The 110858-nt window shown below is 67.0% G+C and carries 119 protein-coding genes, 4 tRNA genes and 1 riboswitch (2 of these 124 cut by a window edge); of the genes, 85 read left to right on the top strand and 38 right to left on the bottom strand.

Features of this window, described 5'->3' with window-relative positions:
• Together JKL49_RS12970 and JKL49_RS12965 are read left to right on the top strand one after the other, a co-directional pair.
• Positions 1-473 carry the 3' portion of an efflux RND transporter periplasmic adaptor subunit gene (locus JKL49_RS12970; protein ID WP_215341014.1) on the top strand. 724 nt of this gene lie to the left of the window's left edge, so the window shows 473 of its 1197 coding nt (coding positions 725-1197); its start codon lies beyond the left edge, outside the window; it ends in the stop codon at positions 471-473.
• Positions 473-3706: an efflux RND transporter permease subunit gene (locus tag JKL49_RS12965; RefSeq protein ID WP_215342813.1), complete on the top strand. Its 3234-nt coding sequence runs from the start codon at positions 473-475 to the stop codon at positions 3704-3706. Before JKL49_RS12970 ends, JKL49_RS12965 begins: the two co-directional genes overlap by 1 nt.
• 265 nt (positions 3707-3971) lie before the next feature.
• Here JKL49_RS12965 and JKL49_RS12960 read toward each other — a convergent pair whose 3' ends face one another.
• From JKL49_RS12960 to JKL49_RS12945, 4 genes are all read right to left on the bottom strand, one after another.
• On the bottom strand, positions 3972-4481 hold the full coding sequence (locus tag JKL49_RS12960; RefSeq protein WP_215341013.1) for a c-type cytochrome: 510 nt from the start codon (positions 4479-4481) through the stop codon (positions 3972-3974).
• Between the two features lie 62 nt (positions 4482-4543).
• Entirely contained in the window at positions 4544-5011 is a 468-nt protein-coding gene (locus tag JKL49_RS12955; protein WP_215341012.1) for a YaiI/YqxD family protein, read from the bottom strand.
• A gap of 176 nt (positions 5012-5187) precedes the next feature.
• Positions 5188-5370: a hypothetical protein gene (locus JKL49_RS12950; protein ID WP_215341011.1), complete on the bottom strand. Its 183-nt coding sequence runs from the start codon at positions 5368-5370 to the stop codon at positions 5188-5190.
• A gap of 136 nt (positions 5371-5506) precedes the next feature.
• Positions 5507-5845: a PilZ domain-containing protein gene (locus JKL49_RS12945; protein ID WP_215341010.1), complete on the bottom strand. Its 339-nt coding sequence runs from the start codon at positions 5843-5845 to the stop codon at positions 5507-5509.
• Positions 5846-5990: 145 nt separating this feature from the next.
• Between JKL49_RS12945 and JKL49_RS12940 the strand changes: the two genes are divergently transcribed.
• Positions 5991-6173, top strand: a complete 183-nt coding sequence (locus JKL49_RS12940) for a hypothetical protein (protein ID WP_215341009.1) — start codon at positions 5991-5993, stop codon at positions 6171-6173.
• 37 nt (positions 6174-6210) lie between these two features.
• On the opposite strand, the gene JKL49_RS12935 is transcribed toward JKL49_RS12940, so the two are convergent.
• Positions 6211-7665 carry a class I adenylate-forming enzyme family protein gene (locus JKL49_RS12935; protein ID WP_215341008.1) on the bottom strand — a complete coding sequence of 485 codons (1455 nt, stop codon included), beginning with the start codon at positions 7663-7665 and terminating at the stop codon, positions 6211-6213.
• A gap of 266 nt (positions 7666-7931) precedes the next feature.
• Positions 7932-8007: transfer RNA gene (locus JKL49_RS12930), tRNA-Thr, on the bottom strand.
• 391 nt (positions 8008-8398) lie between these two features.
• Here JKL49_RS12930 and JKL49_RS12925 point away from each other — a divergent pair.
• On the top strand, positions 8399-9808 hold the full coding sequence (locus JKL49_RS12925; protein ID WP_215341007.1) for an amidase: 1410 nt from the start codon (positions 8399-8401) through the stop codon (positions 9806-9808).
• On the opposite strand, the gene JKL49_RS12920 is transcribed toward JKL49_RS12925, so the two are convergent.
• Genes JKL49_RS12920 through JKL49_RS12905 form a run of 4 tightly spaced genes read right to left on the bottom strand, consistent with a single transcriptional unit; the run spans position 9805 to position 13746 of the window.
• Complete coding sequence (locus tag JKL49_RS12920; RefSeq protein ID WP_215341006.1) at positions 9805-10593, bottom strand: ABC transporter permease; 789 nt, start codon at positions 10591-10593, stop codon at positions 9805-9807. The genes JKL49_RS12925 and JKL49_RS12920 overlap by 4 nt on opposite strands.
• A complete protein-coding gene (locus JKL49_RS12915) occupies positions 10590-11486 on the bottom strand; it encodes an ABC transporter permease (protein WP_215341005.1) in 897 nt (298 codons plus the stop codon). The genes JKL49_RS12920 and JKL49_RS12915 overlap by 4 nt, the downstream gene beginning before the upstream one ends.
• Positions 11483-12646 (bottom strand): ABC transporter ATP-binding protein, encoded by a 1164-nt coding sequence (locus tag JKL49_RS12910; RefSeq protein WP_215341004.1) that lies wholly within the window; start codon positions 12644-12646, stop codon positions 11483-11485. The genes JKL49_RS12915 and JKL49_RS12910 overlap by 4 nt, the downstream gene beginning before the upstream one ends.
• Entirely contained in the window at positions 12643-13746 is a 1104-nt protein-coding gene (locus JKL49_RS12905) for a polyamine ABC transporter substrate-binding protein (RefSeq protein ID WP_215341003.1), read from the bottom strand. Before JKL49_RS12905 ends, JKL49_RS12910 begins: the two co-directional genes overlap by 4 nt.
• 113 nt (positions 13747-13859) lie before the next feature.
• On the opposite strand from JKL49_RS12905, the gene JKL49_RS12900 reads away from it, so the two are divergent.
• A complete protein-coding gene (locus tag JKL49_RS12900) occupies positions 13860-15023 on the top strand; it encodes an aminotransferase class I/II-fold pyridoxal phosphate-dependent enzyme (RefSeq protein WP_215341002.1) in 1164 nt (387 codons plus the stop codon).
• On the opposite strand, the gene JKL49_RS12895 is transcribed toward JKL49_RS12900, so the two are convergent.
• Positions 15020-15409 (bottom strand): GFA family protein, encoded by a 390-nt coding sequence (locus tag JKL49_RS12895; RefSeq protein WP_215341001.1) that lies wholly within the window; start codon positions 15407-15409, stop codon positions 15020-15022. The two genes, JKL49_RS12900 and JKL49_RS12895, sit on opposite strands and share 4 nt — an antisense overlap.
• A gap of 21 nt (positions 15410-15430) precedes the next feature.
• Positions 15431-15853 carry a DUF1761 domain-containing protein gene (locus JKL49_RS12890; protein ID WP_215341000.1) on the bottom strand — a complete coding sequence of 141 codons (423 nt, stop codon included), beginning with the start codon at positions 15851-15853 and terminating at the stop codon, positions 15431-15433.
• Between the two features lie 171 nt (positions 15854-16024).
• On the opposite strand from JKL49_RS12890, the gene metG reads away from it, so the two are divergent.
• Positions 16025-17839, top strand: a complete 1815-nt coding sequence (metG, locus tag JKL49_RS12885) for a methionine--tRNA ligase (RefSeq protein ID WP_215340999.1) — start codon at positions 16025-16027, stop codon at positions 17837-17839.
• Here the strand turns inward: metG and JKL49_RS12880 are convergent.
• Positions 17836-18573, bottom strand: coding sequence for an EcsC family protein (locus JKL49_RS12880; RefSeq protein WP_215340998.1), 738 nt, complete (start codon positions 18571-18573; stop codon positions 17836-17838). The genes metG and JKL49_RS12880 overlap by 4 nt on opposite strands.
• 170 nt (positions 18574-18743) lie before the next feature.
• On the opposite strand from JKL49_RS12880, the gene JKL49_RS12875 reads away from it, so the two are divergent.
• Entirely contained in the window at positions 18744-19511 is a 768-nt protein-coding gene (locus JKL49_RS12875) for an SDR family oxidoreductase (protein WP_215340997.1), read from the top strand.
• Between the two features lie 38 nt (positions 19512-19549).
• Positions 19550-19846 (top strand): hypothetical protein, encoded by a 297-nt coding sequence (locus tag JKL49_RS12870; RefSeq protein ID WP_215340996.1) that lies wholly within the window; start codon positions 19550-19552, stop codon positions 19844-19846.
• A gap of 284 nt (positions 19847-20130) precedes the next feature.
• Here JKL49_RS12870 and JKL49_RS12865 read toward each other — a convergent pair whose 3' ends face one another.
• A complete protein-coding gene (locus JKL49_RS12865; protein ID WP_215340995.1) occupies positions 20131-21315 on the bottom strand; it encodes a BaiN/RdsA family NAD(P)/FAD-dependent oxidoreductase in 1185 nt (394 codons plus the stop codon).
• Positions 21316-21413: 98 nt separating this feature from the next.
• Between JKL49_RS12865 and JKL49_RS12860 the strand changes: the two genes are divergently transcribed.
• The gene (locus JKL49_RS12860; protein ID WP_215340994.1) at positions 21414-21551 is read left to right on the top strand and encodes a hypothetical protein; all 138 of its coding nucleotides are present in this window, start codon (positions 21414-21416) and stop codon (positions 21549-21551) included.
• A gap of 514 nt (positions 21552-22065) precedes the next feature.
• On the opposite strand, the gene JKL49_RS12855 is transcribed toward JKL49_RS12860, so the two are convergent.
• The 6 genes from JKL49_RS12855 to rlmB form a co-directional block, all read right to left on the bottom strand.
• Positions 22066-22692: a terminase small subunit-like protein gene (locus JKL49_RS12855; RefSeq protein WP_215340993.1), complete on the bottom strand. Its 627-nt coding sequence runs from the start codon at positions 22690-22692 to the stop codon at positions 22066-22068.
• 95 nt (positions 22693-22787) lie between these two features.
• Positions 22788-23477 carry a TerC family protein gene (locus JKL49_RS12850; protein WP_215340992.1) on the bottom strand — a complete coding sequence of 230 codons (690 nt, stop codon included), beginning with the start codon at positions 23475-23477 and terminating at the stop codon, positions 22788-22790.
• Complete coding sequence (locus JKL49_RS12845; protein WP_215340991.1) at positions 23477-24229, bottom strand: TerC family protein; 753 nt, start codon at positions 24227-24229, stop codon at positions 23477-23479. Before JKL49_RS12845 ends, JKL49_RS12850 begins: the two co-directional genes overlap by 1 nt.
• A gap of 58 nt (positions 24230-24287) precedes the next feature.
• Positions 24288-25370 carry a dihydroorotase gene (gene pyrC, locus JKL49_RS12840; RefSeq protein ID WP_215340990.1) on the bottom strand — a complete coding sequence of 361 codons (1083 nt, stop codon included), beginning with the start codon at positions 25368-25370 and terminating at the stop codon, positions 24288-24290.
• 107 nt (positions 25371-25477) lie between these two features.
• Positions 25478-27271 (bottom strand): stalk-specific protein X, encoded by a 1794-nt coding sequence (locus tag JKL49_RS12835; protein ID WP_249778081.1) that lies wholly within the window; start codon positions 27269-27271, stop codon positions 25478-25480.
• Positions 27272-27397: 126 nt separating this feature from the next.
• Positions 27398-28195, bottom strand: coding sequence for a 23S rRNA (guanosine(2251)-2'-O)-methyltransferase RlmB (gene rlmB / locus JKL49_RS12830; protein WP_215340988.1), 798 nt, complete (start codon positions 28193-28195; stop codon positions 27398-27400).
• Between the two features lie 122 nt (positions 28196-28317).
• On the opposite strand from rlmB, the gene JKL49_RS12825 reads away from it, so the two are divergent.
• The 3 genes from JKL49_RS12825 (at position 28318) to tuf (JKL49_RS12815) (ending at position 29743) form a co-directional block, all read left to right on the top strand.
• Positions 28318-28403 (top strand) — tRNA-Tyr (locus tag JKL49_RS12825).
• A gap of 51 nt (positions 28404-28454) precedes the next feature.
• Positions 28455-28528 (top strand) — tRNA-Gly (locus tag JKL49_RS12820).
• Positions 28529-28552: 24 nt separating this feature from the next.
• A complete protein-coding gene (tuf, locus tag JKL49_RS12815; RefSeq protein WP_215340974.1) occupies positions 28553-29743 on the top strand; it encodes an elongation factor Tu in 1191 nt (396 codons plus the stop codon).
• Positions 29744-29856: 113 nt separating this feature from the next.
• On the opposite strand, the gene JKL49_RS12810 is transcribed toward tuf (JKL49_RS12815), so the two are convergent.
• On the bottom strand, positions 29857-30030 hold the full coding sequence (locus tag JKL49_RS12810) for a hypothetical protein (protein ID WP_215340987.1): 174 nt from the start codon (positions 30028-30030) through the stop codon (positions 29857-29859).
• Between the two features lie 188 nt (positions 30031-30218).
• On the opposite strand from JKL49_RS12810, the gene JKL49_RS12805 reads away from it, so the two are divergent.
• The 11 genes from JKL49_RS12805 to rpoC all read left to right on the top strand — a co-directional run bounded on the left by JKL49_RS12805 (position 30219) and on the right by rpoC (position 44700).
• A tRNA-Trp gene (locus JKL49_RS12805) sits at positions 30219-30294 on the top strand.
• A gap of 64 nt (positions 30295-30358) precedes the next feature.
• Entirely contained in the window at positions 30359-30664 is a 306-nt protein-coding gene (gene secE, locus JKL49_RS12800) for a preprotein translocase subunit SecE (protein ID WP_215340986.1), read from the top strand.
• Between the two features lie 5 nt (positions 30665-30669).
• A complete protein-coding gene (gene nusG / locus JKL49_RS12795) occupies positions 30670-31242 on the top strand; it encodes a transcription termination/antitermination protein NusG (protein WP_215340985.1) in 573 nt (190 codons plus the stop codon).
• 112 nt (positions 31243-31354) lie between these two features.
• The gene (gene rplK / locus JKL49_RS12790; RefSeq protein ID WP_215340984.1) at positions 31355-31786 is read left to right on the top strand and encodes a 50S ribosomal protein L11; all 432 of its coding nucleotides are present in this window, start codon (positions 31355-31357) and stop codon (positions 31784-31786) included.
• A 3-nt stretch (positions 31787-31789) separates the two neighbouring features.
• Positions 31790-32479: a 50S ribosomal protein L1 gene (gene rplA / locus JKL49_RS12785; RefSeq protein ID WP_215340983.1), complete on the top strand. Its 690-nt coding sequence runs from the start codon at positions 31790-31792 to the stop codon at positions 32477-32479.
• Between the two features lie 127 nt (positions 32480-32606).
• Complete coding sequence (locus JKL49_RS12780) at positions 32607-34175, top strand: alkaline phosphatase D family protein (protein ID WP_215906469.1); 1569 nt, start codon at positions 32607-32609, stop codon at positions 34173-34175.
• Positions 34176-34512: 337 nt separating this feature from the next.
• Positions 34513-35028: a 50S ribosomal protein L10 gene (gene rplJ, locus JKL49_RS12775; protein WP_215340982.1), complete on the top strand. Its 516-nt coding sequence runs from the start codon at positions 34513-34515 to the stop codon at positions 35026-35028.
• A gap of 45 nt (positions 35029-35073) precedes the next feature.
• On the top strand, positions 35074-35457 hold the full coding sequence (gene rplL, locus JKL49_RS12770) for a 50S ribosomal protein L7/L12 (RefSeq protein ID WP_215340981.1): 384 nt from the start codon (positions 35074-35076) through the stop codon (positions 35455-35457).
• Positions 35458-35592: 135 nt separating this feature from the next.
• Positions 35593-36033, top strand: coding sequence for a hypothetical protein (locus JKL49_RS12765; RefSeq protein WP_215340980.1), 441 nt, complete (start codon positions 35593-35595; stop codon positions 36031-36033).
• A 292-nt stretch (positions 36034-36325) separates the two neighbouring features.
• Positions 36326-40414 (top strand): DNA-directed RNA polymerase subunit beta, encoded by a 4089-nt coding sequence (gene rpoB, locus JKL49_RS12760; protein ID WP_215340979.1) that lies wholly within the window; start codon positions 36326-36328, stop codon positions 40412-40414.
• A gap of 92 nt (positions 40415-40506) precedes the next feature.
• Positions 40507-44700 carry a DNA-directed RNA polymerase subunit beta' gene (rpoC, locus tag JKL49_RS12755; RefSeq protein WP_215340978.1) on the top strand — a complete coding sequence of 1398 codons (4194 nt, stop codon included), beginning with the start codon at positions 40507-40509 and terminating at the stop codon, positions 44698-44700.
• A 73-nt stretch (positions 44701-44773) separates the two neighbouring features.
• Here rpoC and JKL49_RS12750 read toward each other — a convergent pair whose 3' ends face one another.
• Positions 44774-45346, bottom strand: coding sequence for a hypothetical protein (locus tag JKL49_RS12750; RefSeq protein WP_215340977.1), 573 nt, complete (start codon positions 45344-45346; stop codon positions 44774-44776).
• A 371-nt stretch (positions 45347-45717) separates the two neighbouring features.
• Between JKL49_RS12750 and rpsL the strand changes: the two genes are divergently transcribed.
• The 4 genes from rpsL (at position 45718) to tuf (JKL49_RS12730) (ending at position 49995) form a co-directional block, all read left to right on the top strand.
• Positions 45718-46089 carry a 30S ribosomal protein S12 gene (rpsL, locus tag JKL49_RS12745; protein ID WP_111278705.1) on the top strand — a complete coding sequence of 124 codons (372 nt, stop codon included), beginning with the start codon at positions 45718-45720 and terminating at the stop codon, positions 46087-46089.
• Positions 46090-46101: 12 nt separating this feature from the next.
• Positions 46102-46575: a 30S ribosomal protein S7 gene (gene rpsG / locus JKL49_RS12740; RefSeq protein ID WP_215340976.1), complete on the top strand. Its 474-nt coding sequence runs from the start codon at positions 46102-46104 to the stop codon at positions 46573-46575.
• A 102-nt stretch (positions 46576-46677) separates the two neighbouring features.
• Entirely contained in the window at positions 46678-48756 is a 2079-nt protein-coding gene (fusA, locus tag JKL49_RS12735) for an elongation factor G (RefSeq protein WP_215340975.1), read from the top strand.
• Between the two features lie 48 nt (positions 48757-48804).
• Positions 48805-49995 (top strand): elongation factor Tu, encoded by a 1191-nt coding sequence (gene tuf, locus JKL49_RS12730; protein ID WP_215340974.1) that lies wholly within the window; start codon positions 48805-48807, stop codon positions 49993-49995.
• Between the two features lie 121 nt (positions 49996-50116).
• On the opposite strand, the gene JKL49_RS12725 is transcribed toward tuf (JKL49_RS12730), so the two are convergent.
• On the bottom strand, positions 50117-50872 hold the full coding sequence (locus tag JKL49_RS12725) for a beta/gamma crystallin-related protein (RefSeq protein ID WP_215340973.1): 756 nt from the start codon (positions 50870-50872) through the stop codon (positions 50117-50119).
• Positions 50873-51014: 142 nt separating this feature from the next.
• Here JKL49_RS12725 and JKL49_RS12720 point away from each other — a divergent pair, with 142 nt between their 5' ends.
• The 43 genes from JKL49_RS12720 (at position 51015) to JKL49_RS12510 (ending at position 82430) form a co-directional block, all read left to right on the top strand.
• Entirely contained in the window at positions 51015-52502 is a 1488-nt protein-coding gene (locus tag JKL49_RS12720) for an adenosine deaminase family protein (RefSeq protein ID WP_215340972.1), read from the top strand.
• 91 nt (positions 52503-52593) lie between these two features.
• Complete coding sequence (locus JKL49_RS12715) at positions 52594-53424, top strand: GIN domain-containing protein (protein ID WP_215340971.1); 831 nt, start codon at positions 52594-52596, stop codon at positions 53422-53424.
• A gap of 73 nt (positions 53425-53497) precedes the next feature.
• Entirely contained in the window at positions 53498-54250 is a 753-nt protein-coding gene (locus JKL49_RS12710; protein WP_215340970.1) for a head GIN domain-containing protein, read from the top strand.
• A gap of 321 nt (positions 54251-54571) precedes the next feature.
• Positions 54572-54880, top strand: a complete 309-nt coding sequence (gene rpsJ, locus JKL49_RS12705) for a 30S ribosomal protein S10 (RefSeq protein WP_056730043.1) — start codon at positions 54572-54574, stop codon at positions 54878-54880.
• Positions 54881-54893: 13 nt separating this feature from the next.
• Complete coding sequence (gene rplC, locus JKL49_RS12700) at positions 54894-55649, top strand: 50S ribosomal protein L3 (RefSeq protein ID WP_215340969.1); 756 nt, start codon at positions 54894-54896, stop codon at positions 55647-55649.
• Complete coding sequence (gene rplD / locus JKL49_RS12695) at positions 55649-56287, top strand: 50S ribosomal protein L4 (RefSeq protein WP_215340968.1); 639 nt, start codon at positions 55649-55651, stop codon at positions 56285-56287. The genes rplC and rplD overlap by 1 nt, the downstream gene beginning before the upstream one ends.
• Entirely contained in the window at positions 56287-56586 is a 300-nt protein-coding gene (locus JKL49_RS12690; protein WP_215340967.1) for a 50S ribosomal protein L23, read from the top strand. Before rplD ends, JKL49_RS12690 begins: the two co-directional genes overlap by 1 nt.
• Positions 56587-56590: 4 nt before the next feature.
• Positions 56591-57427, top strand: a complete 837-nt coding sequence (gene rplB / locus JKL49_RS12685) for a 50S ribosomal protein L2 (protein WP_215340966.1) — start codon at positions 56591-56593, stop codon at positions 57425-57427.
• A 3-nt stretch (positions 57428-57430) separates the two neighbouring features.
• Complete coding sequence (rpsS, locus tag JKL49_RS12680; protein ID WP_215340965.1) at positions 57431-57709, top strand: 30S ribosomal protein S19; 279 nt, start codon at positions 57431-57433, stop codon at positions 57707-57709.
• 1 nt (position 57710) lies between these two features.
• Positions 57711-58091, top strand: a complete 381-nt coding sequence (gene rplV / locus JKL49_RS12675; RefSeq protein ID WP_215340964.1) for a 50S ribosomal protein L22 — start codon at positions 57711-57713, stop codon at positions 58089-58091.
• Entirely contained in the window at positions 58091-58852 is a 762-nt protein-coding gene (gene rpsC / locus JKL49_RS12670; RefSeq protein WP_215340963.1) for a 30S ribosomal protein S3, read from the top strand. Before rplV ends, rpsC begins: the two co-directional genes overlap by 1 nt.
• Before the next feature lie 11 nt (positions 58853-58863).
• Positions 58864-59295, top strand: coding sequence for a 50S ribosomal protein L16 (gene rplP, locus JKL49_RS12665; protein WP_215340962.1), 432 nt, complete (start codon positions 58864-58866; stop codon positions 59293-59295).
• Positions 59295-59489, top strand: coding sequence for a 50S ribosomal protein L29 (gene rpmC / locus JKL49_RS12660; protein ID WP_215340961.1), 195 nt, complete (start codon positions 59295-59297; stop codon positions 59487-59489). The genes rplP and rpmC overlap by 1 nt, the downstream gene beginning before the upstream one ends.
• 12 nt (positions 59490-59501) lie before the next feature.
• Positions 59502-59753 carry a 30S ribosomal protein S17 gene (rpsQ, locus tag JKL49_RS12655; RefSeq protein ID WP_215340960.1) on the top strand — a complete coding sequence of 84 codons (252 nt, stop codon included), beginning with the start codon at positions 59502-59504 and terminating at the stop codon, positions 59751-59753.
• A 15-nt stretch (positions 59754-59768) separates the two neighbouring features.
• A complete protein-coding gene (rplN, locus tag JKL49_RS12650) occupies positions 59769-60137 on the top strand; it encodes a 50S ribosomal protein L14 (protein WP_056018090.1) in 369 nt (122 codons plus the stop codon).
• Positions 60137-60451: a 50S ribosomal protein L24 gene (gene rplX, locus JKL49_RS12645; protein ID WP_215340959.1), complete on the top strand. Its 315-nt coding sequence runs from the start codon at positions 60137-60139 to the stop codon at positions 60449-60451. Before rplN ends, rplX begins: the two co-directional genes overlap by 1 nt.
• Entirely contained in the window at positions 60444-61004 is a 561-nt protein-coding gene (gene rplE, locus JKL49_RS12640; protein WP_215340958.1) for a 50S ribosomal protein L5, read from the top strand. Before rplX ends, rplE begins: the two co-directional genes overlap by 8 nt.
• A 21-nt stretch (positions 61005-61025) precedes the next feature.
• A complete protein-coding gene (rpsN, locus tag JKL49_RS12635; protein WP_215340957.1) occupies positions 61026-61331 on the top strand; it encodes a 30S ribosomal protein S14 in 306 nt (101 codons plus the stop codon).
• Between the two features lie 10 nt (positions 61332-61341).
• Entirely contained in the window at positions 61342-61737 is a 396-nt protein-coding gene (rpsH, locus tag JKL49_RS12630) for a 30S ribosomal protein S8 (protein ID WP_215340956.1), read from the top strand.
• Position 61738: 1 nt separating this feature from the next.
• On the top strand, positions 61739-62272 hold the full coding sequence (gene rplF / locus JKL49_RS12625; protein WP_215340955.1) for a 50S ribosomal protein L6: 534 nt from the start codon (positions 61739-61741) through the stop codon (positions 62270-62272).
• Between the two features lie 3 nt (positions 62273-62275).
• Positions 62276-62635 (top strand): 50S ribosomal protein L18, encoded by a 360-nt coding sequence (rplR, locus tag JKL49_RS12620; RefSeq protein WP_215340954.1) that lies wholly within the window; start codon positions 62276-62278, stop codon positions 62633-62635.
• Between the two features lie 10 nt (positions 62636-62645).
• The gene (rpsE, locus tag JKL49_RS12615) at positions 62646-63248 is read left to right on the top strand and encodes a 30S ribosomal protein S5 (protein WP_215340953.1); all 603 of its coding nucleotides are present in this window, start codon (positions 62646-62648) and stop codon (positions 63246-63248) included.
• 5 nt (positions 63249-63253) lie between these two features.
• Entirely contained in the window at positions 63254-63439 is a 186-nt protein-coding gene (gene rpmD, locus JKL49_RS12610; RefSeq protein WP_215340952.1) for a 50S ribosomal protein L30, read from the top strand.
• Positions 63440-63549: 110 nt separating this feature from the next.
• On the top strand, positions 63550-64038 hold the full coding sequence (rplO, locus tag JKL49_RS12605; RefSeq protein WP_215340951.1) for a 50S ribosomal protein L15: 489 nt from the start codon (positions 63550-63552) through the stop codon (positions 64036-64038).
• Positions 64039-64250: 212 nt separating this feature from the next.
• Positions 64251-65600: a preprotein translocase subunit SecY gene (gene secY, locus JKL49_RS12600; protein ID WP_215340950.1), complete on the top strand. Its 1350-nt coding sequence runs from the start codon at positions 64251-64253 to the stop codon at positions 65598-65600.
• Positions 65601-65664: 64 nt separating this feature from the next.
• On the top strand, positions 65665-66234 hold the full coding sequence (locus JKL49_RS12595) for an adenylate kinase (RefSeq protein WP_215340949.1): 570 nt from the start codon (positions 65665-65667) through the stop codon (positions 66232-66234).
• A 579-nt stretch (positions 66235-66813) separates the two neighbouring features.
• Positions 66814-67182 (top strand): 30S ribosomal protein S13, encoded by a 369-nt coding sequence (rpsM, locus tag JKL49_RS12590; RefSeq protein WP_215340948.1) that lies wholly within the window; start codon positions 66814-66816, stop codon positions 67180-67182.
• A gap of 12 nt (positions 67183-67194) precedes the next feature.
• A complete protein-coding gene (gene rpsK / locus JKL49_RS12585; RefSeq protein ID WP_215340947.1) occupies positions 67195-67584 on the top strand; it encodes a 30S ribosomal protein S11 in 390 nt (129 codons plus the stop codon).
• A gap of 79 nt (positions 67585-67663) precedes the next feature.
• Positions 67664-68680, top strand: a complete 1017-nt coding sequence (locus JKL49_RS12580; RefSeq protein ID WP_215340946.1) for a DNA-directed RNA polymerase subunit alpha — start codon at positions 67664-67666, stop codon at positions 68678-68680.
• Between the two features lie 209 nt (positions 68681-68889).
• Positions 68890-69306 (top strand): 50S ribosomal protein L17, encoded by a 417-nt coding sequence (gene rplQ / locus JKL49_RS12575; protein WP_215340945.1) that lies wholly within the window; start codon positions 68890-68892, stop codon positions 69304-69306.
• Between the two features lie 107 nt (positions 69307-69413).
• On the top strand, positions 69414-71117 hold the full coding sequence (locus tag JKL49_RS12570; RefSeq protein WP_215340944.1) for a M61 family metallopeptidase: 1704 nt from the start codon (positions 69414-69416) through the stop codon (positions 71115-71117).
• A 46-nt stretch (positions 71118-71163) separates the two neighbouring features.
• Positions 71164-72372, top strand: a complete 1209-nt coding sequence (locus tag JKL49_RS12565; RefSeq protein WP_215340943.1) for an alkaline phosphatase family protein — start codon at positions 71164-71166, stop codon at positions 72370-72372.
• Between the two features lie 53 nt (positions 72373-72425).
• On the top strand, positions 72426-72875 hold the full coding sequence (locus tag JKL49_RS12560; protein WP_215340942.1) for a VOC family protein: 450 nt from the start codon (positions 72426-72428) through the stop codon (positions 72873-72875).
• 11 nt (positions 72876-72886) lie between these two features.
• Entirely contained in the window at positions 72887-73330 is a 444-nt protein-coding gene (locus JKL49_RS12555) for a VOC family protein (protein WP_215340941.1), read from the top strand.
• A gap of 1 nt (position 73331) precedes the next feature.
• Positions 73332-73664, top strand: coding sequence for an ArsR/SmtB family transcription factor (locus tag JKL49_RS12550; RefSeq protein ID WP_215340940.1), 333 nt, complete (start codon positions 73332-73334; stop codon positions 73662-73664).
• A complete protein-coding gene (locus tag JKL49_RS12545) occupies positions 73661-74128 on the top strand; it encodes an SRPBCC domain-containing protein (RefSeq protein WP_215340939.1) in 468 nt (155 codons plus the stop codon). The genes JKL49_RS12550 and JKL49_RS12545 overlap by 4 nt, the downstream gene beginning before the upstream one ends.
• Before the next feature lie 57 nt (positions 74129-74185).
• Positions 74186-75442 carry a TCR/Tet family MFS transporter gene (locus JKL49_RS12540; protein ID WP_215340938.1) on the top strand — a complete coding sequence of 419 codons (1257 nt, stop codon included), beginning with the start codon at positions 74186-74188 and terminating at the stop codon, positions 75440-75442.
• Between the two features lie 155 nt (positions 75443-75597).
• Positions 75598-76893: an MFS transporter gene (locus JKL49_RS12535; protein WP_215340937.1), complete on the top strand. Its 1296-nt coding sequence runs from the start codon at positions 75598-75600 to the stop codon at positions 76891-76893.
• 147 nt (positions 76894-77040) lie between these two features.
• Positions 77041-78270 carry an MFS transporter gene (locus JKL49_RS12530; protein WP_215340936.1) on the top strand — a complete coding sequence of 410 codons (1230 nt, stop codon included), beginning with the start codon at positions 77041-77043 and terminating at the stop codon, positions 78268-78270.
• A gap of 66 nt (positions 78271-78336) precedes the next feature.
• Positions 78337-79752 carry a Do family serine endopeptidase gene (locus tag JKL49_RS12525; protein WP_215340935.1) on the top strand — a complete coding sequence of 472 codons (1416 nt, stop codon included), beginning with the start codon at positions 78337-78339 and terminating at the stop codon, positions 79750-79752.
• 45 nt (positions 79753-79797) lie between these two features.
• A complete protein-coding gene (locus JKL49_RS12520) occupies positions 79798-81105 on the top strand; it encodes a replication-associated recombination protein A (RefSeq protein WP_215340934.1) in 1308 nt (435 codons plus the stop codon).
• On the top strand, positions 81102-81860 hold the full coding sequence (locus JKL49_RS12515; RefSeq protein WP_215340933.1) for an RluA family pseudouridine synthase: 759 nt from the start codon (positions 81102-81104) through the stop codon (positions 81858-81860). The genes JKL49_RS12520 and JKL49_RS12515 overlap by 4 nt, the downstream gene beginning before the upstream one ends.
• Before the next feature lie 81 nt (positions 81861-81941).
• A complete protein-coding gene (locus tag JKL49_RS12510; RefSeq protein ID WP_215340932.1) occupies positions 81942-82430 on the top strand; it encodes a CC0125/CC1285 family lipoprotein in 489 nt (162 codons plus the stop codon).
• On the opposite strand, the gene JKL49_RS12505 is transcribed toward JKL49_RS12510, so the two are convergent.
• Complete coding sequence (locus tag JKL49_RS12505) at positions 82427-83665, bottom strand: hypothetical protein (RefSeq protein ID WP_215340931.1); 1239 nt, start codon at positions 83663-83665, stop codon at positions 82427-82429. The two genes, JKL49_RS12510 and JKL49_RS12505, sit on opposite strands and share 4 nt — an antisense overlap.
• Before the next feature lie 119 nt (positions 83666-83784).
• On the opposite strand from JKL49_RS12505, the gene crcB reads away from it, so the two are divergent.
• Both crcB and JKL49_RS12495 read left to right on the top strand, forming a co-directional pair.
• Positions 83785-84168 (top strand): fluoride efflux transporter CrcB, encoded by a 384-nt coding sequence (gene crcB / locus JKL49_RS21020; protein WP_215340930.1) that lies wholly within the window; start codon positions 83785-83787, stop codon positions 84166-84168.
• Positions 84165-85151: an RluA family pseudouridine synthase gene (locus JKL49_RS12495; protein ID WP_215340929.1), complete on the top strand. Its 987-nt coding sequence runs from the start codon at positions 84165-84167 to the stop codon at positions 85149-85151. The genes crcB and JKL49_RS12495 overlap by 4 nt, the downstream gene beginning before the upstream one ends.
• A 4-nt stretch (positions 85152-85155) precedes the next feature.
• Here the strand turns inward: JKL49_RS12495 and JKL49_RS12490 are convergent, their stop codons facing one another.
• From JKL49_RS12490 to JKL49_RS12480, 3 genes are all read right to left on the bottom strand, one after another.
• Positions 85156-85719: a hypothetical protein gene (locus JKL49_RS12490; RefSeq protein WP_215340928.1), complete on the bottom strand. Its 564-nt coding sequence runs from the start codon at positions 85717-85719 to the stop codon at positions 85156-85158.
• Complete coding sequence (locus JKL49_RS12485; RefSeq protein WP_215340927.1) at positions 85716-86420, bottom strand: hypothetical protein; 705 nt, start codon at positions 86418-86420, stop codon at positions 85716-85718. Before JKL49_RS12485 ends, JKL49_RS12490 begins: the two co-directional genes overlap by 4 nt.
• A gap of 137 nt (positions 86421-86557) precedes the next feature.
• Positions 86558-86639, top strand: a riboswitch (ZMP/ZTP riboswitch).
• 77 nt (positions 86640-86716) lie between these two features.
• Positions 86717-87700 carry an aldo/keto reductase gene (locus tag JKL49_RS12480; RefSeq protein ID WP_215340926.1) on the bottom strand — a complete coding sequence of 328 codons (984 nt, stop codon included), beginning with the start codon at positions 87698-87700 and terminating at the stop codon, positions 86717-86719.
• Between the two features lie 97 nt (positions 87701-87797).
• Here JKL49_RS12480 and JKL49_RS12475 point away from each other — a divergent pair, with 97 nt between their 5' ends.
• From JKL49_RS12475 to der, 5 genes are all read left to right on the top strand, one after another.
• The gene (locus JKL49_RS12475; RefSeq protein WP_215340925.1) at positions 87798-88400 is read left to right on the top strand and encodes a TetR/AcrR family transcriptional regulator; all 603 of its coding nucleotides are present in this window, start codon (positions 87798-87800) and stop codon (positions 88398-88400) included.
• 16 nt (positions 88401-88416) lie between these two features.
• Positions 88417-89274 (top strand): SDR family NAD(P)-dependent oxidoreductase, encoded by an 858-nt coding sequence (locus JKL49_RS12470; protein WP_215340924.1) that lies wholly within the window; start codon positions 88417-88419, stop codon positions 89272-89274.
• 98 nt (positions 89275-89372) lie between these two features.
• Positions 89373-90134 (top strand): tetratricopeptide repeat protein, encoded by a 762-nt coding sequence (locus JKL49_RS12465; RefSeq protein ID WP_215340923.1) that lies wholly within the window; start codon positions 89373-89375, stop codon positions 90132-90134.
• Positions 90131-91522: a PQQ-like beta-propeller repeat protein gene (locus tag JKL49_RS12460; protein ID WP_215340922.1), complete on the top strand. Its 1392-nt coding sequence runs from the start codon at positions 90131-90133 to the stop codon at positions 91520-91522. The genes JKL49_RS12465 and JKL49_RS12460 overlap by 4 nt, the downstream gene beginning before the upstream one ends.
• A 25-nt stretch (positions 91523-91547) precedes the next feature.
• On the top strand, positions 91548-93149 hold the full coding sequence (gene der, locus JKL49_RS12455; protein WP_215340921.1) for a ribosome biogenesis GTPase Der: 1602 nt from the start codon (positions 91548-91550) through the stop codon (positions 93147-93149).
• Here the strand turns inward: der and JKL49_RS12450 are convergent.
• Genes JKL49_RS12450 through radA form a run of 5 tightly spaced genes read right to left on the bottom strand, consistent with a single transcriptional unit; the run spans position 93094 to position 98335 of the window.
• On the bottom strand, positions 93094-93849 hold the full coding sequence (locus JKL49_RS12450) for an SDR family NAD(P)-dependent oxidoreductase (protein WP_215340920.1): 756 nt from the start codon (positions 93847-93849) through the stop codon (positions 93094-93096). The genes der and JKL49_RS12450 overlap by 56 nt on opposite strands.
• 10 nt (positions 93850-93859) lie before the next feature.
• Positions 93860-94858: a bile acid:sodium symporter family protein gene (locus JKL49_RS12445; protein WP_347340378.1), complete on the bottom strand. Its 999-nt coding sequence runs from the start codon at positions 94856-94858 to the stop codon at positions 93860-93862.
• Positions 94855-96345 (bottom strand): amidophosphoribosyltransferase, encoded by a 1491-nt coding sequence (gene purF, locus JKL49_RS12440; protein ID WP_215340919.1) that lies wholly within the window; start codon positions 96343-96345, stop codon positions 94855-94857. The genes JKL49_RS12445 and purF overlap by 4 nt, the downstream gene beginning before the upstream one ends.
• The gene (locus tag JKL49_RS12435; protein WP_215340918.1) at positions 96342-96962 is read right to left on the bottom strand and encodes a CvpA family protein; all 621 of its coding nucleotides are present in this window, start codon (positions 96960-96962) and stop codon (positions 96342-96344) included. The genes purF and JKL49_RS12435 overlap by 4 nt, the downstream gene beginning before the upstream one ends.
• Before the next feature lie 5 nt (positions 96963-96967).
• Positions 96968-98335 (bottom strand): DNA repair protein RadA, encoded by a 1368-nt coding sequence (radA, locus tag JKL49_RS12430; protein ID WP_215340917.1) that lies wholly within the window; start codon positions 98333-98335, stop codon positions 96968-96970.
• 296 nt (positions 98336-98631) lie between these two features.
• Here radA and JKL49_RS12425 point away from each other — a divergent pair, with 296 nt between their 5' ends.
• The 5 genes from JKL49_RS12425 (at position 98632) to JKL49_RS12405 (ending at position 104102) form a co-directional block, all read left to right on the top strand.
• Positions 98632-99636: an efflux RND transporter periplasmic adaptor subunit gene (locus JKL49_RS12425; RefSeq protein ID WP_215340916.1), complete on the top strand. Its 1005-nt coding sequence runs from the start codon at positions 98632-98634 to the stop codon at positions 99634-99636.
• Between the two features lie 23 nt (positions 99637-99659).
• Entirely contained in the window at positions 99660-100343 is a 684-nt protein-coding gene (locus JKL49_RS12420; protein WP_215340915.1) for an ABC transporter ATP-binding protein, read from the top strand.
• On the top strand, positions 100340-101509 hold the full coding sequence (locus JKL49_RS12415) for an ABC transporter permease (RefSeq protein WP_215340914.1): 1170 nt from the start codon (positions 100340-100342) through the stop codon (positions 101507-101509). Before JKL49_RS12420 ends, JKL49_RS12415 begins: the two co-directional genes overlap by 4 nt.
• An 11-nt stretch (positions 101510-101520) precedes the next feature.
• Positions 101521-102708: an ABC transporter permease gene (locus JKL49_RS12410; RefSeq protein WP_215340913.1), complete on the top strand. Its 1188-nt coding sequence runs from the start codon at positions 101521-101523 to the stop codon at positions 102706-102708.
• Between the two features lie 188 nt (positions 102709-102896).
• Positions 102897-104102: a Yip1 family protein gene (locus tag JKL49_RS12405; RefSeq protein ID WP_215340912.1), complete on the top strand. Its 1206-nt coding sequence runs from the start codon at positions 102897-102899 to the stop codon at positions 104100-104102.
• Here JKL49_RS12405 and alr read toward each other — a convergent pair.
• The 5 genes from alr to rpsF form a co-directional block, all read right to left on the bottom strand.
• Positions 104062-105156, bottom strand: coding sequence for an alanine racemase (gene alr, locus JKL49_RS12400; RefSeq protein WP_215340911.1), 1095 nt, complete (start codon positions 105154-105156; stop codon positions 104062-104064). The genes JKL49_RS12405 and alr overlap by 41 nt on opposite strands.
• A gap of 55 nt (positions 105157-105211) precedes the next feature.
• Positions 105212-106714, bottom strand: a complete 1503-nt coding sequence (locus JKL49_RS12395) for a replicative DNA helicase (protein WP_215340910.1) — start codon at positions 106712-106714, stop codon at positions 105212-105214.
• A 237-nt stretch (positions 106715-106951) separates the two neighbouring features.
• Positions 106952-107536: a 50S ribosomal protein L9 gene (gene rplI, locus JKL49_RS12390; RefSeq protein ID WP_215340909.1), complete on the bottom strand. Its 585-nt coding sequence runs from the start codon at positions 107534-107536 to the stop codon at positions 106952-106954.
• A 13-nt stretch (positions 107537-107549) separates the two neighbouring features.
• Entirely contained in the window at positions 107550-107828 is a 279-nt protein-coding gene (gene rpsR / locus JKL49_RS12385; RefSeq protein ID WP_215340908.1) for a 30S ribosomal protein S18, read from the bottom strand.
• 13 nt (positions 107829-107841) lie between these two features.
• On the bottom strand, positions 107842-108216 hold the full coding sequence (gene rpsF / locus JKL49_RS12380; protein ID WP_215340907.1) for a 30S ribosomal protein S6: 375 nt from the start codon (positions 108214-108216) through the stop codon (positions 107842-107844).
• Between the two features lie 284 nt (positions 108217-108500).
• Between rpsF and JKL49_RS12375 the strand changes: the two genes are divergently transcribed.
• On the top strand, positions 108501-109079 hold the full coding sequence (locus JKL49_RS12375; RefSeq protein WP_215340906.1) for a DUF2059 domain-containing protein: 579 nt from the start codon (positions 108501-108503) through the stop codon (positions 109077-109079).
• An 8-nt stretch (positions 109080-109087) separates the two neighbouring features.
• Here JKL49_RS12375 and JKL49_RS12370 read toward each other — a convergent pair whose 3' ends face one another.
• Positions 109088-109651, bottom strand: coding sequence for a peroxiredoxin (locus tag JKL49_RS12370; RefSeq protein WP_215340905.1), 564 nt, complete (start codon positions 109649-109651; stop codon positions 109088-109090).
• Positions 109652-109721: 70 nt separating this feature from the next.
• On the opposite strand from JKL49_RS12370, the gene JKL49_RS12365 reads away from it, so the two are divergent.
• Both JKL49_RS12365 and JKL49_RS12360 read left to right on the top strand, forming a co-directional pair.
• A complete protein-coding gene (locus JKL49_RS12365; RefSeq protein ID WP_215342807.1) occupies positions 109722-110696 on the top strand; it encodes a phosphoribosylaminoimidazolesuccinocarboxamide synthase in 975 nt (324 codons plus the stop codon).
• A gap of 57 nt (positions 110697-110753) precedes the next feature.
• On the top strand, positions 110754-110858 hold the 5' portion of the coding sequence (locus tag JKL49_RS12360) for a thioesterase family protein (protein WP_215340904.1). Its footprint extends 702 nt past the window's final position; the window shows 105 of its 807 coding nt (coding positions 1-105); it begins with the start codon at positions 110754-110756; its stop codon lies beyond the right edge, outside the window.

Here is a 110858-nt window from a genome sequence, read left to right as displayed (position 1 = left end):
AGGCGGTCACCGCCCGGGTGGACGCCTATCCGGGCGAGGTCATCCAGGGCCGCATCGCGCTGCTGGACACCCGCATCGATGAAAGGACCCGCGCGCTCACCGCCCGGGCCGAATTCCCCAATCCCGACCGCCGCCTCAAGCCCGGCATGATGATGCGGGTCGCGGTCGCCCAAGGCAGCCGCCAGGGCCTCTCGGCGCCGGAATCGGCGGTGTCGGTCCAGGGCGACAACGCCTTCGTTTACGTGCTGGCCAAGCAGGGCGGCAAGACCGTGGCCGAGCAGCGGCCGGTGGTCACCGGCGTGCGCCAGAACGGCTTCGTCGAGCTGAAGGACGGGGTCACCACCGGGGATCGCATCGTCGGTGATGGACTGAACAAGATCCAGCCAAACCAGCCCGTGAAGCCGTTGGGCGCGCGCGGTCCGGGCGGCAAGCCCCAGGGAGCGGGCGGAGCCGCCCGCCGTCCCGCGGCATGATGCTCTCCGACATTTCCGTCCGCCGCCCGGTGCTCGCTGCGGTGGCGGCGATCATTCTGTGCGTGGTGGGCCTGGCCTGCTTCACCTCGCTGTCGGTTCGCGAGCTTCCCAGCGTCGATCCGCCGGTGGTCTCGGTCTCCACCACCTATCGCGGCGCCTCGGCTGAAGTGGTCGAGGAGCGGATCACCGAGGTGATCGAGCGCCAGGTGGCGGGCATCCAGGGCATTGACCGGGTGAACTCCTCGTCGCGGGACGGCTCCTCGCGGATCAACGTGTCCTTCTCCCTCGACCGCGACCTCGACACCGCGGCCAATGACGTGCGTGACGCCGTCAGCCGGGTGACCTCACAGCTGCCCGACCAGGCCGATCCGCCGCAGATCGCCAAGGCGAACGCCGACGGCTCGCCGATCATGTTCCTGGCCTTCTCGTCGACGAGCCTGAACCGGCTGCAGCTCTCCGACTACGCCAACCGCTACCTGGTGGAGCGGATCTCCACGATCCCGGGCGTAGCCCAGGTGAATCTGGGCGGCAGTCAGCTCTATTCGATGCGTATCTGGCTCGATCCGCAGGCCATGGCCTCGCGCGGCATCACCGTCGACGACGTCGAGGCCGCGCTGAACGCCCAGAACCTGGAGCTTCCGGCCGGCGCCCTGGAGGCGCCCGCCAAGGACTTCACCATCCGGGTCGCCCGCGGCTATTCCACGCCGCAGCAGTTCAAGGAGCTGCCGGTCACCTCGGGGACCCGCGCCGCCGCGGCCGCCACCAGCGTCGCCGGATCGGCTGGCGCGCTCGGCTCCACCGCCGGCGCCGACGGCGCGGTCGGCGCCACCGACCAGGGCGAGAACGCCTATGTCACCCGCCTGGGCGACATCGCCCGGGTGGAGGAGGGGCCCGACGAGCGCCGCCGCACCTTCCGGTCCAACGGCCGCGACATGGTCGGCATCGCCATCACCCGTCAGTCCCAGGCCAACGACCTGGAGATCTCCAAGGGCATCAGCGATCAGCTGCCGGAGATCAACAAGTCCCTGCCCAAGGGCACCAAGCTGGAGATCGCGGTCGACTTCACGGTCTTCACCAAGCACGCGATCCAGGAGGTCTGGATCACCATGCTGATCTCGCTGGGGCTGGTGGCCCTGGTGAACTTCGTCTTCCTCGGCACCTGGCGGGCGGCGATCATCCCCTCGGTGGTGGCGCCGATCTGTATCCTGTCGACCTTCATCGTCCTCGCCCCGCTAGGCTTCTCCATCAACCTTCTGACCCTGCTGGCCCTGGTGTTGGCGATCGGTCTGGTGGTGGATGACGCCATCGTGGTGGTGGAGAACATCCAGCGCCGGGTGGACGAGGGCGAGCCCCCCGTGGTCGCCGCCCAGCGCGGCGCGCGCCAGGTGTTCTTCGCCGTGGTGGCCACCACCATCGTGCTGATCTCGGTGTTCGCGCCGCTGATGTTCCTGCCGGGCTATATCGGCAAGCTGTTCGTGGAGCTGGCCGTGGCCATCACCGCGGCGGTGGCCTTCTCGGCCCTGCTGGCGCTCAGCCTGTCGCCGATGCTGGCGTCCAAGCTGCTGCGTCCGGCCCATGGCGAGGGCTTCATCGCCCGGCGCGTGGACGCCGGCATGAACCGGCTGCGCAACTCCTACCACGCCTCCCTCGACGCCCTGCTGGGCCGCCGCGCCGCCTCCGTGGCCGCGGTCAGCCTGGTGGTGGTGCTGGCCGGCCTGGCCTTCGCCCTCTTCACCGTCCTGCCGCGCGAGCTGGTGCCCAACGAGGATCGGGGGCGGGTGGACATCAACATCCAGGGGCCGGAGGGCGCCGGCTACGACTATACCCTGCCGGCCGCCAAGCAGGTGGAGGCCCGCCTCCAGGGCCTGCTGAAGGATGGCACGATCACTCGTTACACCCTGGGTGTCCCGCGCTTCGGCCAGAACCAGTTCAACACCGGCAACGCCAACGCCGCCCTGCCGGACGACGCCGCGCACAAGATAAGCTCCCAGGAGCTGGCGGCCCAGCTCAACAAGGACTTCTCCAAGATCACCGCCATCCGCGCCATCGCCTCGGTCCGCCCGAGCCTGCAGCGCGGCGGCGGTGGCCCCGGCGGCGGCGGTGGTAACGTCGACCTGATCGTCGTGGGCAACGAGTATCCTGAGATCGAGCGTCTGATCCGGCCGCTGATGACCGCCGTCCAGGCCAATCCCGGGATGGCCCGCCCGCGCCTCGATTACGAGCCGACCTCGCCGCGCCTGCTGGTGGACCTCGACCGCGACAAGGCCGCCACCCTCGGCGTCTCGGCCAAGTCGGTAGGCCGGGCCCTGGAGACCATGTTCGGCTCGCGTAAGGTTACGACCTACATCCGCGACGGCCAGGAATACGACGTCATCCTGCAGACCGACCGCGCCAACCGCCAGAACGAGAACGACCTGGCCAACCTCTATGTGCGCACCGGCTCGGGGGCGACGGTTCCGCTGTCCTCTGTGGTCAGCACCCATGTGCGCGGCGACACCCCCGACCGCGCGCGGGTCGACCGGCTGCGCGCCATCACGCTGAGCGTCCAGCTCAACCCCGGCTACACGGTGGGCGAGGCCGTGACGTTCCTCCAGGCCGAGGTCGCCAAGCACCCCGGCACCACGGTGAAGTGGGGCGGTACGGCGCGGGATTATCTTGAGGCGGGCGGCGCCGTGGGCCTGGCCTTCGGCATGGCTCTGCTGTTGGTCTTCCTGGTCCTGGCCGCTCAGTTCGAGAGCTGGATCCACCCGGCGGTCATCATGCTGACCGTGCCGGTCGCCGTGCTGGGGGGTCTGTTCGGCCTGCTCGTCGCGGGCTCCACCATCAACACCTACAGTCAGATCGGGCTGATAATTCTCGTGGGCATCGCCGCCAAGAACGGCATCCTGATCGTCGAGTTCGCCAATCAGCTGCGGGACGACGGCCTGTCGATCCGCGAGGCGGTGATCGAGAGCGCCTCGCTGCGCCTGCGGCCCATCATCATGACCTCGATCTCGGCAGCAGCCGGGGCCGTGCCGCTGATCGTCTGGGGCGGGGCGGGCGGCGAGAGCCGCAAGACCATCGGGGTGGTGATCTTCTTCGGGGCCATCTTCACGACCCTGCTGACCCTGTTCATCGTGCCGGTGTTCTACAACATGCTGGCCCGCTTCACGAAGTCGCCGCTCGCCACCGCGCGCCGCATCGAGGCCTTCGAGGAAGCCGAACAGACCCGCGCCGCCAACGCTGCGGAGTAGCCACCATAAAAGCCTCCCCGCCGAAGCGGGGAGGAGGAGAGACTGTCATGGGACGGTAGCGCCGGCGGCGACGGGGGCGTCGCGCCGGCGCTGACGTGGCTCCTGCGGGAGAGCCACGCCACTCGCCCGCCATCCCAGGGGGAGATGGGCGGGGTCAGATGCTTGAACAGACCCGACCCCAATATGGTGAGGCGTGCCAGTATGCGCGTCAAGGTTGTCTGACGACTCGCGCTCGTTTTCCGAGCGAATGCGTGGACTTCGCGGGCTACTGTGGCTTGTAGCCAGTCTCGACCTTCAGATAGGCGATCAGGTCGACGCGGTCCTTGGCGTCCTTCACACCGACGAAGCTCATCTTGGTGCCGGGCATGAAGGTCTTGGGGCTGGTGAGCCACTGGTCCAGGTGCTCGGCGTCCCAGGTGAAGGTCGCGGCCTTCACGACCTCGGAATACTTGTAGCCCTCGGCCATGCCAGGCTTGCGGCCGAACATGCCGTAGAGGTTGGGGCCGGTCATGTTGGCGCCGCCGGGCACGATGGTGTGGCAGGACTTGCAGACCGCGAACACCTGCTTGCCGTGGGCTAGGTCGCCGGTGTTGTAGGGGGCGGGCAGGGCGGCCAACAGGGCCTGCTTCTCCGCGTCCGTGGGCTCGGGGGCTGCGGCGGGCGCCGCCTCCGGCGCTGCGGCGGTCTCGCTCCCGCTCGATCCGCCCGATTTCCCGCAGGCCGAAAGCCCGATGACGGCGACAGTGGCGGCGAGCGTCAGAGCGAGGCGGCGCATGGGAAATCCTCTCGAATTGGATGGCCGGCAAGCTACTCCAAGCGCCGCCTTTGGCAAGCGCCTCAGCCGCGCTTGCGGCGTTCCTTCTGGATGATCTCGTCCAGGGCCTGGAGGAACCGCGACCGGTCGTTGCGGTCGAAGGGTTTCGGCCCGCCCAGGATGTCGCCGGTGGAGCGCAGCTGCTCCATCAGGGCCCGCTGGGCGATGGCCGCGCCGATGGAGTTCTCGGTGAAGGGCTTGCCGTTGGGCGCGACCGCGTGGGCGCCCGCGGTCAGCACCCGCTCGGCTAAAGGTATGTCGTTGGTCACCGCCACGTCGCCCGGCGCCACATGCTCGGCGATCCAGTCGTCGGCCACGTCGGGGCCGGCGTCGACGATCATCCGCTCGATCATCGGCGTCTTGGGGATCATGATGAAGGCGTTGGAGACCACCCAGGTCTTCAGGCCGTAGCGCTGGGCGACCTTGTAGATCTCGTCCTTTACCGGGCAGGCGTCGGCGTCGATGAAGATCTCGATGGGCTTGGCGGTCATGCGCCGTCACTAGCGCTGTTGCCGCGAAAACGACAGGGGGCAGGATCACGCCCCATAACACCGTCGGATGTCTTCCCTTGGTCGTGCGAGGGCAGGACGATGGCTCATAGCTTCGACACCTAACCGATGCCAGGACATCGCAGGCCAGTCAGAGGCTGCGGTGCGTCTGTGGCCGATTACTCCGGCGCGTTGGGTTCGAAACGCTGGACCATGCGGGCCTGTTGCCAAAGTTCAATCGCGTGTTCGTGGCTATGCTGGCGGGCGATTTGCATCGCCGCCTCGTCGTCTTCACACTCGAACGCGACCGCGCGGCTTATGCGGCCGTTGGCGCCTAGGAAATATATCCGGTAGTCGAGCATAGAGGTTCCAGCGTGCTCCCACGCCTTCACCTAACATGTATTGCGAAATCACAGGCGTGAAAACGTTTGCGTCAGATCTATACCTGGAATGACATAGGTTTGACGGAGCGCTTCTGTCGTATTGTCGACTCTTTGCCTAGGCCTTCAGTGACCGCCAGCTGACCTTCAATGCGTCGAAGGCCGGATCGGTCTCGGTCTCCAGATTGTGCCGCTGGTGGATCTTGCAGCCGATCATGTCGTGGTTGCGCCACTTGGCCCGCACGATGAACACCTCGCCGTCCGGCACGTGCAGCACGGTCAGCGCCTTGGGCAGGGGCACGAGCGCTGGGATCTCCAACTTCAGGCCGCTGATGCTGACGTCGCGCATGGTCGCGTCCCACCAGGATCCCAGGGCCGGGCCGTAGTAGACGCGCACCCGATCGCTGGTGGGGGCGCGGGGTTCAACACGACGATCAAGCCACTGAGCTTCAGACATGGCCGCAAGTCATAGGCCAAGGATGCTAAATTTTTCTAAGCTTCGCCGGGTGCGACATCACGCCCACATGAACGGTAGCTGCACCCTACGCTCAGGCCCCCGCCAACCGGCACGGCCCATACCCTCCTGATCTCGGGAGGCTGCAATGACGCTCTACCATCTCTTCGTCACCGATCCACGCGGGGCGGTGCTGCAGCACCTGGCGGTCGATGGGGAGAGCGACGAAGACCTTCTGGCCCAGATCCCGCGTTACGACGACGGCCACGACATCGAGATTTGGGACGGTGAACGGCTAGTGGCGATTTATCGCGGCCGGAAGGGGCCGTAGCGCCTGGCGACGGTTCCTGTGTGTCCCAATCGCGACGTCAGGCCGCCTTTGAGTCCGAAAGCTGGCCCCGCAACACGTCGCGCTGGATCTTGCCCATGGCGTTGCGCGGGATTTCCAAGACCCGCAGCAGACGCGCCTCCCGACCAAGCGCCTGGGTGAAGATCATTCTCAGCGGAGTCAGATCAAGCTCGTCATTCGCCACATAGGCCACGTGGGGCGCGTCGAGCTGCTGTTCGTCCGGGGCGACGAAGGCCGCCGCGTCGAGCACGCCGTCCACCCGCAGGACCAGGGCCTCAAGGCGACCGGCGAGGAACTTGCTGCCGCCGATGTTCATCAGATCGTCGGTTCGGCCCATCACCTGCAGCACCCCGGCGGCGCTGACGGCGCCAAGGTCGCCAGGCCAGAACCATCCATCGCGAAACCGCGCCTCCGACCCCTCGGGGTTGTCGAGGTAGCCGTCCACCAGTTCGTCGCCGCGGATGCGGATTTCCCCGATCTGGCCCGGCGGCAGGACCCTGCCCTCTGGGCTGAGAACCTGCACATCGGCCCAGGGGAACACGAATCCTGCGGCGTCCTCGCCGCCGGCCATGAGTTCAAGGTGGCCAAGCGCCACGCTGCCGGTTTCGGTGGCGCCATAGCTCACCAGGATATTTCGACTGAGGCGCTGGCGAGCGTCGGCCGCCAGGGGCTTGGACAGCGATCCGCCACCGATGCAAAGCGTGAGGTCGGGGTGTGGCACGAAGTCGTCAGGCAGGGCCCGCAGCAACTGCTGCAAGTGATATGGCGCCAACAGGAAGACATCGATCTTCAGCCGGGTGAGGCTCTCGGCCCAGCTGATCGAGTCGTCATGATGGCAAAGCGTGCCGCCAAGCGCCCAGCAAGCGAGGGCCAGCATGAAGCCTCCGATCGAGCCGACGCCGATATTGGAGATCGCGCGCAGGTTGGGCTTCGCAAACACTTTGCTGAGCAGGCTATTGGTGGTCCGACGGTCGATCATGCCGCGGGTCAGCAGAATCTTCTTCGGGGCGCCGGTCGTCCCGGAGGTCACGACGATCCGGCAGGGGTCGTCCAGGGTCCGGCGGCGCTCGGCGGCGAAGCCGGCGTAGGTCAGGGGATAGGCTTCAAGGGTGCGTAGCCAGGCCGCGTCGATCACGTGATGCGGCACGTCGATCGGCGCGAGGGGGGGCTCTCCGCTGAAGAGCACTTCGGCCTTCAGCAGCGTCAAGTCGCCCGGAACGGCCTGTGCGGCGGCGGTGGAGGCGGTCACCACACCCACCGCCTCAAGGCCGAAGGTCAGCACCCAGTGAAGATAGGGATGCTGCACGTTCAGGAGAGCGCGGGCGCCAACCGGGAGGTCCAGCCCCGTCAACCAGTGGGCGCACCTGGCGATATCGACGGCGAGGTCCGAATAGGTGAACTGCTGAAGGGCGGTTTCAATCGCAATGGCGTGGGGGCGTTGGCTCGCCTGAAACGCGATGAGACGCTCGAACATGTACGCACCTGACTCTAGGACGGCGAAGGCCGTCGATACTCATCCTCCAGACGCAAGCGCGATGATATCAACCCATTGATATCATCGCGTTTTCTGCTCGAGAGATGGAGGCTTGATAGCATCGACTGGGCGCGTGACGCATGGCCTTTTCTGGAACGGTGCGAGCTTCCTATGATCCCTGCCAGCCAGCAGGTCTGTCAGCTGACTCGAGCGCGGTCAGCGGGCGACGGCTTGGAGTGCGGACAGGCGACCGAGCCGCAACGGGATGGTGCCGGATACAGGACTCGAACCCGTGACCTTCGGTTTACAAAACCGCTGCTCTACCAGCTGAGCTAATCCGGCGTCTGGTGGCCAGGGGATGCCACGGCCCGCCCCATCCGAGCAAGGAAAAGGCGCTCCCGGCTGACCCGGAAACGCCTTCACCTGTCCCCCGACAGGTCGACTGTCGCTTTGTTGGAGCGCCTGTCGCCAAAACCTGCACGGGTTATGTCGGAGAGTCTGCGACTGCGCAAATCGACCTTGTGTCGCAGCCGGAAAGAGAAAGCCCCGGCGCTCCTTTTCAGGAGCCCGGGGCCAGGGCGACGGCTTAAGTCGGGGGGGCGATTTGCCGTCGCCCCCTATCAATCCGCAGCCCGGGGATCTGTTCCCAAGAAAAATGCCTCACAGGCCGATTTCGTCATCGCGTCCACCGGCGGCCCTGTGATCCTCTGAGGGAAACCGAGGGAGAGCGGCCATGAAGTTCGAAGAGTATCGCCAGCACGACGCCGTGGCCCTGGCCGGATTGGTGGCCAAGGGCGAGGTGTCCGCCGGCGAATTGCTGGAGACCGCCGTCGAACGGATGGCGCAGGTCAATCCGGCCCTCAACGCCGTCACCCTCGACCTCACCGACTTCGGGCGGGCGGAAGCCGGCGCCAAGTCGTCGGGGCCTCTGGCCGGCGTGCCCTTCCTGCTGAAGGACCTGGGCGCCCTGCTGGGCGGAACCGTCACCTCCTCGGGCTCGGCGCTGTTGAAGGACAATGTGGCGGCCGCCGACAGCGCCATCACCAAGGCCTATCGTGACGCAGGCCTGGTAATCTTCGGCAAGACCAACACCCCGGAGTTCGGCCTGATGCCGATCACCGAGAGCACGTTCCTCGGCCCCTGCCGCAATCCCTGGGACGTCTCGCGCACCCCGGGCGGCTCCTCGGGCGGTGCGGCGTCTGCCGTGGCGGCCGGCATCGTGCCGGCGGCCCACGCCAGCGACGGCGGCGGGTCGATCCGCACCCCGGCCTCGGCCTGCGGCCTGTTCGGCATGAAGCCGTCGCGCGGCCGGGTCTCCTTCGCGCCCCTGGGGGAGGGGTGGGGCGGCGCGTCGATCCAGCATGCGGTGACCCGCTCCGTTCGCGACAGCGCCGTGTTGCTGGACATCGTCTGTCAGCCCCAGGTCGGCGATCCCTATTTCCTGGCCGCCCCCTCGCGGCCTTACGCCCAGGAGGTGGGCCGCGCGCCAGGCAGCCTGCGCATCGGCTTCACCACCGCCGCCCTGGCCTCCGACGCCCTCGACCCCGAATGCGCCGCCGCCGTGCTGGACGCCGCCAAGCTCTGCGCCAGCCTGGGCCACACGGTCGAGGAGGTGACCCTGCCCGGGGACCTGGCGGCCATGCAGCAGGGGGCCGGCGACGTCATCGCCGCCAGCATCGCCTCGATCTTCGACACGGAGGCCGAGCGCCGCGGCCGGCCGGTGACCGAGGACGACGTGGAGGTGCTGACCTGGGGCATGTACCGCAGGGGGACCGGTGTCAGCGGCTCGTCCTACGTCCGGGGCCTGGCCGCCATCCACGCCTATGGCCGCGCGGTGGCCGCGATGTTCGAGACCTATGACGTGGTGCTGCTCTCCACCCTGGGCAGCCCGGCCATCCCCATCGGCCATCTGACGGAGGACCTGCGCCAGTTCAGCGAGCGGCTGTTCGCCTTCATGCCCAACACTCAGGCCTTCAACAACACCGGCCAGCCGGCCATGACCGTGCCGCTGGCCTGGTCCAAGGGCGACCTGCCCATCGGCCTGCAGTTCGTCGGCCGCATGGGGGACGAGGCGACGCTGTTCCGCCTGGCGGGCCAGTTGGAGACGGCGCAGCCCTGGTTCGACCGGGTCGCGCCGCTCTAGACCTCGCGCGCGCCGCGCCGCTGCTGGAACAGGTAGGCGCCGATCACCCCCGTGGCCACCAGGCCGATCAGCAGGGTGGAGACCGCGTTGATCTCCGGGCTGACCCCCAGCCGCACCTGGCTGTAGATCCGCATGGGCAGAGTCGTCGCGCCGGGACCTGAGGTGAAGCTGGCGATCACCAGATCATCCAGCGACAGGGTAAAGGCCAGCATCCAGGCTGCTGCCACGGCGGGCGCGATATTGGGCAGGGTGACGGCGAAGAAGGCCTGGAGGGGCGTGCAGCCCAGATCGCGGGCGGCTTCCTCCAGGGCCTTGTCGAAGCTCACTAGGCGGGCCTGCACCACCACGGTGACGTAGCAGAGGGTGACGGTGGCGTGGCTGACGGTCACCGTCCAGAAGCCGCGCGGCAGGCCGAAGGCCACGAACAGCAGCAGCAGGGACAGCCCCAGGATCACCTCTGGCATCACCAGCGGCGCGTAGATCATGCCCGAGAACAGCAGCCGTCCCTTGAACCGTCCCGACCGCACCAGGGCCACGGCCGCCAGGGTTCCAAGGATGGTGGCGATGGTCGCCGAGAGCAGGCCGACCCTCAGGGTCACGCCGATGGCGTCCAGCAGCTGATCGTCCTTCAGCAGGGCTGCGTACCACTTGGTGGAGAACCCACCCCACACCGTCACCAGTCGGCTGGCGTTGAAGGAGTAGATCACCAGCAGGACGATGGGCAGGTACAGGAACGCCAGGCCCGCCGCCACCGACACCCGGTTGAAGGTCGAGGGGCCCTTCATTGGCCCGCCTCGATCATCTTCTGTTGCTGGCGCTGATACAGGAAGATCGGCAGCACCAGGGTCGCGAGCAGGACGATGGCGACCGCCGAGGCGGCCGGCCAGTCGCGATTGGCGAAGAACTCCGTCCAGATGGTCTTGCCCAGCATCAGGGTGCCCGAGCCCCCCAGCAGGTCGGGAATCACGAACTCTCCCACCATGGGGATGAAACAGAGCAGGGCGCCGGCGGCCACGCCGGGCAGGGAGAGCGGAAAGGTCACCCGCCAGAAGGCCTGGGCCGGCGTGCAACCGAGATCGGCGGCGGCCTCCAGCTGGCTCTGGTCCTGCTTTTCCAGCACTGCATAGAGCGGCAGCACCATGAAGGGCAGGTAGGCGTAGACCAGGCCGATATAGACCGCCGTGTCGGTGTTGAGGATGTGCAGCGGGGCGATACCCAGCGGCGCCAGGGCGGCATTCAACAGACCCTGGGGCTTCAGCACCGCGATCCAGGCGTAGACCCGGATCAGAAAGCTCGTCCAGAACGGCAGGATCACCGCCATCAGCAGGGCCTGGCGCTGGGCGGGCGGGAACCGCGACATGCCGTAGGCGATCGGATAGCCGATCAGCAGCAGCAGGCTGGTGGCCACGGCGGCGAACTTCAGGCTCGACAGATAGGAGGCGATATAGAGGCTGTCGCGGGTGAGCCGGGCATAGGTCTCGAAGTCCAGGGCGGCGAAGAAGGCCCGCGCGCCTGCGATCCCCGCAGTCCAGTCGACCCGCGGCGCATAGGGCGGCATGGCCAGGGCGGTGTCCGACAGCGACAGCTTGGCCACCAGGAAGAAGGGGAACAGGAAGAAGACGCCCAGCCACAGGAAGGGGGCGATGGCCGCCAGGCCGCGCCTCGGCTTGGCGCTCACCGGGTCAGCACCACGGCGGCGTCGGGGGCGAAGGTCAGCCAGACGGGGTCGTCGCAGGCGATCGGCCGGGCCACCAGGCGCGACGAATTGGCCCGCGCGGCGCGCACCGTCCGCCCGCTTTCCAGCTCCACGACATAGGTGGTCCAGTCGCCAAGGTAGCCGTAGTCGGCCACCTTGCCGGCCAGCCGGTTGGGACCCTCCTTGGGCGGGTCGAGGTGCAGCTGGATCTTCTCGGGCCGCACGCCGAGCCAGGCGGCGGACCCGACGGGCAGGGCGTCGTCCTCCAGGGCCTCGAAGCCTGCGGCGCAGTCGGCGGTGGTCATCTTCACCACCTTGCCGTCGGCGGCGGTGATCGCGCCCTCGAACAGGTTCACGTCGCCGATGAAGTCGGCCACATAGCGGGAGTTCGGCGTCTCATAGACCTCGGCGGGCCGGCCGATCTGCACGATCTGGCCCTCGCGCATCACCGCGATGCGGTCGGCGGTGACCATGGCCTCCTCCTGGTCGTGAGTGACGATCAGGAAGGTCATGCCCAGCCGCTGCTGCAAGGCGATCAGTTCGAACTGGGTCTCCTCGCGCAGCTTCTTGTCCAGCGCGGCCAGCGGCTCATCCAGCAACAGCATCTTCGGATTGGGGGCGATGGCGCGGGCCAGCGCCACCCGCTGCCGCTGACCGCCGGACAGCTGGTTGGGGCGGCGGCGGGCCAGGCCCTCCAGGCTCACCAGCTCCAGCATCTCCAGCACCCGGTCGGCGATCTGGCCCTTGGACATGCCCTGCTGCTTCAATCCGAAGGCGATGTTCTGTTCGACGGAGAGGTGAGGGAACAGGGCGTAGGACTGGAACATCATGTTCACCGGCCGCTGGTGCGGCGGCATCCCGGCCAAGTCCTGCCCGGCCAGGGTGATGCGGCCGGTGTCCGGGGTCTCGAATCCGGCCAGCAGCCGCATCAGGGTGGTCTTGCCGCAGCCCGAGGGGCCCAGCAGGGCGAAGAACTCGCTCTCATAGATCGAGAGCGAGACGTCATTCACCGCCGTCTCGGTCCCGAACCGCTTGGTCACCCCCTCGAACCGCACCAGCGGCTGCTGGGTCGGATCGGTCCAGGGCGCGAAGCTGGAGCGGACAGCGCCGATGTTGAGGCGCGGCCGCCGCGTCGTGGTCATTGCCCTGTCTGCACCCGGGTCCACTGCCGGTTCACGTCGCGCAGCAGCGCCTGATCCTTGGTGGAGGTGACGAACAGGGTGAGCAACTGGTCCGGCGTCGGGTAGACGTTGGGATTGTCGCGCACCGCCGGATCCACCAGGGCCGTGGCCGCCTTGTTGGCGTTGGCGTACTCGGTGAAGGTCGAGGCCCGGGCGATCACCTCCGGACGCAGCATGTAGTCGAGGAATTTGTAGGCCGCGGCGGCGTTGGGCGCGTCCTTGGGGATGGCGAAGACGTCGAACCAGACCTGGCTGCCTTCCTTGGGCACCACATAGTCGAGGTGCACCTTGTCGCCGGCTTCCGCCGCGCGGCTCTTGGCCTGCAGCATGTCGCCGGAATAGCCGATGGCGATGCAGATATCGCCGTTGGCCAGGGCCTCGATGGACTCCGAGGAGTGGAACTTGCGGACATAGGGCCGGGCCTTCAGGAACATGTCCGTGGCCGCCTGGTAGTCCGCCAGATCCGTGGAATTGGGGTTCTTGCCCAGATAGTTCAGGGCGACGGCGTACATGTCCTCCGACGCGTCGAGCCAGTAGACCCCGCAGTCCTTCAGCTTGGCCAGGTTCTCGGGCTTGAAGACAATGTCCCAGCTGTCGATGGCCACCCCGGGCAGGCGCCGGGCGATGGCCTCCTTGTTGTAGCCGATGCCGATGGTGCCCCACATGTAGGGCACGGTGTACTTCGCCCCCGGATCGAAGGGCTCCATATAGGCCATGATGTCAGGCCAGAGGTTGGCCAGGCCGGCCAGCTTGCTCTTGTCGAGTGGCTGGATCGCGCCGGCGGCGACGTAGCGGGGTATGGTGTGGTTGGAGGGGACGATCAGGTCGTAGCCGGTGTCGCCTTGCAACACCTTGGTCTCGAGGACCTCATTGGAATCAAAGGTGTCGTAGACCACCTTGATGCCGGTTTCCTTGGTGAAGTCGGTGAGGATGGCCGGGTCGATATAGTCCGACCAATTGTAGATATGCAGGGTCTCGGCGCCGCCTTTGCCGCAGGCCGCCAGCACCAGAGCCGCCAGACCGAGCGCGGCTGCGCTCAGCCGCTTCCTCCATACGCTCATCCCAGACTCCCCTTTGCGTCGCGCAAGGTTATAGGGCTGCGGACCGTCGCGTTAAGTGCGAAATCGACGGCGGCCCGGCCGAGGGCGTCGTTCGTCTTCCAGGGATCGTCATCATGCCCCAGCCCGCCCAGATCGATCCCTTCCACGCCATCGGCATCAGCACGCTGGCCCACAAGCTCAAGGCGCAGGGCGCCTCGATCATCCACATGGAGTTCGGCCAGCCCTCGACCGGCGCGCCCCAGGCGGCCATCGCCGTGGCCCATGAGATGTTGGACGCCGACCGCGGCGGCTATTGGGAGAGCGCCCCGCTGCGCGCCCGGATCGCCCGGCACTATCTGGAGACCTACGGGGTCACGGTCGCGCCCGAGCGGATCATCCTGACCTGCGGCGCCTCGCCGGCCCTGGTCCTGGCCCTGGCCTCAGTCTTCAACCCCGGCGACCGCATCGCCCTGGCCCGCCCCGGCTATGTCGCCTATCGCAATACGCTCAAGGCCCTGCACATGGAGCCGGTGGAGATCGCCTGTGGGCCGGAGAGCCGCTTCCAGCTGACCGCCGCGCACCTGGCCGCCCTCGATCCACCGCCTCAGGGCGTCATCGTCGCCAGCCCGGCCAACCCCACCGGCACCATCATCGAGGCCGCCGAACTGGAGGCCATCGCCAAGGTCTGCCGCGAGCGCGGCATCCGTATCGTCTCCGACGAGATCTATCACGGGCTCAGCTATGTGGGCCCGGCGCGCTCGATGCTGGAGTTCGAGCCCGACACCCTGGTGGTCAACAGCTTCTCCAAATATTTCAGTATGGTGGGCTGGCGTCTTGGCTGGCTGCTGGCCCCACAGCGCGACCTCAACCGCGCCCGGGCCTATGTCGGCAACCTGTTCCTCACCGCGCCCTCGCTCAGCCAGCATGTGGGCCTGGCGGCCATGGACGAGCGGGAAGAGCTGGACGGCAATGTCGAGGTCTACCGCGCCAACCGCGACCTGCTGCTGGCGGCCTTGCCGAAGCTCGGCCTGACCCAGATCGCCCCGCCGGACGGCGCCTTCTACATCTATGCCGACATCGGTCACCTGACCCAGGATAGCCTCGAGTTCTGCAAGGACCTGCTGCGCGACACCGGTGTCGCCACCGCCCCGGGCCTCGACTTCGATCCCGTCGAGGGCGGCCACTTCATCCGGCTGAGCTTCGCGGTCTCGACCCCGGAGGTGGAGGAGGCTATCGGCCGCCTGATCCCCTGGTTCGCGGCGCGGGCTGGGTCAGGGTCGCCCCAGTCGCCGGATTAGGACCACACGTCCGCGACGCATCGTCCGTCGCGGGGGAGATCGCTCTTGGTGACGGTGTCGTGGTGGACGATGGGCACGGCGGCGACTGCGTCCGGTTCCATCGCAAGACGCAGGTTCACTGCGCCGTAATTGCGTCCATCCGCGCCGCGACTGGTGGTGAGCCAGGCGACCACGCAGGCACACCGAGCGCAGAAGTGAAAGGCGAGCGACCTGCGATTCCAGACGTAGGTCGCGGTCTCACCCGCGACCGTGAAAGCCTCATCTTCGAAACCATAGGCCCAGAGCGCGCCGTGCCTGCGGCAGATGCTGCAGTTGCACGATGTCGCCGATCTCGGCACGCCCTCGAAGCGCCAGCGCACCGCGCCGCAGTGACAGGCCCCGTCCATCGGCGCTCCTTCACCGTCGACCTAAGCCGCCTTCGCGCGCCCCGGCATCAGGCCCAGGATGGCGCCGGCCACCAGGTAGCTCACCAGCTGGTAGCCCATGTTGATGATCACCAGGTTCGGGGTGAAGCCCATATAGAGGTAGTCGATGGCCATGGTGGTGAAGTTGAAGAAGAACCACACCGCCGCCGCCGCGCCGACCCCGGCCAGGGCGTTGATGCCCATGCGGGCGAACACCCAGCCCAAGCCCAGCACCAGGATGAGCGTGTTCACCACCCCCAGGCTCTGAGTCACCACGACATTGCTCATGTCCGGCTCGCGGCCGACGAAGTCTGTGTAGGCGGTGGTCCAGGCGCCGCCCAGCATCGGCCCGTACCAGAGGAAGCCCAGCACCTCCAGCAGCACCACAGAGATGATCACGGCGATCCAGTTGATGTTCTTGAACATTTGTCAGCCCCCCTAGGTCGGCGCGGCGCCCCTGGCCGCATTGGATACCGAGGTTATGCCGACCTTTGACGCAGGGAAAGGGGCGGGGGCATGCGCGGGCGACTTGGGGAAACCAGATGGGGCGCCCTATAAGCCGGCCTTCCCGACGCTCCTCATTTCGAGTTCCTGCCCATGACCCGCATCCTCATCACCTCGGCCTTGCCCTACATCAACGGGATCAAGCACCTGGGGAACCTGGCGGGCTCCATGCTGCCGGCCGACGTCTATGCCCGGTTCCAGCGGGCGAGGGGGCGCGAGACCCTCTACATCTGCGCCACCGACGAGCACGGCACGCCGGCTGAGCTGGGCGCCGCGGCGCTGGGCCAGGACGTGCGGGCCTATTGCGACGACCAGCACCAGATTCAGCGCGGCCTCTATGCCGGCTTCGGCATCAGCTTCGACCACTTCGGCCGCTCGTCCTCGCTGCAGAACCGCACCCTGACCCAGCGCTTCGCCCAGGGGCTGTGGGAGGCGGGCTTCATCGAGGGGCGGGTGACCAAGCAGGTCTATTCCAACGCCGACAAGCGCTTCCTGCCCGACCGCTACGTGGTCGGCACCTGCCCGCACTGCGGCTACAACGCCGCCCGCGGCGACCAGTGCGACAACTGCACCCGCCAGCTTGATCCGGTGGACCTGATCCATCCGCGCTCGTCGGTCTCGGGCTCGGAAGACATCGAGATCCGCGACAGCCTGCACCTGTTCCTCAAGCAGACCGCCTTCGACGGCAAGCTGCGCGACTGGATCACCGACAAGAAGGGCAAGTGGCCGGTGCTGGTCACCTCCACGGCGCTGAAGTGGCTGGACGAGGGCCTGCAGGACCGGGGCATCACCCGGGATCTGGAGTGGGGCGTGCCGGTCAACGCCGCCGACTGGGGTCCCAACCCGGCCGGCGAGCGGCCCGACGTGGCGGGCCTGGCCGGCAAGGTCTTCTATGTCTGGTTCGACGCTCCGATCGAGTACATCGCCGCCACCTGGGAATGGTCGGCCGCCAAGCCCGGCGCCGATCCGGCCAGCGAGACCGAGTACGAGAGCTGGTGGCGCGGCCCCGCCGCCTCCGACGTCAGCTATGTGGAGTTCATGGGCAAGGACAACGTGCCCTTCCACACCGTGGGCTTCCCCTGCACCCTGTTCGGCTCCAACGAGACCAAGACCGCCGACGGTTCCTGGCGGCCGTCGTCGAATGCGCCCTGGAAGCTGGTGGATACGCTGAAGGGCTTCAACTGGCTGAACTATTACGGCGGCCGGTTCTCCACGACGCACCAGCGCGGAGTGTTCATCGACGCCGCGCTGGAGATCCTGCCGGCTGACTACTGGCGCTGGTGGATCGTGGCCAATGCGCCGGAGAGCAGCGACGCCATGTTCACCTGGGAGCAGTTCCAGGCCCAGGTGAACGCCGATCTGGCCGATGTGCTGGGCAACTTCGTCAACCGCATCCTGAAGTTCACCGAGACCCGCTTCGAAGGCGTGGTCCCCGCGGGCGGCGAACCCGGCCCGCTGGAGGACAAGCTCCATGCCGACGTCGCCGCCAAGCTTGCCGAGCTGAACGAGCAGATGGAGGCCATCGACTTCCGCAAGGCGACACAGGCTCTGCGGCAGCTCTGGGTGCTGGGCAACCAGTATCTGACCGAGGCTGCCCCCTGGACCGCCATCAAGACCGACCCGGCCCGGGCCGCCGTCGCGGTGCGTACGGGCCTGAACCTGGTGGCGTTGTTCGCCAAGGTGTCGGAGCCCTTCATCCCCTTCGCCGCCGAGAAGATCGCCGGCGGGGTGGGAGAGGCCTATCCTGGCCAGTGGCCGACGGGGGAGGGCGCCGCGGTGCTCGACATCCTGCCGGCCGGCCGGCCGGTCGCCGCGCCCGAGGTGCTGTTCAAGAAGATCGAGAACGACCAGGTCGCCGCCTGGCTGGAACGCTTCGGCGGGCCTGAGCCAGTCGAGGCTGACGGCTAGGCCCCGGCGAACCACCGCATTCGGTAGGCGTTCATCGCCGTCTCGCCGAGGCGATCCAGCAGGCGGTAGTTGACGAAGGCGCCCACCGGGGCGCCGATCACCGGGATCATCTGGGCCAGCTTGGCCAGGTCGATATAGTCCCGGTACTCCTGCTGAAACCTGCGCCAGTCCAGGCTCTCCAGGCCGCCGTCGGCCATCGCCTGGGCGCTGTCCCAATCGGCGAGCGCCTCATAGGCCTCAGGTCGGCGCGAGGCGCTGGAGAAGGCCAGGCTGAAGATCCGCAGGATGTAGAGCCGCTCGGCCAGGTCGTCGCCGGAATGACCGTAGATGGCCGCCAGATCAAACAGCAGCTTGATCTTCAGCCCGATCAGCACCGGGAAGTCCGCCGCCGCCAGCAGAAAGCCGCCGGCCCCCGCCACGCCGCCCTCGGCCGCCGCGGTGGTGCGCCAGGCCATGATCTTGTCGCGGGCCTGGGCCTCGCGGGCCCGCAGGGTGGCGCCCTGCACCGGCGGCGGGCTGGTGTAGTCCGCGCCGGTGACGATGGCGCGGATCATCTGCTCCATGGCCGCGGTGATGACCCCGTGCACCTTCTCCGGGATAAGGTTGTTGATGGTGTCTTGCATGTTGCGGGCGGCCTTGTCGAAGGGGCCGGCGGGCTTCAGCACGCTCTCGCGCCAGGCGGCCATTTCGGCCTGGACCTGGGTGTCATAGGCGGTGTCGACGATCTCAGTCATGCCGCTGGGTGTGAACGGACCGCCCCGAACCCGCAAGCCCGCTTGCGTCGCCATACCCACAGCTCGAAAACAGAACCGACCTCGCGGAAAGCTCTCGCCTCCCGATCCAAGCCTCGCCATAAAGCGCCCATTCAACGGCGCACTGACGCCGGTCACGCGAGGAAACCCCATTGCGCAATCTATTCAGCGTTGAAGGCAAGGTCGTTCTGGTCACCGGCGGCAGCCGCGGCATCGGGGAGATGATCGCCCGCGGCTACGTGGAAAACGGCGCCAAGGTGTACATCTCCTCGCGCAAGGCCGAGGTCTGCGACCGGGTGGCCGAGGAACTGTCGGAGTTCGGGACCTGCATCTCCCTGCCTTTCGACCTGGGGGGCATGGCCGGCATCGAGGGCCTGGCCGCCGCCATCGCCGAGCGCGAGGAAAAGCTCCATGTCCTGGTCAACAACGCCGGCGCCACCTGGGGCGCGCCCATCGACGAATTCCCGGAGAGCGGCTGGGACAAGGTGGTGGATCTCAACACCAAGTCGGTCTTCTTCCTGACCCAGAAGCTGCTGCCCAAGTTGCGCGCCGCGGCCACCCACGAGGACCCGGCCCGGGTGATCAACATCGCCTCGGTGAACGGCATCGAGCCCCCTGGCCTGGAGACCTATTCCTATTCCACCTCCAAGGCCGGCTGCATCATGCTGACCCGCCACCTGGCCAAGCGCCTGGCGCCTGAGCATATCTGCGTCAACGCCATCGCGCCGGGTCCCTTCCCCAGCCACATGATGGCCGCGACCCTGGCCCGGGCCGGCGACGCCATCGCCAAGGGCAATCCGCGCGGCCGCATCGGCACGCCGGAAGACATCGCCGGCGTGGCGATCTTCCTGTCCTCGCGGGCCTCGGCCTACACCACCGGCACGACCGTCCCCTGCGACGGCGGCTCGGCCGAATTCTAAGCTAGGTGGCCCGCCGTATCGGCCCTATCAGGGTCGGCATGGCGGGCGGTTGGCTGATCGGCGTGATGGTGCAGGCTCCGGAGGAGAAGGCCTTTCTGCGCCATTACTACGCCGTCGGCTTCGAGGACCGCGCCAAGGCCGAGTGGACCGGCGTCGATCACGCGTTGAAGGCCGGCATCGTCGCCTCCAGCCCGGTGGCGGGGCTAGAGCCCGTCCAGGCCATCGCCCAAGTCCCGGCCACCATGATGAAGACCCTGGGCCTCGCCGACGGTCAGGTCCGGGCGCTCGGCTGGCAGTATCCCCGCCGCTGGATCATTCCGCACCTGACGGTCTGAAGCGCCCCTTGCGTGAGAAGTTGGCCCTGCGGAGCAGGGTCGGATGAGGGGGCGATGCGCCCATGCGCCAAAATCTCCAACGTCATCCCGGCCGCAGCGCAGCGGAGAGCCGGGACCGCGAAGCGGCGGCGCGGAGCAGCCACCCAGGGGCGCTGCGCACGGCCCCTGGGTCCCGGATCGGCCTATCGGCCGTCCGGGATGACGGGAGTTGTCCTGATGAGGGAGCGTGATCCCCTATCCGACCGGTCGCCGACCGGCCTCTCGACCCCTTGCGTGAGAAGGACTTAGACCTTAGCCAAAACCGCCCTGGCCGCCGCAACCCCGGTGGCGAAACAGGCCTGCAGCAGGTAGCCGCCGGTGGGCGCTTCCCAGTCGAGCATCTCGCCGGCCACATAGACATTCGCGCGCGCCTTCAGCATCAAGTGCTCATCCACCGCGTTCAGGCGGACGCCGCCTGCGGTTGAGATGGCCCGCGCAAGCCCCTGTAAACCCGTCAGTTTCAGCGGCGCACGCTTGATGGCGGCGGCGAGATCGGCGGGCAGGGCGACGCCGTGCGCCTCGCGCAGCAGATTGATCTCCAGGGGCGAGAGATTGGCGGCCTTGCGCAGGAAGGTGGCCGCCGATTGGCCACTGCGCGGACGGTCCAGCCGGGCGGTCAGTTGCGCGGCCGACAGGTCAGGGCGCAGGTCGATCTCCACCGTGGTCGAGCCCTCCGCCGCGACGGCCGCGCGCAGGTCTGACGACAGGGCGTAGATCGCGCCGCCCTCGATGCCATAGCCGGCCACCACCGCCTCGCCACGCACGGTGCGGCGGCCATGGGTGATGGCGATGGCCTTCAACGGCTGCCCCGCGAACCGCTCCCGGAAGACCGGGCTCCAGTCCACCAGGAAGCCGCCATTGGCCGGTTCGAAGGCCGCCAGCGCCACGCCCTGACCCGCCAGCACCGAGGCCCAGGCGCCGTCGGACCCCAGCTTGGCCCAGCTCGCCCCGCCCAGGGCGAGGACAGTCGCGGCGGGGCGCGCGATCTCGCCGTTTTCGAAGGTCAGGGCGCCATGGTCGTCCCAGCCGGTCCAGGTCATGCGGGTCCGGAAGGTGACGCCCTGGGCGTCCAGCCGGGCCAGCCAGGCGCGGAGCAGGGGCGACGCCTTCAGGCTTTTCGGAAACACCCGGCCGCTGGAGCCGACGAAGGTCGGCTGGTCCAGGCCCTGCGCCCAGGCGATCAGGTCGGCGGGCGTGAAGGCCTCCAGCAACGGCTTCAGCGTCTTGCCCGCCGCGCCATAGCGGCCGAGGAACGGCCGGAGGTCCTCGGAATGGGTGAGGTTCAGCCCGCCGCGCCCGGCCATCAGGAACTTGCGGCCCAGGCTTGGCATCCGCTCATAGACAGTGACGGAGCGCCCTGCCGCGCTCAGCACCTCGGCGGCCATCAGGCCCGACGGTCCGCCGCCGATCACTGCCATCGTCTCGTCCATGCCGGGGGTTTAGCCGAGGCCGCCGCCCACGTCCGCAATCTGTCATCTCAGGGTCGGCGGAATGTGCGACACTGGGAGTCCAACGCAGGGGCCCCACCATGAAACCGCCGTCCAAGGATAACCCTCGCACCTATGCGCCGCCGACCCCGAAGGTCGCGCGCATGAAACCCGGCAAGGTGCTGACCGCCGCCGAGAAGGCGCAGTTCCTGGCCTCACGGCCCGACCTGAAGAAGTAGGGAAACCGCAGGACAGCCCCCGGGGGACGTGGGTCGGGGACTTTCCTGCTAGAGCCTTTCAGGGTCAGATGGAATCATCTGACCCGTTCAAAAAGGCTCTAAATTCAAAAGTTTAGAGCGCGTCGGACGGGTTAGCCGGACACCACCTAACCCTGACGCGCTCTTGGCGACTGGAGTGTTGGGGCTCGTCGCAAGACTCCCATCGCCAATGGCCCAGCTTGGTTCCCGCAGGGGCGTTTTGCGCAGATGAACAGGCGGCGCCGAGCCCTGTTCAGACCGGGTTCAAGCGCGTCCCGCCATTGTCCAAATCAAGGCCGGACGTCATTCCCGTCCCTCAACGCGACGCCCGGTCCCACGGCGCGCCAGGCTCCCTCCCGGGCTTGGCGCGCCGTCAGCTTTTCAGGGGTGAAGCGTAGGGAAGGCGGCCTTGCCCTCCAGGCAATTCCAGAGAAAGGCCGCCAGGCCCAGGTCGTGGCGATCGGCGGGATCGAGATCGGCCAAGCGCAGGCGCTCCTCAGCCGTACTTCTTCGGAGTCAGCAGGCTCCACTGCCATCGCAGCGCTCGGATCTGCAGGCGGGCGACCTTGACCGTTTCCGGCGTGGCCGCCTTGGCGATCTCCCAGGCCAGCTCGATACGGGCCTCGGCCTGCGCCTGCCGGGCCAGGCGATACAGGCTGCGGAAGTGGTCGTGTTCGCGCAGCCAGTTGTAAAGGGTCGAGGCGGCCGGCATCGCCGGATCGGCGGCGATGGACTTCAGCGGTTCGCCCTGCGCCAGGCGTTCGCAGATCAGCTCGCCCAGCGCGGCGGTGTAGCTGCTGCCGCGCACGTCGCCCATCCGTGGCTGCCGGCGCAGGCGCACCCAACGATCATGCTTCAGCCGAGCGGTCTCGTCGCGGATCTGGCGGCTGCGCGCCGCCGTCCGCGCCGCGTCGAACAGCAGGCCAAAGTCGGGGCGGGTCTTGACCCAGTAATAGACCGTGGCCCGGCTGGGCATGGTCGTCTGCCGGCAGATGTCGGCGACGCTCTCCCCATCCTCGATGCGCGCGCAGATGAATTCGCCGATCTCGGGCGTGTATTGGCTGATCCGATCCCAGCGCCGCTGATAGGTCGGACCGGCTTCATAGGCCGTTGGATCAGACATGAGGGGCCTGGAGAGAGGGCCACTCAGGATGCTACGGCAGCGCTTCTCGCGCAAGAACAAACGCAGAACTTTTCGCTCTGACGGTGTTTATCCTGTCAGTGTTTCTCAGGCTTGATGTCCAGCGGCGCTGGCATGACGGCGTTGTAGGCCGGGGCGTGTCCCAGTTGGTGCAGGGCGTCGCGATGGCCCTCCCAGATCATGTGCAGGGCCACATAGAGCACGATCAGCAGCCCGACATAGCCGATCCAGCGGTGACGGTGCAGCAGGCTGGCGATCCAGCTCGCGGCCACGCCCATCAGGGCGACGGAGAAGATCAGGCCGAACACCAGGACCGACGGATGTTCCCGCGCCGCGCCGGCCACGGCCAGGACATTGTCCAGGCTCATGGAGAGGTCGGCGGCGAGGATCTGCAGGAAGGCGGCGCGGAAGGTCTTGGCGGGTTTGACCGGGGCGTGCTCGGCCAGGGCGTCGGCCTGGGCGTGGGTGGCCTGCTCGCGCAGCTCCCGCCACATCTTCCAGCAGACCCAGAGCAGCAGCAGGCCGCCCGCGAGCATCAGGCCGATGACCCCCAGCAGCTGGGTGGTGATCAAAGCAAAGCCGATCCGCATGATCACCGCGGCCACCAGGCCCCAGAAGATCACCTTGCGGCGCTGTTCGGCGGGCAGGCCGCCGGCGGCCAGGCCCACGGCCACGGCGTTGTCGCCCGCCAGGACCAGGTCGATCATCATCACCTGCAGGAATGCCGTGATGGCGCCCCACGCGCCGCCGTCGAGCAGGTCGCCCATCAGTGCGGCTTACGGGCGGCGTGCCCGGCCACCTCGGTCGCGGTGATATCGAGCGCGCCGGGCATGACGGCGTTGTAGGCGTCCACCTTGCCGAGATCGAGGACCACCGTGCGATGCCCCTCCCAGACCATGTGCAGGGCGACATAGAGGACGATGGCGAGGCCGACATAGCCGATCCAGCGGAAACGGTGCAGCAGCTTGGCGATCCAGCTGGCGGCCACCCCCATCAGGGTGATGGAGATCAGCAGGCCCGCCACCAGCACCTTGGGGTGCTCGCGGGCCGCGCCGGCCACGGCCAGGACATTGTCCAGGCTCATGGTCAGGTCTGCGATCAGGATCTGCACCAGGGCCGCGCCGAGGGTCTTGGCCTTGGCGGCGTGCTTGGGCTGGCCGCCGATGGTGACGCCGGTGGCGTCCTCAAGGGCGCGCTCGCCCTCAGCGGAAGCCTCGCGGCCCTGCTCGGCGAGTTCGTGCCACATCTTCCAGCAGACCCAGAGCAGCAGGAAGCCGCCGGCCAGCAGCAGGCCCACCACGTTCAGAAGCTGGACGGTGATCAGGGCGAAGCCGATCAGCATCACCACCGCGCCGGCCAGGCCCAGGATGATGGCCTTCTTGCGCTGCTTCTCGGGCAGGCCGGCCGCCGACAGGCCCACGGCCACGGCGTTGTCGCCGGCCAGGGCCAGGTCGATCATGACGACTTGGAAGAAGGCGGTGACGGCGCCGGCGGCAGGCAGGTGAATAGCTAGGGACATGGCCCCTCAATGCGGCGCCCCGTGCGGCAGGGCAAGATCAAGGACGCTCCGCGAACCCTCAGTCGGTCGACCGACCAACGACGCGCCAGGGCAGGGTCTGGCCCGCATGGAAGGGGACTACCTTCGACGGCGTGTTGGTGATCTCGCCGGGAACCTCGAACGGCGCCCGTTCCAGGGTCACGGTTCCGGGGTTCAGGGGCAGGCCATAGAACCTGGGGCCGTGCTCGGAGGCAAAGGCTTCCAGGCGGTCCAGCGCGCCTTCCTCGTCAAAGGTCTTGGCGTAGCTTTCCAGGGCGTAGGGCGCATTGAAGATGCCGGCGCAACCGCAGGCGGCCTCCTTGTCGGCCGCAGGGTGCGGCGCGGAATCGGTGCCCAGGAAGAACTTCGCCGAGCCGGAGGTGGCGGCCTTGCGCAGGGCTAGGCGGTGCGGCTCGCGCTTGGCGACCGGCAGGCAGTACATGTGGGGGCGGATGCCGCCCTCGAACATGGCGTTGCGATTGATCGCCAGGTGGTGCGGCGTGATGGTCGCCGCGACATTGGGGCCGCTGGCCTCCACGAAGGCGGCGGCTTCCGTCGTGGTGATGTGTTCGACCACGATCTTCAGGGCCGGGAAGTCCGAGGTGAGCTTCGATAGCACCTGGGCGATGAAGAAGGCCTCGCGATCGAAGATGTCGACCTCTTGGCTGGTCACCTCACCATGCACCAGCAGCGGCATGCCGATCCGCTGCATCGCCTCCAGCACGCCGTGGATATTGGCGATGTCGGTGACGCCGTGGGCGGAGTTGGTGGTGGCGTGGGCGGGGTACAGCTTGCAGGCGGTGAACACGCCCTCGGTGAAGCCCCGCTCCACCTCGGCCGGGTCGATGCCGTCGGTCAGATAGCAGGTCATCAGGGGGGTGAAGTTCGACCCCGTCGGCAGGGCCGCGATGATGCGCTCCCGGTAGGCCTGAGCGGCCGCCACGGTGGTGACCGGCGGGCTGAGGTTGGGCATGACGATGGCGCGCGCGAACTGGCGGGCGGTGTAGCCGACGACGCCTTCCAGCATCGCGCCGTCGCGCAGGTGCACATGCCAGTCGTCGGGCGCGCGCAGGACGATCCGCGTCGGGGCTTGGCCCAGCTCTGTCGTCGGCGATGTCGGCATGGCGTGGTTCCCGGACGCCGCCCCGGATGTGGGGCGGCGTCGCTAGGTAACATAGCCGTCGTTCGAGTCTCTAGGTCCGGGCAGGCCGCAGAAGGCCTGGCCGGTCCCTAGTGGGCGTGTTCCGGCTCTTTGTGGTGCTCGGCGGCGTGCCCATGATCGTCATGGGCCGCATGAGCGTCATGGCCGTGGCCGTCGTGACCGTGGTCGTCATGGGCGACGGCGTGGGTCTCGGCATGACCGTGGTCGTCGTGGGCCGCGGCGTGTCCGTGATCGTCGTGGGCCGCGTGTCCGTGATCGTCGGCGGCATGGCCGTGGTCGGCCGCCGTGGCGTGACCGTGGTCGTCGTGTGCAGCGGCGTGGCCGTGATCATCGTGGGCGGCGTGTCCGTGATCGTCGTGCGCTGCGTGGCCGTGGTCGGCGGTGGCGTGGCCATGGTCATCGTGCGCGTTATGGCCGTGGCCGTCGCCATGGCCTTCGTCATGGTGATGCGAGGCGATGGCGCCGGCGATCGCCGCGCCAGCCGCCGCGGCGGCCAGGGGGGCGGCGATGCCGTGGTGGTGCTCTTCCTCAGGCTCGGAATGCGAGGTCGCGCCATTGTCGGTCATGGTGCGGAACTTGCGGCGACGCTCGGCCCGGCGACGGCTTTCACCGGCGCCGCGGGCCAGGGCGATCAGCAAGGCCAGGGCGGCGAGAACCAGGGCCCCGGCCACCACCTTGTTGGAGGGCACGCGGCCGACGCCGGGCACCGAGATGTCCTTCATGCCCGGAATGGTCAGCTTGCTCAGTAGACCCTTGAAGCTGAAGCCCTTCTTCACCGGAGCTTCCGGCATCACGGCGGCGAGCGCCTGTTCGAGGCTGGCCAGTGAGAAGGTCATCGCGGGCTTCACGCCGGTGAGCTTGGCGTCGACGTCGGCCTTCAGAGGCCCACGTTCGCCGGCGCCAGGCTTGACCTGCCAGTTGAAGGCGGCGGCTTCGCCGGTCTTCAGCTTGGCGGTCTGCGGACCGTTGGGGGTGATCTCATAGCCGGTCCCCGACAGGGTCGCGGTGACCTCGGCCTTCTTGGCGGCCTTGGTCAGGCCAAGCTTGGCGGCTTCGCGCTGGATCGTGGCCAGCAGGGTCTGGGGCAGGGTCAGGCTGACCGCGCCCGGCTGGCCCTTGGTGACCGCGTCCGGCACGGTGAGCTTGGAGCCCGAGGCCACTTCGCCGCCGACGGCGGTCTGCAGTTTGGCGAGCTTGGCGTCGGCGGGCACGGGCAGGCCGGTGGCCGGGAAGCTGGGCTGGGGCGCTTTAGCCAAGGCCGGGACGGGCTTGGGGGCGGGCGCAGGCTTGGCCTGTTCGATCGCCTTGAGCGGCGCCACGGCGATCACCGGCTTGGCGACCGGCGCGACCGGCTTGGCGGCCACGACCATCGGCTTGGCGGCCGGCTTGGCGGCGACCACCGGATGGGCGGCGGGACGGGCCGGCACGGCCTTGGCCGGCGCGTAATAGGCCGGCGCCGGGTGACGGACCCGGCTGCTGGAGCTGACATAGGCCCGAGGCGCGTAGCGGGCTCCATAGACCAGGCGGCGCTCACGGGCCGACATGTCTTCCGGATTGGGCACCGGCCGCATGGCGGTCACCAGTACGCCGTCGGCGCGGCGGTAGGTGACGAGGCGGTTCACATAGCGCGACGGGGCGCGATAGGGGGTGGCTTCGGCATACGGGCCGGGGGGGCCACCGGCCAGGCCGCTGTCGTCAGAGCGGGCCCCCGGGGCGCCGCCCATCAGTTCGGGCGGGGGGGCTTGGGTATAGGCGTCCGGGGGCGGGGCGACTTCATGGGAGGTCGGTCCGCTGCAGCCCGCAAGGGTCAGCACCGCAATCGACGTACCACGCAACATCCACTTGGTAATCATAATCGCCATTGGGGCCCCCATCCCATGCCGAGATCAGGGCCGCACTCTGGCCCTAAACCTTAACAGTTACGCAACAGACCACGCCCTGAGACCGAAAGCAAAAGCCTGAATCGTGTCGCGGGTGTTCGATTCGCCTCAGGCGCGAATTCGGGCCGCTTCATAGAGCGCCACCGCCGCCGCCGCGGACACGTTGAGGCTCTCAAACCCGCCTGGCATCGGGATCTTGCCCAACGCATCACAATGTTCGGCGACAAGCCGGCGCAGGCCGTCACCCTCCGACCCCAGAACCAGGACGGTGGGCGCGCCGTCGAGGGCGTCCTCCAGGGACTGGGGCGCCGAACCATCCAGCCCCACGGCCCGCCAGCCGAGATCGGCCAGGGTCTCAAGCGCCCGCGACAGGTTCACGACGTGAGACGTCGGGATCTGGTCCACCGCCCCGGCGGCGGCCTTGGCCAGGGCCCCGGTCAGCTTGGGGGCATGACGGTCCTGCAGGATGACCCCGCTGGCCCCGAAGGCCGCGGCCGAGCGCAGGATCGCGCCGACGTTCTGCGGATCGGTCACCTGATCCAGCATCAATATGACCGCGCCGCGCTTGGCCTCGAAGTCTTCCAGGGCCACCGAATCCAGCAGGGCGATCTGCACGGCCAGGCCCTGGTGGACCGCGCCGCTGGGCAGGTTGTGGCTGATGACGCCGTTTTCCACGATTTCCAGCGCCGGGTTCTTACCGAATCGGGCGGTGAGCTCCTTGGCCCGGTCCGGCGTGGCCAGCAGCCGGTCGGCCGGTTCGCGGGCCGGATTGGCCAGGGCGGCGCTCACCGCGTGCCAGCCCCACAGCCAGTCGTCGGACACGGCGTCACGCCGTCCGGGACTGCGTCCGCGGGCCCCGTTTTTAGAACCCTTCCAGGGCGCGTTGCGTTCGTTGTGTGACGACACTATAAGGCGCTCTCCAAATCGGGGACCGGACTGGTTTTCCGCTGCTCGTGCCCGGCTTTAACACCGGTCGCGCCGATCAGCGGTAGGTTTTGTTCGGCCTTCGGTGAGGCTCCGAGCGCGCTGGGGGAATGTCCCGAGTGGCAAAGGGGGGGGACTGTAAATCCCCTGGCGTACGCCTTCGTAGGTTCGAGTCCTACTTCCCCCACCACGCGCCGGAGCGACACTCTCTATGGAGGCTCGCACACGAGCACCCACCTCGGCGGGTATAGCACAATGGTAGTGCAGCAGCCTTCCAAGCTGAATACGCGGGTTCGATTCCCGCTACCCGCTCCATCTCTCAAACGCCCGTAGGATCCCATGGCCAAGGAAAAGTTCGAACGCAATAAGCCGCACTGCAACATCGGCACGATTGGTCACGTTGACCATGGCAAGACGACGCTGACGGCTGCGATCACGATTACGCTGGCCAAGGCCGGTGGCGCGAAGGCGATGAACTACGCCGATATTGACGCGGCTCCGGAAGAGAAGGCGCGTGGGATCACGATCAACACCGCGCACGTGGAATATGAGACGGTCAACCGTCACTACGCCCACGTCGACTGCCCTGGCCACGCTGACTATGTGAAGAACATGATCACCGGCGCGGCGCAGATGGACGGCGCGATCCTGGTGGTTTCGGCCGCTGATGGTCCGATGCCGCAGACCCGCGAGCACATCCTGCTGGCCCGTCAGGTCGGCGTGCCGGCCCTGGTGGTCTATATGAACAAGGTCGACCTGGTGGACGACTCCGAGCTGCTGGAACTGGTGGAGATGGAGGTGCGCGAGCTCCTGTCGTCGTATCAGTTCCCGGGCGACGACATTCCGATCACCATGGGCTCGGCCAAGGTGGCCATCGACGGCGGCGATCCGAAGATCGGTGAAGAGTCGATCCTGGCGCTGATGAAGACGGTGGACGAATACATCCCGCAGCCGGAGCGTCCGGTGGATCTGCCGTTCCTGATGCCGGTGGAAGACGTCTTCTCGATCTCGGGCCGCGGCACGGTTGTGACCGGCCGGATCGAAAAGGGCATCGTGAAGGTTGGCGAGGAAGTCGAGATCGTCGGCATCCGTCCCGTCCAGAAGACCATCTGCACGGGCGTGGAAATGTTCCGCAAGCTGCTGGACCAAGGTCAAGCCGGCGACAACGTGGGCGTGCTGCTGCGCGGCACCAAGCGTGAAGACGTCGAGCGCGGCCAGGTTCTCTGCAAGCCGGGCTCGATCACCCCGCACACCAAGTTCGTGGCCGAGGCCTATATCCTGACCAAGGAAGAGGGCGGCCGTCACACTCCGTTCTTCACCAACTACCGTCCTCAGTTCTACTTCCGGACCACCGACGTGACCGGGATCATCAAGCTGAAGGAAGGCGTGGAAATGATCATGCCGGGCGACAACGCTGAGCTGGACGTGGAGCTGATCACCCCGATCGCCATGGACCAGGGCCTGCGCTTCGCCATCCGCGAAGGCGGCCGCACCGTCGGCGCCGGCGTCGTGGCCAAGATCGTCGAGTAGGTCATCTAAGACCCGTCATCCCGGCCAACGAAGGGCGTAAGCCCGAAGGCCGAGCCGGGAGACTTCGACCCAAAGATCAGGGCCGTCCGGGGAAACCCGGGCGGCCCTTCTCTTTATGCGGGACGCGGCGGGCCCGACTCGGGTTCGCCCGTCGCGGGATTGGTCAGGGTCTTGGCGTTGCGGCTCGAATCCTTGGCTCCCGGGGGCTCTGTGGCCGGGCGGGGCGGAGAGGTGGGCTTCATGTCCTCGTCGCGGGTCTTGGCGGCGTTGGGGTCTCGGGCTGGCATGGGATTTCCTGAAGGGACGGGGCCTTACGGAAACGCAGGCCCGGGTCGCTTCGATCCGCGCGCCGCGACTATTGCTTGGGGCGACGGCCACTGCTAAACGACCCGGCTCTAGCGATGAGCACGCGCCGGAAGCCTTTCCGGCGCGATGTTCATTGTCCGGAGGCCGCCCTGACCAGGGGGTGGATCGTAGGAGTGTAGCTCAGCTGGTAGAGCATCGGTCTCCAAAACCGAGGGTCGTGGGTTCGAGTCCCTCCGCTCCTGCCAATCTATATGTAGGTCCAAGGGCGCGGAGGTCCGCCGCCCGTATAAGAGAGTGTCGAGCGCCTATATGGCCAGGAAACCAGGTTCCACGCCGCAAGCGATGAAGAACCGCGCCGCCAAGACGGCCGCGGTGATCGCGCCTGCCTCGGCCCTGGCGCAGGCTGCGCCGAAGAAGAAGACCAGCCCCGCCCAATTCTTTCGGGAAGTCCGCGCCGAGGCGCGCAAGATCACCTGGACGACCCGCAAGGAGACCTGGATCACCTCGGTGATGGTGGGGATCATGGTGGTGCTGGCCGCGACGTTCTTCTCCCTGGTGGATGGGGCCCTGACCCTCGCCATGGCCTTCCTCCTCAAGCTCGCGAACGCGGGATAGACGAAATGAACGCTGAAGCCCCCGAAGTCGCCGTCGCCGCTAACCCGCGCCACAAGTGGTACATCGTCCACGCCTACTCGAACTTCGAGGGCAAGGTGAAGGACTCCATCCTGGAGCAGGCCAAGTCCCAGGGGCTGGAGGAGAACTTCTCCGAAGTCCTGGTGCCCACCGAGGCCGCCACCGAGATCCGCCGCGGCCGCAAGATCGATGTCCAGCGCAAGTTCTTCCCCGGCTACGTCCTGGTGAAGATGGAGCTGACCGACGAGGCCTACCACCTCATCAAGAACACCCCGAAGGTCACCGGTTTCCTGGGCAGCCAGAACAAGCCGCAGCCGGTCTCGGAAAAGGAAGTCGCCCGGATCATCGGCGCCATCGAAGAAGGCGTCGAGCGGCCCAAGCCCACGATCCAGTTCGAGATCGGGGAACAGGTCCGCGTCACCGACGGTCCGTTCGCCAGCTTCAACGGCTCGGTCGAGCAGGTTGACGAGGAACGCTCCCGCCTGCGCGTGACGGTGTCCATCTTCGGACGCGCCACGCCGGTCGAGCTCGAATACAGCCAGGTCGAAAAGACGACCTGACTGCGAACCGCCTTTTCCCGCACCCGCGGGGAGGGGCTCTTAAAACCGTGGGAGGCCCAGCCAGGGCCGGACCACGGCTCAACAGACCGGACGTCCGGTCACAGAGGAGAGCATGGCCAAGAAAATTCTGGGCTATATCAAGCTGCAGGTGTCCGCGGGCTCCGCCACACCTTCGCCGCCCATCGGGCCGGCGCTGGGTCAGCGCGGCGTCAACATCATGGGCTTCTGCAAGGAGTTCAACGCCCGCACTGAGAAGGAAGTCAAAGGCACGCCCCTGCCGACGATCATCACCGTCTATCAGGACAAGTCCTTCACCTTCATCACCAAGACCCCGCCGGCGACCCACTTCATCAAGCAGGCCCTGGGCCTGAAGTCGGGCTCCAAGCTGCCCGGCCGCGACGTGGCCGGCTCGATCTCGCGCACGCAACTGCGCGACATCGCCGAAAAGAAGATGAAGGACCTCAACGCCAACGACGTTGAAGCCGCCGCCAAGATCATCGAGGGCTCCGCCCGTTCGATGGGTCTTGAGATCGTGGAGGCCTAAGAGATGCCTAAGCAAGCCAAACGCATTCAAGCCTGGACCGGTGACCGTCTCGCCAATCACGCCGTCACCGACGCCGTGAAGCTGGTGAAGGCCAACGCCACCGCCAAGTTCGATGAAAGCATCGAGATCGCCGTCAACCTGGGCGTTGACCCGCGTCACGCCGACCAACAGGTCCGCGGCGTGGTCAGCCTGCCCTCCGGCACCGGCCGCGACGTCCGCGTCGCCGTCATCGCCAAGGACGCCAAGGCGGCTGAAGCCACCGCGGCCGGCGCCGACATCGTCGGCGGCGAAGAGCTGGTGGAACGCATCCAGGGCGGCTTCATGGAGTTCGACCGCGTGATCGCCACGCCCGACATGATGGCCCTCGTTGGCCGTCTGGGTAAGGTGCTGGGCCCCCGTGGCCTGATGCCGAACCCGCGCGTCGGCACGGTGACCCCCAACGTCGGTCAAGCCGTGAAGGACGCCAAGGGCGGCGCCATCGAGTTCCGCACCGAGAAGACCGGGATCATCCACGCCGGCATCGGCAAGGCGAGCTTCACCGAAGACGCCCTGCTGGCCAACGTGCGCGCCCTGGTCGATGCTCTTAACAAGGCCAAGCCCTCGGGCGCCAAGGGCATCTACATCAAGCGCATCAGCCTCTCGTCCACCATGGGCCCGGGCTTCCGCGTCGACACCAACTCCGTCGGCGTCTGAATCCTATCAAGCTGATTGAACTTCGGCGGGCGGGTCCTTCACGGGACCCGCCCGTTTCTGTTTGGTGTTGGCGTTCTGTCGTGATCGACGCCTAGTCTCTTCCTTAAGTTACGGGGGAGGGCTGCTCATGAGCCTCTACATTCCATCCATGGCGCGCCGCCAGCTGCTGCGCGGCGCCGCCAGCCTCGCGGGCCTGGCCCTGGCGCCGGCCGCTATCGGCGGGGCGGTGCTGGCCGCGCCGTCCCTGGCCGACAATCCCTTCAGCCTCGGCGTCGCTTCGGGCGAGCCCACCGCCAACGGCGTTGTGCTCTGGACCCGCCTGGCGCCCAAGCCGCTTCAGCCCGACGGCGGCATGCCGCCCGAGCCTGTCGCGGTGCGCTGGGAGATCGCCGAGGATCAGGCGATGCGGAAGCTCGTCCGCTCCGGCAAGGCGCTCGCCGCCCCCAATGCCGGCCACTCCGTCCATGTCGAGGTGGCGGGCCTGAAGGCGGGTCGCGAGTACTGGTATCGCTTCACCGCCGCCGGAGCCCAGAGCCCTGTGGGCCGCACCCGCACGGCCCCGGCCAGGGGCGCGCAAGTGGACCGCCTGCGCCTCTGTTTCGCATCGTGCCAGAAGTACGAGGCGGGCTTCTACTCGGCCCACGCCCACATGGTGGAGGAGGCGCCGGACCTGATCCTCTTCCTCGGCGACTACATCTATGAGGGTGCGCCGGGCAGCAAGGGCGCGGTGCGGCTGCACGCCAATCCCGAGCCGAAGGATGTCGCCGGCTACCGGGTGCGCTACGCCAGCTACAAGACCGACCCCCTGCTGCAGGCCGCCCACGCCGTTGCGCCCTGGATGGTGACCTGGGATGACCACGAGGTCTCCAACGACTATGGCGGCGACCACGACCAGGACGGGGTTTCCGGCGAGACCTTCCTGCGCCGCCGCGCCGCCGCCTATCAGGCCTATTACGAGCACATGCCCCTGCGCCGGCGGACGATTCCGGTGGGACCCGACATGCTGCTGTACCGCAGACTGGACTGGGGAACCCTTGCTCAGATCCAGGTGGTGGACGATCGCCAGTATCGCGACGGCAAGCCTTGCCAGCCGCCGGGCCCGCCTCATCGCGGCAAGCTGATCGGCGACTGTGAGGAACGCCGCGATCCGGCCCGCTCCATCCTGGGTCAGACCCAGGAGGCCTGGCTTATGGACAGCCTGGCGACCTCCAAGGCCCAGTGGAACCTGCTGGCCCAGCAGACCCTGTTCTCGGAACTGCAATTGGGGGACCCGGCCAGCCAGGCGACGCGCGCCTACTCCAGCGACGGCTGGGACGGCTACCCCGCCAGCCGCGCCCGCATCCTGCGCCAATGGCGCGAGGCCAAGGTCTCCAACCCCATCGCGCTTGGCGGCGACATCCACGCCTTCGCCGCCGCCGACCTGTGCGAGGCCTCCGATGGACCGGCGGTCGGCGCGGAGTTCGTCGGCGGCTCGATCAGTTCGCTGGGCGGCGGCGAGGGCGCCTACGCCGCCAAGAACCCGCACATCAAGCTGTATGACGGCGCGGTGCGCGGCTACGGCCGGGTCGACCTGACCCCCAAGGACTCCCGGGTCACCTTCCGGGCCGTGGAAAACGCCCTGGTCCCGACCTCTCCGATCCGCGACCTGGCGAGCTTCGCCCTGGAGAACGGCGTCCCCGGCGTCCACCGGATCTGACCCCAAGGTTTGACGCCGGCGCGCGGCTCGTGTAGAGCCCGCCCCTCTAAAGTTTCGCCTCTCCGACAGGGGAGGTGGGCTCGAGGCCTTCGGGTCTCGATCCTGTCCATGAACTGCGGGGTCGCCGGGGTCACCGGGGACCATAACGCGAGGAAGAGCCCTTCCTCAGCCGCGGGGAGACGGGAAGATGACGCCTCATCGACCATTCGCTTCGAATGGGCGCGCAGGCTGCGGCTTCTCTCGGACAGGCTGATCGGCCGCGTGGGTTCCCCGCGCAACGATCATCTATGCGGTCGCCGGAATCGTCCGGTGGCTGGACCTGAGTATGGAGACCGCAATGGACCGCGCTCAAAAGCAGGTGACGATTGAGACGCTCAAGGGCGTCTTCGCCGACGCCGGCGCCGTGGTCGTGACCCACAATCTGGGTCTGACCGTTGCGGAAATGACCGATCTGCGTGGCCGCCTCCGCAAGGAAGGCGCTCACCTGAAGGTGGTGAAGAACACCCTGGCTCAGAAGGCCCTGGACGGTTCGGTTGGCGAGGCGGGCGACGCCCTCTTCACCGGCCCGGTCGCCATCGCCTATGCGCCGGACCCTGTCTCAGCCGCCAAGGTCGCGACCCAGTACGCCAAGGAGAACGACAAGTTCACCATCATTGGCGGCCTCATGGGTCAAGAGGTGCTGGACAAGGCCGCGGTTGGCAATCTCGCCACCCTGCCGTCCCTCGACCAGCTCCGCGGCAAGATTATCGGCCTTCTGCAAGCCCCCGCGACCAAGATCGCCGGCGTTCTGCAGGCCCCGGCCGCTCAGCTTGCCCGCGTCATGTCGGCTTACGCCGCCAAAGACGCCGCCTGATCGTCATTTTCCCCGACAACACCCACTCCCTAAGGAATTATCCAAATGTCGAAGCTTGAAAAACTGGTCGATGACCTGTCCGCCCTGACCGTCCTGGAAGCCTCCGAGCTGTCCAAGCTGCTGGAAGAAAAGTGGGGCGTCTCCGCCGCTGCTCCGGTGGCCGTGGCCGCCGCCGGTGGCGCCGCCGCTGCTCCGGTTGAAGCCGCTGAAGAGCAAACCGAGTTCACCGTTGTTCTGACCGCCGGTGGCGACAAGAAGATCAACGTGATCAAGGAAGTCCGCGGCGTCCGTCCGGACCTCGGCCTGAAGGAAGCCAAGGACCTCGTCGAAGGCGCTCCGCAGAACGTCGTCGAGAACGTGTCCAAGCAAGTCGCCGACGAAGTCGCCAAGAAGCTGACCGAAGCCGGGGCGACCGTCTCGGTGAAGTAAGACTGACGCGCGGTTCGCCGCGCAGCTCAGGCGGGCCCCGGAGAGCGATCTCCGGGGCCCGTTTGCGTTTGGGGCGCCGGTTGATAGGCTCTCGCGATGACTGGTTCAGGTGATGCGGCCGTTGGGAGAAAGGCGTTGATCGCCCTTGGCCTGCTGCTCGCGCCCTTCGGCCTAGCCTATTTCAGCCTGAACCCCAGATTTGGTATGGCAGATGGATTGGCTGGAGATAGTGCGCGCCTGATCGCCGCCGTTATCGTCCCAATAGCAGCGGCCTATTCGGTGTCGGTGATTTTCCCGAGCCTATCCTTTCTTCAGAGCCAACCGATTCCTCGGAACACCTCCCGCCTCATCTCCGCGAGCCGGGTGTTTTTGGTGGCGGTGTTTGGGTGCGGCCTTAGCCTCGTACTTTCTGTCCTGCTCAGCTCGTTTGTATGGTGGCTGGCGGTAGTGCAATTTGGTCGCGAGGGCGGGGCGGTGATCAGTGCGCTGCTGATGATCTTCATGGCGTTGGCAAGTGTTCTCGCCGCGCCGCTGCTGGGGGTTATGTTCGCCAAGCGTGGTCCGGAGGCGAGGTAAGACCGGCCTCGATAATTTCGGCTGCCGGGCACGAACTTTTCGAAGGGGGCTTCACATCCTCTGCGAGAAGGCTTACTTCGGCTCCTTCGCAAAATACGATTCGTCTCACACGCGATTCTTGACGCGCGCCAATGTTCCGAGGCATGGCCCTACGCCCTCCGGCCATGCGAGGGAACGCCCCTGGCGATACAGGGGCTCCAGCGTCCGGCGTCCGCAAGGACGTTCGAGGGTGGACGCGGGATAAAAGACCTGACGCCTGGAAACCGTTCCGGGCGTCGCTCAAGGGAATAAAATGGCGCAATCCTTCACCGGTAAAAAGCGGATCCGTCACTCGTTCGGCCGCATTCCTGAAGCCGTGCAAATGCCGAACCTGATCGAGGTTCAGCGCTCCTCCTACGAACAGTTCCTGCAGCGCGAGACCCGCGCCGGTGAGCGTCGTGACGAGGGCGTGGAGGCGGTGTTCAAGTCCGTCTTCCCGATCAAGGACTTCAACGAACGCGCGGTGCTTGAATACGTCACCTACGAGTTCGAAGAGCCGAAGTACGACGTCGAAGAGTGCGTCCAGCGCGACATGACCTATGCGGCGCCGCTGAAGGTCAAGCTTCGCCTGATCGTCTTTGAAACCGACGAAGAGACCGGCGCCCGCTCCGTGAAGGACATCAAGGAGCAGGACGTCTACATGGGCGATATCCCGCTCATGACGGAGAAGGGCACCTTCATCGTCAATGGCACGCAGCGGGTCATCGTCTCGCAGATGCACCGTTCGCCGGGCGTGTTCTTCGACCACGACAAGGGCAAGACGCACTCCTCGGGCAAGCTGCTGTTCGCGGCCCGGGTGATCCCCTATCGCGGCTCGTGGCTCGACTTCGAGTTCGACGCCAAGGACGTCGTCTTCGTCCGCATCGACCGCCGCCGCAAGCTGCCGGCCACCACCTTCCTGATGGCGCTGGGCATGGACGGTGAGGAGATCCTCTCCACCTTCTACGACACCGTGCCCTACGAGAAGCGCCTGGAGTCCAAGAAGGGCGCAGCCGGCTGGGCCACCCCCTACAAGCCCGAGCGCTGGCGCGGGACCAAGCCGGAATACCCGCTGGTTGACGGCGAGACCGGTGAAGAGATCGCCCCCGCCGGCCAGAAGATCTCGGCCCGTAACGCCAAGAAGTTCGCCGACGCGGGTCTGACGACCCTGCTGCTGCCGCCGGAAGCCCTGGTGGGCCGCTATCTGGCCAGCGACCTGGTGAACCACGCGACTGGTGAAATCTACGCCGAAGCGGGCGACGAGCTCGACCAGCCGCTGATCACGGCGCTGGAAGAGCAGGGCTTCACCACCCTCGACACCCTCGACATCGACGAGGTGACGATGGGGGCCTACATGCGCAACACCCTGCGCGTGGACAAGAATTCGGCCCGCGAGGACGCGCTGTTCGACATCTACCGCGTCATGCGTCCCGGTGAGCCGCCGACGGTGGAAGCCGCCGAGGCCATGTTCAAGTCGCTGTTCTTCGACGGCGAACGCTACGACCTGTCCTCGGTTGGTCGCGTGAAGATGAACATCCGCCTTGAGCTCGATTGCCCCGACGACGTGCGCATCCTGCGCAAGGAAGACGTGCTGGCGGTCCTAAAGACCCTGGTGGGCCTGCGCGACGGCCGCGGTGAAATCGACGACATCGACAACCTGGGCAACCGCCGGGTGCGTTCGGTCGGCGAACTGCTGGAAAACCAGTACCGCGTCGGCCTGCTGCGCATGGAACGCGCCATCAAGGAACGCATGTCGTCGGTCGATATCGACACCGTCATGCCGCACGACCTGATCAATGCGAAGCCGGCCGCCGCGGCCGTGCGTGAGTTCTTCGGATCCTCGCAGCTTTCGCAGTTCATGGACCAGACCAACCCGCTGTCGGAAATCACCCACAAGCGCCGCCTCTCGGCGCTTGGTCCGGGCGGTCTGACCCGGGAGCGCGCGGGCTTCGAAGTCCGCGACGTGCACCCGACCCACTACGGCCGCATCTGCCCCATCGAAACGCCGGAAGGCCCGAACATCGGCCTGATCAACTCGCTCGCCACCCACGCGGTGGTGAACAAGTACGGCTTCATCGAGAGCCCCTACCGTCGCATCAAGGACGGCAAGACGACCGACGAGGTCGTCTACATGTCGGCGATGGAAGAGGCCAAGCACGTCATCGCCCAGGCCAACATCACCCTGAAGGACGGCGTGATCGTCGAGGAACTGGTGGCCGGGCGGGTCAATGGCGAGCCGGGCCTGCTGCCCCGCGACACCGTCGACCTGATGGACGTGTCGCCCAAGCAGGTGGTCTCCGTGGCCGCCTCGCTGATCCCGTTCCTGGAAAACGATGACGCCAACCGCGCCCTCATGGGCTCGAACATGCAGAAGCAGGCCGTGCCGCTCATCCAGTCGGATGCGCCCCTGGTCGGCACCGGCATGGAAGCCATCGTGGCCGTCGATTCCGGCGCTGTCCTGGTGGCGCGCCGCGCCGGCGTGATCGAGCAGATGGACGGCACCCGGATCGTCATCCGCGCCACCGAAGAGAACGACCCGACCAAGGCCGGCGTCGACATCTACCGCCTGCAGAAGTTCCAGCGTTCCAACACTTCGACCTGCATCAACCAGCGTCCGCTGGTGCGCGTGGGCGACCGGGTCAACACCGGCGACGTCATCGCCGACGGCCCGTCGACGGACCTCGGTGAACTGGCCCTGGGCCGGAACACCCTCGTCGCGTTCATGCCCTGGAATGGCTACAACTTCGAAGATTCCATTCTGATCTCCGAGCGCATCGTGCGCGATGACGTCTTCACCTCGATCCATCTCGAGGAATTCGAGGTCATGGCCCGCGACACCAAGCTGGGTCCGGAAGAGATCACCCGCGACATCCCCAACGTCGGCGAGGAAGCCCTGCGCAACCTCGACGAAGCGGGCATCGTGGCGATCGGCGCCGAGGTCCTGCCGGGTGACATCCTGGTGGGCAAGGTGACGCCGAAGGGCGAAAGCCCGATGACGCCGGAAGAAAAGCTCCTGCGCGCCATCTTCGGCGAAAAGGCTTCCGACGTTCGCGACACCTCCCTGCGCCTGCCCCCGGGCGTCGCCGGGACCATCGTGGAAGTCCGCGTGTTCAACCGTCATGGCGTCGACAAGGACGAGCGCGCCATGGCCATCGAACGCGCTGAAATCGACCGCCTGGGCAAGGACCGCGACGATGAGTTCGGGATCCTGAACCGCAACATGACCTCGCGCCTGCGCGAGCTGATCACCGGCAAGACCGCCGTCTCCGGTCCCAAGGGCCTGGGCCGCGGCGAAGTCACCGCCGACAAGCTGGAAGAGATCGCGCCCGGTCTGTGGTGGCAGATCGCCCTGGACGACGAAAAGGCCATGGGCGAGCTGGAGGCCATGCGCCGCCAGTTCGATGAGGCCCGCAAGCGCCTGGACCGTCGCTTCGAGGACAAGGTCGACAAGCTGCAGCGCGGGGACGAACTGCCCCCCGGCGTGATGAAAATGGTCAAGGTCTTCGTGGCCGTGAAGCGCAAGCTTCAGCCCGGCGACAAGATGGCCGGCCGTCACGGCAACAAGGGGGTTATCTCCAAGATCCTCCCGATCGAGGACATGCCCTACCTGGCCAACGGCCAGAACGTGGATATCGTGCTGAACCCGCTGGGCGTGCCTTCGCGCATGAACGTCGGTCAGATTTTCGAGACCCACCTGGGTTGGGCCGCCGCCGGCCTGGGCCGTCAGATCGCCGACCTGCTGGAAGCCTGGCAGAACGGCGGCCAGAAGAAGGCCCTCGTCGACCACCTGGTCAGCATCTACGGCAAGGACCAGGAGCTCCCCGACACCGAGGAGGAACTGATCGAGCTGTGTAAGAACCTGTCCAAGGGCGTGCCCTTCGCGACCCCGGTCTTCGACGGCGCCCACATCGACGACATCGAGAACCTTCTCGAAAAGGCCGGCCTGGCCCGTTCTGGTCAGTCCATCCTGTACGATGGCCAGACCGGCGAGCAGTTCAAGCGCCCGGTCACGGTCGGCTACATCTACATGCTGAAGCTGCACCACCTGGTGGACGACAAGATCCACGCCCGCTCCATCGGCCCCTACAGCCTGGTCACTCAGCAACCGCTGGGCGGCAAGGCCCAGTTCGGCGGCCAGCGGTTCGGGGAGATGGAGGTCTGGGCTCTGGAAGCCTACGGCGCGGCCTACACCCTGCAGGAAATGCTGACGGTGAAGTCCGACGACGTGGCCGGCCGGACCAAGGTCTACGAGTCCATCGTCCGCGGCGACGACACCTTCGAGGCCGGGATCCCGGAAAGCTTCAACGTGCTGGTCAAGGAAATGCGTTCCCTGGGCCTGAACGTCGAGCTCGAGAACGGCTAGGCCGGCTTTAAGCCGCCATCGTCAATGCGAGGGGAGGGGCCCGTCAGCTCCTCCCACTTCGCCACTGAAACTGCTGACGAACTGGAATTCAAATGAACCAGGAAGTCCTGAATATCTTCAATCCGGTCCAGGCCGTTCCGACCTTCGACCGTATCCGCATCGCCCTGGCTTCGCCTGAGAAGATCCGCTCGTGGTCCTTCGGCGAGATCAAGAAGCCTGAGACCATCAACTACCGCACGTTCAAGCCGGAACGTGACGGCCTGTTCTGCGCGCGGATCTTCGGGCCCACCAAGGACTACGAGTGCCTGTGCGGCAAGTACAAGCGCATGAAGTACAAGGGCATCATCTGCGAGAAGTGCGGCGTTGAGGTCACCCTGGCCCGCGTTCGGCGCGAGCGGATGGGCCACATCGAACTGGCCAGCCCGGTCGCCCACATCTGGTTCCTGAAGTCCCTGCCCAGCCGCATCTCGATGATGCTGGACATGGCCCTCAAGGACATCGAACGCGTCCTCTACTTCGAGCATTACATCGTCACCGAGCCGGGCCTGACCCCGCTGAAGCAGCACCAGCTGCTCTCGGAAGACGAATACATGCGCTACCAGGAAGAGTTCGGGGACGACAGCTTCACCGCCGAGATCGGCGCCGAAGCCGTCCAGGGCCTGCTGCGCGCCATCGACCTGCCCAAGGAAGCCGACCGGCTGCGTGAGGATCTCCTCACCACCACCTCGGAAATGAAGCTGAAGAAGACGTCCAAGCGTCTGAAGCTGATCGAAAGCTTCATCGAAAGCGGCAACAAGCCGGAGTGGATGATCCTCTCGGTGGTCCCGGTGATCCCGCCGGAACTGCGTCCGCTGGTGCCGCTGGACGGTGGCCGCTTCGCCACCTCCGACCTGAACGACCTCTATCGTCGGGTCATCAACCGCAACAACCGCCTGAAGCGCCTGATCGAACTGCGCGCGCCCGACATCATCATCCGCAACGAAAAGCGGATGCTGCAGGAAGCCGTCGACGCCCTGTTCGACAACGGCCGTCGTGGCCGCGTCATCACCGGCGCCAACAAGCGTCCGCTGAAGTCGCTCGCCGACATGCTGAAGGGCAAGCAGGGCCGGTTCCGTCAAAACCTGCTCGGCAAGCGCGTCGACTATTCCGGCCGTTCGGTCATCGTCGTGGGACCGGAACTGAAGCTGCACGAGTGCGGCCTGCCCAAGAAGATGGCGCTCGAACTCTTCAAGCCCTTCATCTACGCGCGTCTCGACGCCAAGGGCCTGTCGGGCACCGTCAAGCAGTCCAAGCGCATGGTGGAACGCGAGCAGCCCGCCGTCTGGGACATCCTGGACGAGGTTATCCGCGAGCACCCTGTTCTTCTGAACCGCGCCCCCACCCTTCACCGTCTGGGCATCCAGGCCTTCGAACCCAAGCTGATCGAGGGCAAGGCCATCCAGCTTCACCCGCTGGTCTGCGCGGCCTTCAACGCCGACTTCGACGGCGACCAGATGGCCGTCCACGTGCCCCTCTCGCTGGAAGCCCAGCTGGAAGCCCGCGTGCTGATGATGAGCACGAACAACATCCTGTCGCCGGCCAACGGCCGACCGATCATCGTGCCGTCGCAGGACATCGTGCTGGGGCTTTACTACTTGTCGCTGGCCCGTGAAGGCGAGCCGGGCGAAGGCAAGATCTTCGCCGATCTCGGCGAGATCGAAGCCGCGCTCGACCACGGCGTCGTGTCGCTGCACTCCAAGATCAAGGCCCGCCACAGCGAGATGAACGCTGACGGCGTGCTGGAGCGTAAGCTGATCGATACGACGCCTGGCCGGATGAAGATCTCGGCCCTGTTCCCGCACCACCCCGCGGTGGGCCACCGCCTTCTTGAGAAGAACCTCACCAAGAAGGAAATCGGCAATCTGATCGACATCGTCTACCGCCACTGCGGTCAGAAGGCGACGGTCATCTTCGCCGACCAGATCATGGGTCTGGGCTTCAAGGAAGCGGCCAAGGCCGGCATCTCCTTCGGCAAGGATGACATCATCATCCCCGAGCGGAAGAAGCCGATCGTCTCGCAAACCCGCAAGCTGGTGGAAGAGTACGAGCAGCAATACGCCGACGGCCTGATCACCAAGGGCGAGAAGTACAACAAGGTCGTCGACGCCTGGGCGAAAGCCACCGACCGCGTCGCCGACGAGATGATGGCCGAGATCTCGACCCAGCCGAAGGACGAGAACGGCCGTGAGCTGGAGATCAACTCGATCTTCATGATGGCCAACTCCGGCGCCCGCGGTTCGCAGGCCCAGATGAAGCAGCTCGGCGGGATGCGCGGCCTGATGGCCAAGCCGTCCGGCGAGATCATCGAAACGCCGATCATCTCGAACTTCAAGGAAGGCCTGACCGTCCAGGAGTACTTCAACTCCACCCACGGCGCCCGTAAGGGCCTGGCCGATACCGCCCTGAAGACCGCCAACTCCGGCTACCTGACCCGTCGTCTGGTGGACGTGGCGCAGGACTGCATCATCAACGAGGAAGACTGCGGCACCACGCGGGGCATCACCCTGCGCGCCGTGATCGAGGGCGGTGACGTCCTGGTCTCGCTGGGTCTGCGCATCCTGGGCCGCTCCACGGCCGAGGACATCAAGGATCCGGGCACCGGTGAGGTCATCGTTCCGGCCGACACCTATATGGACGAGAACATCTGCGACCTGATCGACAACGCCGGCGTCCCGTCGGTGAAGGTGCGCTCGGTCCTGACCTGCGAAGCCGGCAACGGCGTCTGCGCGACCTGCTACGGCCGCGATCTGGCCCGTGGCACCCCGGTGAACATCGGTGAAGCGGTCGGCGTCATCGCCGCCCAGTCCATCGGCGAACCCGGCACCCAGCTGACGATGCGGACCTTCCACATCGGCGGCACCGCCCAGGTGGCCGAGCAGTCCTTCTACGAAAGCACCAACACCGGCACCGTGAAGCTGGCCGGCGGCAACACCGTCATCGCCCCCGATGGCGAGTTGATCTGTCTGTCGCGGAACCTGCAGATGAGCGTGCAGGTCGACGGCAAGGATCGTGAAACCTACAAGCCGCCGTACGGCGCGCGTCTGAAGGTCCGCGACGGCGAAAAGGTGAAGCGCGGCCAGCGTCTGGCCGAATGGGACCCCTACTCGGTTCCGATCATCACCGAGGTCGGCGGCAAGATCCGCTTCGAAGACCTGGTGGAGAACTTCTCCGTCCGTGAAGAAGCCGATGAAGCCACCGGCATTTCCAACCGCGTGGTCATCGACTGGCGCACCTCGACCAAGGGTTCGGACCTGCGTCCGGCCATGGCGGTCCTGGACGCCGACGGCGCCTATATGCGCATCTCCAACGGCGGTGAGGCCCGTTACCTCCTGCCCGTCGGCGCGATTCTCTCCGTCGGTGACGGCGATGACATCAAGCCCGGTGAAGTGATCGCCCGGATGTCGACCGAAGGCGCCAAGACCCGGGACATCACCGGCGGTCTGCCGCGCGTCGCCGAACTCTTCGAAGCCCGCCGTCCGAAGGATTGCGCGGTCATCGCCGAGATGGACGGCCGCGTCGAATTCGGCCGCGACTACAAGAACAAGCGCCGCATCAAGATCACCCCGGAAGATGGTGGCGAGGCGGTCGAGTTCCTGATCCCCAAGGGCAAGCACATCGCCGTCCACGACGGTGACGTGATCCGCCGCGGTGAGTACCTGATCGACGGCAACCCGGATCCGCACGACATCCTGCGCATTCTGGGCATCGAGGCCCTGGCCGAGTTCCTCGTGGACGAAATCCAGGAAGTCTACCGTCTGCAGGGCGTGCCGATTAACGACAAGCACATCGAAACGATCGTTCGTCAGATGCTGCAGAAGGGCGAGATCCTCGAGCCCGGCGACACCGGCCTGCTCAAGGGCGATCACCTCGACATGACGGACGTCAACGAGGAGAACGCCAAGGCGCAAGCCCGCGGTGGCCGTCCGGCGATCACCCAGCCGGTCCTGCTGGGCATCACCAAGGCGTCCCTGCAGACCCGCAGCTTCATCTCCGCAGCGTCGTTCCAGGAAACGACCCGCGTGCTGACCGAGGCTTCGGTGCAGGGCAAGACCGACACGCTCGAAGGTCTGAAGGAAAACGTGATCGTGGGCCGCCTGATCCCGGCGGGCACGGGTTCGTATCTGCGCAACCTTCAGCGCATCGCCACCAAGCGCGACGAGGCCCTCTCGGCCAGCCGCGAAGAGGCGATGGAGCCGCTGCCGGAAATCATCGCGGTCGACGCCGAGGCCGAGAAGGTCGACGGCTAGATCCGCAAACAGTCCAGTCTGTGTGCGTAAGCGCGGCCCGGGAGCGATCCCGGGCCGTTTGCTATTGGAGCGGCTAGAAGGGGACCGTGGTCTTGTGCCCGGTGTCGCCCAGGCCTGTCAGGCCGCCTGCCGCGTCTGAGTTCGAGAGCCCCGGCGGGATCGGGCCGTTGCGATAGTCCCGATATACCTTCCGCCTGGCCGCGGCGTCGTCCAGCAGAGCCTGCTTGGCCTTGCTGAAGCCCGGCGGGATGTAGGCGGTCTCAGCCGCGCCGTTTCCCAGCCGTTCCAGGCAGGCGTCGCGCTCAGCCTGGCTCATGCCGACACTGGCGATGTTCGCGCAGCCCAGGCCCCGGCGCAGGGCGGCGCTGAGCTGCGGCGTCAGGCTGGGCGGTGTTGGCGCCGGCAGTGCAGGGGGCAGGGCCTGGGGGACCACCAGGGGCGCCACCGAGAGGTCGTCTGGCCGTGAGCGGGCCGGACGGGGGCGGAGCAGCTGGCGAGGCCGGGTGACGTCCTGGGCGGTGGTGACTATGCGCGGGGCGATGGTCACCTCGAAGACCGGGGTGGGTTCATAGCGGCGCGGCTGAGCATGGTTGGCCGCGAGGATCGCCAGGACGCCAAGGTGGCCCAGGACCGAGGCCGCGATCACCCCTCCCGACCTCCAGCGCCTCGCCTTCCGCATCCCTCGTCCCGCCTTTGAAACCTTGGCCATAGGGGGCCGTGGTCCGCGGCGGTTTCATGTCCGAAAGCGGGCAGGGTGAGGCGTGGCGGCCCTTGCGCTCGCAAACGTTGACGACGGGGGGCTTGGCGAGTATGAACCGCGCTCCTTTCGAGGCCGGGGATTCGTCCCTCGTCCCGTTGAACGGCAAGTCCCGAAACGGACAGCCAGGCCCGCCGGAACGCGAACCAATGCGCGCCGGCGAGTTTTTGCGTTCAACGAGCCGGTTTCGGAACCTTTGAATACGGACCCCAACTGAGGCGCCACGGCCCAACGGCACACGCCTCCAGAGCAGAGAATAGATGCCAACAGTCAATCAGCTCATCCGCAAGCCTCGGCAGAACAAGCCGGTGCGCAACAAGGTGCCCGCCCTAAAGGGCTGCCCTCAGCGCCGCGGCGTTTGCACCCGCGTCTACACGACGACCCCGAAGAAGCCGAACTCCGCGCTTCGTAAGGTCGCCAAGGTGCGTCTGACCACCGGCATCGAAGCGGTGTGCTACATCCCGGGCGAAGGCCACAATCTGCAGGAGCACTCCGTCGTGCTCATCCGCGGCGGCCGCGTGAAGGACCTTCCGGGCGTCCGTTACCACATCCTGCGCGGCGTGCTCGACACCCAAGGGGTCAAGGACCGCAAGCAGCGTCGTTCGCTCTACGGCGCCAAGCGTCCTAAGTAAGGAATAAGAAGAATGTCCCGCCGCCGTCGCGCCGAGAAACGTCAAGTTCTGCCGGACCCGAAGTTCGGAGACCTGACGGTCACCAAATTCATGAACTACGTGATGTACGAAGGCAAAAAAGCCGTCGCCGAGAATATCCTCTACGGCGCCTTCGACATCCTCGAAGCCAAGCGCAAGGACCAGGGTCCCCTGGAAACCTTCCACTCCGCGTTGGAAAACGTGGCGCCTGGCATCGAAGTCCGCTCCCGCCGGGTCGGCGGCGCCACCTATCAGGTGCCTGTCGAAGTGCGTCCCGAGCGTCGGAAGGCTCTCGCCATCCGTTGGCTGGTGACCGCCGCCCGCAAGCGCGGTGAGAACACCATGACCGAGAAGCTGGCCGGCGAACTGCTGGACGCTTCCTCGAACCGGGGTTCCGCCGTCAAGAAGCGCGAAGACACCCACAAGATGGCCGAAGCCAACCGGGCCTTCTCGCACTACCGCTGGTAAGACAGCACGAACCATCCCTTTTCGGCGCGGGCGGTTTGAGTTAAACCGCCCGCGCCGTTCGTTCAGCCTATCCCGAACGCTTATTCCAGCAGAGCTTCCGCTATGGCCCGCGCCCACAATATCGCCGACTACCGCAACTTCGGAATCATGGCCCACATCGATGCGGGCAAGACGACGACGACGGAGCGGATTCTCTATTACACCGGCAAGAGCCACAAGATCGGTGAAGTCCACGATGGCGCCGCCACCATGGACTGGATGGAGCAGGAGCAGGAACGCGGCATTACGATCACGTCGGCCGCGACGACCGCCATCTGGAACGGTCACCGCCTGAACATCATCGACACCCCCGGCCACGTGGACTTCACCATTGAAGTCGAACGCTCGCTGCGCGTGCTCGACGGCGCCGTCGCGGTGCTGGACGGCAACCAGGGCGTGGAGCCCCAGACGGAGACCGTCTGGCGCCAAGCCGACCGCTACAACGTTCCGCGCATCGTGTTCGTCAACAAGATGGACAAGATCGGCGCCGACTTCGAAATGTGCCTGAAGACCATCCGCGATCGCCTCGGCGTGAAGGCGGTCCCGATCCAGCTGCCGATCGGTTCGGAAGCCTCGCTGCGGGGCATCGTCGACCTGGTCCGCATGAAGGCCGTGGTCTGGGACAATGACGGCTTGGGCGCGACCTATCGCGACGAAGAAATTCCGGCCGACATGCAGGCGAAGGCTGACGAAGCCCGCCACTACCTGATCGAGAACGCCGTCGAACTCGATGACGAGGCGATGGAAGCCTATCTCGGCGGCGAAGAGCCCTCCATCGACGTCATCAAGAAGTGCCTGCGCAAGGCCGTTCTGACCGGCGCCTTCTACCCGATCCTCGCCGGCTCGGCCTTCAAGAACAAGGGCGTCCAGCCCCTGCTCGACGCCGTGGTCGACTATCTGCCCTCGCCGGTGGACATCCCCCCGACCCCGGGCATCGACTTCAAGACCGAAGAGCCGGTGGTTCGTCGCGCCTCCGATGATGAGCCGCTGTCGGTCCTGGCCTTCAAGATCATGGACGACCCCTTCGTGGGCTCGCTGACCTTCTGCCGCATCTATTCGGGCAAGCTCGAAACCGGCATGGGCCTGCTGAACTCCTCGCGCGACAAGAAGGAACGCGTCGGCCGTATGCTGCTGATGCACTCCAACAACCGCGAAGACATCAAGGAAGCCTTCGCCGGCGACATCGTCGCCCTGGCCGGCCTCAAGGACACCCGCACTGGGGACACCCTGTGCGATCCCCTGAAGTCGCCGGTCATCCTGGAAAAGATGGACTTCCCCGCGCCGGTCATCGAGATCGCCATCGAGCCGAAGTCCAAGGCTGACCAGGAAAAGCTGGGCGTCGCCCTGGCCAAGATGGTCGCAGAAGATCCGTCCTTCACCGTCTTCACCGACCAGGAGTCGGGCCAGACGGTCATGAAGGGCATGGGCGAGCTGCACCTCGACATCAAGGTCGACATCCTGAAGCGCACCTACAAGGTGGAGGCCAACATCGGCGCGCCGCAGGTGGCCTATCGCGAGAGCCTCGGCCGCAAGGCCGACATCGACTACACCCACAAGAAGCAGACCGGCGGTACGGGCCAGTTCGCCCGGGTGAAGATCATCTTCGAGCCGGGCGAGCCGGGTTCGGGTTTCATCTTCGAAAGCAGCATCGCTGGCGGCTCGATCCCGAAGGAATTCATTCCCGGTGTTCAGAAGGGGATCGAAACCTCCAAGGAAAACGGCCTGCTGGCCGGCTTCCCGCTGATCGACTTCAAGGCCACGCTGTATGACGGCAACTACCACGACGTTGACTCCTCAGTCCTGGCCTTCGAAATCGCCGCCCGCGCCGCCTTCCGCGAACTGCGCGAGAAGGGTTCGCCCAAGCTGCTCGAGCCGGTGATGAAGGTCGAAGTGGTGACGCCCGACGAATATATGGGCGACGTCATCGGCGACCTGAACAGCCGCCGTGGCCAGATCCAGGGCACGGAAACCCGCGGGAACGCCCAGGTGGTCACCGCCTTCGTGCCGCTGGCCAACATGTTCGGTTACATCAATACGCTGCGCTCGTTCTCCCAAGGACGCGCCAACTTCTCCATGACCTACGACCACTACGAAACGGTGCCGCAAGCCGTCGCCGACGAAGTGATCAAGAAGTACGCCTAACCCCAACCCTAGTTTAGAGGACGAGCCCGGATAGGGCTGGAGCTTGAAATGGCTAAAGAAAAGTTCGAACGCAATAAGCCGCACTGCAACATCGGCACGATTGGTCACGTTGACCATGGCAAGACGACGCTGACGGCTGCGATCACGATTACGCTGGCCAAGGCCGGTGGCGCGAAGGCGATGAACTACGCCGATATTGACGCGGCTCCGGAAGAGAAGGCGCGTGGGATCACGATCAACACCGCGCACGTGGAATATGAGACGGTCAACCGTCACTACGCCCACGTCGACTGCCCTGGCCACGCTGACTATGTGAAGAACATGATCACCGGCGCGGCGCAGATGGACGGCGCGATCCTGGTGGTTTCGGCCGCTGATGGTCCGATGCCGCAGACCCGCGAGCACATCCTGCTGGCCCGTCAGGTCGGCGTGCCGGCCCTGGTGGTCTATATGAACAAGGTCGACCTGGTGGACGACTCCGAGCTGCTGGAACTGGTGGAGATGGAGGTGCGCGAGCTCCTGTCGTCGTATCAGTTCCCGGGCGACGACATTCCGATCACCATGGGCTCGGCCAAGGTGGCCATCGACGGCGGCGATCCGAAGATCGGTGAAGAGTCGATCCTGGCGCTGATGAAGACGGTGGACGAATACATCCCGCAGCCGGAGCGTCCGGTGGATCTGCCGTTCCTGATGCCGGTGGAAGACGTCTTCTCGATCTCGGGCCGCGGCACGGTTGTGACCGGCCGGATCGAAAAGGGCATCGTGAAGGTTGGCGAGGAAGTCGAGATCGTCGGCATCCGTCCCGTCCAGAAGACCATCTGCACGGGCGTGGAAATGTTCCGCAAGCTGCTGGACCAAGGTCAAGCCGGCGACAACGTGGGCGTGCTGCTGCGCGGCACCAAGCGTGAAGACGTCGAGCGCGGCCAGGTTCTCTGCAAGCCGGGCTCGATCACCCCGCACACCAAGTTCGTGGCCGAGGCCTATATCCTGACCAAGGAAGAGGGCGGCCGTCACACTCCGTTCTTCACCAACTACCGTCCTCAGTTCTACTTCCGGACCACCGACGTGACCGGGATCATCAAGCTGAAGGAAGGCGTGGAAATGATCATGCCGGGCGACAACGCTGAGCTGGACGTGGAGCTGATCACCCCGATCGCCATGGACCAGGGCCTGCGCTTCGCCATCCGCGAAGGCGGCCGCACCGTCGGCGCCGGCGTCGTGGCCAAGATCGTCGAGTAGGTCATCTAAGACCCGTCATCCCGGCCAACGAAGGGCGTAAGCCCGAAGGCCGAGCCGGGAGACTTCGACCCAAAGATCAGGGCCGTCCGGGGAAACCCGGGCGGCCCTTCTCTTATGGCTCTTATCGCACCTGCCGCATGGAGGTGATGGCGAAGGCCATGCCGACCTGGTTGAGGTCTGAGACGCTCCTGTTGAAGGTCTGGCAGCGGCCGCCGAAGTTCTTGTCGGTGCAGACCTCCCAGTCGCCCCGCTCGATCTTCAGGCTGAGCGCGCGGTCGTTGTACTGCTTGGGCAGGTTGGTGATCTCGCTGGTGGCCCGGAAGCCGGCTCCGGCGAACCCGATCCCGTCAAACAGGGTGATGACGCCGCCGGTGGGCTTGGGGCGTTCGTAGCCGCCGCCGTAATTGCCGTAACCGCCGCCATTGTTCCCGTAGCCGCCGCCACCGTTGTAGCCTCCGCCACCGTTGTAGCCACCACCCTGGTAGCCGCCATTGCCATAGCCGCCGCCGTTGTAGCCGCCGCCTTGATAGCCGCCGCCGTTGCCGTAGCCGCCGCCGTTCCCGTAGCCGCCGCCCTGCCAGCCGCCATTGCGGCCACCCTTGAGGCAGGTCAGGTTGCCGTCCTGGTTGGTGATCTCGCTGCGGCAGTCCTCGAACTCGAGGCTGGTGTTGTTCCAACGGCCGCTGCGGTCACGGCACTCCGCGAGCAGGACCTGTTGCCCGGTCCCGACCACCCGGACCTTCTGGCAGCTCTGCCAGTAGGTCCCCGGCGGCGGGGCGTTGTACCCTTGCGCCTGGGCGCCACCCAGCGCCGCGATCCCTAAGGCCGCGGCGCCCATTCCGGCGGCTGAGCCTGCGATCCATGCCCCGATTTTCATTCTGCCCTCCGATGGCGAACCGTCCTTGCCGCCACCCTAGGGCGGCTATGACCTCCCGAAAAGTCCAAGGTGGAGCGTGGCGGCGGGCCGCCCTTGACTCACCGCACCGGCTCGGGCCGCTTGCGGCAAAGGAGAGAGGCCAATGATCCGGAGATTCTGGGCCGCGGCGGGGCTCGCCTTCGTCCTTGCGGCTGGCGGCGCTGAAGCCGCGCCCGACGTGGCGAAGATGACCGGCGGCCAGCTGACCGCCTTCGCCCGCGCCATGCCCAAGGGCGGCGAGCTGCACAACCACATCTCGGGCGCGATCTTCGCCGAGACGCTGCTGGCCTGGGCTGTCGAGGACGGGCTGTGCGTCAATGTGAAGACGCTCTCGGTGACACCGCCCTGCCAGCCAGGCGAGGACCTGAAGCCTGCCGCTGGGATCAAGACCGACGAGGTGCTGCGCGCGGCGATGATCGACAGCTTCTCCGTGCGCCACGCCGATTTCCTGGACCGCTCGGGGCACGACCAGTTCTTCAGCGCCTTCGGGCGGTTTGGCGCGGCCGGCGCGAAGCGTGACGGCGACATGCTGGCCAATGTGGTCGACAGCCTGGCGCGCCAGAACACCTTCTACCTGGAAGCCATGGTGACGCCGCAGGGCGTGGCCAGCCGGGTCAAGGGCGCCCAGGTCGGCTGGAAGGGCGGGGACCTGGCCGCCCAGAAGGCCGCCAACACCGCCGCGGGGCTCGACGCCCTGGTTGCGGCGGCCATCGCCGAGACCGACGCCATGGAGGCGCGGGCGCGGGCCCTGATGAAGTGCGGCACGCCAGAGGCCCTGCCGGGCTGTCAGGTGACGGTCCGCTACCTGGTGCAGACCAGCCGGGTCACGCCGCCAGAGCAGACCTTCGCCCAGCTGCAGATGGGGGTCGCCCTGATCGCCGCCGACAAGCGCTGGGTTGGCCTGCAGATGGTGGCGCCCGAGGACCATCCGCTGTCGATCGCCAACTACAGTCTGCACATGAAGATGGTGGCCTACCTCACCGACCACGGCCGCACCGCCAAGGCCGCCCTGCACGCAGGCGAACTCTCCATGGCCTATGCGGCGCCCGAGGCGCTGCGAGACCACATCGCGCAGGCGGTGCGGGTGGCCGGCGCCCGGCGCATCGGCCACGGGGTCGACCTGCCGCTGGAGACCGGCGCCGAGGGCCTGGCCGCCGAGATGGCCGCCAAGGGGATCCTGGTGGAGGTGAACCTCTCCTCCAACGACGCCATCCTGGGGGTGTCGGGCAAGGCCCACCCCTATGCCTGGCTGCGCCAGCGCGGCGTGCCGGTCAGCCTGTCCACCGACGATGCGGGCATCCTGCGCATCGACCTCTCCCATGAATATGCGCGCGCCGCCGACGAAGGCGCGACCTACGCCGACCTGAAGGCTTCGGCCCGCAACGCCATCGCCTTTTCGTTCCTGGCGGGGGAGGGGCTGTGGGATGACCCCGGAGCCTATCGCCGTCCGGCCAAGGCCTGCGCCGGCCAGGTCGGCAAGGCCGAGCCCAAGCCCGGCGCCTGCGCCGACCTGATCGCCGCCAGCGACAAGGCCCGCGAGCAATGGCGCCACGAGCGGTTGGTGGCGGCCTTCGAGGCGGGGGCCAGATGACCAGCCTGTCATGACCTCGAATTAAGCTGATCCCACGGGCGGTGGCGTCTAGGTTCCCCCCAAGATTGCTCAACAAGAGGAAGAGATCGCCATGCGTCTTCTGACCGTTCTGACCGCCGTGTCCGCCCTGGCCCTGATCGCCGGCGCCGCCAACGCCGCCACCGTCGAGGTGAAGGACGCCGTGGCCCGGGTGGTGGTGATCCCCGAGAACCGCCAGGACATCAAGGTGGAGTTTCTGACCACCAATCCCAGCCTGCCGCTGCAGGTCCGCAGCCTGGCCGGCAAGACCATCATCGACGGCAATCTCGATCGGAAGATCAAGAGCTGCCACAGCGAGGGCGACAAGGCCCGGGTCTATGTCAGCGGCGTGGGCGACGTGGCCTATGAGGACATGCCCCAGGTGGTGATCCGCACGCCGAAGGACGCCAAGGTCGAGGCGGGTGGGGCGGTGTTCGGCTCGGTGGGCAAGACCGCCAGCCTGGAGCTCTCCAACGCCGGCTGCGGCGATTGGACGGTCGGCAATGTGGCTGGAAAGATGAGCATCAACGTCGCGGGCTCGGGCGACACCAACGCCGGCGCCTCGGGCGAGGCGGTGCTGCGGGTGGCCGGCTCCGGCGACGTGCAGACGCAAGGCGTGAACGGCGGCCTGGAGATCTCCGTGGCCGGCTCGGGCGACGTGAGCGTCGCCTCGATCTCCGGCCCGCTGACGGTAAAGATCGCCGGCTCCGGCGACGTCAGCATCAAGGGCGGCAAGGCCAGCGAGGTGAACGCCTCTGTCGCCGGTTCTGGCAATGTCGATTTCGGCGGCGTAGCCGGCAGCCTGAAGGCCAAGATCGCCGGCTCGGGCGATGTGCACGTAAAATCCGTTACCGGCGAGATTTCCAAGGCCATCGTCGGCTCGGGCAATGTCAGCGTCGGCTAGTTCGGGCGCCACATGACGTTGTTCCGGGGATGTTGGGATTTACAGATGTAAACTTCTGTGGCCAGATCGGGCCATGAAGTTCCTGCTCAGTCTCGCCATCGCCCTTTCCTCGCCGACCCTGGCCGCCGCACGGCCGGTCCTGACCCTCGACGCACCTGCGGCGAGGGTCATTGTCATCCCGGAGGCGCGGCAGGATATGGCCCTGGTGGCCGATTCTCGCCTGGCCATCCATCCTATGGCCGGCGACAGCGCCCGGGTCACCGGCGCCAGCTCCTGGCTGGAGCAGAATCTTCCCCGGCTGTTCGGCTATTCGTGCAACGCCACGGGGCTCAGCCGCTGGGGCCAGACCATCCCTCTCAGGGATCTTCCTATCCTGACGGTGCGCGTGCCCCTGGACGCCGAGATCGTGTCCAAAGGCGCCATCTATGGCCAGGTCGGGGCGGGTAGGGGCTTGAAACTCTCGGCCTCCGGCTGCGGGACCTGGCGGCTGGGGCCGCTCTCCGAATCCCTGACGGTGACCCAGGCGGGGCCGGGCCAGGTGATCGCCAGCCACGTGGACGGCAAACTGACCGCCACGGTGGACGGGGACGGGACCATCGTGGTGGAGGAGGGGGTGGCCTCCACCGCCACCCTGGTGATGAAGGGCAAGGGCCGCATCGACGACCGCGGGACGGTGGGAACGCTCAGCGCCCAGATGAAGGGATCGGGCCTGATCACGATCCGCCTGGTGGCCGGACAGGCCAAGGTCGCCTATGACGGGGACGGCGATGTCCGGTGGGGCCGACCCAAGGGCAAGAAGTTCTGCGCGGGCCTGGCCTGCTACTGAGCGGGTCTCCAAAACTTCCTGAACCGGGGCGGTTGCTGGCCTTGACGAGGCCGAGTCGCACACGTATAGACGCGCCTCCTGTTGGATCGGCTGTGCGCTTCGAAGTGATTTGAAGCGCAGACGCGGTTCGCGGAACGACCCAGTGGTCTGAGAAATCAGGGAGCTGGGCGGGGCCCTCGCGGAACTCTTTCGCGCGGGCCTATGTCGTTTTTAGCGGACTTACGCGTACGAGCGTCTCTCTTGAGGGGCGTTTGGGTTGGTCTTTGAAATGGTCAAAGTCACGCGGACGGACGTCGTCTGTAGGGGAAATTGAAGAGCGATATGGATCGTCAGAACATCCGCATCCGGCTCAAGGCCTTCGATCACCGCGTGCTGGATCATTCCACGCGCGAGATCGTAAATACGGCTAAGCGCACCGGCGCGACCGTGCGGGGGCCTATCCCCCTGCCGACGCACATCGAAAAATTCACCGTCAACCGTTCGCCGCACATCGACAAGAAGTCGCGCGAGCAGTTCGAAATCCGCACGCATAAGCGCGTGCTCGATATCGTCGACCCCACCCCGCAGACCGTGGACGCGCTCATGAAGCTCGACCTGTCCGCCGGCGTGGACGTCGAGATCAAGCTCTAGAGGGGATCGGTCGATGCGTACCGGCGTGATCGCCAAGAAACTGGGCATGGCGCGCTTCTTCGATGAAGCGGGAACCCATGTGCCGGTGACCGTCCTCAGCCTCGAAGGCTGCCAGGTCACCGCTCATCGGACCCAGGATAAAGACGGCTATGTCGCCCTCCAGCTCGGAGCCGGCGCCAAGAAGGCCAAGAACACCTCCAAGGCCATGCGTGGTCACTTCGCCAAGGGTGAAGTCGAGCCCAAGCATGAACTGGCCGAGTTCCGCGTCACCGAGGACAACCTCATCGACGTGGGCGCGGAGTTCACCGCCGACCACTTCGTCCCCGGCCAAAAGGTCGACGTGACGGCCAAGACGGTCGGTAAGGGCTTCCAGGGCGCCATGAAGCGCTGGAACTTCGGCGGCATGCGCGCCACCCACGGGGTGTCGGTGTCTCACCGGGCCCACGGCTCCACCGGTCAACGTCAGGACCCGGGCAAGACCTTCAAGGGCAAGAAGATGGCTGGCCACCTTGGTCAGGAAACCGTCACTACCCTGAACGTCTCGGTCTGGCGCATCGACGTCGAACGCGGCCTGATCCTGATCAAGGGCGCGGTCCCCGGCACCGAGGGCACCTACGTAAAGATCCGCGACGCCATCAAGTCGGCCCGTCCGGCCGAAGCCCCGGTTCCCGGCGGCTTCCGCAAGGCTGGCCAGGTCGCTCCCGCCGCTGACGCGGCGCCGGTGGACGAGGCTCCGGCCGAAGCCCCCGCAGCCGAGGGCGCAGAATAATGAAACTCGACGTCATCAAACTTGACGGCGCCAAGGGCGGTTCGATCGAACTGTCCGACGCGGTGTTCGGCATCGACGAGATCCGTGGGGACATCCTCCAGCGCATGGTCACTTGGCAGCTCGCCAAGCGCCGCGCCGGCACCCACAAGATCCAGGTCCGCAACGAGGTCTCTCGTACGGGCAAGAAGATGTACAAGCAGAAGGGCTCCGGCGGCGCTCGTCACGGCTCGCGCCGTGCCGCTCAGTTCGTCGGCGGCGCCAAGGCCCACGGTCCCGTGGTCCGCAGCCACGCCTTCGACCTGCCCAAGAAGTTCCGCGCCCTGGCCCTGCGCCACGCGCTGTCGTCCAAGGTGAAGACCGGCTCGCTGGTCGTCCTGGACGCCGCGGTGCTGACCGATCCGAAGACCGCCGCGCTTCGCGCCCAGTTCGACACCATGGGCCTGAAGAACGCGCTGATCATCGCCGGCGCCGAAGTGGACAACAACTTCGCCCTGGCCGCCCGCAACATTCCCAACGTGGATGTGCTGCCGAACGCCGGTCTGAATGTCTACGACGTGCTGCGTCGCCATACGCTGGTCCTGACCAAGGATGCGGTGGATGCGATCAACGCTCGCTTCGCCGAGAAGGAGGCCGCGTGATGGCTAATCCCGTCGCCCGCCACTACGACGCGATCCTGTCGCCCGTGATCACCGAAAAGGCCACCCTGCTCTCCGAGCAGAACAAAGTTGTCTTCCGCGTGGCCATGGACACGACCAAGGACGAAATCGCCGCCGCCGTCGAAGCGCTGTTCAAAGTCACGGTCACCAAGGTCAACACCTTGGTGGTCAAGGGCAAGACCAAGCGCTTCCGGGGCCGTCCGGGCCGTCGCTCGGACGTCAAGAAAGCTGTCGTGACCCTGGCCGAAGGCCAGTCCATCGACATCACCACGGGGCTCTAAGCAGATGGCTCTGAAGCATTACAATCCGACTTCGCCGGGCCGTCGTAGCCTGGTGCTGGTCGACCGTTCCGAGCTCCATAAGGGCGGGCCGGTCAAGTCCCTGGTTCAGGGTTTGACCAAGTCCGGCGGTCGTGGCGGCGGTGGCCGGATCGCGGTCCGCTTCCGTGGCGGCGGCGCCAAGCGCCTGTACCGGATGGTCGATTTCAAGCGCCGGAAGTGGGACATGCCCGCGACCGTCGAGCGCCTGGAATACGACCCCAACCGCACCGCCTGGATCGCGCTGATCAAGTACGAAGACGGCGAGCTCGCCTATATCCTGGCTCCGCAGCGCCTCAAGGTCGGCGATCAGGTGATCGCCGCTGAAAAGGCCGACGTGAAGCCGGGCAACGCCATGCCCCTTCGCGGCATGCCGATCGGCACGATCATCCACAACATCGAGCTGAAGCCCCTCAAGGGCGGCCAGGTCGCCCGGTCCGCCGGCGCCTACGCCCAGCTGGTCGGCCGCGACGCCGGCTACGCCCAGATCCGTCTGGGTTCGGGCGAGCTTCGGATGGTCCAGGACACCTGCATGGCCACGGTCGGCGCGGTGTCCAACCAGGACCATATGAACCAGGTCCTGGGTAAGGCCGGCCGCACGCGTCACATGGGCTTCCGCCCGCACGTCCGCGGCGTCGTCATGAACCCGGTCGATCACCCCCACGGCGGCGGCGAAGGCCGCACCTCGGGCGGTCGTCACCCGGTCACCCCGTGGGGTAAGCCGACCAAGGGCTCGAAGACCCGCACCAACAAGACGACGGATAAGTACATCATCCGTTCGCGCCACGCTCGGAAGGCTCGTTAATCCATGACCCGTTCCGTCTGGAAAGGTCCGTTTGTCGACGGATACCTGATCAAGAAGGCCGAAACCGCTCAGGGTTCGGGCCGCAAGGACGTGATCAAGACCTGGTCGCGCCGCTCCACCATCATGCCGCAGTTCGTCGGTCTGACGTTCGGCGTGCACAACGGCCAGAAGCACGTTCCCGTGCTGATCAGCGAAGACATGGTTGGCATGAAGCTCGGTGAGTTCGCGCCTACCCGGTACTTCCCCGGCCACGCCGCCGATAAGAAGGCGAAGAGGAAGTAGCATGTCCAAGCAAGCGAAACCCCGCCGCCTCGAAGGCATCGAAGCGATGGCCAAGGTCCGCACCCTGCGCACCTCGGCCCAGAAGCTGAACCTGGTCGCTCAGTCGATCCGCGGCCTTAAGGTGCAGCGGGCCCTGAACGAACTCGAGTTCAGCCCCAAGCGCATCGCTCAGGATGTCCGCAAGGCGCTCGCCTCGGCCATCTCGAACGCCGAGAACAACCACAACCTCGACATCGACTCCTTGATCGTCGCCGAGGCCTTCGTGGGCAAGAACCTGGTCATGAAGCGTTTCGCCGCCCGCGCTCGCGGTCGTGCGTCGCGCATTGAGAAGCCGTTCAGCGAGATCACCATCGTGGTCCGCGAACTGGGTGAGGCTGCCTGATGGGTCAGAAAGTAAATCCGGTCGGGCTTCGCCTCGGCATCAACCGTACCTGGGACAGCCGTTGGTTCGCCGACGGTCCGGAATACGGCAAGCTGCTGCACGAAGACATCAAGGTCCGTAAGATGCTGAAGAAGCGTCTCTATCAGGCCGGCGTCTCGCGCATCATCATCGAGCGTCCCCACAAGAAGTGCCGCATCACCATCTATGCCGCGCGCCCTGGCGTGATCATCGGCAAGAAGGGTGCGGACATCGACAAGCTCCGCAAGGACGTCAACACGATCACCGACGGCGAGGTTCACCTGAACATCGTTGAGATCCGCAAGCCCGAAACCGACGCGCAACTGGTGGCCGAGAACATCGCCCAGCAGCTGGAACGCCGGATCGCCTTCCGCCGCGCCATGAAGCGTTCGCTGCAAAGCGCGCTGCGTTTGGGCGCCAAGGGGATGCGCGTTGAAGTGGCCGGCCGCCTCGGCGGCGCGGAAATCGCGCGGACGGAAAGCTATCACGAAGGCCGCGTGCCGCGTCACACCCTGCGCGCGGACATCGACTACGGCGTCACCGAAGCCAAGACCACCTACGGCATCATCGGCGTGAAGGTCTGGGTCTTCAAAGGTGAAGTCCTTGATCACGACCCGATGGCCCTGGACAAGCGCCTGGCCACTGAATCCGGCCCGGCCGGCGAAGGTGGCGGACGTGACCGTTCGGGCGACCGTCCGGACCGTGGCCCGCGCCGTGACCGTCGCGACCAGGCCGGAGCGTAGGATTAAGAGCTATGCTGTCACCGAAGAAAACCAAGTACCGCAAGCAGTTCAAGGGCAAGATCCACGGGAACTCGAAGGGCGGCTTCACGCTGAACTTCGGCTCCTACGGTCTGAAGACCATTGAGCCCGAGCGGATCACCGCCCGTCAGATCGAAGCGGCCCGCCGCGCGATCACCCGTCAGATGAAGCGTCAGGGCCGGGTCTGGATCCGGATCTTCCCGGACGTTCCCGTCACCGACAAGCCCGCCGAAGTTCGGATGGGTAAGGGTAAGGGCGCCGTTGAATACTGGGCCGCGCGCGTCGCGCCGGGCCGGATCATGTTTGAAATCGACGGCGTGCCCGACGATGTGGCCCGTGAAGCCCTGCGCCTCGGCGCGGCCAAGCTTCCCGTGAAGACCCGCATCGTCACGCGCATCGAAATCCCCGTGGCGGAGGCCGCGTGATGAAGATTGATGACGTCCGGGGCATGACGCCCGACCAGCTCGCTGAGTCCCTGCTGAACCTGAAGAAGGAGCAGTTTAATCTGCGCTTCCAGGCCGCCACGGGTCAGGTCGAGAAGACCCACCGCTCGAACGAAGTCCGCAAGGACATCGCGCGGATCAAGACCATCCTGCGCGCCAAGCAGGCTGCGGCTTAAGGAGAACGACACATGCCCAAGCGAATTCTCGAAGGCGTCGTCGTCTCCGACAAGGGTGACAAGACGCTCGTGGTGAAGGTCGAACGGACCTTCCTGCATCCGGTGCTGAAGAAGACCGTCCGTCGGTCCAAGAAGTACCACGCCCATGACGAGGCCAACGTCTACAAGGCCGGCGAAATCGTCCGCATCATCGAATGCGCGCCGAAATCGAAAACCAAGACCTGGGAAGCGCTGCCTAAGGCCGCCGCTGTCCAGGGCTCGTAAGGAAAGTCTGATCCCATGATCCAGATGCAGACTAACCTCGAAGTCGCCGACAATTCCGGCGCGCGTCGTGTGATGTGCATCAAGGTGCTCGGCGGCGCTGGCCGTCGTTACGCCGGCGTGGGCGACAAGATCGTCGTCTCCGTCAAGGAAGCCATTCCGCGCGGCCGGGTGAAGAAGGGCGACGTCCTTCAAGCCATCGTCGTGCGCACGTCCTCGGCCATCAAGCGCAAGGACGGCTCGGTGATCCGGTTCGACAAGAACGCCGCCGTGATCGTGAACAAGCAAAGCGAGCCGATCGGCACGCGGATCTTCGGCCCGGTTCCCCGTGAACTGCGCGCCAAGAACCACATGAAGATCATCTCCCTCGCGCCTGAGGTGCTGTAATGGCCGCGAAGATCAAGAAGGGGGATCGCGTCGTGATCCTCGCCGGCAAGGACAAGGGCCGCCAAGGCGCCGTCCTGAAGGTCATGCCCAAGGAAGAGCGCGTCGTCGTGGAAGGCCTGAACCTGGTTCAGCGTCACACCCGTCCGACCCAGGCCGATCCCCAGGGCGGTATCAAGAGCAAGGAAGCCGCGCTGCACGTCTCGAACGTCGCCATCGTGGACTCCAAGGGCAAGCCGACCCGCGTCGGTTTCCGTGTCGATGGCGACAAGAAGGTCCGCGTCGCCAAGACGACCGGTGAGGTGATCAATGGCTGAGCAAGCTTATGAGCCGCGGCTGAAGTCCGATTATCGCCAGCGCATCCGCGCCGCGATGAAGGAACAGTTCGGCTATACCAACGAGATGCAGATCCCCAAGCTGGACAAGATCGTCCTGAACATGGGTATCGGCGAGGCCGTGGCCGACTCCAAGAAGGTCAACTCGGCCATCGCGGACCTGGCGGCGATCGCCGGCCAGAAGCCGCTGCCGACCAAGGCCCGTAACTCCATCGCCGGCTTCAAGCTGCGCGAAGGCATGGTTGTCGGCGCGAAGGTCACCCTTCGTGCGGACCGCATGTACGAGTTCCTGGACCGTCTGATCACCATCGCTCTGCCGCGGGTGAAGGACTTCCGGGGCCTGAAGCCGACCTCGTTCGACGGTCGTGGCAACTACGCCATGGGTCTGAAGGAACACATCGTGTTCCCGGAGATCAACTACGACCAGATCGACCAAATGTGGGGCATGGACATCATCGTCGCCACGACAGCGAAGACCGACGACGAAGCGCGCGCGCTTCTCAAGGAATTCCAATTCCCGTTCGTTCAAGCGTAACCGGCGGGAAGGAAAGAACAGATGGCTAAGAAAAGCGCCGTAAACCGTAACGAGATGGTCAAGAAGCTGGTGAAGCAATTCGCCGGCAAGCGCGACGCGCTCAAGGCGGTCGCCAACAATGAGAGCCTGCCCCTCGAAGAACGCTTCGAAGCTCGCCTCAAGCTTGCCGAGCTGCCGCGTAACTCGTCCAAGACCCGCATCCGTAACCGGTGCGAGATCACGGGGCGTCCGCGGGCCTATTACCGCAAGCTGCGTATGAGCCGGATCGCCCTGCGCGATCTGGGATCGAATGGCCAGATTCCTGGCCTCGTGAAGTCGAGCTGGTGAGGAGGGTCTCATGGTGAACGACCCCGTTGGCGATATGATCGCCCGCATCAAGAACGCCGCGACCCGCGGCCGTTCGAAAGTCATGGTCCCGGCCTCGAAGATGCGCGCGCGCGTCCTCGATGTGCTGGCCGACGAAGGCTACATCCGCGGCTACCACCTGGTTCAGGCGCCCGGCGCCTTCCCGGAATTCGAAATCGAGCTGAAGTACTTCGACGGCCAGCCGGTCATCGTGGAAATCCGCCGCGTTTCGAAGCCTGGCCGTCGCGTCTATTCGTCGATCTCGGATCTGAAGCCCGTGAAGAACGGTCTTGGGATCTCGATCCTGTCGACGCCCAAGGGCGTCATGTCCGACACGGCCGCGCGTGACGCGAACGTGGGCGGCGAAGTCCTCTGCAGGGTCTACTAGAATGTCCCGTATCGGAAAGAAGGCGGTCGCCGTCCCCTCTGGGGTGACGGTCACCATCTCCGGTCAGACGGTTGAGGTGAAGGGGCCCAAGGGCCAACTCTCCTGGACCCTGCCGGAAGAGATCGTGGTCAAGCAGGAGGGCGCTGAGCTGCTCCTGACCAAGGCCGTCGAGAGCACCAGGGCGCAAGCCATGTGGGGCCTCTCGCGCACTCTGGTTGGCAACATGGTCGAAGGTGTCACCACCGGCTTCGAGAAGACTCTCGAACTGGTGGGCGTTGGTTACCGCGCCGCGATGAAGGGCGACGCCCTTTCGATGCAGCTCGGCTTCAGCCATGACGTGGATGTGCCGCCGCCGGCCGGGATCACCTTCGTGGTGCCCAAGCAAACCGAAATCAAGATCAGCGGCATCGACAAGCAGGTCGTTGGCGAGATCGCCTCGCAGATCCGTGGGCTTCGGCCCCCCGAGCCCTACAAGGGCAAGGGCGTCCGCTATGCGGGCGAAGTGGTCCGTCGCAAGGAAGGCAAGAAGAAGTAGGTCATGGCTCTTACTCCTCGTGACACCGCCAAGCGCCGCGCCGAGCGCACGCGCATCCGCCTGCGTTCGCTGGCCAACGGCCGTCCGCGCCTGTCGGTCTTTCGTTCGTCCAAGCAAATCTACGCCCAGATCATCGATGATGCTCGCGGCGTGACTCTGGCCGCCGCGTCCTCGCTGGAAGGCGAAGACAAGACGGCCAAGGGCTCGGACAAGGACGCCGCCGCCCGCGTCGGCGCCCTGGTCGCCCAGCGCGCCATTGAAAAGGGCGTCAAGGACGTCGTCTTCGATCGCGGCGGCTACATTTACCACGGCCGGGTCAAGGCCCTCGCCGACGCCGCGCGCGAAGCCGGCCTGAACTTCTAGGGGTACGCAGATGGCTCGTGGAAACTCACAAGGCGGCGGCGACGGTAACCGTCGCGACCGCAACCGCGGCAACCCCGCTGAAGAACGCGCCGATTCCGACATCGTCGAGAAGCTGGTGCACATCAACCGCGTCGCCGCGACCGTGAAGGGTGGACGTCGTTTCTCGTTCGCCGCCCTGATGATCGTCGGCGACCAGAAGGGCCGCGTCGGCTTCGGTCACGGTAAGGCCCGTGAAGTGCCGGAAGCGATCCGCAAGGCGACCGAAGAAGCCAAGAAGACGATGATCCGCGTGCCGCTCCGCGAGAGCCGCACCCTGCACCACGACGGCAATGGCCGTTGGGGCGCTGGCAAGGTCATGGTCCGCTCGGCCCCTCCGGGCACCGGCGTCATCGCCGGCGGTCCGATGCGCGCCGTCCTCGAAACCCTGGGCGTCCAGGACGTGGTCGGCAAGTCGGTCGGCTCGTCCAACCCCTACAACATGGTGCGCGCGACCTTCGAGGCGCTGAAGGCTCAGTCTTCGCCCCGCCAGGTCGCCGCCAAGCGCGGCAAGAAGGTCGCTGACGTGATCGGCCGCCGCGCCGACGGCGCCAGCGCCGCCGGCGACGGAGAATAAGAACCATGGCTACTGTCACTGTTCGTCAGACCGGCAGCCCGCTCCGCCGCACCAAGGACCAGCGCGCCACCCTAGTGGGCCTGGGCCTCAACAAGATGGGCCGTGTCTCCACCCTGGAAGACACGCCGTCGGTGCGCGGGATGATCGCCAAGGTCGCCCACATGCTTGAAGTGGTCGAGACCAAGGCCTAAGACGGTCTGCACAAGACTTCGAAGGGCGGCGCTTGCGCCGCCCTTCTGATATTCAAAATCAGCCGAGTCAGGCGTGAGCCTGGCGATTGATCTCCAAGGAGAGGCGTCAAATGACTAAGCTCAATGAACTGAAGCCGCGCGAAGGCTCCACCAAGAACCGCATGCGCGTTGGCCGCGGTGAAGGTTCCGGCAAGGGCAAGACCGGCGGCCGCGGCGTGAAGGGTCAAAAGGCCCGTTCCGGTGTCGCCATCGCCGGCTTCGAAGGCGGCCAGATGCCGCTGCACATGCGCATGCCCAAGCGCGGGTTCAACAATCCCAACGCGCTCAAGTTCGCCGAAGTGAACTTCTGGCGTCTCGAGCAGGCGATCGCCGCCGGCAAGCTCGACGCCGGCAAGCCCATCGACGCGGCCGTGCTGATCGCCTCGGGCATCGTGCGCCGTGAACTCGACGGCGTCCGCCTGCTGGGCAAGGGCGCCCTGACCTCCAAGCTCGACATCACCGTCCATTCGGCGTCCGCCGCGGCCAAGGCCGCGGTCGAAAAGGCCGGCGGCAAGATCACGACGACGGCCCCGGCCGCCGCCGAATCGGCCGAAGCCTAAAGCTCGCGAGCCCTTTCCCCTCAGCTTGCCTGAGGGGATACAAAGGGCTCGATTTGGTGTGAGAGCGTGACGGGCGCCTGAACCGGCATCCACTTCAGGCTGTCACGCTCTGGGTCCGTCCCTCCCCAAGCAGGGGAGGGGTCGGCCACGCCAGATGACACCGCCGGTCGGACGCCCTATGTACGACCGGTCTTAAAGCTTCGGGGTACCCTATGGCTTCGGCCGCCGAACAGCTCGCCGCCAATATGAACTTCGGCGCCTTCGCGAAGGCGACCGAGCTTCACAAGCGTATCACCTTCACCATCATGGCGATGGTGGTCTACCGGCTCGGGACCTACATCCCGATCCCCGGCATCGACATCGCCGCCTTCGCCAACGCCTTCGAGGGGCAGTCGCAGGGCATCCTGGGCATGTTCAACATGTTCTCGGGCGGCGCCGTGCAGCGGATGGCGATCTTCGCCCTGAACGTCGGCCCCTACATCTCGGCCTCGATCATCGTGCAGCTGCTGGGGACGGTCTATCCGCCTTGGGAAAAGCTGCGCAAGGAAGGCGGGGAGGCGGGCCGCAAGACCCTCAACCAGTACACCCGCTACCTGACGGTCGTTCTCGCCCTTCTCCAGTCCTTCGGGATCGCGATCGGGCTGCAGAACAGCCAGGGCCTGGTGAACAATCCGGGCGTCTTCTTCCTGCTCTCGACGGTCGTGACGCTCACCGGCGGCACGCTGTTCCTGATGTGGCTGGGTGAGCAGATCACCAGCCGCGGGGTGGGCAACGGCGTCTCGCTGATCATCTTCGCCGGTATCGTCGCGGTGCTGCCGCGCGGCATCTTCCAGATGTTCTCCATGACCCGCACCGGCGCCTTGCCCGCCGCGGCCCTGTTCCTGATCACCGCGCTCGCCATCGCCGTGGTGCTGGTCATCGTCTTCATGGAGCGGTCCCAGCGCCGGCTCCTGGTGCAGTATCCCAAGCGTCAGCAGGGCAACCGCATGTTTGGCGGCGACACCTCGTTCCTGCCGCTGAAGATCAACACCGCCGGCGTGATCCCGCCGATCTTCGCCTCGTCCCTGCTGCTGCTGCCGGCCACGGCCATGAGCTTCCTGGCCAATGCCGACCTGCCCAGCTACCTGCAATGGATGCCCACCGTCGTGGGCCAGCTCCAGCACGGCCGTCCGGCCTTCATGGTGCTGTACGGCGTCCTGATCGTCTTCTTCTGCTTCTTCTACACCTCGGTCGTCTTCAATCCGGAGGACACCGCCGAGAACCTGCGCAAGTACGGCGGCTTCCTGCCCGGCATCCGGCCCGGCAAGCGCACGGCGGAGTATCTGGACTTTGTCCTGACCCGCCTGACCGTCGTCGGCGCGGCCTATATCACCCTCGTCTGCCTGCTGCCGGAGGCGCTGATCGCCTTCTACAACGCGCCCTTCTATCTGGGCGGCACCTCGATCCTCATCGTGGTGAGCGTGACGATGGACACTGTGACCCAGATCCAGTCGCATCTTCTGGCCCACCAATATGAGGGCCTCATCAAGAAGTCGAAGCTGCGAGGCGGACGCGGACGCTAAAGTCTGCGCCACCGAATTTGACGCAGGTCATGGGGATGGCCTGCGGGGAGGGGACATTTAAGTCATGAATTTGATTCTGTTCGGACCGCCGGCCGCCGGCAAGGGCACCCAGGCCAAACGCCTGGTGGACGGCCGCAACATGGTCCAGCTTTCCACCGGCGACATGCTGCGCGCCGCCATCGCCTCAGGTTCCGAGCTCGGCAAGACGGTGGCGGGCGTCATGGAGCGCGGTGAACTCGTCACCGACGAGATCGTCATCGCCCTGATCGAGGAACGGCTGCCCGAGACCGAGGCCGCTGGCGGCGCGATCTTCGACGGCTTCCCGCGGACGCTGGCCCAGGCCAAGGCGCTGGACGAGATGCTGGCCAAGCGCGGCAAGCAGATCGACCTGGTGATTCGCCTGAAGGTGGACGACGCGGCGCTTACGCAGCGCATCGCGGGCCGGTTCGCCGAGTCCGGCCGACCGGACGACAACCCGGAAAGCTTCAAGGTCCGACTGGCCGCCTATAACGACAACACCGCGCCGCTGCTGCCCTATTACGAGGGCCAGAAGAAGCTGGTGCAGGTGGACGGCATGGGGGCCATCGACGCGGTCGCCGGGGCCATCGACAAGGCCTTCGACGCGCCTCGGTAGGGGTGAGCGTCTCCTTCTCCCGCTGCGGGAGAAGGTGGCCCTGCGGAGCAGGGTCGGTCGTCCATCCATACAATCATCGTCATCCCCGGGCTTGTCCCGGGGGCCCATGATCACCGCCTGGCCATAGGTCGCTCGGCGGCGCCCAGGGTGCTTGCTGCGCCTCGGTGATCATGGGTGGCCGGGACCAGCCCGGCCATAACGATCACGGATGTGGGTTCGCTCGCTCATCTGACAGGCTACCTTCTCCGCAAAGGGGACGGTTGCTGCGTGAATCTCCCCGAATCTCCGGCAGAATCGATTCGAAACGCGCCCCTGGCCATCTGATCGCCGCCGGGCGACTTGTTTTCGACCCGAAAATCGCGTGATGATCGCGCCATTCCCCCATATGGGCCTTGGGGGAGGGCTTGGCTGGCGAACAAGACCCGAAAGAAGGCCATTTTCCCGCGCTTCCGGCATTGACGGAAACGCAACGATCCCTATAACGGGCCGCTTCCGCGAAACGCGCGAGGGACGTGCCGTATCCCATATTGGGTCGGGGCGTTGTTCGCGCTGCTCTGCGTGACCAGGAGAATACCCCAAGTGGCCCGCATCGCCGGCGTAAACATCCCGACTAACAAGCGCGTCGTTATCGCGCTTCAGTACATCCACGGCATCGGCCAGGCGAAAGCCGCCGAGATCGTCCAGAAGGTTGGCATCGAAGACGCTCGTCGCGTCAACCAGCTGACGGACGCCGAGGTGCTGCAGATCCGTGAAGCCATCGACCGTGATTACACGGTGGAAGGCGACCTGCGTCGCGAGACGGCGGTCAACATCAAGCGTCTGATGGACCTGGCCTGCTATCGCGGCCTGCGTCACCGTAAGGGCCTGCCGGTCCGCGGCCAGCGCACCCACACGAACGCTCGGACCCGCAAGGGCCCGGCCAAGCCGATCGCCGGCAAGAAGAAGTAAGAAAGCTAGTCGATGGCCAAGGAACCGGCGCGCGTCAAACGTCGCGAACGTAAGAACATCACCTCGGGCGTGGCGCACGTGAACGCCTCGTTCAACAACACCATGATCACCATCACCGACGCCCAGGGGAACACCATCTCCTGGTCCTCCGCCGGCACGATGGGGTTCAAGGGGTCCCGGAAGTCCACTCCCTATGCGGCCCAGATGGCCGCCGAGGACGCGGGCAAGAAGGCCGCCGAACACGGTGTGAAGACCCTTGAAGTGAACGTTTCCGGTCCGGGCTCCGGCCGGGAATCGGCGCTTCGCGCTTTGCAGTCGGTGGGTATGACCATCACGACCATCCGCGACGTGACCCCGATTCCGCATAACGGTTGCCGGCCGCCCAAGCGTCGGCGCGTCTGAGTACCGAAGTACTGCTATCCCCCTTCGCCGGACCGCGTAAGCCGCGTCCGGCGATCCTGCGTTCGAGGGACACCTATCCGTGATCGAAAGAAACTGGAACGAGCTCATCCGTCCCGAGAAGCCGCTGATCGAGACCGGCGCCGACGCGAACCGCAAGGCGCGTCTGGTGGCCGAACCTCTCGAACGCGGCTTTGGCGTGACCCTGGGCAACAGCCTGCGCCGCGTTCTTCTATCCTCGCTACAAGGCGCCGCTGTGACGGCCGTGCAGATCGACGGCGTCGTGCATGAATTCTCCTCGCTGGAAGGCGTGCGGGAAGACGTGGTCGACATCGTGCTGAACATCAAGCAACTGGCCCTGCGCATGCACGCCGAGGGCCCCAAGCGCATGACCCTGCGCGCCACCGGCCCCGGCACGGTGACCGCCGGCCAGATCGACGCCGGCTCGGACATCGAGATCCTGAACCCCGACCACATCCTGTGCACCCTGGACGACGGCGCCCAGGTGCGGATGGAGTTCACCGTTCAGAACGGCAAGGGTTACGTCCCGGCCGAACATAACCGTCCGGAAGACGCCCCCATCGGTCTGATCGCCGTGGACAGCCTCTACTCCCCGGTCAAGCGCGTCGCCTATCGCGTCGAGCCGACCCGTCAGGGTCAGAGCCTCGACTACGACAAGCTGATCATGGAAGTCGAAACCAACGGCGCCATCTCGCCCGTGGATGCGGTGGCCTATGCCGCCCGCATCCTGCAAGACCAGCTGCAGATCTTCATCACCTTCGAAGAGCCGAAGAAGAAGGTCGAAGGCGAGGCCAAGCCGGAACTGCCGTTCAACCCGGCGCTGCTGAAGAAGGTCGACGAGCTCGAGCTCTCGGTCCGTTCGGCCAACTGCCTGAAGAACGACAACATCGTCTACATCGGCGACCTGATCCAGAAGACGGAAGCGGAAATGCTCCGCACCCCGAACTTCGGGCGCAAGTCGCTGAACGAGATCAAGGAAGTGCTCGCGGGCATGAACCTGCATCTCGGCATGGACGTGCCCAACTGGCCGCCGGAAAACATCGAAGAGCTGGCCAAGAAGTTCGAAGACCAGATGTAGGAAGATTTGAGCGGCTGGCTTTCGCCCGCCGCTCATCGCGCTGACTTCGGGCCGCTGCAAGCGGCCGGGCCTGGTGAAGCCGCAACAGCGGTGGAGGGCTCCAGCGCTTCGTGTTGACCCAGGCGGGAGCAGGCTGGGACTTGATCAGGTAGGGCGGCCTTCCGGACACCGGGAGCGCCCAGCGGACCAGACGGTCCAGGAGATATGAGATGCGCCACGGTAACGCCCACCGCAAACTGGGTCGGACTTCCGCCCACCGTACCGCCATGTTCGCCAATATGGCGGCGAGCCTGATCAAGCACGAGCAGATCGTGACCACCCTGCCCAAGGCTAAGGAACTCCGTCCCGTGGTCGAGAAGTTGGTGACGCTCGCCAAACGCGGCGACCTGCACGCCCGTCGTCAGGCCATCAGCAAGGTCCGCGACGTCGAACAGGTCGGCAAGCTCTTCGCCGTCATCGGTCCGCGCTACAAGGCCCGTAATGGTGGCTATATCCGCGTCCTGAAGGCCGGCTTCCGCTACGGCGACAACGCGGCCCTGGCCGTGATCGAGTTCGTCGACCGCGATCCGTCCGAAAAGGGCAAGGACTCCGGCCCGGTGCAGGAAGCTTCCTTCACCGAGGATTGAGCCTAGCTCGATACCAAGTTCAGAAACCCCGGACAGCGATGTTCGGGGTTTTTGCGTTTTTCCCCTCCAGCTCTCGCGGCTAAGCTTGCTGGATCACAGGAGGATGCATGCGGATTTGGGGTTTGGTCGCCGCGATGGTGTTCGTGGCCAGCGGGGCGTTCGCCGGGCAGGCGCCTGTGGCCTATCGGCTGACGCCGGTCGTGGAGCGCGGGGCGCTTAGCGCCCTGGCCGTCGAGATGCGGTTCGTCGGCGACGCCGATGGCGTCACCGACCTGGAGCTGCCCAGTTCGTGGGCCGAGGGTGAGAAGCTCTGGCGCCTGGTGGACCATCTGACGGTGGACGGGGCGCGACTCGATCCGGGCGGCGAGGCGGTTCGCCTCCTGCGGCACGGGTCGCGGGCGGCGATCACCGTGCGCTACCGGCTCGCGATCACCGGCGAGACCGATCCCGGCCGCGACCACGCCAAGGGCGAGCCCGTCGTTCGCCCGGCCTGGTTCATGGCCCATGGCGAAGGCCTGTTCGCCGCGCCGGCGGGCCGTCAGGGCGACCCGGCCACCTTCGCCTGGGGCGCAAGGCCCAAGGGCTGGACCCTGGTCTCCGACCTCGACCACCTGGCCGGCCGAACAGGAAAGGTGTCCGAGATCATCGACAGCGTGGTGGTGGGCGGGACGCAGGTGACCCGGGTCAACGCCAAGGTCGCCGGCGCGCCGCTTCGGGTGGCGGTGATCGGCCAATGGCCAGCCAGCGCCCAGGCGGTGACCGACATGGCCGCCAGGATCATGACCGCCGAGAACGCCCTTTGGCGCGATCGCGGCCAGCCCTTCCTGATCACCGTGACGCCGCTGGGCGAGGCGAAAGGCGGCGGGTCATCGTCCACCGGCACGGGAAAGAGCGACGCCTTCGCCATCGAGTCCACCACCAATGTGGACCTGACCAGGGACCCCCACTTCCTGGCCCACGAGTACATGCACACCTGGCTCCCCAACCAGACGGGCGGCCTGCCGCTGGAGGACGAGGCGCGGGATTACTGGTTCAGCGAGGGGTTCACCGACTTCTACGCCACGCGTGTGCTGCTGGCCTCCGGGATCTGGTCCCTGGAAGACTATGCCGCCCGCTACAATGAGGTCCTGACCCGCTACGACGGCTCGGCGGCGCGCAACTTCACCGCCGACCAAGTGATGGCGGTGTTCTGGACCAATCAGGACGCCCAGCAGTCCCCCTATGACCGGGGCCGGCTGCTGGCCCTGACCTGGGACCGGGCCGTGCGCACCGCCAGCGGCGGACGGCTGTCGCTGGACGACGTGATGCGGCGGCAGCGGGACGCGGTACGGGCGGGCGCCAAGGGGTATGGCGCGGCCTTGTTTCCCGGCACGCTGCGCGCCCTGGCGCCCGGCATCGACGTCGAGGCCGACCTGGCGCGCCATGTGACGGGCGGGGAGACTGTGTGGCTTGAATCTGGGGTTTTCGGGCCCTGTCTGGCCCTGGCGCGCAAGAGCGTGCCGGTCTTCGACCGCGGTTTCGACGGCGCCAAGAGCGGCCAGACTGGCATCATCAGCGGCGTCGATCCGGCGGGCCCGGCCTATGCCGCCGGCCTCCGGGACGGGATGAAGCGGCTCAGCAGGGAAGGGGGCAAGGAGGGCGACAGTCGGGTGGAGATCGGCTACCGCGTCGCCGGACCCGACGGCGTCCCGAGCCTGATCAAGTACCTTCCGGCCGGCAAGACCACCTTCGACCTGCAGGCGGTTTCGGTCGTCCCCGGCCTCAGCGGCGAGCAGCGGGCGGCCTGTGTGGCTGATCTGGCGGGCCGCTGACGGTTTGCGTTTCGGAGCTGTCATCGACCTCAGCTAGAGAGGCGGGATGCGCCATCTAATCGCCTGCCTCGCCGCTGCCCTATGGCTGATCGCCGGTCCCGCCGCCGCGGCCGACAAGCCTCTGGTTATCCTGATCTCCATGGATGGCTTCCGGGCAGACTATCTGGACCGCGGGATCACACCCAACCTGTCGCGGCTGGCCGCGGAGGGGGCGCGGGGCGCCGTGCGGCCGTCCTTCCCGTCCAAGACCTTCCCCAACCACTACACCCTGGTGACCGGCCTGCGGCCCGACCATCACGGGATCGTCGACAACAACATGCGCGACCCGGCCATTCCCGGGGTGGTCTTCAAGATGTCCGACAAGGCCGCGGTGACCGATGCTCGCTGGTGGAACGACGGCACACCGATCTGGGTCAGCGCCGAGCGGGCCGGGCTGAAAGCCGCGACCATGTTCTGGCCGGGCTCGGAGGCCGATATCCAGGGGGTGCGGCCCAGCTACTGGCGGCCCTTCGACCAGACGCTCGCCCCCGAGGCGCGGGTCGACCAGGTCCTGGCCTGGCTGGACCTGCCGGCGGCTGAGCGCCCGGCCCTGGTGACGCTCTATTTCGACGAGACCGACACAGCCGGCCATGGCGGCGGTCCAGACTCCGCGGCCCTGAACGCCGCCGTCACCCACACTGACGCCATGATCGGGCGGCTGACGGCTGGTCTGCAGGCCCGGGGCCTGGCCGCCGACCTGGTGATCACCGCCGACCACGGCATGGCGGCCACCTCGCCTGAGCGCGCGGTCTATCTGGAGGACATCTTGCCGCCGAACGCCGGCGAGCGTCTGGGGATGGGCGCCTTCATGACCATGACCCCAGCGCCCGGCCGCGAGGCCGAAGTCGAGAAGGCGCTGCTGAAGCCGCACCCGCACATGACCTGCTGGGCCAAGGGGCATTTCCCCGCGCGCTTCCACTACGGCCACCACAGCCGGGTCCCGCCGATCTTCTGCCTGGCCCAGACCGGCTGGGAGATCACCACGCGAGACTGGGTGGCTAAGCGGCCGATCGGCGGCGGCAATCACGGCTACGATCCCGCCGCACCGGAAATGGCCGCGGTGTTCGTGGCCAACGGCCCCGGCATTCGGCGCGGGGTGAAGCTGCGAACCACCGACAATGTCGACGTCTATCCGCTGGTGGCGCGGCTGCTGGGGATCAAGGGCGAGCCCAGCGACGGGAAGCTGTCGGGTCTCAGGCGGGCGCTTGACAGATAGTTGCAAAAATATAGAAATATTCTGGAATTGAGAAGTTAGTTCCGGAGGCCGTCATGACCCGCCCTGCCATCAGCCCGGTGATCTGGTATCGCGAGCCCCGCGCGGCCCTGGCTTGGCTGGAGAAGGCCTTCGGCTTCGAGACCACCCTCGTGGTGGACGACGGCCACGGCGGGGTCATGCACTCCGAGACCATGATCGAGGGCGGGATCGTGATGATCGTCGGCCCGCCGCGCGACAAGGCCACGACCCCCATCGCCTTTGGCGGCCGCGCCACCCAGTCGATACACGTGCAACTTAGCGGTGGGATCGACGCCCATTGCGAACAGGCGCGGGCGGCGGGCGCCAAGATCGGCCGCGAACCCGAGACCCAGCCCTATGGCGACCGGGTCTATACCTGCCTGGATTTGGAGGACCATCCCTGGTCCTTCGGCCAGACCGTGACCGTGCTCAGCCCCGACGAGCAGGCCCAGGCCACCGGCCACGACATCACCACATCGCTGTAAGGAGCACGACCATGGCGAAGATGAGTTCGGCCCTGTTCTACCAGGACCCCCGGGCGGCGCTGGCCTGGCTGCAGAAGGCCTTCGGCTTCGAGCTGACCATGCTGCTGGAGGACGCCGACGGCAATGTCGCCCACTCCCAGCTCAGCTTCGGCGACAGCATGGTGATGATCGGCTCGGAATGGAGCGAGGATCACAAGAGCCCCAAGTCCCTCGGCGGCAAGAACACCCAGACGGTGAGCCTCCAGATCGATGACGACATCGACGCCCATTGCGCGCGCGCCAAGGCGGCCGGAGCGGAGATCTATGCCGAGCCGGAGACCCAGTTCTACGGCGACCGAACCTATCGCTGCCGCGATCCCGAGGGGCACATCTGGAACGTCGCCCAGACCGTCGCCGTGGTGACTCGCGAGGAGGCCGAGGCCGCCACGGGGCTGAAGATCACGGGCTGGATCTGACTTGGCCGCACTCGCCCACCTCGACCAGACCCTGGCGGCGCTCGCCGACCCGCACCGCCGCCAGGTGGTGGACCTGCTGAGTCAGAGGCCGCGGCAGGCCGGCGAACTGGCGCGCGAGCTCGGCCTGCCGGCGCCCGCCATGAGCCGCCACCTGCGTACCCTGCGCGAGAGCGGCCTGGTGGAGGAATCCCATCCGCCCTTCGATGCGCGGGTGCGCATCTATGCCCTGAGGCCCGAACCCATGGTCCACCTGCTGAAGTGGCTGGAGGAGAGCGAGCGGCTGTGGAGTGAACAGCTGCTGGCCTTCAAGGCCCACGTCGAGAAAGCGCCGTGACCTCAAAGGTTTTCGTCGCCCTGCGGGTCAAGGCGAGCCCCGGGCGCGCCTTCGAGGCCTTCGTGGGCGAGATCGGGATGTGGTGGAAACCGAGCCCGCTGTTCCAGACCACGCCGCGGGCGCCCGGCGTGCTGGCCTTCGAGGCCGGGGAGGGCGGTCGGCTGACCGAAACCCTGGCCAATGGGAAGGTCTTCGAGATCGGCAGGATCACCGCCTGGGAGCCGCCTCATCGACTGGAATTCTCATGGCGACAGGCCAGCTTCCCGCCGGAACTTAGGACCGAAGTGGAGGTGCGGTTCGAGGCCGTGGGGGACGAAACCCGCGTCAGCATCGAGCATCGCGGCTTCGCCCAGGTTCCGGCGAAAAACGTGGCGCGGCACGGTTTCCCGGACTCCTTCCTGCTGATGCGGCTGGCGGAATATTGGCAGACGCAGCTTGTCGGATTGCGGGATGCGGCGACCTAACACGGTTGTGCGAGTTCCGGTTTTGTTTCAAAATGCGTTGCAGGGGGACTTGAGATCATGACCGACGCAACACCGACGCCGACCGCCCCCGGCCGCAAGGCAGCCTTCGGCTTCGTCTTCGCCTGCGCGGTGATGAACGCGATCTCCTTCGGGATCATGATCCCGGTCCTGCCTAACCTGATCAAGAGTTTCACCGGCGGGGACACCGCCGAGGCGGCCCAGTGGAACGTGGTGTTCGGCTGCGTCTGGGGGCTCATGCAGCTGTTCTGCGGGCCGATCCTGGGGATGCTGAGCGATCGGATCGGGCGTCGGCCGGTGCTGCTGATCTCGCTGTTCGGCCTGGCCGTGGACTTCATGTTCATGGCCTTCGCCCCCAACCTGGCCTGGCTGTTCGTGGGCCGGGTGTTGAACGGCCTGACGGCGGCGAGTTTCTCCACCGCCAACGCCTATGTGGCCGATGTCACCGCGCCGCAGGACCGCGCCAAGGCCTTCGGCTGGATGGGCTCGGCCTTCTCCTTCGGCTTCCTGGTGGGGCCGGCGCTCGGCGGGTTCCTGGCCGATTTCGATCTTCGGCTTCCCTTCCTGGTGGCCGGCGGCCTGACCGCGATCAACTGGCTCTACGGCTATTTCGTGCTGCCGGAGTCCCTGCCGCTGGACAAGCGCACCACCCGCTTCGACTGGAAGCGGGCCAATCCGCTGGGGTCGCTGGCCTTCCTGCGGGCGCACGGCGACCTGCTGGGCCTGGCCGGGGTCGGTTTCCTGTTCCAGCTGGCCCATACCGTGCTGCCCTCGATCTTCGTGCTCTATTCCGGCTACCGCTATGGCTGGTCCCCGGGGATCATCGGCCTGACCATGATGGCCACCGGCCTGCTGGGGGTGTTGGTCCAGACCCTCTTGGTGGGGCCTGTGGTGGCCAGGATCGGCGAGCGCGGAGCGCTGCTGCTGGGGGCGGCGGGCGGCTGTATCGGCTTCGCCCTCTACGGCTTTGCGCCAACGGGCTGGTTATACCTCGCCTCGGCGCCTGTTTTTGCGGTGCTGAACTTCCTGCAGCCGGGCCTACAGGGGCTGATGTCGCGCCGGGTGGATCCCATGCACCAGGGTCAACTCCAGGGCGCCAACCAGAGCCTGCAGGGCATCGCCTCTGTGCTGGGCCCCTTGATGTTCGGCACCATCTTCGCCTGGTCGATCCGGCACGACGCCACCCTGCATGCCCCGGGTCTGGCCATCTATCTGGCGTCGTTCCTGCTGCTCATGGCCCTGGCCCTGGGCGTGCGGGTGGCCCATACGCCGGCGGCGGTTCCCGCGGCGGCTTGACGGCGGGCGAGACACCTCTACCTTGAGGCGATCATGACGACGACGCAGACAGAGACGATGAGGGCCTAGGCGGCGACCGGCCGCCGGCCGGATCCTGTTCGCCTTGCGACCGTCTTTCCCCGACCGCCCCGGCGGCCGGCGCTTCGAGATATCCCATGACCCCGCCAATCGACCCCAGCCCCCACACGGGGGCGACCGCGCGCACCGACGTCCGCAAGGCCGGTCTGCCGTTCATCGCCATCACCATCTGCCTGGACGTGGTGAGCCACACCATGGTGTTCCCGGTCCTGCCGCGGCTGGTGGAGGAGCTGGTGGGCGGCCAGGTCTCGTCGGCCGCCCGCTGGGTCGGGGTGCTGGTGGCCGCCTGGTCGGTGGCCCAGTTCTTCGCCGCCCCGGTGATCGGCATGCTGAGCGATCGGTTCGGTCGGCGGCCGGTGATCCTGATCTCGATCTTCGGTCTTTCCATTGATCTCGCGATCATGGCCCTCGCGCCGACCCTGGCCTGGCTGCTGCTGGGGCGGGTGCTGTGCGGCCTGACCGCGGGCGCGCAGGGGGCGGCCATGGCCTATGTGGCCGACATCACGCCGCAGGAGGAGCGGGCCAAGAGCTATGGCTGGCTGAACGCCGCGGCCTGGACCGGGGTGATCCTGGGTCCTGCGGTGGGTGGCCTGATGGGGGCGATGGACCCGCGCGCGCCGTTCTGGGCGGCGGCCGCCGTGGCGCTGGCCAATGGGGTCTACGGCCTGATCGTGCTGCCGGAGTCGCTGGCCAAGGACAAGCGGGCGCCGCTGCGCTGGACCAACGCCAATCCCGTCGGCTCGCTGAGCCTGGTGTTCTCGCGGCCCGGCCTGCCGGTGCTGGCCCTGATCCTGCTGCTGCTCTGGTTCGCCATGCACGCCATGAACAGCGTCTTCGTCCTCTACACCGCCTACCGCTACCAGTGGGACCCGATGGCGCTGGGGATCTTCTGCAGCGCGCTGGGGGCCGTGAACATCGTGGTCACCAGCCAACTCACCGGCCGGTCGGTGAAGTGGCTTGGCGAGCGCAAGGTGCTGATCGCGGGCCTGGGGCTGCAAGTGATCGGCTTCACCGCCGTGGGCCTGTCGCCCACCGGGGTGTGGTTCTGGATCGCCAACCTGCCCATGGCGCTCTCGAACATCGCTGGGCCCGCCCTGCAGGCCATGATGACCGCCAAGGTCGACCCGGACGAGCAGGGGCGCCTGCAAGGCGCGATGATGGGGGTAGGCAGCCTGACCGGCCTGTTCGGCCCCATCGCCTTCACCCAGATCTTCGCCCTGGCCATCGCCGCGGGCAGGGGGCCGGGCTGGTCGGGCCTGACCATCCTGGCCGGCGCGGCCCTGACCCTGGTGGCCTGGGGCGTGTCCCTGGCCTTCGCCCGCGACGTGCCGCCGGAGGCCAAGACCGAAGGCGGCTTGCCAAGCCATGCCTGACGGCTAGGCTCGCACCCATGATCGCGTTCGAGAAGACCAGGGCCTAGGACGCGCGCGGAGGCTGAGCCTCCAGCGCCGCAGTCCTCGCATCCGGCCGACCGCCGGGCCCTTCGTCATGCCGGCAGGCGCCGGAACCTCGAGAGCTTCATGACCCATCCCCATCCTCGCCGCGCGGCCCTGGCCTTCGTCGCGGTGACCATCTTTCTGGACTATTCGGCCCAATCCATCTCCTTCCCCATTCTGCCGCGGCTGGCGCAGGAGCTGCTGGGGGGCGACGCCGCGAGCGCCGCGCGCTGGACGGGCTTCCTGGAGGTGGCCTGGGCCATCCCGCAGTTCCTGGCCGCACCGTTCCTGGGGATGCTGAGCGACCGGTTCGGGCGACGGCCGGTGATCCTGATCTCGGTGTTCGGGGTCGGGGCCGAGCTGGTGATGGGGGCCCTGGCGCCCACGATCGGCTGGCTGATGGCCGCGCGCATCCTCTGCGGCCTGACCTGCGGGGCCCAGGCTGCGGCTATGGCCTATGTGGCCGATGTCACCCCGCCGGAGGACCGTACCCGCGCCTATGGATGGACCACGGCGGCCCTGTGGAGCGGGATCATCCTGGGGCCGGCGCTCGGCGGCCTGCTGGCGGCGCACGATCTACGGACGCCCTTCTGGGTCGCCGCCGCCGTGGCGTTCGTCGGCGGAGTCTACGGCCTGTTCGTCCTGCCGGAATCCCTGCCCAAGGAGAAACGCGCGCCCATCCGTTGGGCCAAGGCCAATCCGTGGGGCGCGGTGGACCTGCTGGTCCAGCGCAAGGGCCTGCTGGTGCTGGGGATCGCCCTGCTGCTGATCTGGCTGGCCTTCCAGGCCAAGGACAACCTGCTGGTCCTCTACACCGCCCACCGCTACGGCTGGAGCCCGCTGGACTTCGGGGTGTTCTGCAGCGCCCTGGCCGTGGCAAGTATCGCGGTGCAGACGGGGTTGACCGGGCGGATCGCCAAGGCGCTGGGGGACCGGCGCACGGTGCTGCTGGGTCTGGCCCTGGAGATTGTCGGTTTCGCCGCCGTGGGGCTGGCGCCCACCGGGGTCTGGTTCTGGATCGCCAATCTGCCCGTGGTGCTGGGCAGCATGGCGACGCCGGCCCTGCAGTCCCTGATGAGCAGCAAGGTGGGGGAGGCCGAACAGGGCCGGCTGCAGGGCGCCATGGGCTCCATCGCCAGCCTGACCAGCATCACCGCTCCGATCGCGGTCACCCAGGTGTTCGCCGCGACCCTGACTTGGGGGCCGGCCTGGTCGGGCCTGACCATCCTGATCGGCGGCGCGCTGAGCCTGGCGGCATGGATACTTGTCCTGGCCTTCGCGGGCCCTGTTTCCCTTGAGAAAAAGAACCCCTAAATGCCCGCCATCATTGCGCCTGAAACCTCGTCATTCTCCGGCGACGTTTCCCCGCTCGGAGAGCCCATGCGAGCCTATCGCGTCCTGATCCCCATCCTGGCCCTGGTGGCCGCCTGTTCTGACCCCGCGTCGAAGTCCCACGCGCAGATCCCGCCGCTGGCCCAGCCCACCCGGGCCGCGCCCGGCGATTCCATGACCATGAAGATGTCCTTCGCCCCGGTCGTGAAGCGAGCGGCGCCGGCGGTGGTGAACATCTCGTCCAAGCGGATGGTCCGCACCCAGGCCGACCCCTTCTGGCAGATGTTCGGCATGGGGGCGCCGCGCGACCGGGTGGAGGGCTCCCTGGGCTCGGGGGTCATCGTCCGCTCCGACGGGGTGATCATCACCAACAACCACGTGGTGGAGGGCGGCCAGGAGATCACCGTGGCCCTGGCCGACCGCCGTGAGTTTCCCGCCAAGGTGTTGCTGGCCGACCCGCGCACGGATCTCGCCGTGCTGAAGATCGACGTGGGCGCCGAGCGCCTGCCGGTCCTGCCCATCGACGACACCGGTGAGGCCCAGGTGGGTGACCTGGTGCTGGCCATCGGCGACCCCTTCGGCGTCGGCCAGACGGTGACCAACGGCATCATCTCGGCCCTGAACCGCACCGCCGACCCCAACGGCGACGCGGCCAACGCCTATATCCAGACCGACGCGGCCATTAATCCGGGCAATTCCGGTGGCGCCCTGGTGGACATGGACGGCGACCTGATCGGGGTGAACAGCTTCATCCTTTCGCGCTCGGGCACCTCATCGGGGGTGGGCTTCGCCATCCCGGGCGCCATGGTGAAGCGCATCGTCGAGACGGCGGCGGGCGGCGGGCATGTGGTGGTGCGGCCCTGGCTGGGCGCGCGGACCCAGCCCGTCACCGGTGAGATCGCCCACAGCCTGGGCATGACCATTCCGGCCGGCGCCCTGGTGGCCGACATCTGGCCCGGCGGCCCTGCCGCCCGCGCCGGCCTGAAGCCCGAGGACGTGATCCTGACGGTGGACGGCAAGCCGGTCGCTGATCCGGCAGGCGTCAGCTACGCCCTCGGCTCCAGCCGTCCGGGCGACACCCTGAAGCTCGGCGTCCTGCGCGACGGCAAGAACGTCACCCTCAGCCTGAAGGCCGAGGCGCCGCCCGCGACGCCGGCCAGGGACGAGAAGGTGATCGCCGGCCGCAATCCCTTTGACGGGGCCACGGTGGTGAACCTCTCGCCGGCGGTGGCCGACGAGCTGGGCCTCGATCCGTTCTCGGGCAAGGGCGTGCTGGTGACCAATCTTGGCCGGGGCTTTGCGATGAACGCCGGGCTGCGTCCCGGCGACATCGTCCGCAAGGTCAACGGTCGCGACATCGAGGCCGTCCGTGACCTGGTGGGCGTGGTGAGCTCAGGCGCCGGCCAGTGGCAGGTGACCATCGTCCGCGGCGGCCAGGAGATCACCGCGAACTTCCGGACCTAGGTCTTCTCCCTCCCCATCGCGGGGAGGGAGGGCTATATCCCTCACATGGCCGACCTCTTCGAAGCTGCGGGTTTGACGCCGCACGCGCCCTCACCGCTGGCGGACCGTCTGCGTCCGCAGAAGCTGGACGAGGTGGTGGGGCAGGATCACCTGCTGGGGCCGGAGGGGCCGATCCGGCGGATGGCGGAGGCCAAGCGGCTGTCGTCGATGATCCTCTGGGGCCCGCCCGGCACCGGCAAGACCACCATCGCCCGGCTGCTGGCCAAGGAGGCGGGCTACGAGTTCCAGCAGCTCTCGGCGGTGTTCTCCGGGGTCGCGGACCTGAAGAAGGCCTTCGAAGCCGCCAAGATGCGGCGCTCAGCCGGGCAGTCGACCCTGCTGTTCGTCGACGAGATCCATCGCTTCAACCGCGCCCAGCAGGACGGCTTCCTGCCCTTCGTGGAGGAGGGGATCGTCACCCTGGTGGGGGCCACCACCGAGAACCCCTCCTTCGAACTGAACGGAGCGCTGCTGTCGCGCTCGCAGGTCTATGTGCTGCGGCGGCTTGACGACGAGGCGCTCTCGACCCTGCTGGCGAAGGCCGAGGCTCACGAGGGCAAGACCCTGCCGCTGGAGCCGGAAGCGCGCGAGGCTCTCACCGCCATGGCCGACGGCGATGGCCGCTACCTGCTGACCCTTGCCGAGACCCTGTTCAACATCGGAACGGCCAAGCCCTTGTCGATCAAGGCGCTCGGGGAAATTCTTCAGAAGCGCAGCCCGGCCTACGACAAGGACCGGGAGGAACATTACAACCTCATCTCGGCCCTGCATAAGTCGATCCGCGGCTCCGATCCGGACGCGGCGCTCTACTGGCTGGCCCGCATGCTGACGGGGGGAGAGGATCCGTTGTTCATCGCGCGGCGGCTGATCCGGGCTGCCATGGAGGACATCGGCGAGGCCGACCCCATGTCACTGGTGCTCGCCAATGCGGCCAAGGACACCTACGATTTCCTGGGCTCGCCGGAGGGGGACCTGGCGCTGGCGCAGCTGGTGGTGCACCTGGCCGCGGCGCCCAAGTCCAACGCGGTCTATGTGGCTTACAAGGCGGCCATCCGCTCGGCCAAGGAGACCGGCTCGCTGATGCCGCCTGCCCATATCCGCAACGCGCCGACCAAGCTGATGAAGGACCTCGGCTACGGCAAGGGCTACGCCTATGACCACGACGCCGAGGGCGGGTTTTCCGGCCAGAACTACTTCCCCGACGGCATGCCGCGCCAGAGCTTCTACCAGCCCAAGGACCAGGGCTCGGAGGCGCGCATCAAGGACCGGCTGGAACGTTGGGCGGCGATCCGGGCCGAGCGCGAGAGCAAGTGAGGCCACCGCCCAAGACCAAGGCCGAGCCCAAGCCGGTCACCCTGAGCCCCGACGAGATCGCCCTGGTGCGTAGCCTGGTGATCTATGAGGACCCGCACATCCTGGCCCTGAACAAGCCGGCGGGGCTGTCGAGCCAGGGCGGACGCGGGCAGGTCCACACGCTTGACGAGCTGCTGTGGGCCTTCGCCAAGCCCGGCAAGGCGAGGCCCCGGCTGATCCACCGGCTGGACCGCGACACCTCCGGCGTGATCCTGACGGCCAAGACCAAGCCGGCCGCAGGATTCCTGGGCAAGGCCATGATGGCCCACAGGTTTTCCAAGACCTACCGGGCGATCGTCACCCCGGGCGCCCCCGATCCGACCGGCGGGACCGTCGAGGTTCCCCTGCGGCGGGACGAGTCCGGGCGCGAGGCCTTCATGCGGGTCTGCCCGCCCGACCACCCGGACGCCGAAACGGCGAAGACCCGCTACAGGACGCTGTCGTCCAACGCCTTCGCCGCCCTGTTGGAGCTGTCACCGGACACCGGGCGAATGCACCAGCTGCGGGTCCACCTGGCCTCCATCATGCGACCAATTTCCGGCGACGCGCGCTATGGCGGAGCGCTGGCGGTGGGCGGCCAGCCCGTGCCTCGCCTGATGCTGCACGCCGGAGCGCTGTCGTTCCCGCACCCGGAGGGCGGGACCAGGCGGATCGAGGCGCCGACGCCGCCGGACATGGCCGCCGTGCTGACCGCCATCGGTCTCGCCGAGCCCTGATCGGAACGCTGGCCCCGCCAGGCCGTTGTCTCGCCAAGCCCCGGAAGTCTTTCGACTTTCACCAGACAACGAGACCGCCCGATGAAACGCCTGCTGCTCACCGCCGCCCTCTGCGCCAGCCTTGGCGCCTGCGCCAGCGCGCCCACCGTCTATTCCGCCGCCAATGGGCCCCAGGCCGTGGGCTTCTCCGACTACCGGATCGAGCCCGGTCGCTATCGCGTGACCTTCCGGGGCGGTCCCGGCGCGCCGCCCGAGCAGGTTGCCGACTACGCCTTGCTGCGGGCCGCCGATATTGCTCTGGCCGACGGCTACGACTGGTTCCGGGTCTCCGACCGGGTGATGCGCCAGGCCGGTGCCACCAACGGGCCGCGCGTGTCGCTGGGCACAGGCGGCGGAAGCTATGGCCGCGGCGGTGGGGTGGGCATCGGCCTGGGCACCAGCTTCGATCTCGGCGGCGGGCCATCCCTGGCCCAGACCCTCGAGGTGGTGATGGGCAAGGGCGAGAAGCCTCCGGGCGCGGATGTCTATGACGCCCGGGGCCTGCGCAGCGCCATCGGTCCGCGCGCCTAAGCCGCGGGCTGTTCCAGCATTTGGTCCGAGCGCGCCGCCTTGAGCGAGGCGTGGGTGAATCCCGCGACCTCGGCGACGTCCAGATAACCTTCCGACGGCAGGCCATGGATCATCAGGGCCGGGGAGCGCCCCCGCGCCTGCGCGGCGATGTTGAGCATGTGGCTGGCGACCTGGCTGTCGGTGCCGCCCAGGTCGACGGCGGCGACGGTCAGCCCCTGCAGCCGCGCGCCCTTGACCGGTCCGGTGACGTCGCGGCCGGGCTGCAGGCGGGCGAGCACGCCCTTGCAGAGTTGGCCCACCAGGCCGGTGACCTCCAGCAGCCGAGCTTCCGGCGTGCCGCGATCGACGTCGATCAGCTCCACCATGACGCTGGCCCTTACGCGATGGGGCGGCAGACCCTCCGTGCCGATCAGGGTCTGGCGGCCCTTGCGCGTGGAAAGTGTGCGGAAGGAGAGCGGCAGGATCAGCGGTGGATGTGGCCCGGCCTCCGCGCCCGCGAACAGGGCGGCATAGTCCAGCGACGCGCGGTCGATGAAGGCGATGTCGTCGTCGGAGAGCTTGGCGAAGGCCCGCGACGGGATCACCCGGCCGCTGGCGATATGGGTGACGGTGGGTTCGATCCGCAGGGCGGCGGTCACCTTGTGGCGCAGGCTGACCGCCGCCTCCAGGCTGAAATCGATGCGCAGGTTCTGGCCCGATGCGGTGACGAAGGAGATCGGATTGCGGCGCCGCTCCTCGGCCGGATCGACGGCGGCGTAGGCCGAGACAACGATTACCTCTTCGGGCGGCGCGGGCTTGTGGGCGGTGACCCGGGCCGGGTCGATCTCCGAACAGGCCAGTTCCTCGCCGTTGATGGCGCTGACGGCGCGGACCTTCATGTCGTGGGGATCGGCGACGCCCAGGAAGAACAGCAGGGCCTCCTCCAGGATCTTCAGGCTGACCGCCTGGGCCGCGACGCCTTCCTCCGAGGTCATGGCCACCAGGAAGTCGGTCTCGCCGATGCGGTGGCGGATGTCCTGATAGGCCAGATGCTCGTCAAACTTCTTGCCGAGATAGGCCCAGACCGCGTCGCGCTTGCGCGGCCAGCGCTCGCCGGAGCGTTTGCGGATAGCCTCGACGCTGATGATGGTGACACAGCCGCGTTCGACCAGATCGGTCCCGGCAAGGCGATCAAGCGCCGCCGCCGCGCCGCCGCCGGTGATGCGTTCGATACTGTTGGTCTTGTCAGACGACACGCAGGCGCAGCCACTGCAACCACTATGGTGCGACACTATGGTCCGCGTGGGCTTAACCAGGCGTTGCAGTGAAGCTTCCTCGTCTCGACGCCGCGAGCGGGCCGCTGCATAAGGGCGCGATGGACAAGGTGCTTCTCGTGGCCCTGGGTGGGGCGACCGGCGCGGTGGCGCGATATGGACTGGGGATTCAGTCGCTGCGGCTGTTCGGGCCCGGCTGGCCCTATGGCACCTTCATCGCCAACCTGATGGGCGGCCTGATGATGGGCGTGCTGGCCGGCTTCCTGGCCTTCCGCGGCGGGGCCGACCAGGAGAAGCTGCGGCTGTTGCTGGGCGTGGGCGTCCTGGGGGGCTTCACCACCTTCTCGGCCTTCTCCCTGGAGACCGCCCTGATGATCGAGCGGCGGGCCTATGGCGTCGCGGCGAGCTATGCGGCGGCCTCGGTGCTGCTCTCCATCACCGCGCTGTTCGTGGGTTTGATCCTGGCGCGCCGGGTGTTCGCGTGAAGGAGGTCCTTACCCTCTCCGTGGACGCCGGCGAGGATGGCGTGCGGCTTGACCGCTGGTTCAAGCGCCGCTGGCCGCACCTGAACCACATCCAGATCCAGAAGCTGACCCGCTCAGGCCAGATCCGCGTCGATGGCGGCCGGGTCAAGCCCGACACCCGTCTGGCGGGGGGCGCCCAGGTGCGTGTGCCGCCGCTGCCCGACGCGCCCCAACCCGGCGAGCGGGCAGACCAGGGTATCGACGCCCGCGAGGCCGCCTACGCCAAGAGCCTGGTGCTGTACGAGGACGACGAGGTGCTGGTGCTGAACAAGCCCGCCGGCCTGGCCGTCCAGGGCGGCACCAAGACCCACAAACATATTGACCGGCTGCTGAGCGCCTGGGGGGAGGGGCTGGAGCGGCCGCGCCTGGTCCACCGCCTGGACCGCGACACCTCCGGCGTGCTGGTGCTGGGCAAGAGCCCGGGCGCGGCGGCCAAGCTGGCCGGAGCCTTTGCCCGACGCAAGGCGCAAAAGACCTACTGGGCCATCGTCATGGGCTTCCCCAAGCCCGGCGAGGGCGTGCTGGAGCTGCCGCTCGTGAAGAAGGGCGTCGGCGACCGCGAGATGGTGGTGCCGGCCCAGCCCAAGGAGCCGGGCGCCGAACCCGCCGAGACCGAGTTCATCACGGTCAGCCGGGCTGGCCCGCGCGCCGCCTGGATGGCCCTGCGGCCTCATACCGGCCGGACCCACCAGCTGCGGGCCCACATGCTGGCCATGGGCCACCCAATCCTGGGGGACCCGAAGTACAACACCGCGGCCTCCAAGGAGCTGTCGGGGCCGCTGAAGCTACAACTGCACGCCCGCCGCCTTGTGATACCTCACCCGTCCAGTGGCGCCCTGGTGCTGGAAGCGCCGCTGAGCCAGGAGATGAAGGAGGGCTTCGCCCGTTTCGGCTTCGACGAGCACGAGGCCGATCCCGAGCCTTTCCGCCGAGGGCGGAAGTAGGGCGTCAGCTGCGCTTGATCGCGGCGCGGAACTCGGCGTCCGACAACAGTGCGCCCACCAGTTTTCCGTAGAGGGCGGTGTACTGGTTCATGGCGTCCGGAATGGCGATGGCGCCCATGAAGCTTGATTCCCAGACCGTCGAGACCCGCAGAGCTTTCTGGAAGACCTGACGGCCCTCGCGGGTGACGGTAAAGGTCGCGCCGAGCGAGGCCTCGCCCACTGAGACCCCCGAGGACACCTTGCTTTCTGTAAGAGCGCCGGTGATCACCACGTTCGCTGTGGGATCCAACTTGCCGGCCGCGCGGAGTTCGGCGGCCAGGCAATCGCCAAGATACTTGGAGAAAGAGTCGCCCTTGGGTGGCCTCAGGGTCGAGGCGCGGATCACGACGGATCGGTCCAGGCCGGCCGGTAGACCGGCCGCTAGGCTGAAGTCGCCGACCCGCATTGCGGGCAGGTCGGCGCCCCGCACCGCCTGAGCGTTGGCGATGGTCGGTTGGTAGGCGTCGATCGCCGGCACCGCGCAGGCCGACAGGGTCAGGAGCGCGGCGAGCGCCGCTAGGCGTTTCATTGGGCAGCCACGGGCGGGCTGACCGGCGCAGGCTCCGCTGCGGGCGCGGCGGCGGGCTCCGGTACGATGGCGGGAGTCGGCGCCACGCCGCCAAAGGCCGGGTCGGCGCCCAGGTCGTTCAGGCCGTGCGCCACCACCTGGCGGACCATCGTCTCCACGGCGGCCATGATATTCTTGGCCTTCACCGCGTTCTCCGGCGGGCTGGTGGCCCCCAGGGTGGTGATGATCGAATGGTGCAGGGTGCGGCTGATCTTCGGTGCGCCGGGGGCCGGGGTGTATTCGATCACGCAGTCATAGTGGTCGGTGACGGTGGTGCCCTTAAGGCCGAAGGTCAGCCCGGTGACGAAACCCTGCGAGGCCGTGCCCGCCGGGGCGGGCAGGTTGTTGATGGTGATGGTGAGCAAGCCGTCGGTGGGCGCGTCGCCGACCGCGGAGAACAGGCCGCTCTTCTGGGCGGTGTCGACGACCCAGGCCTTGATCTGGGTGGTGGCCCGCTGGTTGGTCGCGCCCTTGGTCTGGAACTCGAAGAGTAGCTGGACTGGCTTGGGTTGGGCGACCTTGACCAGCTGTTCCGGCGTGAGATCGGGCAGGGAGGTGTCGATATAGGAGGCGGCGAAGGCCGCCGTGCCAGCCATCAGGCCCACACCCAGGACGAAGGCCGCAAAGACTCCGCGCACGCGCCGTGCGATTTGCTTGAACATAGATATTTCCCCCGACTTGCAGGTGACCCTGCGCGCGGCGCTCTCGCCACGTTACTGCTGCAACTCTAGGCAGCGGTCTCGGATCGAGCAACGATTTAAGGTCAAGCTTGTTGCGGGCGCCGCCTCGGCCCAAATGGAAGCGTCCGCGCGACTGGCGATCAGATGGAGCACCATCGGGAAGCGCGGGCCGCAGGATAGCCGGCCGCCCCGGCTGGGTGGTGGCCCAGCGGTGGTTCATGGGATCCGTGCTGGGCGGCCTGGCCATCCGGATGGCGACGGAGGCGCGTCGCTAGCGCCTATCCGTTGAGAGACCCCATCATCCCGGTGGCGTAGCGGTCACCGACGGAGATGTCGGCGGGGAAGGCGGCGTCGATCTCGGCGAGGTCGGCGGCGCTGAGCACGACGTCGGCGGCTCCGGCGTTGTCCTCCAGGTACTTGATGCGCCGGGTGCCGGGGATCGGGACGATGTGTTCGCCCTTGGACATCACCCAAGCGAGTGCAAGCTGCGAGGCGGTGACGCCCTTGGCTTGGGCCAGCGCCTTCACCTTTTCCACGACCTCCAGGTTCTTGGCGAAGTTCTCGCCCTGGAACCGCGGGTTGGAGCGGCGCCAGTCAGCGGCGCCGAAGTCATCGGGTGTCTTGATTTCGCCGGTGAGGAAGCCGCGGCCCAGCGGGCTGTAGGGGACGAAGCCGACGCCGAGACGTTCGCAGGCGGCGAGCGGACCACTCTCCGGGTCGCGGGTCCAAAGGGAGTATTCGCTTTGCAGGGCGGTGATCTGATGGATCTTGCAGGCCCGCTCCAGGGTCTCGGCGGAGGTTTCCGACAGGCCGATGTGGCGGACCTTGCCTTCCTTCACCAGCTCCGCCATCGCGCCGACCGTCTCCTCGATCGGCGTGTCGCGGTCGACGCGGTGCAGGTAGTAGAGGTCGATGACGTCGGTCTTCAGCCGCTTCAGGCTGGCCTCGCAGGCTGAGCGGACGTAGGCCGGGCTGCCGTCGACGCCCGTGGCGTCACCCTTGCGGACGATGCCGAACTTGGTGGCGAGGTAGACCTTGTCGCGGCGGCCGGTGAGGGCCTCGCCCAGCAGCTCCTCGTTCTCATAGGGGCCGTAGATGTCGGCGGTGTCCCAGAAGTTGATCCCCATTTCCAGGGCGCGATCCAGGGTGGCGAGGCTCTCGGTCTTGTCCGATGGCGCGCCATAGACCGCGGTCATGGTCATGCAGCCCAGGCCCATGGCGGAGACGGTGGGACCCTTGGCCCCCAGTTGACGGGTCTTCATGCGCATCTTCCCTGGACGAAATGACCAATTTAATTGATTTGGTCATTTCGTCTCATCAGACACTTGCTGTCAACCGTTACGGCCGCCTAGTAGGTTCATGGCCGAGCCCGCTCCCGAGTCCCGAACCAAGGCCGACGCGATCCTGAGCGCCGCCCAACGGTTGTTCACCCAGTTCGGATTCCGCCGCACCTCCATCGACGACATCGCCCGCGAGGCGGGGATCGCGAAGGGCACGGTCTATCTCTATTTCGACGGCAAGGAGGCGGTGTTCCGCGCCATGCAGGCCCGCAACCTGGCCGAGGTCGAGGTGGCTTGCGACGCCGCCGAGGCGGCGGGCGGCGGATTCGGCGACCGGCTGCGCGGGGTGCTGGAGGCGCTCTATGCCGGCATATACGACCGCTACGGACAGTCGGAACATCTGGTGGAGCTGAGCTCCACCCGGCTGACGGTCGGCCCCGACATCGCCGGTCAGGTGGACCAGACCTATACCGGGCGCATCGTCGGCTTCCTCAAGGCCGCCGAAAAAGCGGGAGACGCCAGCCTCGCGGCGTCCGGCCTCGACGCCGCCGCAATCGCCGCCACATTGATGGCCGCCGCGAAGGGGGCCAAGCAGAGCGAGTCCGGCCCGCCCGATCCGGCGACCTACCGCGCCAGCCTGGCCCGCATCGCAGCCCTGATCGCCGCGGCGCTGCGCCCCTGACAACCGGAGAGACCCAATGACCCATCCCGCCCTGACATCCGGCCGCGCCGCCGTCGTGGTGGGGGCGGCCAGCGGCATCGGCCTGGCCGCCGCCAAGCGGTTCGCGGGCCTGGGGATGAAGGTCTGCCTGGCCGACCAGAACGCGCAGGCTCTGGAGGCTGCGGTGAAGGCGGTGGCGGCGGTTTCGAAAACGCCCGCCGACGTGTTCGGCGTGCCGACAGACGTCTCCGACGCTCACGCCGTGAACTGCCTGCGCGACGCCTCCTATGAGCGGTTCGGTGAGGTGGCGGTGCTGATGAACAACGCCGGCATCGGCGGCGGGGCCGGGGCCTGGGAGGATCCGGACCGCTGGCGTCGGCTGCTGGAGGTCAACCTGTGGGGCGTGATCAACGGCCTGCAGGCCTTCACCAGTCTGATGCTGGACCAGGGCGCCCCCTGCGCCATCGTCAACACCGGTTCCAAGCAGGGCATCACCAACCCGCCCGGCGACGTGGCCTACAACACCAGCAAGGCGGCGGTGAAGGCCCTCACCGAGGGCCTGGCCCACCAGCTGCGCAACGTCGAGGGCGGGCAGGTTAGCGCCCACCTGCTGATTCCCGGCTACACCTTCACCGGCATGACCGCGCGCTCGCCGGAGAAGCCACCCGGCGCCTGGAGCCCCGAGCAGGTGGTGGACTTCATGGTTGAGGCGATGGGGAAGGGGGACTTCTATATCCTCTGCCCCGACAATGACGTGACCCGCGAGATGGACGAAAAGCGCGTGCGCTGGGCCGCCGACGACCTGATCGCGAACCGTCCGGCCCTGTCGCGGTGGCATCCCGACTACAAGGCGGCTTTTGAGACTTTCATGGCGTCAAAGCCCGGGGCAGGCTAAGCCCCCGGCGGACGACGCCGAACCGTTGCGATGGCCACGCTGCCGCTATAGGTTCCGCCGCTCTATTCCCTTGCGCCTTTCGTGCGGAGTTTCTCGACGTGGTTGATGTCTTTGAAGAGGTCGAGGAGCAACTCCGCACCGACCGCTACAAGGCGCTTGCGCTGAAAGCCCTGCCTTGGGTCGGCTCGGTCCTGGCCGCCGCCCTGGTGATCGCGCTGGCGATCTGGGGCTATGAGACCTATCAGACCAAGACGACCGCCAAGGCCTCGGAGCAGTACAGTCAGGCGATCGACGCCTTCAGCGCCGGCCGGACCGACGAGGCCGACCGGCTGTTCGGCGAGGTCGCTAAGTCCGGGTCCAAGGCCTACAGCTCGCTGGCCCTGCAGCATCAAGGCGGGATCAAGCTGGCCGCCGGCAAGACCCCCGAGGCGGTGAAGTATTTCGACCAGGCCGCGGAAGCTGCGCCGAACGACATCATCGGTGACGTCGCCCGCCTCAAATCCGCCTTCGCCTTGCTGGACACGGCTCCGTACAAGGACTTGGAGGCGCGCCTGACGCCGATGCTCAAAGAAGGTCGGCCCTATCGCACCGAGGCGCGCGAGGCGCTGGCCTTCGCCAAGATCATGCACGGCGACCTGGCCGGCGCGCGGGGCGACTTCGTGGTCATCTCGCTGATCGCCGACGCCTCGGAAGGCGCCCGCAACCGCGCCAAGGCGGCCATGGACCTGATCGACTCCGGCTCGGCCAAGAACGTCGCCGCCGCCGCGCGCGCGGCCGCCGCCCTGTCGCCCACGCTTATCCAACCGGGGGCCGCCGCCGGCCCTTCCGCTCCGACGCAACAAACCCCGGACGCCAAATGACGCTTCGCAGCCGCACCGGACTTGCCCTGCTCCTGACGGCCGCCCTGGCCGCGAGCGGGTGCTCGACCATCAGCCGCCTCAATCCCTTCCCCAAGAAGGAAGCCCCCGGCGAGGTCGCCAGCGAAGGCGAGCGTATCGCCATCATCGCCTTCGACCAGAAGGTGGAGGTCGCCGAGGGCCTGAAGGGCGCCGACTTCTTCCTGCCCGATCCGGCCCCGGTCACCGAATGGACCATGCCCGGCGGCACGCTGGAGAACTCCGTCGGCCATGTCGCGGCAGGTGGTGCTCTCCAGGTCGCCTGGAAGCGTGGTTTTGGTCAGAAGTCCGACCGCGGCGCTCACGTCACCGCCCCGCCGGTGGCCGCCAACGGCAAGATCTTCGTGATGGATGGCGAGGCCACGGTCTCAGCCCATGACGCCCAGTCCGGCGCCGAGGTGTGGAAGGTTAATCTGCGTCCTGACTCCAAGCGCGACAAGGAAGCCTTCGGCGGCGGGATCGCCATCGCCGACGGCAAGCTCTATGTCGCCTCGGGCTACCGCTTCATCGCCCAGCTGAACGCCGACACCGGCGCGGTGGGCTGGAAGGTTCCCACCGAGCAGCCGATTCACGCCGCCCCCACCGTCTCGGGCGGACGCCTGTTCGTGGTGGCCGTCGACAACACCCTGCTGAGCTATAACACCGCCGACGGCATGCCGAGCTGGACCTATCAGGCCCTGTCGGAATCCTCACGTATCCTGGGCGCCTCCAGCCCCGCCGTCTCGGGCGACACCGTCGTGGCCGCCTTCGGCTCAGGCGAACTGGTGGCGCTGCGGACCGCCAACGGCAATGACCTCTGGAACGAGGCCCTGTCACGGGCCAGCCGCAACAACGCGCTGTCGGAAATCCGCGACATTCCCGGCCGCCCGGTCATCTTCCAGGGCGACGTGTTCGCGGTCAGCCACTCGGGCGTCTTCGCCGCGACCGACCTGCGCACCGGTCAGGCCCGCTGGACCCTGCCGATCACCGGCATCACCACCCCCTGGCCCGCCGGCGACGTGGTCTATGTGGTGGATAAGGCCGGTCAGGTGATCTGCGTGGCCCGTGAGAGCGGTCAGATCTACTGGATCCGCGACCTGGGCGAGGGCCGCGGCAAGGCCAAGGGCGGCCTGATGGGTCTCAGCCTGGGCCGGAAAAAGTATGTTTCCAAGCCGATCTGGTCGAGCCCGATCCTGGCGTCCGGCAAACTGATCACCGCGTCCAGCCAGGGCGAGCTGGTGGCGCTGAACGCCAAGACCGGCGTTGTGGAAAAGACCTTGAACCTGGGCTCGGGCGTGCTGCTGGGCCCGATCTCCATCAACAACACCATCTATATCGCGACCGATGAGGCTCAACTCATCGCGCTGCGATAGACCCTAGAGAAAAGACCAGGACCCCATGCCGCTCAGGCTTGCGATCGTAGGGCGTCCGAACGTCGGCAAATCCACCCTGTTCAACCGGCTGGCGGGGAAGAAGCTCGCCATCGTCGATGACCGTCCGGGCGTCACCCGCGACCGACGCTTCGGCGCGGGGCGGATCGGCGACATCGAGCTGGAGCTGATCGACACCGCCGGCTTCGAGGACGTCACCGACGAGAGCCTTGAGGCGCGGATGCGCGCTCAGACCGAACTGGCCATCGACGAGGCCGACGTGGCGCTGTTCGTGGTGGATTCCCGCGACGGCATCACGCCCATGGACCGGGTGTTCGGCGAAATCCTGCGCCGCCGCGACAAGCCCGTGCTGCTGCTGGCCAACAAGGCCGAGGGCAAGCGGGGCGACGACGGCATCAACGACGCCTTCAGCCTGGGCCTGGGCGAGCCGATCCCGATCTCCGCTGAGCACGGCGAGGGCATGGCCGATCTCTACCAGGCCATCGCCCCCTACGCCGTTGAGTACGAGTTCGAGGACGGCGACGCCGTCGAGAAGCCGGTGCAGATCGCCATCGTCGGCCGCCCCAACGCGGGCAAATCGACCCTGGTGAACAAGCTGATCGGCGAGGACCGCCTGCTGACCGGCCCCGAGGCCGGGATCACCCGCGACGCCATTCCGGTCGACTGGACCTGGGAAGACCGGGCCATCCGTCTGGTGGACACCGCCGGCCTGCGTCGCAAGGCCCGCGTCGAGGAGAAGCTGGAAAAGCTGTCGGGCCAGGATTCCATCCGCGCCATCACCTATGCCGAGGTGGTGATCCTGGTGATGGACGCCACCCACCCCTTCGAGGTCCAGGACCTGCAGATCGCCGACCTGGTGGAACGGGAGGGCCGTGGGCTCGTCTTCTGCCTCGCCAAGTGGGACCTCGTCGAGGACCAGCGCGCGACGCTGGCCATGTTCAACGAGGAAGCCGCGCGCCTGCTGCCGCAGCTGCGCGGGACGCCGGTGGTGGCGCTGTCGGCCGAGACCGGCCGTGGCCTCGACAAGCTGATGCCCGCGGTCTTCAAGGTGCACGGCGACTGGTCCACCAAGGTCAAGACGCGCGACCTGAACGATTGGCTGTCCATGGCGACGCAGCGCCATCCGCCCCCCTCGGTGGGCGGACGCCGGATCAAGCCGAAGTACATGGCCCAGACCAAGGCGCGGCCGCCGACCTTCGTGCTGTTCGCCAGCCGCGCCGACCAACTGCCCGACCACTATCGCCGCTATCTGATCAACTCGCTGCGCGAGAGCTTCGACCTGCCGGGCGTGCCCATGCGGCTGACGGTGAAGTCCAACAAGAACCCCTTCGCCGAGGGGGAGGCCAAGAGCGGCCCCACCGGCGGCTTCGCGGCTCGGGCGGCGGCCAAGGCCGTGGGCGGCCCGACCACCGGCATGCGGGCGAAGTCCAAGGCGGCGGCCTCGGCCAAGGCCAAGGCTGGCGCTGAGGCCAAGCCGAAGCGGTCTTACGTGGCCAAGGCCAAGCTGGTGGGCAACCCCAAGGGGCGCACCCAGAAGCTGGCCCGTCCTGGCGTCAAGCCGAAGCGGGCGAGCCGGACCTCAGCTTCCAGTCCGAAAACAAGACGCTAGATTTCGGCTGGCCCAGGTCGGCCTGGGCCAGTTCGACGATCATCGGCCCGATCTCCGAGGGATGCGGCAGGTCCATGGGATCCTCGCCCGGCATGGCCTCGGCGCGCATCTTGGTGCGCATGACGCCCGGGTCCACCAGCGCCGCGCGCACGGTGGTGTTCTCCAGCTCGTCGGCCCAGGTCTGCACCAGGTGCTCCATGGCCGCCTTGGAGACCCCGTAGGCGCCCCAGAAGGCCTTTGGGCGCTGGACGCGGCCGGTGGTGATGAAGAGGGCCCGACCCGCCTCAGAGGCGCGCAGCAGGCGCTCGGTGGTGCGGATCAGCCGGAAGGTGGCCGTCAGGTTGGTGGTCAGCACCTTGTCGAACAGGGCCGGCTCAATGTGGCTGACCGGGGTGATGGCGCCCAGGATGGCCGCGGCGTGGACCAGGACGTCCAGGCGCCCGTGGCGCTCGTGGATGGCCAGGCCCAGCTGGTCCAGGCCCTCGACCTGCGAGATGTCCATGGGGACCAGGGTCGCCGGTTGGCCGGTGGCGGCGCGGATCTCGTCGTCCAGCTCTTCGAGGCCGCCGGTGGTGCGGGCCACGGCGATGACGTGGGCGCCGGCCTTGGCGAGCGCGAGGGCGCTGGCCCGGCCGATGCCGCGCGAGGCGCCGGTGACCAGGGCGATCTTGCCGGCGAGGGGGAGGTTCGTGTCAGTCATGGCGGGGCTTCTAGCTGGTCTGGGGCTCTGTGTCCGCCCGCTTTGCGTAGGCGTTGGCGATGACCGCGCAGGCCATCAGCTGGATCTGGTGGAAGACCATGATCGGCAGCAGGATCAGGCCGAGCTGGGCCCCTGGGAACAGTACGCCCGCCATGGGTACGCCGCTGGCCAGGCTCTTCTTGGAGCCACAGAAGACGATGGTGATCTCGTCCTCTTTGTTGAACCGGAAGGCGCGGGCGGCAAACAGGGTGGCCAGCAGGACGGCGGCCAGCAGGACCCCGCAGAGGACCAGCAGACGGACGAGATCGAGCGCGCTGACCTTGGTCCAGATGCCTTCCACCACGGCCTCGGAGAAGGCGGAATAGACCACCAGCAGGATGGAGCCGCGGTCCACATAGCCCACCATCTTGGCGCGCGCCGCGATCCAGGGACCGACCCAGGGCCTGAGCAGCTGGCCGGCGATGAAGGGCAGCAGCAGCTGCAGGACGATGGACTGGGCCGAGTGCAGCGAGAAGCCGCCCTGGGTGTGCATCAGGATCGCCGCCAGCACCGGCGTGAGCGCGATGCCCAGTAGGTTCGAGGCGGTGGCCGAGGCGACGGTGGCCGCCACATTGCCCCGGGCGATGGCGGTGAAGCCGATCGACGACTGGATGGTGGAGGGCAGGCAGCCCAGGAAGATCAGGCCAGGGGCCAGGGCCACGGGCGTGATGGCGCCGGGCAGGGCGGCCAGTCCCAGGCAGAGGACCGGGAACAACGCGAAGGTGGCGGCCAGGACCAGCAGGTGCAGCCGCCAGTGGGTGACGCCCTTGATCACCGCGTCGCGCGACAACTTGGCGCCGTGCAGAAAGAAGACCAGCGCGATGGCGATCTTGGTGGCCAGGCCAAAGGCCGGGGCCGCCGCGCCGCGGGCAGGCAGGAGCGAGGCCAGCACCACCATGCTGACGATCAGGATGATGTACCAGTCGGGTTTCAGGCGGCAGATCCAGCCGCCGGCCTTGGCTGAACTCACGCGTCGACCAGGAAGGAGAGTTGCCGCTCCGAGGTCTCGTTGCGCCCCTCGGCGATCTCGCGGTCCAGCAGGCGGGTCGGATAGTCGCCGGTGAAGTAATGGTCGGTGAACTGCGGGTGTTCGGGGTCGCGAGGCGCCGATTCCATCGCCCAGTAGAGGCCGTCCACCGAGAGGTAGCCCATGGAGTCGACCTCGAGGATCTTGGCGATCTCATCGACGGTGTGGTTGGCGGCCAGCAGCTTGTCGCGGTCGGGCATGTCGATGCCGTAGTAGTCGGGCCACATGATCGGCGGCGAGGCCGAACGCAGGTGGACCTCGGCGGCGCCTGCTTCGCGCACCATGCGGGCGACGCGGACGGAGTTGGTGCCGCGCACGATGGAGTCGTCGATCAACATCACCCGCTTGCCGGCCAGGACCGAGCGGTTGGGGGACAGCTTCATGCGCACGCCGGTTTCCCGGGCGCCCTGGGTCGGCTGGATGAAGGTGCGGCCGACATAGTGGTTGCGGATGATGCCCATCTCGAAGGGCACGCCGACTTCCTGGGCGTAACCCAGGGCTGCCGGCACGCCCGAGTCGGGCACGGGAACGATCACGTCGACGTCCACGTGACTTTCCATGGCGAGCTTCCGGCCCATCCGCTTGCGCACTTCATAGACAGAGCGGCCGTTCACGACGGAGTCGGGGCGGGCGAAATAGACGTATTCGAAGATGCAGGGCCGAGCGCGGGCCGCCGGGAAGGGCCGCAGGGACTCGATGCCGTCGTGGTCGATGATGACCATCTCGCCGTGTTCGATGTCGCGGACGAAGGTGGCGCCGATCATGTCGAGGGCGCAGGTCTCCGACGCCAGCACCGCCTTGCCGTCCAGGTCGCCCAGCACCAGGGGGCGGATGCCCAGGGGGTCGCGGACCCCGATCAACTTCTTGTTGGACAGCGCCACCAGGGCGTAGCCGCCCTCAATGACCGACAGGGCGTCGATGAACTTGTCCACCATCCGGGCGCGCCGCGAACGGGCGATGAGGTGGAGGATAACCTCAGAGTCGGAGGTCGACTGGAAGATTGAGCCCTCGGCCACCAGCTGCTGGCGCAGGGTCAGGAAATTGGTGAGGTTGCCGTTGTGGGCGATGGCCAGGCCGCCCGCTTCAAGGTCGGCGAACATCGGCTGGACGTTGCGGATGAAGGACCCACCGGCGGTGGAGTAGCGGGTGTGGCCGATGGCCGACTGGCCGGGCAGGCGATCCATGAGGTCGCCGCCGGCGAAGGCGTCGCCGACGTGGCCCATATGGCGTTCGGTGTGGAACCCCTGGCCATCGAAGCTGGCGATGCCGCAGGCTTCCTGGCCGCGATGCTGCAGGGCGTGGAGGCCGAGCGCCGTGATGGCCGAGGCGCCGTCAGTGTCGAAGACGCCGAATACCCCGCACTCAAGCCTGGGCGTATCGTCATCCGGATCGCGGGGAACCTGCCGCCATCGATCCAGAGACTGGGTCATCGGGATTTCTCCACTAGATCATCGATACTGCCGCGATCGCGGGCGTCATAGCCGCGACCGTCGCCAGAGTCACGCGGGGCGTTCGCAGAACCTTCACGGACCGCCTCGGAAACCGCAGGTTTCAATCGGTTGGCCATGTCCAAACCCTTGGGCGCGAAGACCTTGAGAATCTGTCCCGCCGCCGTGGTCATCGGATAGAAGACCGCGCCGGTCATCCACTTGGGCCTCAACTCCACCGGGGTGGCGGCGTTGAAGGCCAGGTTGAAGGCTCCGAGGACCACGAAGGCGCGGATCAGGCCAAAGCCCAGGCCCACCGTGCGGTCCAGCAGGCCCAGGATTTCGGTCTCCTGGATGCGCCGCGCAAGGCCTGCGCCCGTAAGCCGCAGGGCGCCGTAGACCAGGATGAAGGTGGCTAGCACGGCGCCGGCGGTGCCCGCCCAGTCGGGATCGATCATGGCCCGACCCAGGGGACCGGTGACTTTCAGCGCCATGACAGCCACGACGGCGGCGATCAGGAAGGAGAGGACGGCCACCATCTCGCGCGCCGCGCCCTGATAGAATCCGACCCCCGCCGAGGCCAGCAGGACGGACAGCACGACGATGTCAAACCAGGGCAAGTCGTCTAATCCCAATCGCCGTCGCCGATGCGGCGGATGGCGTCGCCCAGGCGGGCCATGCCGGTCATCTTCAGCGGGCCGCCATCGACGTCGGCAGGCCCGAAAGCTCTTTTAAATCCAAGCTTTGCGGCTTCTTTCAGACGTGAATCCATCCGGCTGACATGACGCACGTCGCCGGAAAGGCTCACTTCGCCGAACACCACGCAGTCCTGGGGCAGGGCGACATCGAGGGCCGAGGAGGCCAGGGCCGCCGCCGCCGCCAGGTCCGCCGCCGGCTCGCTGATGCGCAGACCGCCGGCCACGTTCAGATAGACGTCGCGATTGCCCAGGCCCAGCCCGCAGCGGGCCTCCAGCACGGCCAGCACCATGGCTAGGCGGCCGGTGTCCCAGCCGACGACGGCGCGCCGGGGTGTGCCATAGGCCGAGGGGGCCACCAGGGCCTGGAACTCCACCAGCACGGGCCGCGAACCCTCGATGCCGGCGAACACCGCCGCGCCCGCCGCGCGCTCGCCGGAGGTGTCGAGGAACAGGGCCGAGGGGTTCTTCACCTCCGCCAGGCCGCCGTCGCCCATCTCGAAGACGCCGATCTCGTCGGTGGCGCCAAAGCGGTTCTTCACCCCCCGCAGGATGCGGAACGGGTAGCCGCGCTCGCCCTCGAAGGCGAGGACGGCGTCCACCATGTGCTCGATCACCCGGGGACCGGCGATGGTCCCCTCCTTGGTGACGTGGCCTACCAGGATGATGGCCACGCCCTGCTTCTTGGCCAGGCGCACCAGCTCACCGGTGGCGGCGCGAACTTGCGTGACGGAACCGGGGCCGGCTTCGTGGGCGTCGCTCCACATGGTCTGGATGGAGTCGATGACGACGAGGTCGAACTTCTCGCGCTTCAGCCCCTCGACGATCTCGCGCAGGGAGGTCTCGGCGGCCAACCGCACCGGGGCGTCGGCCAGACCCATGCGCTGGGCGCGGCTGCGGACCTGCTCCACGGCCTCCTCGCCGGAGATATAGGCGCACTTGGCGCCCCGGCGGGCCGCGAAGGCCGCCACCTGTAGCAGCAGGGTGGACTTGCCGACGCCGGGATCGCCACCGAGCAGCAGGGCCGAGCCCGGCACCACGCCGCCGCCGCAGACCCGGTCGAACTCGGCGACGCCGGTCTGGATGCGGGGCGGGGCGGGGGTATGTTCCTCCAGGCCCTGGAAGGGCAGACCCTTGCCGCGCGCACTGCTTCGGGTCGGCGCCAGCGCGCCGGGCGGGCGGCTCTGCACCTCCTCCACCAGGGCGTTCCACGCCAGGCAGGCCGGGCACTGGCCCGCCCACTTGGTCTGCGTCGCGCCGCAGGTCTGGCAAACATAGACGGCGCCGTCGCGGGCCATGAGGTCTCCTGATTCGGGTGGGGGCAGGTTAGCCCGAAACGCCGCGCGGGCGCGGGGGATCGGAAGGTACATATCGGGAACGTGGGCTTCAGGGAAGGGCGGCGCCTCAGGACTGATGCGCCGCGGCGCCGCAGCTATCGCGCAACGCCTCCGCACCTCCCAATTGGCCATGATTGACCGCAGCGCTTGCGAAATCGACAGCCTAATGCGCAGCTTGGATTCTGCGTTCGACTCCAGCCCGGGACATGGCTGATGCTGGTGATCCAATTTGCGGGCGTCTTGAGGGGCATTGGAACGTGAGTGACGACAAGTCTGCGCTGCTAAGGTCGCTCAGCATCGACCGCTCCCTGGATGACCAGGCCCCACGTCGCGGGCCGATCGGTCCCCTGGTCCTAAGCGCCATAATCCTTGGCAGTGTTGCGGCTGGCGGCGCGGTGGGGTGGATGGTGAAGCCCGTCACCAAGTCCAAGCCGGCCACCCAAGCGATCCCGGCCCAGGGCGCAGCAAGGGTCGTGGCGCCGAGCGGACTCACGGCGTCGGGCTATGTCGTGGCGCGGACCCGCGCCACCGTGGCCGCCGAGGTCACCGGCCGAGTGGTCGAGGTGCGGGTGGAGGAAGGCCAAACGGTCCAGGCCGGACAGGTCCTGGCCACCCTCGACAACTCCCTGGCCACCGTGGACGCGCGCTCGACGCAGGCCCGCGCCGTGTCAGCCCAGGCGGCGTTAAACTCCGCGCAGGCGCAGTACGCCCAGGCGCAACGCGATCTGGCGCGCTCCCAATCCCTGGCCAAGACCGGCTATATCAGTGACGCCAGTCTCCAGGGCGCCGTGCTCAAGGCCCGGGTCGCCGAGGCCCAGGAAAGCCTGTCTCGGGCGCAGCTGGCCGCCGCGCGCTCGGACTCCAACCGCACCCAGGTTCAGCTCAGCAAGTACGAGATTCGTGCGCCCTTCGCCGGCGTGGTCATCGACAAGGCCGCCCAGCCTGGAGAGATCATTTCTCCCCTTTCGGCCGGCGGCGGATTCACCCGGACCGGCATCTGCACCTTGGTGGACATGGACAGCCTGGAGATCGAGGTTGACGTGAACGAGGCCTATATTGGTCGGGTCTCGGCCGGCCAAAAAGTGGAGGCGGTGCTGGACGCTTTCCCCAACACCGTCCTGCCGGCCCGCGTGATCGCCACGATCCCGACCGCCAGCCGTGACAAGGCCACGGTGCGGGTCCGCATTGGCTTTGAGGCCAAGGACGTCCGCGTCCTGCCCGAGATGGCGGTCAAGGTCACCTTCCTCGAAAACCGCCCTTGAATCTCGACCGACAGGACACCGCGATGAGCGCCCTCATTCAGTTGAACAATGTCACCAAGAACTACCGGCGCGGCAAGGAAGGCATCGCCATCTTCGATGGCCTCACCATGTCGATCGAGAAGGGGGACTTCGTCGCCATCATGGGTCCCTCCGGCTCGGGCAAGACCACCCTGTTGAACCTGTTGGGCGGCACCGACCGCTGCGACGGCGGCGAAATCATCTTCGATGGCGAGCGGATCGACGGCTATTCCGAGGGGCAGTTGGCTGCGTGGCGGGCGCGGAATGTCGGCTTCATCTTCCAGTTCTACAACCTGATGCCGGTCCTGACAGCGGCCCAGAATGTCGAGCTGCCGCTGATGCTGACCAACCTGCCGGCCAAGAAGCGCAGGGAGAATGTCGAGACGGCCCTGAAGATCGTCGAGCTGTCGGACCGCGCCAAGCACAAGCCCAAGGAACTCTCGGGGGGCCAACAGCAGCGGGTGGCGATCGCCCGCGCCATCGTTTCCGACCCCAAGCTTCTGCTCTGTGACGAACCCACCGGGGACCTGGACCGCAACACAGCCAACGACATCCTGCGGACCCTGCAACTGCTCAATAAGGAAATGGGCAAGACGGTCGTCATGGTCACCCATGATCCGGAGGCCGCGCGCTTCGCGACCCGCACCCTGCACCTGGACAAGGGCAGCTTCGCCGAGATCGCCGCATGACGGACTTCGACCTGATCCGCAAAAACCTGTTTCGCAAGCCGCTACGAACCGTCCTGCTGACGGTTTCGATCTTCATGGCCTTTCTGATCTTCGGCATGCTCACCAGCCTCAACGTAGCCCTGAACCGGGCCTCGGAGACGGGCGCGGCCAGCGACCGACTGATCGTCTCCAACAAGATCAATTTCACCCAGCCCCTGCCCATCGCCTATGTGAACCGCATCGCCACGGTTCCGGGGGTGACCGGAGTCACTCACTCCAACTGGTTCGGGGCCTATTATCAGGACCAGCGGGCCAGCCGCTTCGTCGGATTCGCCGTCGATCCGGCCAGCTACCTCGCCATCTACGCCAATGACGTCCGGCTGACGGAGGCCGAACGCAAGGCCTTCATCGCGGAGCGGACCGGCGTGATCGTCGGCAAGGCCCTGGCCGAGCAATATGGCTGGAAGGTGGGGCAGACCATCCCCATCAGCTCCAACATCTTTGTCCAGGCCGATGGCCGCCGCAGCTGGGACATGAAGATCAGCGGCGTCTTCACCGGCGCCAAGCCGACCGATTCCACCAACGCGCTCTACTTCCACTATGATTATCTGAACGAGACCACGACCTTCGGCCGCGATCAGATCGGCAATGTGGCGGTGCGAACCGCTTCGCCGGATCTCAATGACCAAGTCGCCAAGGCAATCGACGCCACCTTCGCCAACTCGCCCTACGAAACCTCCACGGTCGATGAGAAGACCTTCGCCCGCGCCTTCCTGAAACAGGCCGGAGATCTGAACTTCATCGTCTCCATGGTGGTGGCCGCGGCGTTCGCCGCCATTCTGATGATCGTCAGCACCACCCTGGTCTCGGCCATGCGCGAGCGCACCAAGGAGATCGGCGTCATGAAAACCCTCGGCTTCTCCAGTCCGCGCGTCCTGCGCATGGTGCTGGGAGAAGCTCTGATGCTCTCGAGCCTGGGCGCCATCCTAGGGCTCGCGACCTCTGCCGTGGTCCTGGCGGGCCTTTCCAAGTCGCCCGCCGGCGCCAACTTTGGCGACCTGTCCATGTCTGCGGGCGTGGCCTTGGCCGGGGTCGCCCTGGCCGTCACCCTGGGCCTGGTCACCGGCGCCATCCCCGCCGCCTCGGCCTTGCGGATGAGCATCGTCGACGCCCTGAACCGCCGCTAGGAAGCGCCGACATGAGCCTGCTGAGCCAGACCCGATCCGTGATCGTCATGAACGTACAGTCCATTCCCCAGCGGCTCTGGATGTCGCTGGCGACGGTGATGTCCATCGCCCTGGTGGTGGCCGTGCTCCTGGGCTTTCTGTCCCTGGCCAATGGGTTCAACCAGACCCTGAAGGGCTCGGGCGCCTCCGACGTGGCCATCGTGCTGCGCGAGGGGTCGGAGGCCGAACTGAACAGCACCTTGTCGCGAGACCAGGTGGACCTCCTGGCCCAGGGCCCGGGGGTGCGCATCGGGTCAGACGGCCGTCCGGTGCTGTCTGCCGAACTCATGCTGGTGGTGGACGGCATCAAGAAATCCACCGGCACCAAGGCCAATATGCCGCTGCGAGGTATCGGGCCCAACGGCCTGCTGGTGCGCAGGCAGGCCCGCATCCGCGAGGGGAGAATGTTCTCGCCAGGCTCCAACGAGATCGTGGTGGGCGCGGGACTTCTGCGGGAGTTCGAGGGGTTCGAGATGGGCAAGACGGTGAAGTTCGGCGCCCAGACCTGGCGGGTGGTGGGGGTGTTCGAAGCCCCCGGCACGGTCTTTGAGTCTGAGCTCTGGGCCGACGCGCCCGTGGTTCAGAGCCTGTTCAACCGCGGCACCTCCTACCAGACCGCCCGGGTGGCTCTCACCAGCGCCGCGGCCATGCCTGGCTTCGTGGCCTATGCCAAGAACGAGCCGCGTCTGCAGCTGGCGGCGCAGAGCGAGCAGGCTTATTTCGCCGCCCAGGCCGAGCGTTCGGGGCTGCTGATCAAGTATTTCGGCTGGCCCCTTGGCATCATCATGGCCATCGGCGCCTTGGCCGGCGCGCTCAACACCATGTACGCCTCGGTCGCCAACCGGGCGGCGGAGATCGCCACCTTGCGGGTCATCGGGTTCTCAGGATTCTCGGCCTTCATGGGAACCCTGGTCGAAGCCCTGGTCCTGTCAGCCATCGGCGCGCTGCTGGGGGTGGCGATCTGCGCGCTGGGCTTCAACGGCCTGTCGACCTCCACCCTCGGCGCGGGCTTCACCCAGGTCGCCTTCCGCCTGCAGATCGGTCCTGAGATTATCGGTCAGGCGGTCACCCTGGCCCTGGTCATCGGCCTGGTGGGCGGGGTGTTCCCCGGCTGGCGGGCGGCGCGACAAAAGCCGTTGCTGGCCCTGGCGGCCGCATAGAGGGTGAGCGTCTCGGAACGGGTCAGATGGACTCACCCGACCTCAAGGAGCCCGACGACGCGATGTCCTGACTCGGCCCCAGCCGGAGAGCACTGTGAAACGCCTTGTGGGGCCGGTGGAACGGGCGCTGGCTGGCGGCGTTGGGGCTGCTCACAGGGGCGCGGGATGTTGAAGACCGGGAGCTGGGCATGAGCATCGTGGAGCCGGGATCGATGGGCGCGCGCCTGACCGCGCGGGTCCGCGCGATCCTGCTGGAGCCCAAGGCGACCTGGGAGACGATTGACCAGGAGCCGGCCAGCCTGAAAGGGCTGTACCTGACCTATGTCATGCCGCTGGCGGCCATCGGGCCGGTCGCTGGGTTCATCGGGGCGGTGGTGTTCGGTAATCCCAAGGACGGGGTGGCCTTCCATCCGCCGGTGTTGAATGCGCTTGGCGCGGCGGTGACGGCGTATCTCGCGACCTTGATCGGCGTGATGGTGCTGGCGGTGGTGATCAACGCCTTCGCGCCGCCGTTCGGGGCGACCCGGAACCAGGTCCAGGCCGTGAAGGTGGCGGCCTATTCGGGCACGGCGGCCTGGGTGGCGGGCATCTTCCTGATCTTCCCACCCTTGGCGCCCCTGGCCTTCCTGGCGGGGATCTACAGCCTCTATCTGCTCTATCTGGGCCTGCCCCGGCTGATGGCCTCGGCGCGGGGCAAGACGGCGGCCTATGTGGTGCTGGCGGTGGCGGTATCCATCCTGATCAACCTGGTGGTCACCGCCATCGCCGCGCCGATCAAACGGGTGGGCGAGGGCGCCAGCGCGGCTGGGGCGGTCACCGCCGTCCCGGCGTCGCGGAGCCACTCGGTGGACATGTCCAAGCTGGAGGCGGCCGGCGAGCAGCTCAGCGCCGCCGCCGCGCGGGCGAAGGACCTCGAGCCCATTGACCCCGAGGTGCTGAAGTCCTTCCTACCGGCCACGGCGGCCGGCTATCGGCGCACGGCGCTGCGGGCCGGCAGCCTGGGATCCGATGGCGTTTCGGGGGTCTCGGCCGAGGCCAGCTACGCCAAGGGCGATGGGACCTATACCCTCACCATCACCGACCTGGGCGAGGCCGGCGCCCTGGCCGGAATTGCCTCGGCCTTCAACGTGGAGTCCTCCACCGAGAGCGGTCGGCGCTATGACCGGATCGGCAAGACCCCCGAGGGGCGGATGAGCACCGAGTCCTACGACAACGCCTCCAAGCACGGCAGCTACGGCGTGCTGGTGGCCGAACGGTTCATGGTCCAGGCCGAAGGCGACGCGGCGCCCATGGCCAGCCTGAAGGCCGCGGTGTCGGGGATCGATCTGGCGCGACTGCAGGTGCTCGCGAAGCCTAGACCTGACCCAGATAGACCCGTTCCGCCCGCGGGCTGAGGCGGACCAGGCATTCGTGGGCCACGGTGCCGGCGGCGGCGGCGAGGTCGTCGATATGGGCGTTGGGGCCCATCAGCTCGACCATCTGGCCGGGGCTGGCAGGCGTGTCACCGAGGTCCAGCAGGATCAGGTCCATGGTGACGATCAGGAAGGGTCGCAGGGCGCCGGCGAACCAGCCCTGGCCGGTCTGCTTGGCGGCGCGGACCAGGCCGTCGGCATAGCCCGCGGCCACCACGGCGACGCGGGTCGGGCGGGCGACGATGCGGCTGGAGCCGTAGCCGACGGTCTCCCCGGCCTCGATGTTGCGGATGTCGAGGATGGGGGCCTCGAAGGTGGCCACCGCCTTCAGGCGCGGATCGGGGCGCTCCTCGGGGCCGCCGCCATAGAGACTGACGCCGGGGCGGACCATGTCGAAGCGGTAGTCGTCGCCCAGGAAGATGCCGGCCGAGGCTGCGAAGCTGGCCCGGGCGTCGGGGAACAGCTTGCGGGTGGCGGCGAAGCGTTCGAGCTGGCGGCCATTGCGGGGATCGCGGGGCTCGGGCGCTGAGCCCAGGTGGCTCATCACCAGGCCGATTTCGAGATGGGCCAGGCGGTCGCCCGACTGGGCCAGCGCGCCGGCCTGGTCGGGGGTGATCCCCTGACGGTTCATGCCGGTGTCGATGTGCAGGGCGACCGGCAGGACGCGGCCCAGGGAGGCGGCGAAGCTGCTGGCGGCCTCGACCTGGGGCACGCTGGTCAGGGCCGGTGTGAGGTTGGCCGCGACAAGGCGCGCGCCCGTGCCGCCGGTCATACCGTCCAGCACATAGATGGTCGCCGGACGCTCGGGACCCAGCGCCGCGCGCAGCGCCTCGCCCTCGGTCAGGCGGGCGACGAAGAAGCTGCGGGCGCCCTCGGCCCACAGGCGGCGGCAGACCGGGCCGGCGCCCAGGCCATAGCCGTCGCCCTTGACCACGGGGGCGGCTTCCGCGCCTGGCGCCTGGGCGCGCAGAACGCCGTAATTATGGGCGAGCGCGTCGAGATCGATCGTCAGGCGCGCGGAGGAGGGGAGAGCCATTGGCGCTCCCTTAGAGACTGACAGGCGGAAGGGAAAGCCGGTTCAAGCGCCGGGGTCAGTCGCGGCTGTGCTGGTCATAGCGGCTGGGATCGCGGGCCAGGTTTCCGAACTTGGTCAGGTCGGCGTTGAAGGCCAGTTTGACGGTGCCGATGGGGCCGTGCCTCTGCTTGCCGATGATCACCTCGGCCTGGCCCGCCACCTGGTCCATCTGGTCCTGCCAAGTGAGGTGTTCGGGTGTGCCTTCGCGGGGCTCGGTGCGGGAGAGGTAGTATTCCTCGCGGTAGATGAACATCACGCAGTCGGCGTCCTGCTCGATGGAGCCCGATTCCCGAAGGTCGGAGAGCTGGGGCTTCTTGTCCTCGCGGTTTTCCACCTGGCGGGAGAGCTGGGCCAGGGCGATGACCGGGACCGAGAGTTCCTTGGCCAGCGTCTTGAGCCCCTGGGTGATGGCGCTGACCTCCTGCACCCGGTTGTCCAGCTTGCCGCCGCCGCCGATGGTCACCAGCTGCAGGTAGTCCACCACGATCAGGTCCAGGCCCACCATGCGCTTCAGGCGCCGGGCGCGGGCGGCCAGCTTGGCCATGGTGATGCCGCCGGTGTCGTCGATATAGAGCGGGGCGTCCTGGATCTCGAGGGCGGCGTCGCGCACCCGGCCGAACTCCACGGCGTCGATCTCGCCCTTGCGCAGGCGGTCACCGGACACGCCGGACACTTCGGCCAGCATCCGCATGGCCAGCTGGTCGGCGGACATTTCCAACTGGAAGAAGGCCACCACGCCGCCGGCCACGGTCTTCTTGGTGCCGTCCGGCTGCGGCTCCCAGGCGTAGTTGCGGGCCACGTGGAAGGCGATGTTCACCGCCAGGGCGCTCTTGCCCATGGAGGGGCGGGCGGCAAGGATCAGCAGGTCGGAGGGGTGCAGGCCGCCCAGCTTGGCGTCCAGGTCGATCAGGCCGGTGGAGAGGCCGGCCAGGCCGCCGTCGCGGCTGTGGGCCTCGGCGGCCATGGTCACGGCGCCGTGCAGGGCCTGGGAGAGGGGGATGAACCCCTGGCTGGCGCCGCCGCTTTCGGCCAGGGCGTAGAGCTGCTGTTCGGCGGCCTCGATCTGATCGCGGGCCGAGGTCTCTTCATCGGGCGCCGTCGCGGTGGTGGCGATGTCGCCGCCGATGCGGATCAGGTCGCGGCGCAGGGCCAGATCGTAGATGGCCCGCGAATAGTCCGGCGCGTTGGCGGCCGGCGGGGCGCGGTCCACCAGGTCGGCCAGGTAGCGGATGCCGCCCAGCTCCTCAAAGGCGGGGTCGCGCCCGAACTGCTCGGCCAGCAGGATCGGCTCGGCCAGCTGGCCCTTGCGGACGTGGGTCTCGATGGCGGCGTAGAGGCGCGCGTGGAAGGGTTCGTAGAAGTGGCGGGCCTGCAGATAGTCGCCGATGCGCTCGAAGGTGGCGTTGTCATAGAGGACAGCGCCCAGCAGGGCCTGCTCGGCCTCGATATTGGCCGGGGCGTGGGGGATCGCCGTGTCGTTGTGGGCGGGGCGGAGATCGAGCGCGGGGACGAGGGCCATGGGTTACCGATAGCTTAACGAGAGGCCCCAGACAGTGTGGCGAGATGGCCTACGCACAGGAAATCCGGAGGCCTGTGGATGACCTCACTCTGGGGAAAGTCAGCGACTCGAATCTAACCCTTCGCCAGGCCCATCCCAGTCCCATTCTGGGGAGCTGCGACCGCATCTGTCGCAGACAAAAGAAACGGCGCGGAACCGGAGTTCCGCGCCGTGTCAGATCGTTAGAGGTCGGGAGCTTTAGCTCTCGACGTAGTCGCCTTCGTGCGAACCGGCGCCGCCGGCCAGCATGTCCTGGGCGGCTTCCTCGGCCGCGACGCGATCTTCCTCGAACTGCGAGTTGACCACGTCCTCGCCGCGGGCTTGGCGCTCGGCCTCGTCCTGGCTGCGGGCGATGTTGAGGGTCACCGTGATGACGACCTCGGCGTGCAGGACGACCTTCACAGGGTGGAGACCCAGGGTCTTGATCGGCTTGTCGAGGGCCACCATCGAGCGTTCCAGCTTGCCGCCGGCCGCATTGACGATGTCGGCGACGTCACGGCCGGAAACCGAACCGTAGAGCTGGCCGCTTTCGCCAGCCTGACGGATCAGGATGTAGGACGTGCCGTCCAGGCCCTCGCCGGTCTTGCCGGCTTGTTCCTTGGCCTTCTGGTTGCGGGCCTCGATGTCGGCGCGCTGGCCTTCGAAGACCTTCAGATTGGCGGCGTTGGCGCGGAGCGCCTTTTGACGGGGCAGGAGGAAGTTGCGCGCGTAGCCGTCCTTGACGGTGACCACATCGCCCAGAAGACCCTTGCCTTCGACGCGTTCGAGCAGAATGACTTTCATGTGCCTGTACTCCCTACTTCACGACGTAGGGGAGGAGAGCCAGGAAGCGGGCGCGCTTGATGGCCTTGGCCAGTTCGCGTTGCTTCTTGGCCGACACCGCGGTGATGCGCGAGGGCACGATCTTGCCGCGTTCCGAGACGTAACGCTGCAGCAGCTTCACGTCCTTGTAGTCGATCTTCGGCGCGCCGGCGCCCGAGAACGGGCAGACCTTGCGGCGACGGAAGAAGGGGCGGCGCTGGCCACCCGCGGCGGGGGCGCCGGCGGTGGTTGCTTCGGAGGTTTCGTCGGTCATGTGATGATCCTCCTTATTGAGCTTGGAAGCTGTCTTCGCGGCGCGGTTCGCGCTCACGATCGCGGTCACGACGGGCCAGGACCGGCGAGAGCTCAAGGTCGAGCTCCTCGACGCGGACCGTCAGGTGGCGCAGCACGTCTTCGTTGAGAGACAGCTGGCGCTCCATTTCCTTCACCGCCGGCGCCGGGGCGTCGATGGAGATCAGGGAATAGTGGCCCTTGCGGTTCTTCTTGATGCGATAGGTCAGGTTGCGAAGGCCCCAGTACTCGATCTTCGCGACCACGCCGCCACCCTCTTCGATGAGGGCCTTGATCTGGTCATTGAGGGCTTCGGCTTGTTGCGGCGAGATATCCTGCCGCGAGATAACGACGTGCTCGTAGAGCGCCATGTTTTCCTTCTTCCGTTGTGGAGGCGGCGCTTTCGTCGGCGGAAGTCCGGCGAAAACGATGGATCTCAATGCGGCGCGCGGGAGGTTCCCGCGCCTTTTACGTTCCGACTTGAGACCGCCGTCCGTGAAGAGGCGGGCTGATACGGGAAAACCGCTTGTTGGGCAAGGCGTTTCCTGCATGAGCGGCCGGTCCGACGCGAAGCCCGCCTCGGAATCAGAGCTGGCGGCCTCTTGTCAGAAGCGCGATCCTACCCCAGCCTGCGAACAGCAATCTAGGGTTGATCATGCGGCTATCTGATATCGTTTCGTCGGCCCTGGCCGCCACCTGCCTGCTGATGGCGACCCCCTCGGCCGCAGCCGCCGCGGCGCCCGTCGCCGTCGCCGTCGCCGCGCCGAGCCCGCACGCCCTCGACCTCGCCCGCCGCTACGTGACCGCCATGCACATGGACCGGACCATGCAGGCGATGATGTCGACGGTGATGCCGGCCGTCATGGACCAGGCGATGAAGAACGCCAGGAACAAGCTTCCGCCGGAGATGCAGGCGGAGATGTCCAAGATCGCAGGTGAGGTCATGACCGAGTCGATGACCCGTATGGTTCCCAAGATGGTCGAGCGGCTGCCGCAGATCTACGCCGAGACCTATTCCGAGGCGGAGCTTGAAGACATCGTCAAATTTTATGAGAGCGCCAGCGGCCAGTCGGCGCTTTCGAAAGCGCCCCTGATCGCGGCGCGGCTGATGCCTATCGTCGGTGAAATGATGCCTGATATGCAGGCCGACATGCTGGCGCGGCTTTGCGCGCGCTATCCCACGGCCTGCCCCGCGGCCGGGCAGAAGGCGGCGCCTTCCCCCAAGCCGTCCTAGGCTCTCCGCTACTTCTTCTGCTTGGCCTTCCAGGCCTTCAGGGCGCCGAGGGTCTGGTTGACGTGGTCGTCGGCCTTCAGGTTGTCGTAGGCCAGCAGGACCGTGCCGTCGGGCGCGATGACGTAGGAGGTGCGGGCCGAGAGGTCCACCGGGGCCTTTATGCCGGCCATCTTCATCGGCGAGTCGTACGACTTGGCGATCTTGGCGCCCGGATCGGCGGCGACGGGGAACTTGCCGCCGCAGGTGGCGGTGTCGGCGGAGAATTCGGCCAGGCGTTCGACCTTGCCGGCGGTGATCCCGATCAGGGTCGCGCCCTGGGCCTTGAAGTCATCGGCCGCCTCGGAGAACAGGTGGGCCTCAAGGTTGCAGCCGCCGGTATAGGCCGACGGGAAGAAGTACATCACCACAGGCCCCTTCTTGCGGGCCGCGGTCATGTTGAAGGTGAAGGGCTTGCCCGCCAGATAGGCCGGGGCGGTGAAGTCGGGCGCCTTGGAGCCCACGGCGAGGTCGGCGAGCGCCGGTGTGGCGGCGGCGGTGGCGGCCAGGACGGCAAGGGCGATCAGGCGATTCATGGGTCGTTCCTCCAGGGTTCGATCAACATACGAACTGGACGGCGCTTTGTCTTCGCAGCATAGCGGGATGATGAAACCGACGCTGCCCGCGCGCGCCGACCAGATCCTGGCCGACGCCAAGTTTCCCGAACTTCCCAACCACTATCGGGGCAAGGTGCGCGACACCTACGACCTGGGCGACGGGCGGATGGTGATTATCTCCAGCGACCGGCTGTCGGCCTTCGACTCCATCCTGGCGGTGATCCCCTACAAGGGTCAGGTCCTGACCCAGACGGCGCGGTTCTGGTTCGACGCCACCGCCGACATCTGCCCCAACCACGTCCTGGCCTATCCGGACCCCAACGTCGTGGTGGGCACGCGGCTGGACATTCTGCCGGTGGAGATCGTCGTGCGCGGCTATCTGGCCGGAACCACCGGGACCTCGATCCTGACGCTCTACAAGAAGGGCGCGCGGGAGATGTACGGCCACAGGCTGCCCGACGGCCTGGCCGACAACCAGAAGCTCCCGACCCCGATCATCACCCCCACCTCCAAGGCCTATGACGGCGAGCACGACGCGCCGCTGACGCCCGCCGAGATCGTCGAGCAGGGGCTGCTCAGCGCCCTGCAGTGGGAGACGCTCTCCAGGTACGCCTTGGCCCTCTTCGACCGCGGTCAGGAGATGGCGGCGGCGCGCGGCCTGATCCTGGTGGACACCAAGTACGAGTTCGGCGTCGACACGAACGGCCAGATCATCCTGGCCGACGAGATCCACACTCCTGACTCCAGCCGCTACTGGTTCGCAGAAACCTATGCGGACAAGTTCGCCAAGGGCGAGCGGCCCGACAGCTTCGACAAGGACTTCGTGCGCGCCTGGGTCGCCGCCCGCTGCGACCCCTACAAGGACCAGATCCCGGAGATCCCCGCCGAGATGATCGACGAGACGGCGCGGGTCTACATCCAGGCTTTCGAGACCATCACGGGGCGCGCGTTCGAAGTCGAGACCGGCGGCGAGCCGATCCTGACGCGCATCCGCAAGAACCTCGCGGTCTATATTCCGGCCTAGAAATTCTGGCGTCGGACGGGCTGGACGGACCGGCGAAATCCGTCATGGTCCCGCTCCATGCAAAACGAACCTTTTTTCAAAAGGGACGGTCAATTTTACGTCCCGCAACCGTCCTGCCGTGGTCCCTGGAATCCTCAATCCCTGCACGGCCGCGTCATCGTT

The sequence above is a fragment of the Phenylobacterium glaciei genome (assembly GCF_016772415.1).
In the GTDB taxonomy this organism is placed as follows: domain Bacteria; phylum Pseudomonadota; class Alphaproteobacteria; order Caulobacterales; family Caulobacteraceae; genus Phenylobacterium; species Phenylobacterium glaciei.
This window is presented reverse-complemented; position numbering and strand designations above follow the sequence as displayed.

Excerpts from the sequence above, each read along its gene's own strand:
- JKL49_RS12965 (WP_215342813.1), top strand. The coding sequence starts at position 473 with ATGCTCTCCGACATTTCCGTCCGCCGCCCGGTGCTCGCTGCGGTGGCG.
- JKL49_RS12960 (WP_215341013.1), bottom strand. The coding sequence starts at position 4,481 with ATGCGCCGCCTCGCTCTGACGCTCGCCGCCACTGTCGCCGTCATCGGG.
- JKL49_RS12955 (WP_215341012.1), bottom strand. The coding sequence starts at position 5,011 with ATGACCGCCAAGCCCATCGAGATCTTCATCGACGCCGACGCCTGCCCG.
- JKL49_RS12950 (WP_215341011.1), bottom strand. The coding sequence starts at position 5,370 with ATGCTCGACTACCGGATATATTTCCTAGGCGCCAACGGCCGCATAAGC.
- JKL49_RS12945 (WP_215341010.1), bottom strand. The coding sequence starts at position 5,845 with ATGTCTGAAGCTCAGTGGCTTGATCGTCGTGTTGAACCCCGCGCCCCC.
- JKL49_RS12940 (WP_215341009.1), top strand. The coding sequence starts at position 5,991 with ATGACGCTCTACCATCTCTTCGTCACCGATCCACGCGGGGCGGTGCTG.
- JKL49_RS12935 (WP_215341008.1), bottom strand. The coding sequence starts at position 7,665 with ATGTTCGAGCGTCTCATCGCGTTTCAGGCGAGCCAACGCCCCCACGCC.
- JKL49_RS12925 (WP_215341007.1), top strand. The coding sequence starts at position 8,399 with ATGAAGTTCGAAGAGTATCGCCAGCACGACGCCGTGGCCCTGGCCGGA.
- JKL49_RS12920 (WP_215341006.1), bottom strand. The coding sequence starts at position 10,593 with ATGAAGGGCCCCTCGACCTTCAACCGGGTGTCGGTGGCGGCGGGCCTG.
- JKL49_RS12910 (WP_215341004.1), bottom strand. The coding sequence starts at position 12,646 with ATGACCACGACGCGGCGGCCGCGCCTCAACATCGGCGCTGTCCGCTCC.
- JKL49_RS12905 (WP_215341003.1), bottom strand. The coding sequence starts at position 13,746 with ATGAGCGTATGGAGGAAGCGGCTGAGCGCAGCCGCGCTCGGTCTGGCG.
- JKL49_RS12900 (WP_215341002.1), top strand. The coding sequence starts at position 13,860 with ATGCCCCAGCCCGCCCAGATCGATCCCTTCCACGCCATCGGCATCAGC.
- JKL49_RS12895 (WP_215341001.1), bottom strand. The coding sequence starts at position 15,409 with ATGGACGGGGCCTGTCACTGCGGCGCGGTGCGCTGGCGCTTCGAGGGC.
- JKL49_RS12890 (WP_215341000.1), bottom strand. The coding sequence starts at position 15,853 with ATGTTCAAGAACATCAACTGGATCGCCGTGATCATCTCTGTGGTGCTG.
- metG (WP_215340999.1), top strand. The coding sequence starts at position 16,025 with ATGACCCGCATCCTCATCACCTCGGCCTTGCCCTACATCAACGGGATC.
- JKL49_RS12880 (WP_215340998.1), bottom strand. The coding sequence starts at position 18,573 with ATGACTGAGATCGTCGACACCGCCTATGACACCCAGGTCCAGGCCGAA.
- JKL49_RS12870 (WP_215340996.1), top strand. The coding sequence starts at position 19,550 with ATGGCGGGCGGTTGGCTGATCGGCGTGATGGTGCAGGCTCCGGAGGAG.
- JKL49_RS12865 (WP_215340995.1), bottom strand. The coding sequence starts at position 21,315 with ATGGACGAGACGATGGCAGTGATCGGCGGCGGACCGTCGGGCCTGATG.
- JKL49_RS12860 (WP_215340994.1), top strand. The coding sequence starts at position 21,414 with ATGAAACCGCCGTCCAAGGATAACCCTCGCACCTATGCGCCGCCGACC.
- JKL49_RS12855 (WP_215340993.1), bottom strand. The coding sequence starts at position 22,692 with ATGTCTGATCCAACGGCCTATGAAGCCGGTCCGACCTATCAGCGGCGC.
- JKL49_RS12850 (WP_215340992.1), bottom strand. The coding sequence starts at position 23,477 with ATGGGCGACCTGCTCGACGGCGGCGCGTGGGGCGCCATCACGGCATTC.
- JKL49_RS12845 (WP_215340991.1), bottom strand. The coding sequence starts at position 24,229 with ATGTCCCTAGCTATTCACCTGCCTGCCGCCGGCGCCGTCACCGCCTTC.
- pyrC (WP_215340990.1), bottom strand. The coding sequence starts at position 25,370 with ATGCCGACATCGCCGACGACAGAGCTGGGCCAAGCCCCGACGCGGATC.
- JKL49_RS12835 (WP_249778081.1), bottom strand. The coding sequence starts at position 27,271 with ATGGCGATTATGATTACCAAGTGGATGTTGCGTGGTACGTCGATTGCG.
- tuf (WP_215340974.1), top strand. The coding sequence starts at position 28,553 with ATGGCCAAGGAAAAGTTCGAACGCAATAAGCCGCACTGCAACATCGGC.
- JKL49_RS12810 (WP_215340987.1), bottom strand. The coding sequence starts at position 30,030 with ATGCCAGCCCGAGACCCCAACGCCGCCAAGACCCGCGACGAGGACATG.
- secE (WP_215340986.1), top strand. The coding sequence starts at position 30,359 with ATGGCCAGGAAACCAGGTTCCACGCCGCAAGCGATGAAGAACCGCGCC.
- nusG (WP_215340985.1), top strand. The coding sequence starts at position 30,670 with ATGAACGCTGAAGCCCCCGAAGTCGCCGTCGCCGCTAACCCGCGCCAC.
- rplK (WP_215340984.1), top strand. The coding sequence starts at position 31,355 with ATGGCCAAGAAAATTCTGGGCTATATCAAGCTGCAGGTGTCCGCGGGC.
- rplA (WP_215340983.1), top strand. The coding sequence starts at position 31,790 with ATGCCTAAGCAAGCCAAACGCATTCAAGCCTGGACCGGTGACCGTCTC.
- JKL49_RS12780 (WP_215906469.1), top strand. The coding sequence starts at position 32,607 with ATGAGCCTCTACATTCCATCCATGGCGCGCCGCCAGCTGCTGCGCGGC.
- rplJ (WP_215340982.1), top strand. The coding sequence starts at position 34,513 with ATGGACCGCGCTCAAAAGCAGGTGACGATTGAGACGCTCAAGGGCGTC.
- rplL (WP_215340981.1), top strand. The coding sequence starts at position 35,074 with ATGTCGAAGCTTGAAAAACTGGTCGATGACCTGTCCGCCCTGACCGTC.
- rpoB (WP_215340979.1), top strand. The coding sequence starts at position 36,326 with ATGGCGCAATCCTTCACCGGTAAAAAGCGGATCCGTCACTCGTTCGGC.
- rpoC (WP_215340978.1), top strand. The coding sequence starts at position 40,507 with ATGAACCAGGAAGTCCTGAATATCTTCAATCCGGTCCAGGCCGTTCCG.
- rpsL (WP_111278705.1), top strand. The coding sequence starts at position 45,718 with ATGCCAACAGTCAATCAGCTCATCCGCAAGCCTCGGCAGAACAAGCCG.
- rpsG (WP_215340976.1), top strand. The coding sequence starts at position 46,102 with ATGTCCCGCCGCCGTCGCGCCGAGAAACGTCAAGTTCTGCCGGACCCG.
- fusA (WP_215340975.1), top strand. The coding sequence starts at position 46,678 with ATGGCCCGCGCCCACAATATCGCCGACTACCGCAACTTCGGAATCATG.
- tuf (WP_215340974.1), top strand. The coding sequence starts at position 48,805 with ATGGCTAAAGAAAAGTTCGAACGCAATAAGCCGCACTGCAACATCGGC.
- JKL49_RS12725 (WP_215340973.1), bottom strand. The coding sequence starts at position 50,872 with ATGAAAATCGGGGCATGGATCGCAGGCTCAGCCGCCGGAATGGGCGCC.
- JKL49_RS12720 (WP_215340972.1), top strand. The coding sequence starts at position 51,015 with ATGATCCGGAGATTCTGGGCCGCGGCGGGGCTCGCCTTCGTCCTTGCG.
- JKL49_RS12715 (WP_215340971.1), top strand. The coding sequence starts at position 52,594 with ATGCGTCTTCTGACCGTTCTGACCGCCGTGTCCGCCCTGGCCCTGATC.
- JKL49_RS12710 (WP_215340970.1), top strand. The coding sequence starts at position 53,498 with ATGAAGTTCCTGCTCAGTCTCGCCATCGCCCTTTCCTCGCCGACCCTG.
- rpsJ (WP_056730043.1), top strand. The coding sequence starts at position 54,572 with ATGGATCGTCAGAACATCCGCATCCGGCTCAAGGCCTTCGATCACCGC.
- rplC (WP_215340969.1), top strand. The coding sequence starts at position 54,894 with ATGCGTACCGGCGTGATCGCCAAGAAACTGGGCATGGCGCGCTTCTTC.
- rplD (WP_215340968.1), top strand. The coding sequence starts at position 55,649 with ATGAAACTCGACGTCATCAAACTTGACGGCGCCAAGGGCGGTTCGATC.
- JKL49_RS12690 (WP_215340967.1), top strand. The coding sequence starts at position 56,287 with ATGGCTAATCCCGTCGCCCGCCACTACGACGCGATCCTGTCGCCCGTG.
- rplB (WP_215340966.1), top strand. The coding sequence starts at position 56,591 with ATGGCTCTGAAGCATTACAATCCGACTTCGCCGGGCCGTCGTAGCCTG.
- rpsS (WP_215340965.1), top strand. The coding sequence starts at position 57,431 with ATGACCCGTTCCGTCTGGAAAGGTCCGTTTGTCGACGGATACCTGATC.
- rplV (WP_215340964.1), top strand. The coding sequence starts at position 57,711 with ATGTCCAAGCAAGCGAAACCCCGCCGCCTCGAAGGCATCGAAGCGATG.
- rpsC (WP_215340963.1), top strand. The coding sequence starts at position 58,091 with ATGGGTCAGAAAGTAAATCCGGTCGGGCTTCGCCTCGGCATCAACCGT.
- rplP (WP_215340962.1), top strand. The coding sequence starts at position 58,864 with ATGCTGTCACCGAAGAAAACCAAGTACCGCAAGCAGTTCAAGGGCAAG.
- rpmC (WP_215340961.1), top strand. The coding sequence starts at position 59,295 with ATGAAGATTGATGACGTCCGGGGCATGACGCCCGACCAGCTCGCTGAG.
- rpsQ (WP_215340960.1), top strand. The coding sequence starts at position 59,502 with ATGCCCAAGCGAATTCTCGAAGGCGTCGTCGTCTCCGACAAGGGTGAC.
- rplN (WP_056018090.1), top strand. The coding sequence starts at position 59,769 with ATGATCCAGATGCAGACTAACCTCGAAGTCGCCGACAATTCCGGCGCG.
- rplX (WP_215340959.1), top strand. The coding sequence starts at position 60,137 with ATGGCCGCGAAGATCAAGAAGGGGGATCGCGTCGTGATCCTCGCCGGC.
- rplE (WP_215340958.1), top strand. The coding sequence starts at position 60,444 with ATGGCTGAGCAAGCTTATGAGCCGCGGCTGAAGTCCGATTATCGCCAG.
- rpsN (WP_215340957.1), top strand. The coding sequence starts at position 61,026 with ATGGCTAAGAAAAGCGCCGTAAACCGTAACGAGATGGTCAAGAAGCTG.
- rpsH (WP_215340956.1), top strand. The coding sequence starts at position 61,342 with ATGGTGAACGACCCCGTTGGCGATATGATCGCCCGCATCAAGAACGCC.
- rplF (WP_215340955.1), top strand. The coding sequence starts at position 61,739 with ATGTCCCGTATCGGAAAGAAGGCGGTCGCCGTCCCCTCTGGGGTGACG.
- rplR (WP_215340954.1), top strand. The coding sequence starts at position 62,276 with ATGGCTCTTACTCCTCGTGACACCGCCAAGCGCCGCGCCGAGCGCACG.
- rpsE (WP_215340953.1), top strand. The coding sequence starts at position 62,646 with ATGGCTCGTGGAAACTCACAAGGCGGCGGCGACGGTAACCGTCGCGAC.
- rpmD (WP_215340952.1), top strand. The coding sequence starts at position 63,254 with ATGGCTACTGTCACTGTTCGTCAGACCGGCAGCCCGCTCCGCCGCACC.
- rplO (WP_215340951.1), top strand. The coding sequence starts at position 63,550 with ATGACTAAGCTCAATGAACTGAAGCCGCGCGAAGGCTCCACCAAGAAC.
- secY (WP_215340950.1), top strand. The coding sequence starts at position 64,251 with ATGGCTTCGGCCGCCGAACAGCTCGCCGCCAATATGAACTTCGGCGCC.
- JKL49_RS12595 (WP_215340949.1), top strand. The coding sequence starts at position 65,665 with ATGAATTTGATTCTGTTCGGACCGCCGGCCGCCGGCAAGGGCACCCAG.
- rpsK (WP_215340947.1), top strand. The coding sequence starts at position 67,195 with ATGGCCAAGGAACCGGCGCGCGTCAAACGTCGCGAACGTAAGAACATC.
- rplQ (WP_215340945.1), top strand. The coding sequence starts at position 68,890 with ATGCGCCACGGTAACGCCCACCGCAAACTGGGTCGGACTTCCGCCCAC.
- JKL49_RS12570 (WP_215340944.1), top strand. The coding sequence starts at position 69,414 with ATGCGGATTTGGGGTTTGGTCGCCGCGATGGTGTTCGTGGCCAGCGGG.
- JKL49_RS12565 (WP_215340943.1), top strand. The coding sequence starts at position 71,164 with ATGCGCCATCTAATCGCCTGCCTCGCCGCTGCCCTATGGCTGATCGCC.
- JKL49_RS12560 (WP_215340942.1), top strand. The coding sequence starts at position 72,426 with ATGACCCGCCCTGCCATCAGCCCGGTGATCTGGTATCGCGAGCCCCGC.
- JKL49_RS12555 (WP_215340941.1), top strand. The coding sequence starts at position 72,887 with ATGGCGAAGATGAGTTCGGCCCTGTTCTACCAGGACCCCCGGGCGGCG.
- JKL49_RS12540 (WP_215340938.1), top strand. The coding sequence starts at position 74,186 with ATGACCGACGCAACACCGACGCCGACCGCCCCCGGCCGCAAGGCAGCC.
- JKL49_RS12535 (WP_215340937.1), top strand. The coding sequence starts at position 75,598 with ATGACCCCGCCAATCGACCCCAGCCCCCACACGGGGGCGACCGCGCGC.
- JKL49_RS12530 (WP_215340936.1), top strand. The coding sequence starts at position 77,041 with ATGACCCATCCCCATCCTCGCCGCGCGGCCCTGGCCTTCGTCGCGGTG.
- JKL49_RS12525 (WP_215340935.1), top strand. The coding sequence starts at position 78,337 with ATGCGAGCCTATCGCGTCCTGATCCCCATCCTGGCCCTGGTGGCCGCC.
- JKL49_RS12520 (WP_215340934.1), top strand. The coding sequence starts at position 79,798 with ATGGCCGACCTCTTCGAAGCTGCGGGTTTGACGCCGCACGCGCCCTCA.
- JKL49_RS12510 (WP_215340932.1), top strand. The coding sequence starts at position 81,942 with ATGAAACGCCTGCTGCTCACCGCCGCCCTCTGCGCCAGCCTTGGCGCC.
- crcB (WP_215340930.1), top strand. The coding sequence starts at position 83,785 with ATGGACAAGGTGCTTCTCGTGGCCCTGGGTGGGGCGACCGGCGCGGTG.
- JKL49_RS12490 (WP_215340928.1), bottom strand. The coding sequence starts at position 85,719 with ATGAAACGCCTAGCGGCGCTCGCCGCGCTCCTGACCCTGTCGGCCTGC.
- JKL49_RS12485 (WP_215340927.1), bottom strand. The coding sequence starts at position 86,420 with ATGTTCAAGCAAATCGCACGGCGCGTGCGCGGAGTCTTTGCGGCCTTC.
- JKL49_RS12480 (WP_215340926.1), bottom strand. The coding sequence starts at position 87,700 with ATGAAGACCCGTCAACTGGGGGCCAAGGGTCCCACCGTCTCCGCCATG.
- JKL49_RS12475 (WP_215340925.1), top strand. The coding sequence starts at position 87,798 with ATGGCCGAGCCCGCTCCCGAGTCCCGAACCAAGGCCGACGCGATCCTG.
- JKL49_RS12470 (WP_215340924.1), top strand. The coding sequence starts at position 88,417 with ATGACCCATCCCGCCCTGACATCCGGCCGCGCCGCCGTCGTGGTGGGG.
- JKL49_RS12460 (WP_215340922.1), top strand. The coding sequence starts at position 90,131 with ATGACGCTTCGCAGCCGCACCGGACTTGCCCTGCTCCTGACGGCCGCC.
- der (WP_215340921.1), top strand. The coding sequence starts at position 91,548 with ATGCCGCTCAGGCTTGCGATCGTAGGGCGTCCGAACGTCGGCAAATCC.
- JKL49_RS12450 (WP_215340920.1), bottom strand. The coding sequence starts at position 93,849 with ATGACTGACACGAACCTCCCCCTCGCCGGCAAGATCGCCCTGGTCACC.
- purF (WP_215340919.1), bottom strand. The coding sequence starts at position 96,345 with ATGACCCAGTCTCTGGATCGATGGCGGCAGGTTCCCCGCGATCCGGAT.
- radA (WP_215340917.1), bottom strand. The coding sequence starts at position 98,335 with ATGGCCCGCGACGGCGCCGTCTATGTTTGCCAGACCTGCGGCGCGACG.
- JKL49_RS12420 (WP_215340915.1), top strand. The coding sequence starts at position 99,660 with ATGAGCGCCCTCATTCAGTTGAACAATGTCACCAAGAACTACCGGCGC.
- JKL49_RS12415 (WP_215340914.1), top strand. The coding sequence starts at position 100,340 with ATGACGGACTTCGACCTGATCCGCAAAAACCTGTTTCGCAAGCCGCTA.
- JKL49_RS12410 (WP_215340913.1), top strand. The coding sequence starts at position 101,521 with ATGAGCCTGCTGAGCCAGACCCGATCCGTGATCGTCATGAACGTACAG.
- JKL49_RS12405 (WP_215340912.1), top strand. The coding sequence starts at position 102,897 with ATGAGCATCGTGGAGCCGGGATCGATGGGCGCGCGCCTGACCGCGCGG.
- alr (WP_215340911.1), bottom strand. The coding sequence starts at position 105,156 with ATGGCTCTCCCCTCCTCCGCGCGCCTGACGATCGATCTCGACGCGCTC.
- JKL49_RS12395 (WP_215340910.1), bottom strand. The coding sequence starts at position 106,714 with ATGGCCCTCGTCCCCGCGCTCGATCTCCGCCCCGCCCACAACGACACG.
- rplI (WP_215340909.1), bottom strand. The coding sequence starts at position 107,536 with ATGAAAGTCATTCTGCTCGAACGCGTCGAAGGCAAGGGTCTTCTGGGC.
- rpsR (WP_215340908.1), bottom strand. The coding sequence starts at position 107,828 with ATGACCGACGAAACCTCCGAAGCAACCACCGCCGGCGCCCCCGCCGCG.
- rpsF (WP_215340907.1), bottom strand. The coding sequence starts at position 108,216 with ATGGCGCTCTACGAGCACGTCGTTATCTCGCGGCAGGATATCTCGCCG.
- JKL49_RS12375 (WP_215340906.1), top strand. The coding sequence starts at position 108,501 with ATGCGGCTATCTGATATCGTTTCGTCGGCCCTGGCCGCCACCTGCCTG.
- JKL49_RS12370 (WP_215340905.1), bottom strand. The coding sequence starts at position 109,651 with ATGAATCGCCTGATCGCCCTTGCCGTCCTGGCCGCCACCGCCGCCGCC.
- JKL49_RS12365 (WP_215342807.1), top strand. The coding sequence starts at position 109,722 with ATGAAACCGACGCTGCCCGCGCGCGCCGACCAGATCCTGGCCGACGCC.